The 115,343-nt window shown below is 39.4% G+C and carries 97 protein-coding genes and 1 tRNA gene (1 of these 98 cut by a window edge); 44 read left to right on the top strand and 54 right to left on the bottom strand.

Annotated features, from left to right (window positions below; translation table 11 throughout):
* Positions 1-425 precede the first annotated feature (425 nt).
* The 6 genes from ABXG98_RS05245 to ABXG98_RS05220 all read left to right on the top strand — a co-directional run bounded on the left by ABXG98_RS05245 (position 426) and on the right by ABXG98_RS05220 (position 9,313).
* Positions 426-2,294 (top strand): putative nucleotidyltransferase substrate binding domain-containing protein, encoded by a 1,869-nt coding sequence (locus tag ABXG98_RS05245; protein WP_353537644.1) that lies wholly within the window; start codon positions 426-428, stop codon positions 2,292-2,294.
* Positions 2,294-2,995 carry an exonuclease domain-containing protein gene (locus ABXG98_RS05240; RefSeq protein ID WP_353537643.1) on the top strand — a complete coding sequence of 234 codons (702 nt, stop codon included), beginning with the start codon at positions 2,294-2,296 and terminating at the stop codon, positions 2,993-2,995. The genes ABXG98_RS05245 and ABXG98_RS05240 overlap by 1 nt, the downstream gene beginning before the upstream one ends.
* A 95-nt stretch (positions 2,996-3,090) precedes the next feature.
* The gene (locus ABXG98_RS05235; RefSeq protein ID WP_353537642.1) at positions 3,091-4,470 is read left to right on the top strand and encodes a leucyl aminopeptidase family protein; all 1,380 of its coding nucleotides are present in this window, start codon (positions 3,091-3,093) and stop codon (positions 4,468-4,470) included.
* A 124-nt stretch (positions 4,471-4,594) separates the two neighbouring features.
* A complete protein-coding gene (locus tag ABXG98_RS05230) occupies positions 4,595-6,175 on the top strand; it encodes a methyl-accepting chemotaxis protein (RefSeq protein ID WP_353537641.1) in 1,581 nt (526 codons plus the stop codon).
* 259 nt (positions 6,176-6,434) lie between these two features.
* Complete coding sequence (locus ABXG98_RS05225; RefSeq protein WP_353537640.1) at positions 6,435-7,475, top strand: DcaP family trimeric outer membrane transporter; 1,041 nt, start codon at positions 6,435-6,437, stop codon at positions 7,473-7,475.
* 200 nt (positions 7,476-7,675) lie between these two features.
* Entirely contained in the window at positions 7,676-9,313 is a 1,638-nt protein-coding gene (locus tag ABXG98_RS05220) for a methyl-accepting chemotaxis protein (protein WP_353537639.1), read from the top strand.
* A 258-nt stretch (positions 9,314-9,571) separates the two neighbouring features.
* On the opposite strand, the gene ABXG98_RS05215 is transcribed toward ABXG98_RS05220, so the two are convergent.
* Entirely contained in the window at positions 9,572-11,962 is a 2,391-nt protein-coding gene (locus ABXG98_RS05215) for a Tex family protein (RefSeq protein WP_353537638.1), read from the bottom strand.
* Between the two features lie 305 nt (positions 11,963-12,267).
* On the opposite strand from ABXG98_RS05215, the gene ABXG98_RS05210 reads away from it, so the two are divergent.
* The 6 genes from ABXG98_RS05210 (at position 12,268) to ABXG98_RS05185 (ending at position 18,809) form a co-directional block, all read left to right on the top strand.
* Positions 12,268-13,050 carry a 3-hydroxybutyrate dehydrogenase gene (locus ABXG98_RS05210; protein WP_353537637.1) on the top strand — a complete coding sequence of 261 codons (783 nt, stop codon included), beginning with the start codon at positions 12,268-12,270 and terminating at the stop codon, positions 13,048-13,050.
* Positions 13,051-13,265: 215 nt separating this feature from the next.
* The gene (locus tag ABXG98_RS05205; RefSeq protein WP_353537636.1) at positions 13,266-15,320 is read left to right on the top strand and encodes an extracellular catalytic domain type 1 short-chain-length polyhydroxyalkanoate depolymerase; all 2,055 of its coding nucleotides are present in this window, start codon (positions 13,266-13,268) and stop codon (positions 15,318-15,320) included.
* Between the two features lie 76 nt (positions 15,321-15,396).
* Complete coding sequence (locus tag ABXG98_RS05200) at positions 15,397-16,104, top strand: alpha/beta hydrolase (protein WP_502901537.1); 708 nt, start codon at positions 15,397-15,399, stop codon at positions 16,102-16,104.
* A gap of 276 nt (positions 16,105-16,380) precedes the next feature.
* Positions 16,381-16,734, top strand: a complete 354-nt coding sequence (locus ABXG98_RS05195) for a carboxymuconolactone decarboxylase family protein (protein WP_353537635.1) — start codon at positions 16,381-16,383, stop codon at positions 16,732-16,734.
* Between the two features lie 189 nt (positions 16,735-16,923).
* Complete coding sequence (locus ABXG98_RS05190) at positions 16,924-18,294, top strand: AlkA N-terminal domain-containing protein (RefSeq protein WP_353537634.1); 1,371 nt, start codon at positions 16,924-16,926, stop codon at positions 18,292-18,294.
* Positions 18,294-18,809, top strand: a complete 516-nt coding sequence (locus tag ABXG98_RS05185) for a methylated-DNA--[protein]-cysteine S-methyltransferase (protein ID WP_353537633.1) — start codon at positions 18,294-18,296, stop codon at positions 18,807-18,809. The genes ABXG98_RS05190 and ABXG98_RS05185 overlap by 1 nt, the downstream gene beginning before the upstream one ends.
* 51 nt (positions 18,810-18,860) lie before the next feature.
* On the opposite strand, the gene ABXG98_RS05180 is transcribed toward ABXG98_RS05185, so the two are convergent.
* The 5 genes from ABXG98_RS05180 to ABXG98_RS05160 form a co-directional block, all read right to left on the bottom strand.
* The gene (locus tag ABXG98_RS05180; protein ID WP_353537632.1) at positions 18,861-19,016 is read right to left on the bottom strand and encodes a CCGSCS motif protein; all 156 of its coding nucleotides are present in this window, start codon (positions 19,014-19,016) and stop codon (positions 18,861-18,863) included.
* Positions 19,017-19,122: 106 nt separating this feature from the next.
* Positions 19,123-20,385, bottom strand: a complete 1,263-nt coding sequence (locus tag ABXG98_RS05175; protein ID WP_353537631.1) for an NnrS family protein — start codon at positions 20,383-20,385, stop codon at positions 19,123-19,125.
* 23 nt (positions 20,386-20,408) lie between these two features.
* Complete coding sequence (locus ABXG98_RS05170) at positions 20,409-21,458, bottom strand: NAD(P)/FAD-dependent oxidoreductase (RefSeq protein ID WP_353537630.1); 1,050 nt, start codon at positions 21,456-21,458, stop codon at positions 20,409-20,411.
* A 239-nt stretch (positions 21,459-21,697) separates the two neighbouring features.
* The gene (hemN, locus tag ABXG98_RS05165; protein WP_353537629.1) at positions 21,698-23,083 is read right to left on the bottom strand and encodes an oxygen-independent coproporphyrinogen III oxidase; all 1,386 of its coding nucleotides are present in this window, start codon (positions 23,081-23,083) and stop codon (positions 21,698-21,700) included.
* Between the two features lie 78 nt (positions 23,084-23,161).
* Positions 23,162-23,320 (bottom strand): hypothetical protein, encoded by a 159-nt coding sequence (locus tag ABXG98_RS05160; RefSeq protein ID WP_353537628.1) that lies wholly within the window; start codon positions 23,318-23,320, stop codon positions 23,162-23,164.
* A gap of 203 nt (positions 23,321-23,523) precedes the next feature.
* Between ABXG98_RS05160 and ABXG98_RS05155 the strand changes: the two genes are divergently transcribed.
* From ABXG98_RS05155 to ABXG98_RS05120, 8 genes are all read left to right on the top strand, one after another.
* Positions 23,524-23,970, top strand: a complete 447-nt coding sequence (locus tag ABXG98_RS05155; protein WP_353537627.1) for a c-type cytochrome — start codon at positions 23,524-23,526, stop codon at positions 23,968-23,970.
* A 9-nt stretch (positions 23,971-23,979) separates the two neighbouring features.
* On the top strand, positions 23,980-25,377 hold the full coding sequence (locus ABXG98_RS05150; RefSeq protein ID WP_353537626.1) for a cbb3-type cytochrome c oxidase subunit I: 1,398 nt from the start codon (positions 23,980-23,982) through the stop codon (positions 25,375-25,377).
* A 76-nt stretch (positions 25,378-25,453) separates the two neighbouring features.
* Positions 25,454-27,289, top strand: coding sequence for a nitric oxide reductase activation protein NorD (locus ABXG98_RS05145; protein ID WP_353537625.1), 1,836 nt, complete (start codon positions 25,454-25,456; stop codon positions 27,287-27,289).
* A gap of 1 nt (position 27,290) precedes the next feature.
* Positions 27,291-27,473, top strand: a complete 183-nt coding sequence (locus ABXG98_RS05140; protein WP_353537624.1) for a hypothetical protein — start codon at positions 27,291-27,293, stop codon at positions 27,471-27,473.
* Entirely contained in the window at positions 27,463-28,344 is an 882-nt protein-coding gene (locus tag ABXG98_RS05135; protein ID WP_353537623.1) for a CbbQ/NirQ/NorQ/GpvN family protein, read from the top strand. The genes ABXG98_RS05140 and ABXG98_RS05135 overlap by 11 nt, the downstream gene beginning before the upstream one ends.
* Positions 28,331-28,960 carry a cytochrome c oxidase subunit 3 family protein gene (locus tag ABXG98_RS05130; protein ID WP_353537622.1) on the top strand — a complete coding sequence of 210 codons (630 nt, stop codon included), beginning with the start codon at positions 28,331-28,333 and terminating at the stop codon, positions 28,958-28,960. Before ABXG98_RS05135 ends, ABXG98_RS05130 begins: the two co-directional genes overlap by 14 nt.
* A gap of 5 nt (positions 28,961-28,965) precedes the next feature.
* Positions 28,966-29,274, top strand: a complete 309-nt coding sequence (locus ABXG98_RS05125) for a cytochrome C oxidase subunit IV family protein (RefSeq protein WP_353537621.1) — start codon at positions 28,966-28,968, stop codon at positions 29,272-29,274.
* Between the two features lie 70 nt (positions 29,275-29,344).
* On the top strand, positions 29,345-29,662 hold the full coding sequence (locus tag ABXG98_RS05120) for a c-type cytochrome (RefSeq protein ID WP_353537620.1): 318 nt from the start codon (positions 29,345-29,347) through the stop codon (positions 29,660-29,662).
* Between the two features lie 476 nt (positions 29,663-30,138).
* Here ABXG98_RS05120 and ABXG98_RS05115 read toward each other — a convergent pair whose 3' ends face one another.
* From ABXG98_RS05115 to ABXG98_RS05050, 13 genes are all read right to left on the bottom strand, one after another.
* A complete protein-coding gene (locus ABXG98_RS05115; protein WP_353537619.1) occupies positions 30,139-30,699 on the bottom strand; it encodes a hypothetical protein in 561 nt (186 codons plus the stop codon).
* A 281-nt stretch (positions 30,700-30,980) separates the two neighbouring features.
* Positions 30,981-32,567, bottom strand: a complete 1,587-nt coding sequence (norR, locus tag ABXG98_RS05110) for a nitric oxide reductase transcriptional regulator NorR (RefSeq protein WP_353537618.1) — start codon at positions 32,565-32,567, stop codon at positions 30,981-30,983.
* A 72-nt stretch (positions 32,568-32,639) separates the two neighbouring features.
* Complete coding sequence (locus tag ABXG98_RS05105; RefSeq protein WP_353537617.1) at positions 32,640-33,101, bottom strand: hypothetical protein; 462 nt, start codon at positions 33,099-33,101, stop codon at positions 32,640-32,642.
* 74 nt (positions 33,102-33,175) lie between these two features.
* Positions 33,176-33,433, bottom strand: a complete 258-nt coding sequence (locus ABXG98_RS05100) for a cytochrome C oxidase subunit IV family protein (RefSeq protein WP_353537616.1) — start codon at positions 33,431-33,433, stop codon at positions 33,176-33,178.
* Positions 33,434-33,455: 22 nt separating this feature from the next.
* Positions 33,456-34,073, bottom strand: a complete 618-nt coding sequence (locus ABXG98_RS05095) for a cytochrome c oxidase subunit 3 family protein (RefSeq protein WP_353537615.1) — start codon at positions 34,071-34,073, stop codon at positions 33,456-33,458.
* A 601-nt stretch (positions 34,074-34,674) separates the two neighbouring features.
* A complete protein-coding gene (locus tag ABXG98_RS05085) occupies positions 34,675-35,529 on the bottom strand; it encodes an RNA polymerase factor sigma-32 (RefSeq protein WP_353537614.1) in 855 nt (284 codons plus the stop codon).
* A gap of 10 nt (positions 35,530-35,539) precedes the next feature.
* On the bottom strand, positions 35,540-35,821 hold the full coding sequence (locus ABXG98_RS05080; RefSeq protein WP_353537613.1) for a hypothetical protein: 282 nt from the start codon (positions 35,819-35,821) through the stop codon (positions 35,540-35,542).
* Between the two features lie 153 nt (positions 35,822-35,974).
* Positions 35,975-36,904 (bottom strand): DUF4340 domain-containing protein, encoded by a 930-nt coding sequence (locus ABXG98_RS05075; RefSeq protein WP_353537612.1) that lies wholly within the window; start codon positions 36,902-36,904, stop codon positions 35,975-35,977.
* Between the two features lie 21 nt (positions 36,905-36,925).
* Positions 36,926-39,868 (bottom strand): Gldg family protein, encoded by a 2,943-nt coding sequence (locus ABXG98_RS05070; protein WP_353537611.1) that lies wholly within the window; start codon positions 39,866-39,868, stop codon positions 36,926-36,928.
* The gene (locus tag ABXG98_RS05065) at positions 39,858-40,811 is read right to left on the bottom strand and encodes an ABC transporter ATP-binding protein (protein WP_353537610.1); all 954 of its coding nucleotides are present in this window, start codon (positions 40,809-40,811) and stop codon (positions 39,858-39,860) included. Before ABXG98_RS05065 ends, ABXG98_RS05070 begins: the two co-directional genes overlap by 11 nt.
* A 309-nt stretch (positions 40,812-41,120) precedes the next feature.
* Positions 41,121-41,606, bottom strand: a complete 486-nt coding sequence (locus ABXG98_RS05060) for an Hsp20 family protein (RefSeq protein WP_353537609.1) — start codon at positions 41,604-41,606, stop codon at positions 41,121-41,123.
* Positions 41,607-41,948: 342 nt separating this feature from the next.
* Positions 41,949-42,878 carry an alpha/beta hydrolase gene (locus ABXG98_RS05055; RefSeq protein ID WP_353537608.1) on the bottom strand — a complete coding sequence of 310 codons (930 nt, stop codon included), beginning with the start codon at positions 42,876-42,878 and terminating at the stop codon, positions 41,949-41,951.
* Positions 42,866-44,095, bottom strand: coding sequence for an MFS transporter (locus ABXG98_RS05050; RefSeq protein ID WP_353537607.1), 1,230 nt, complete (start codon positions 44,093-44,095; stop codon positions 42,866-42,868). The genes ABXG98_RS05055 and ABXG98_RS05050 overlap by 13 nt, the downstream gene beginning before the upstream one ends.
* Positions 44,096-44,244: 149 nt before the next feature.
* Here ABXG98_RS05050 and ABXG98_RS05045 point away from each other — a divergent pair, with 149 nt between their 5' ends.
* Positions 44,245-47,703, top strand: a complete 3,459-nt coding sequence (locus ABXG98_RS05045) for a PAS domain-containing hybrid sensor histidine kinase/response regulator (RefSeq protein ID WP_353537606.1) — start codon at positions 44,245-44,247, stop codon at positions 47,701-47,703.
* A 3-nt stretch (positions 47,704-47,706) separates the two neighbouring features.
* On the opposite strand, the gene ABXG98_RS05040 is transcribed toward ABXG98_RS05045, so the two are convergent.
* From ABXG98_RS05040 to greB, 4 genes are all read right to left on the bottom strand, one after another.
* Entirely contained in the window at positions 47,707-48,375 is a 669-nt protein-coding gene (locus ABXG98_RS05040) for a response regulator (protein WP_353537605.1), read from the bottom strand.
* Between the two features lie 231 nt (positions 48,376-48,606).
* Positions 48,607-50,913, bottom strand: coding sequence for a TonB-dependent receptor (locus tag ABXG98_RS05035; protein ID WP_353537604.1), 2,307 nt, complete (start codon positions 50,911-50,913; stop codon positions 48,607-48,609).
* A gap of 173 nt (positions 50,914-51,086) precedes the next feature.
* Positions 51,087-52,058: an extracellular catalytic domain type 1 short-chain-length polyhydroxyalkanoate depolymerase gene (locus ABXG98_RS05030; protein WP_353537603.1), complete on the bottom strand. Its 972-nt coding sequence runs from the start codon at positions 52,056-52,058 to the stop codon at positions 51,087-51,089.
* 98 nt (positions 52,059-52,156) lie between these two features.
* Positions 52,157-52,627, bottom strand: coding sequence for a transcription elongation factor GreB (gene greB / locus ABXG98_RS05025; RefSeq protein ID WP_353537602.1), 471 nt, complete (start codon positions 52,625-52,627; stop codon positions 52,157-52,159).
* Positions 52,628-53,089: 462 nt separating this feature from the next.
* On the opposite strand from greB, the gene ABXG98_RS05020 reads away from it, so the two are divergent.
* Entirely contained in the window at positions 53,090-53,776 is a 687-nt protein-coding gene (locus ABXG98_RS05020) for a hypothetical protein (protein WP_353537601.1), read from the top strand.
* A gap of 283 nt (positions 53,777-54,059) precedes the next feature.
* Here the strand turns inward: ABXG98_RS05020 and ABXG98_RS05015 are convergent, their stop codons facing one another.
* The 3 genes from ABXG98_RS05015 to ABXG98_RS05005 form a co-directional block, all read right to left on the bottom strand.
* Positions 54,060-54,299: a transposase gene (locus ABXG98_RS05015; protein ID WP_353537600.1), complete on the bottom strand. Its 240-nt coding sequence runs from the start codon at positions 54,297-54,299 to the stop codon at positions 54,060-54,062.
* A gap of 430 nt (positions 54,300-54,729) precedes the next feature.
* Positions 54,730-55,131 carry a hypothetical protein gene (locus ABXG98_RS05010; RefSeq protein ID WP_353537599.1) on the bottom strand — a complete coding sequence of 134 codons (402 nt, stop codon included), beginning with the start codon at positions 55,129-55,131 and terminating at the stop codon, positions 54,730-54,732.
* Positions 55,118-55,345: a transposase gene (locus ABXG98_RS05005; protein ID WP_353537598.1), complete on the bottom strand. Its 228-nt coding sequence runs from the start codon at positions 55,343-55,345 to the stop codon at positions 55,118-55,120. The genes ABXG98_RS05010 and ABXG98_RS05005 overlap by 14 nt, the downstream gene beginning before the upstream one ends.
* A 459-nt stretch (positions 55,346-55,804) precedes the next feature.
* Between ABXG98_RS05005 and ABXG98_RS05000 the strand changes: the two genes are divergently transcribed.
* Positions 55,805-57,727 carry a PKD domain-containing protein gene (locus ABXG98_RS05000; protein ID WP_353537597.1) on the top strand — a complete coding sequence of 641 codons (1,923 nt, stop codon included), beginning with the start codon at positions 55,805-55,807 and terminating at the stop codon, positions 57,725-57,727.
* Between the two features lie 386 nt (positions 57,728-58,113).
* On the opposite strand, the gene ABXG98_RS04995 is transcribed toward ABXG98_RS05000, so the two are convergent.
* Positions 58,114-59,001 carry a CE1 family esterase gene (locus ABXG98_RS04995; RefSeq protein WP_353537596.1) on the bottom strand — a complete coding sequence of 296 codons (888 nt, stop codon included), beginning with the start codon at positions 58,999-59,001 and terminating at the stop codon, positions 58,114-58,116.
* A 123-nt stretch (positions 59,002-59,124) separates the two neighbouring features.
* Between ABXG98_RS04995 and ABXG98_RS04990 the strand changes: the two genes are divergently transcribed.
* The gene (locus ABXG98_RS04990; protein ID WP_353537595.1) at positions 59,125-61,266 is read left to right on the top strand and encodes a winged helix-turn-helix domain-containing protein; all 2,142 of its coding nucleotides are present in this window, start codon (positions 59,125-59,127) and stop codon (positions 61,264-61,266) included.
* 144 nt (positions 61,267-61,410) lie between these two features.
* Here ABXG98_RS04990 and ABXG98_RS04985 read toward each other — a convergent pair whose 3' ends face one another.
* From ABXG98_RS04985 to ABXG98_RS04955, 7 genes are all read right to left on the bottom strand, one after another.
* Positions 61,411-62,271: a peptidylprolyl isomerase gene (locus ABXG98_RS04985; protein ID WP_353537594.1), complete on the bottom strand. Its 861-nt coding sequence runs from the start codon at positions 62,269-62,271 to the stop codon at positions 61,411-61,413.
* A 240-nt stretch (positions 62,272-62,511) separates the two neighbouring features.
* Positions 62,512-62,877, bottom strand: a complete 366-nt coding sequence (locus tag ABXG98_RS04980) for a hypothetical protein (RefSeq protein WP_353537593.1) — start codon at positions 62,875-62,877, stop codon at positions 62,512-62,514.
* 5 nt (positions 62,878-62,882) lie between these two features.
* Entirely contained in the window at positions 62,883-63,200 is a 318-nt protein-coding gene (locus ABXG98_RS04975; RefSeq protein WP_353537592.1) for a hypothetical protein, read from the bottom strand.
* Between the two features lie 120 nt (positions 63,201-63,320).
* A complete protein-coding gene (locus ABXG98_RS04970; RefSeq protein WP_353537591.1) occupies positions 63,321-63,680 on the bottom strand; it encodes a hypothetical protein in 360 nt (119 codons plus the stop codon).
* A 10-nt stretch (positions 63,681-63,690) separates the two neighbouring features.
* Positions 63,691-63,834 (bottom strand): hypothetical protein, encoded by a 144-nt coding sequence (locus ABXG98_RS04965; RefSeq protein ID WP_353537590.1) that lies wholly within the window; start codon positions 63,832-63,834, stop codon positions 63,691-63,693.
* Positions 63,835-63,882: 48 nt separating this feature from the next.
* Entirely contained in the window at positions 63,883-64,245 is a 363-nt protein-coding gene (locus ABXG98_RS04960) for a hypothetical protein (protein ID WP_353537589.1), read from the bottom strand.
* 5 nt (positions 64,246-64,250) lie between these two features.
* A complete protein-coding gene (locus tag ABXG98_RS04955; RefSeq protein ID WP_353537588.1) occupies positions 64,251-65,270 on the bottom strand; it encodes a hypothetical protein in 1,020 nt (339 codons plus the stop codon).
* Between the two features lie 252 nt (positions 65,271-65,522).
* On the opposite strand from ABXG98_RS04955, the gene ABXG98_RS04950 reads away from it, so the two are divergent.
* From ABXG98_RS04950 to ABXG98_RS04940, 3 genes are all read left to right on the top strand, one after another.
* Entirely contained in the window at positions 65,523-66,233 is a 711-nt protein-coding gene (locus ABXG98_RS04950) for a DUF445 family protein (protein ID WP_353537587.1), read from the top strand.
* A gap of 174 nt (positions 66,234-66,407) precedes the next feature.
* Entirely contained in the window at positions 66,408-66,890 is a 483-nt protein-coding gene (locus ABXG98_RS04945) for a DUF3015 family protein (RefSeq protein WP_353537586.1), read from the top strand.
* Positions 66,891-66,964: 74 nt separating this feature from the next.
* The gene (locus ABXG98_RS04940) at positions 66,965-68,806 is read left to right on the top strand and encodes an Lnb N-terminal periplasmic domain-containing protein (RefSeq protein ID WP_353537585.1); all 1,842 of its coding nucleotides are present in this window, start codon (positions 66,965-66,967) and stop codon (positions 68,804-68,806) included.
* Positions 68,807-68,985: 179 nt separating this feature from the next.
* On the opposite strand, the gene ABXG98_RS04935 is transcribed toward ABXG98_RS04940, so the two are convergent.
* From ABXG98_RS04935 to ABXG98_RS04925, 3 genes are read right to left on the bottom strand one after another with little or no spacing between them, the layout of a single operon-like run.
* The gene (locus ABXG98_RS04935) at positions 68,986-69,633 is read right to left on the bottom strand and encodes a DUF799 domain-containing protein (protein WP_353537584.1); all 648 of its coding nucleotides are present in this window, start codon (positions 69,631-69,633) and stop codon (positions 68,986-68,988) included.
* Positions 69,634-69,644: 11 nt separating this feature from the next.
* Positions 69,645-70,004: a DUF4810 domain-containing protein gene (locus tag ABXG98_RS04930; protein ID WP_353537583.1), complete on the bottom strand. Its 360-nt coding sequence runs from the start codon at positions 70,002-70,004 to the stop codon at positions 69,645-69,647.
* A gap of 16 nt (positions 70,005-70,020) precedes the next feature.
* Positions 70,021-70,698, bottom strand: a complete 678-nt coding sequence (locus tag ABXG98_RS04925) for a CsgG/HfaB family protein (protein WP_353537582.1) — start codon at positions 70,696-70,698, stop codon at positions 70,021-70,023.
* Positions 70,699-71,008: 310 nt separating this feature from the next.
* On the opposite strand from ABXG98_RS04925, the gene ABXG98_RS04920 reads away from it, so the two are divergent.
* From ABXG98_RS04920 to ABXG98_RS04875, 10 genes are all read left to right on the top strand, one after another.
* Entirely contained in the window at positions 71,009-72,199 is a 1,191-nt protein-coding gene (locus ABXG98_RS04920) for an amino acid aminotransferase (protein ID WP_353537581.1), read from the top strand.
* A gap of 112 nt (positions 72,200-72,311) precedes the next feature.
* The gene (gmk, locus tag ABXG98_RS04915) at positions 72,312-72,947 is read left to right on the top strand and encodes a guanylate kinase (protein ID WP_353537580.1); all 636 of its coding nucleotides are present in this window, start codon (positions 72,312-72,314) and stop codon (positions 72,945-72,947) included.
* Between the two features lie 388 nt (positions 72,948-73,335).
* Positions 73,336-73,623: a DNA-directed RNA polymerase subunit omega gene (gene rpoZ / locus ABXG98_RS04910; RefSeq protein ID WP_353537579.1), complete on the top strand. Its 288-nt coding sequence runs from the start codon at positions 73,336-73,338 to the stop codon at positions 73,621-73,623.
* A 168-nt stretch (positions 73,624-73,791) separates the two neighbouring features.
* On the top strand, positions 73,792-75,900 hold the full coding sequence (gene spoT / locus ABXG98_RS04905; RefSeq protein ID WP_353537578.1) for a bifunctional GTP diphosphokinase/guanosine-3',5'-bis pyrophosphate 3'-pyrophosphohydrolase: 2,109 nt from the start codon (positions 73,792-73,794) through the stop codon (positions 75,898-75,900).
* 59 nt (positions 75,901-75,959) lie between these two features.
* On the top strand, positions 75,960-76,349 hold the full coding sequence (ridA, locus tag ABXG98_RS04900; RefSeq protein ID WP_353537577.1) for a deaminase RidA: 390 nt from the start codon (positions 75,960-75,962) through the stop codon (positions 76,347-76,349).
* A gap of 65 nt (positions 76,350-76,414) precedes the next feature.
* Positions 76,415-77,122 carry a tRNA (guanosine(18)-2'-O)-methyltransferase TrmH gene (gene trmH, locus ABXG98_RS04895; RefSeq protein WP_353537576.1) on the top strand — a complete coding sequence of 236 codons (708 nt, stop codon included), beginning with the start codon at positions 76,415-76,417 and terminating at the stop codon, positions 77,120-77,122.
* A gap of 42 nt (positions 77,123-77,164) precedes the next feature.
* Positions 77,165-79,252, top strand: a complete 2,088-nt coding sequence (recG, locus tag ABXG98_RS04890; protein ID WP_353537575.1) for an ATP-dependent DNA helicase RecG — start codon at positions 77,165-77,167, stop codon at positions 79,250-79,252.
* Positions 79,253-79,601: 349 nt separating this feature from the next.
* A complete protein-coding gene (locus ABXG98_RS04885; RefSeq protein ID WP_353537574.1) occupies positions 79,602-84,794 on the top strand; it encodes a collagenase in 5,193 nt (1,730 codons plus the stop codon).
* A gap of 74 nt (positions 84,795-84,868) precedes the next feature.
* Positions 84,869-85,318 carry a hypothetical protein gene (locus ABXG98_RS04880; RefSeq protein ID WP_353537573.1) on the top strand — a complete coding sequence of 150 codons (450 nt, stop codon included), beginning with the start codon at positions 84,869-84,871 and terminating at the stop codon, positions 85,316-85,318.
* A gap of 34 nt (positions 85,319-85,352) precedes the next feature.
* Positions 85,353-86,039: a DVUA0089 family protein gene (locus ABXG98_RS04875; protein WP_353537572.1), complete on the top strand. Its 687-nt coding sequence runs from the start codon at positions 85,353-85,355 to the stop codon at positions 86,037-86,039.
* Positions 86,040-86,207: 168 nt separating this feature from the next.
* On the opposite strand, the gene polA is transcribed toward ABXG98_RS04875, so the two are convergent.
* The 3 genes from polA to ABXG98_RS04860 form a co-directional block, all read right to left on the bottom strand.
* Positions 86,208-88,985 carry a DNA polymerase I gene (gene polA / locus ABXG98_RS04870; RefSeq protein ID WP_353537571.1) on the bottom strand — a complete coding sequence of 926 codons (2,778 nt, stop codon included), beginning with the start codon at positions 88,983-88,985 and terminating at the stop codon, positions 86,208-86,210.
* 542 nt (positions 88,986-89,527) lie between these two features.
* Entirely contained in the window at positions 89,528-90,895 is a 1,368-nt protein-coding gene (gorA, locus tag ABXG98_RS04865; RefSeq protein ID WP_353537570.1) for a glutathione-disulfide reductase, read from the bottom strand.
* A 99-nt stretch (positions 90,896-90,994) separates the two neighbouring features.
* A complete protein-coding gene (locus ABXG98_RS04860; RefSeq protein WP_353537569.1) occupies positions 90,995-95,575 on the bottom strand; it encodes an EAL domain-containing protein in 4,581 nt (1,526 codons plus the stop codon).
* Positions 95,576-95,761: 186 nt separating this feature from the next.
* Between ABXG98_RS04860 and prlC the strand changes: the two genes are divergently transcribed.
* The 3 genes from prlC (at position 95,762) to ABXG98_RS04845 (ending at position 99,372) form a co-directional block, all read left to right on the top strand.
* Positions 95,762-97,837, top strand: coding sequence for an oligopeptidase A (gene prlC / locus ABXG98_RS04855; protein ID WP_353537568.1), 2,076 nt, complete (start codon positions 95,762-95,764; stop codon positions 97,835-97,837).
* 4 nt (positions 97,838-97,841) lie between these two features.
* Positions 97,842-98,579 (top strand): DNA-3-methyladenine glycosylase I, encoded by a 738-nt coding sequence (locus ABXG98_RS04850; protein WP_353537567.1) that lies wholly within the window; start codon positions 97,842-97,844, stop codon positions 98,577-98,579.
* Between the two features lie 73 nt (positions 98,580-98,652).
* Positions 98,653-99,372, top strand: coding sequence for a class I SAM-dependent methyltransferase (locus ABXG98_RS04845; protein ID WP_353537989.1), 720 nt, complete (start codon positions 98,653-98,655; stop codon positions 99,370-99,372).
* 4 nt (positions 99,373-99,376) lie between these two features.
* Here ABXG98_RS04845 and ABXG98_RS04840 read toward each other — a convergent pair whose 3' ends face one another.
* Both ABXG98_RS04840 and ABXG98_RS04835 read right to left on the bottom strand, forming a co-directional pair.
* A complete protein-coding gene (locus tag ABXG98_RS04840) occupies positions 99,377-99,889 on the bottom strand; it encodes a hypothetical protein (protein WP_353537566.1) in 513 nt (170 codons plus the stop codon).
* A 62-nt stretch (positions 99,890-99,951) separates the two neighbouring features.
* Positions 99,952-100,650 carry a HupE/UreJ family protein gene (locus tag ABXG98_RS04835; RefSeq protein ID WP_353537565.1) on the bottom strand — a complete coding sequence of 233 codons (699 nt, stop codon included), beginning with the start codon at positions 100,648-100,650 and terminating at the stop codon, positions 99,952-99,954.
* A gap of 223 nt (positions 100,651-100,873) precedes the next feature.
* On the opposite strand from ABXG98_RS04835, the gene dmeF reads away from it, so the two are divergent.
* Entirely contained in the window at positions 100,874-101,773 is a 900-nt protein-coding gene (dmeF, locus tag ABXG98_RS04830) for a CDF family Co(II)/Ni(II) efflux transporter DmeF (protein WP_353537564.1), read from the top strand.
* 71 nt (positions 101,774-101,844) lie between these two features.
* Here dmeF and ABXG98_RS04825 read toward each other — a convergent pair.
* The 5 genes from ABXG98_RS04825 to ftsY all read right to left on the bottom strand — a co-directional run bounded on the left by ABXG98_RS04825 (position 101,845) and on the right by ftsY (position 106,357).
* Positions 101,845-101,919: transfer RNA gene (locus ABXG98_RS04825), tRNA-Arg, on the bottom strand.
* A gap of 304 nt (positions 101,920-102,223) precedes the next feature.
* Positions 102,224-103,075: an RNA polymerase sigma factor RpoH gene (rpoH, locus tag ABXG98_RS04820; protein ID WP_353537563.1), complete on the bottom strand. Its 852-nt coding sequence runs from the start codon at positions 103,073-103,075 to the stop codon at positions 102,224-102,226.
* Between the two features lie 219 nt (positions 103,076-103,294).
* Positions 103,295-104,272, bottom strand: coding sequence for a permease-like cell division protein FtsX (ftsX, locus tag ABXG98_RS04815; protein ID WP_353537562.1), 978 nt, complete (start codon positions 104,270-104,272; stop codon positions 103,295-103,297).
* A complete protein-coding gene (gene ftsE / locus ABXG98_RS04810; RefSeq protein WP_353537561.1) occupies positions 104,265-104,978 on the bottom strand; it encodes a cell division ATP-binding protein FtsE in 714 nt (237 codons plus the stop codon). The genes ftsX and ftsE overlap by 8 nt, the downstream gene beginning before the upstream one ends.
* Before the next feature lie 35 nt (positions 104,979-105,013).
* Positions 105,014-106,357 carry a signal recognition particle-docking protein FtsY gene (gene ftsY / locus ABXG98_RS04805; RefSeq protein ID WP_353537988.1) on the bottom strand — a complete coding sequence of 448 codons (1,344 nt, stop codon included), beginning with the start codon at positions 106,355-106,357 and terminating at the stop codon, positions 105,014-105,016.
* Positions 106,358-106,503: 146 nt separating this feature from the next.
* On the opposite strand from ftsY, the gene rsmD reads away from it, so the two are divergent.
* Both rsmD and ABXG98_RS04795 read left to right on the top strand, forming a co-directional pair.
* Positions 106,504-107,088, top strand: coding sequence for a 16S rRNA (guanine(966)-N(2))-methyltransferase RsmD (gene rsmD, locus ABXG98_RS04800; protein ID WP_353537987.1), 585 nt, complete (start codon positions 106,504-106,506; stop codon positions 107,086-107,088).
* Between the two features lie 37 nt (positions 107,089-107,125).
* A complete protein-coding gene (locus ABXG98_RS04795) occupies positions 107,126-107,875 on the top strand; it encodes an MBL fold metallo-hydrolase (RefSeq protein ID WP_353537986.1) in 750 nt (249 codons plus the stop codon).
* A gap of 24 nt (positions 107,876-107,899) precedes the next feature.
* Here ABXG98_RS04795 and ABXG98_RS04790 read toward each other — a convergent pair whose 3' ends face one another.
* From ABXG98_RS04790 to ABXG98_RS04775, 4 genes are all read right to left on the bottom strand, one after another.
* Complete coding sequence (locus ABXG98_RS04790; RefSeq protein ID WP_353537560.1) at positions 107,900-109,471, bottom strand: serine hydrolase; 1,572 nt, start codon at positions 109,469-109,471, stop codon at positions 107,900-107,902.
* Positions 109,472-109,547: 76 nt separating this feature from the next.
* Positions 109,548-110,147, bottom strand: a complete 600-nt coding sequence (locus ABXG98_RS04785; protein ID WP_353537559.1) for a YjaG family protein — start codon at positions 110,145-110,147, stop codon at positions 109,548-109,550.
* Positions 110,148-110,250: 103 nt separating this feature from the next.
* On the bottom strand, positions 110,251-111,960 hold the full coding sequence (locus ABXG98_RS04780; protein WP_353537558.1) for a hypothetical protein: 1,710 nt from the start codon (positions 111,958-111,960) through the stop codon (positions 110,251-110,253).
* Between the two features lie 148 nt (positions 111,961-112,108).
* Positions 112,109-112,876: a SapC family protein gene (locus tag ABXG98_RS04775; RefSeq protein WP_353537557.1), complete on the bottom strand. Its 768-nt coding sequence runs from the start codon at positions 112,874-112,876 to the stop codon at positions 112,109-112,111.
* Between the two features lie 209 nt (positions 112,877-113,085).
* Here ABXG98_RS04775 and ABXG98_RS04770 point away from each other — a divergent pair, with 209 nt between their 5' ends.
* Positions 113,086-113,382 (top strand): hypothetical protein, encoded by a 297-nt coding sequence (locus ABXG98_RS04770; RefSeq protein ID WP_353537556.1) that lies wholly within the window; start codon positions 113,086-113,088, stop codon positions 113,380-113,382.
* Positions 113,383-113,550: 168 nt separating this feature from the next.
* Here ABXG98_RS04770 and ABXG98_RS04765 read toward each other — a convergent pair whose 3' ends face one another.
* The 3 genes in view from ABXG98_RS04765 to nirB are tightly spaced (at most 14 nt apart) and all read right to left on the bottom strand, a layout consistent with a single transcriptional unit that may run on beyond the window.
* Positions 113,551-114,486 carry a PhzF family phenazine biosynthesis protein gene (locus tag ABXG98_RS04765; protein ID WP_353537555.1) on the bottom strand — a complete coding sequence of 312 codons (936 nt, stop codon included), beginning with the start codon at positions 114,484-114,486 and terminating at the stop codon, positions 113,551-113,553.
* Positions 114,487-114,496: 10 nt separating this feature from the next.
* Entirely contained in the window at positions 114,497-114,844 is a 348-nt protein-coding gene (gene nirD / locus ABXG98_RS04760; RefSeq protein WP_353537554.1) for a nitrite reductase small subunit NirD, read from the bottom strand.
* Between the two features lie 14 nt (positions 114,845-114,858).
* On the bottom strand, positions 114,859-115,343 hold the 3' end of the coding sequence (gene nirB / locus ABXG98_RS04755) for a nitrite reductase large subunit NirB (RefSeq protein WP_353537553.1). The gene runs 2,047 nt beyond the window's last position; the window shows 485 of its 2,532 coding nt (coding positions 2,048-2,532); the start codon falls outside the window, past its right edge; it ends in the stop codon at positions 114,859-114,861.

Raw genomic sequence — 115,343 nt, 5'->3', positions numbered from 1 at the left:
ATAGCCTTTATTTCACATTAATGTGAGTTTTTTTAATTAGGCTTATTTGTAATAATTTTAGTAAAAGTGTGGATATTGATTTCAGTCAGTAGTTACTTAAAAGTAACAGTGGCAAAAATCCATATTCAACTTCAACTGTTAATAAATCTAACAAGCTTTAATTTTCACGGGTATTACACTTTAGTCTAGATCGGTGTTTACATAGGTTTTTTTATAATAAATTAACCTTCATTAATGAGCTAGGTTGCACCTTAGCGCTTAGATTCAATAACAACTGCAACTTTAGTCTACTTTGTTCTATCTTTGGTTGACTACCTGCACATCCGCCCCTAAATTATTAGCTAACTAATCAAAACCTCATATTTATGTCGTGTGATTTTTTAAAGTTAACTAAACAAGCGCTATCGCGCGGTAGGATACAAACAATGGACACTGAACTTTCTGAAATTCATAGCTTTATACAAAGTATCCCACCCTTTGATAGTTTACCTGACCCAGCCTTAGGTCATTTAATTCGTGAATTGACCATTAACTATGTTCGAAAAGGTGAAGCACTGCCACCCAAAGGTATTGTAGACTCGCGCCTATATATCGTGCGCAAGGGCGCGCTTAGCTGTTTAAGCCTTGATGGTGAGTTGATTGCTAGGTTAAGCGAAGGTGACTTATGCACAGAGTTTTGCAAACACTGCTTTCAATCATCACCTGAGCATAAACCCGTTATCAACCGACAAGTTACTACCGACGAAGATTGTTTAGTTTACAGTCTTGATTGTGAAATATTAAAAGACCTTGGCGATAAATATCCAAGTATTAATGACTATTTTAGCTATAATTCTGCGGAGCGCCTAAAAAAAAGAATGACAAAAGTTAACGAAGAAGCAATTATTTCTTCAACGTTAATGAACACACCTGTCAGTAATTTTTATCACACCCCTATTGCTGGAATAGACGCAAACAAAAGTATCCAAGAAGCTGCTATCAGTATGACTGAAAAGAGTTTTTCCTGCTTGGTGGTATTAGAAAACAACCGTTGTGTTGGCATTATCACTGATAAAGATATCCGCCGACGCTGTGTGGCAGAAGGTTTATCTACTGCTACCAGTATTAGTGAAATCATGACCCGTAATATGAGCACTATTGATATTAAAAATAATGCTTATGATGCGTTAATGATGATGACTGCAAAACATATCCATCATTTACCTGTGACCAAGCAAGGTGAAGTCGTAGGTATGGTCAGCGTTACCGATTTAATGAATAATGAAGGCCATAATGCGGTTAACTTTTCTAGTATTATTCATAAAGCAAAAAGTCTTGCCGAGTTAAAGGAAATCAGTGCTCTATTACCCAAATTACAAATTCGCTTGGCTAAGTTAGGTGCCAGTTCTGATCATGTGGGTAAAAGTATTAGCGCTATCACCATGGCCTTTACTAAGCGATTAATAGATATGGCTGAAGAGAAGTACGGTAAACCTCCGGTGCCTTATGCTTGGTTAGCTGCGGGTTCTCAAGCAAGGCAAGAGCAACTTGCCCATTCAGATCAAGACAATGCCATTATTATTTGTGATTCGATGAAGCCTTATGATGATGCTTGGTTTGAAAATTTAGCGCATTTTGTCTGTGATGGTTTAGCCGATTGTGGTTTTATATATTGCCCGGGCGATATCATGGCAACCAACCCCAAGTGGCGTCAGCCGCTTAAAGTATGGCAAAAATATTTTGATGGCTGGGTTGATACGCCTAGCCCAAAAGCATTATTACATTCGAGTGTGTTTTTTGATTTAGAAACCATCTGTGGTGATGTAAGCTTACTTAATACCGTCAGAGCAAATTTACTCCAAAAAACGAAAAAAAATAGCCTGTTTATCGCCCACCTTTCTAAAAACGCTTTGGGTCTGCGCCCTCCCCTTGGCTTCTTTCGAGACTTCGTATTAATACAAAATGGCAAACACAAAGCGACTTTAGATCTAAAGCATAACGGTATTGCGCCCATTGTTGACTTAGCACGTATTTACGCCTTATCTCAGGGGATCAGTGCCGTCAATACAATCGAACGAATTAAACAAGCGGCAGGAACGGCAGCCATTACGCAATCATCAGCCAACAACCTACTAGATGCTTATGAATTTTTAGGCATTTTACGGGTGAAACACCAAGCAAAAAACTTAATGCTAGGCCTAGATGCTGATAATTATCTATCACCCAAAGAGTTGTCAAAGTTAGAACGTGAGCACTTAAAAGACGCGTTTAAAGTTATTAAAACCCTGCAAGACTCAAGACAGGCGACTTTCTAGTGGCCGTTAAAGCAATTATTAACTATCTGGCGGGTTACGAAGCTAAGCGCAAGCGTTTATTAAAAAAAGCCCCTGCCGGACCTCTGAAAGATTTTTTATCGGTGCCTTTTCCCCCATTAGATACCCCTATAAGCGAACTACCTATTTTAGCGGTCGACTTTGAAACCACTGGGCTTGATGCTAAAGCTGACAAGCTTCTCAGTGTTGGGTTTGTAGCTCTTACCCACGAACAAATTCAGCTAAGCAGTTGTTACCACCAAATTATAAACACCAGGGTAAAGCTTGAAGAAAGCAATGTGATTATTCATCAAATAACCGATACCCAAAAAGAGCAAGGGCAACCGTTACATCTAGTGGTTGAACAGTTATTGAGTGCATTGGCCGGTAAAGTTATGTTGGTTCATTTTGCTCGTATTGAACGCCAGTTTTTACAACAAGCCTGTCTAGAGCTTTATGGTTTAATACCCGACTTCCCTATGATAGATACCTTAGTAATCGCTAAGCGTCAACTCGATAAGCGTGATGTTGCTTACGATCCCTCAGAACTGCGTTTATCAAAACTACGCCATCGCTTCCAGTTGCCTGACCATCACGGTCATAATGCACTTAATGACGCTATTGCTACCGCTGAACTGTTACTTGCGCAAATAAATAACAAGCCTAAAGCTGATAAAATACAGCTAAAAGATTTAATTTTGTAACTATTTTGTCCGCTCAAGCCTGATAGCCCTTTCGCTTTTGCTAACTTAGGTTACAATCTTACTCATACATTTCCCTGATACAGTAAAGGCAACCAATGAACACGCTTCTTTTAGTTGGAGATTGTGGTACACCACTCACCATTTTAGAAAAACCGGCTTACTCACAATGGTTAGCGAGCCAAAATCAATTTACCCAACACTGGCTAAAGCAAACCAATTTCCAAGGTGATGATTTAGCACTGATTCCTAACTTCTCATCAGGTGAAGAAGGCGCATTAGGCCAAGCCATATTTGTTGTTGAGGATGCTGAGCACTATTTTTCCTGTGGTGACTTAATCAATAAATTACCTGCGGGTCAATATAAACTGAATGCCCCAACAGCACATCAATCTGCCATTTGTTTTGCCTGGCTCATGGGCGCATATCAATTTTCACCTTACAAAACTTCAGTTACCAACAAAGTTTTGCCAAGCTTGGTGGTGGAAGACCAAACGCTGGTAGAAAATACAATAAAAAGTGCTAAAGCGACTAACCTAGTGCGTGATTTAGTCAACACCCCTGCTGCCGACATGATGCCTAAAAACCTTGGTGATGCCGCGCAATTACTAGTGGACACGTTTGGCGGCCAGTTATCACAAATTATTGGCGATGACTTACTTGAACATAACTATCCAACCATTCATGCCGTTGGCAGAGCCAGCGCAAACCTTCCTCGTTTAATCGATTTAACTTGGGGAGATATCAATCACCCTAAGGTTACCTTAGTGGGTAAAGGCGTTTGTTTTGACAGCGGTGGTTTAGATATCAAACCCGCTGCTGGCATGCGCAATATGAAAAAAGACATGGGTGGTGCTGCCCATGTGCTCGGTTTGGCACACTTGATCATGGCACACAACTTACCTATAAATTTACGGGTATTGATCCCCGCGGTTGAAAATGCCGTATCAAGTAATGCCATGCGTCCGGGCGATGTTATTACCACCCGAAAAGGGCTAACCGTAGAAATCGACAACACTGATGCAGAAGGGCGCTTAGTGTTATGTGATGCTATCGCCGAGGCCAATAATGACCAACCCGCATTGATGATTGACTTCGCGACATTAACGGGTGCTATGAGGATTGCTTTGGGCACTGAATTACCTGGTTTTTTCTCTACTAGTGACCAAGTTGCAGCAGGTATTACTGAGGCAGGTAGTAAAATTTCAGATCCCGTATGGCGTATGCCTCTTTACAGTCCTTATAATGATTTATTTTCTAGCACCATCGCCGACATGTCAAATTGTGGTTCAGGACCATTTGGCGGGGCTATTACCGCAGCACTTTACCTACAAAGATTTGTCGAGCAAGACATTGACTGGGTGCATTTTGATGTGATGGCATTTAATGTTCGCGCCTTATCTGGCCGACCTTTAGGGGGCGAAGCCTTTGGTGTTCGCGCAGTATTCAACTATCTCCAAACCCGATTTTGTGAATAAAATCAATCAGTATAATGGATGCTTTGTTTATAAAGCATCCAACTAAAGTATAGTTGCCTATGTCAGTATTCGATCTATACTGATAATAAACAAGCGCCTATTTCGCTGTGAAAGAGCAACTATAATGAATAATAAATTAAGCAACACTTTGTTCCTAGCACTAATTGTCTCCCTAGTTATTGCTGGGCTGCACTACCTCAGCAACGCTTTGTTTAGCTCTTTGTTGTTGTCCACTTTCATTATTGCGGCCATTAGCTTTTGTTTAATTTTTTTTATGACAAAATCAAAACACTCTAGTGATGCGTCTTCCCAAGACAATGAAACAACCCATTCTGAACGATATTTTGCTGATGTTGGCGAGCTGCTGGGCAATCAAGCCAGTGGTTTAGCCATTAATTCAGCCGAGGTGAGTTTTTTTCTCACGCAATTAAGTAAAGCCATAGAAACATCGAGTGAAGACGTTGACCGCTTGGCTACAGCGGCTGAACAAATGTCGATGAATAGTAAGCAAATTAACGACAATGCTGAGCGTGCGTCACAGCAAGCTAGTCAAGCCATGGATGCCAGCTCTGCTAGTTCACAACAATTACACGGCAGTATTGAGGTGGTGAATTCATTAAACGAGTCCGTCAGTGATGCCGCGAGTAAAATTCAATCGTTAGAGAAAAAAGCATCAGAAATACAGAGCATTACTGATGTTATCGATGGTATATCATCCCAAACTAACTTGTTAGCTTTAAATGCGGCTATTGAAGCAGCGAGAGCGGGTGAACAAGGCCGTGGCTTTGCCGTTGTCGCCGATGAAGTTAGAGCTTTAGCAGCTAAAACGGCTGATGCCACCCAACAAATTGGTGAAATGCTTAATCAAATAAGTAACGAAACCAGCAAAACCACCTCAGTAATGACCACCATAGTGCAGCAAACTGACAGCGTGGTAAATACCATGACCGACTTATCACAGGCATTAACCAGTATCGATCAATTAATGGGAGATGCTTCTTCTGCCAGTGATCAAATTAGCAAGGCTTTGCAAGAGCAAGACCTAGCTGCTGCTGAAATATCCACGTCAGTGGTGAATTTACATGACTTCCTAGTAGCAAAAAGCAATGAAACCAGCAGTGTTTCCGAACAAGCTCAAACGCTTTCTAACAGCACAGAATCTATTTTTGTCCATTTGTCTGAGTTTGATGGCGACACCTTAATTAATCGCATATGTCAACAAACAGAGTTAGCAGCTAAAAAAGTCGGTGAATTATTTGAACAAGCTATTATTGATAAAAAAATATCTCAACAACAACTTTTTGATTTTAATTATAAAGCCTTAGGTAACAGCGAGCCTCAAAAGTACACCACAAGTTTTGATGGTTTTACTGATAAATACTTGCCCCAAATTCAAGAGCCATTACTGCAAAAAAATAGCGAAATGATTTACGCAGGTGCGGTAGATATTAACGGCTACTTTCCAACCCACAACAAATGTTTCTCCAAACCGTTAACCGGTAACCCTGAGATTGATATGGTTAACAATCGCACTAAACGGCTATTTAACGACCCTACGGGTATACGATGTGCCAAGCACACAGATAAATTTTTACTACAAACCTACAAACGTGATACCGGCGAAGTCATGCATGATGCATCTGCACCTATTTATGTCAATGGCAAGCACTGGGGCGGTTTCAGAATTGGCTTCAAAGCTAATTAATTCATTAAATAATAACAATTTAGACTAAAGTCTAAGCTTAATTATCTAAATTTTAGACTTAGGTCTAATTCCTTTCATCGACTAATAATTCTACTTTATTAACAGAATAAAAATTAGTCATTGTTTTCTGATTTGATTTCGAAATAAATAATGCTATTGAAAAAGTTAAAGAGGCATAGATCTCTGCTTTTAAAAAATAAACAAATAAGAACTAAAACACAAAAACCTGCCTTAAGCAGATATAGAATGGGGATATAAAATGTTTAAAATTAATAAAAGTAAATTACTATTAGCAACTGGCTTACTAACAATGGCAGGTGCTGCCAACGCCGGTTACGATATAAAACTATCTGACCAAGATAAAATTTCTTTTGGTGGTTATATTAAAGTTGATGCACGTTATGTTGATGGTGATGTTGCCTATAGACCATTTTGGATTGGTACAGGAACAAAGCTAGAAGAAAGTGCATCGCAATTTAACCTTTATGCCAATGAAACTCGTTTTAACATGAAGTATAGCCATGGTGATGTCATGGGCTTTATTGAAATGGATTTTTGGGGCGGTGGCGGTAATGAAATTGTCTCTAACTCAGCAAATCCTCGTATTCGACACGCATTTATTAAATACAAAAACGTACTGGCTGGCCAAACCTGGACAACCTTTATGAACACCAGTGCTATTCCTGAAACTGCTGATTTTGCTGGTGCTACCACGGGTTTAGTGTTTATTCGTCAAGGCCAAGTGCGCTATACCGCTGGTAACTTCCAAGTGTCTGTTGAAAACCCTGAAACATGGGGTGGTGATACTGCTAATGACAGTATGCCTGATGTGGTTGCGCGTTATAACATGAAAGGTGACTGGGGTAACGTTTCGGTATCTGCCCTTGCTCGCCAATTAAACACCACCTTAGGCAACACAGAAACAGCTATTGGCGCTTCAATTGCTGGTCGCATTAAAACCTCAGGTAAAGATGATTTTAGATTCCAAATTCACCAAGGTGAGTTAGGTCGTTATGTTGGTGCCGCATTTGCTAAAGATGTTGTTGGTGAAGAAGTTGAAGAAACCACGGCTTATCTTGCCGCTTACCGTCATTTCTGGAATGAAAGCTTAAGAACAACGATAATGTATGGTGCCGCTGAAGCCGATGTCTCAGGTGCTGATCGCAGTCAGTGGAGCGTTAACTTGTTTGATAATTTAACCAAACAATTATCAGTAGGTGTTGAATTTGGGCAGTTCATTATGGACGACCAAGATGCCGATTCAAACTACGCACAATTGTCATTGAAATACGTTTTATAGTACTTAACTATAAAACAACGCCCTTGCGTTAGTTAACCTCCAACCGGGGTTATTTTTTGGGGAAGCCTTTGCTTCCCCTTTTTTTTATTTAATTTACAACTTTTTTCTCTGGTAAGCTCCTGTCTTATCAATATTATTCCCATATATCAATTATCTGTACTACACTCAATTTATAACCATAATAATTTAATGAGGCACTTATGACCTTTTTGAGAAAATACACGATTCAACTGCGTTTTGTCTTACTTTTGCTGTTGTTTTTGGCTAGTTTAATTATTTTGAGCATGATTAGCTTATCACAAGGGTATAATTCATTACTGCAACAAAAGCACGTTTCAAATCAACAGGTTGTTGAAACAGGCTATAGCGTTATGGCGCATTTTTATCAATTACAAACTCAAGGTGCTTTAACCGAAGAGCAAGCACAAAAACAAGCCATTGAAGTACTTAACGCCACTCGATATGACCAAGGTAATTATTTTTGGATAAATGATTTTACCCCCACAATGATTATGCACCCCATTAAACCTGCACTCATTGGTAAAAATGTTGGTGGTGTTAAAGATCCCGACGGTACTCCGTTATTTATGAATATCGTCAAGGTTGCTCGTGACCAAGGACAAGGTTTTGTACCTTACAAATGGCCAAAACCTGGAGTAGATGAGCCTGTAGAGAAAATCTCTTTTGTTAAAAGCTTTACTCCATGGCAGTGGATTATTGGCTCTGGCACCTATATAGATGATGTTGATGCAACCTTCGCCGCACAACGAAATACATTACTCGCTTATGTTGCAGTGCTAATCATTTTTATTAGTATCTTAGGTTATTTTATTGGCCAAAGTATCATTGTTCCTACCCATCAAGCCTCTAATCTCATGAAAGATATTGCCCGCGGCGATGGTGATTTAACACATGTACTAGATCACAATGCCCAAGATGAAGTTTCACGATTAGCGCACTACTTTAATGAGTTTACCAAAAAAATGCGTGATTCATTAGCTGATGTTGCTAATAACTCCGCGTTGGTGTTAACCAATGCTCAATCACTCGGCAATATTAGTGACCGCGCCCAAAATTTATCTCAGAGTCAAACTGACATTACCTCACAAGTCGCTACAGCCATGGAAGAAATGACCTCTCAAATTCGTGATGTTAGTAACAATGCCAATGCTGCAGAACAAGCCGCTAACGATGCTAGAGATAACACCTCACAAGGTAAGCAAATTATTTCCAGCACTATCGATCAAATGCAATCACTTTCTAGCAATATAGATGGTGTTTCTCAAGTTATAGACAGCCTTGCCGCAGAAAGTGACAATATCGGCTCTGTACTTGATGTTATTCGCGGTATCGCTGAACAAACTAACTTACTTGCCCTTAACGCTGCCATTGAGGCTGCTCGCGCAGGAGAACAAGGACGTGGTTTTGCCGTAGTTGCTGACGAGGTAAGAACACTCGCCAATAGAACGGGGCAGAGTACCAATGAAATTCAGCAAATGATCCAAAAACTACAAGCGGGTGCCCAAGAAGCAGTGTCAGCGGTAAAAATCAGCCAAGACATCTCCAGCCAAACGGTTGAACAAACCAGTAAAGCAGATGATTCCTTATCTAAAATAGATACCTTGATGGAGTTAATCTCTGAAATGAATACTCAAATTGCCCGAGCAACTGAGCAACAAACACAGGCGGCCGAAGAGGTTAATTTACATATTAATGATTTGGCCGGTATAACTGATGAGTCTCTAGATACTTCAAGCAAGCTCAACGAAGCAAGCACTCAATTAGAGACAAGCAGTCACAGCATGTCTGAAATTCTCAGCCGTTTTAAATTTAAATAAAAAATAGCCAATGCTGATAAAACATCAGCATTGGCTATCTTAATAAAATTTCTAATCATTCAACTTGGGAGAAGCCAAAATCATGGTACAAAGAATAAACTTAGCGGCTATGTGTCCTGAAGCATAACCACTAAGTTACTCCTTTGCTATCGGTGAAGACAACTGAGAGAGCGTTCATTTGCCCTCACCGTTAAGTTAATGATAATGATTCCCATTTACATCGTCAAGCGTTTTTTCTGCTTTTTTACTTAATATTGATTATTTTTTCAACTTAGCAAATGCATCAGCAAAGGCATTACCCATAGCCTCATTTTCTATTTTGTGCGGTTTCGCCTTCTGTGGCTTTCTTTGATTCGAATTTTTTTGCTTGTTTACCTGCGTTTTATTGTCTGCTGTCTTCTGTGAGTCTCTACTGTGCTTATTGACTGCGGCTGATTTAGGCGCATGGCTATCAACCTTTTCTCCTAAACGCATGGTTAAACCAATACGTTTACGATCTGCATCCACTTCAAGCACTTTAACTTTGACGATATCACCGGCTTTTACAAACTCCCGTGGATCGCTAATAAACTTGTCAGTAATTGCTGAAATATGAACTAATCCATCTTGATGAACACCTATATCAACGAAAGCGCCAAAATTAGCGACATTTGAGATAACACCTTCAAGCACCATGCCCACAGATAAATCAGAAATTTTAGCTACACCCTCAGCAAAGGTAGCAGTTTTAAATTCTGGCCTAGGATCACGATTAGGTTTTGATAGTTCAGCGATAATGTCTGATATTGTTACTTCACCAAATTGGTCAGTGATGATTTCTTCGATATTAAGCTGTTGTAATTGTTCACTGTTATTTAACAAACTAGCATTATCAATGTTAAGCTGCTTAATCATTTTTTCAACAATAGGATACGTTTCAGGATGAACTCCACATTGATCTAACGGGTTATCGCCGCCAGTGATCCGCAAGAAGCCTGCGGCTTGTTCAAACGCTTTCGGCCCTAAACGCGCTACTTTTTTTAATTGTTTTCTATTTGTAAATGCACCCTGCTCATCACGAAATTTTACAATATTATTAGCCATGGTTTTATTTAAACCTGCCACGCGTGTTAACAGCGGTGCAGATGCTGAGTTAAGATCAACACCAACCGCATTTACACAATCTTCAACTACATCATCAAGACTATTGCTTAACAAACTTTGACTAACGTCATGCTGATACTGACCAACACCAATGGCTTTTGGGTCTATTTTCACTAACTCTGCTAACGGGTCTTGCAAGCGTCTAGCAATAGACACTGCACCACGGATAGAAACATCAAGATCAGGGAATTCATTCGCTGCAAATTCTGAGGCAGAATACACCGAAGCGCCCGCTTCACTTACCAACATTTTTTGTGGTTTAGCCTCACTCGGCGACACACTCAATTGCGCAATAACCTCAGCAACTAATTTGTCGCTTTCACGTGAACCGGTACCATTTCCAATGGCGATTAACGCAACCTTATGCTGACGGCAAATATTCACTAATGTGCGCACCGATTTATCCCAATGGTTTTGCGGTGCATGAGGGAAAATAGTTGTAGTATGTAATAACTTACCTGTTTGGTCGACTATGGCAATTTTGCAACCTGTACGCAAACCCGGATCTAAGCCTAAAGTGACTTTCGCACCCGCAGGTGCTGCCATCAATAAATCACTCAAATTTGATGCAAACACCTTAATGGCTTGCTGTTCAGCCTGCTCGCGTTGTTTGGTTAAAAGCTCATTACTCAAGCTCACACTAAGCTTATTTTTCCATGCTAAATGTACGGTGTTGGTTAAAAAGTTAGCCGCTTTTTGCTTGGTTAGTCTTAAGGTTAAATGTTCACTAATAATTTGCTCTGCGCTAGAAACCGTAGAGGACTCTTGGCCTGGATCGACATCAATTTTTAACTGCAACAAACCTTCATTTCTGCCGCGAAGCATCGCTAGCATGCGATGTGACGGTACGTTTTTTAATTTTTCACTGTGATCAAAATAATCACGATATTTAGCCGCTGCTTGTGCTTGTCCCTTAACTAATTGGCTGGTTAAATGCGCTTGTTTTAACATATGATTGCGCAGTTTCTGTAACAAATTGGCATCTTCACTCAATCGCTCAGCCAAAATCGCACTTGCCCCTTCTAATACTGATTTAACATCACTGAAAGTGGATTCAATCTTATCGCGCTTATCTAAATAGGTTTGCGCTTCTTGCTCAGGATCAAGTTGCCAGTTATTAAATAAATTATTTGCTAACGGCTCTAGGCCTGCTTCAATAGCGATTTGACCTTTGGTTCTGCGTTTAGGTTTATAGGGCAAATACAAATCTTCTAAACGGGTTTTATTATCTGCATTGTTTATTTGTTTACTTAACTCGGGCGTTAATTTTTTTTGTTGCTCAATACTTGTTAAAATCACTAAACGACGAGCCGCTAACTCACGCAAATAGGTAAGCCTTGTTGCTAAGGCTCGCAAGTGATTATCATCCAGCCCTTGAGTCGCTTCTTTTCTATATCGGGCAATAAAAGGCACTGTTGAGCCTTCGTCTAATAAGCCAATAGCTGTGTTTACTTGTGAAGTATTAACCTTGAGTTCTTGAGCAATTTGCTCAGCAATTGATGACATTAAGATATAAGTTCCGCGTTAACTATGCCTTATCGGCCTTAGCGTTAATAAAAATGAATTCTATCGGGAATAATAACAGAAACTGATACACAAAAAAAATAGCTGAAATATCGCTAATTTTTCACACTAATAATCCCCGTCAGAGGTGTTATCTTTACTCGATGCTTTGCGCCATAGTGTGGTACTAAGGTGCTAAATATAAATGCCAAGGTTTAAGTTAAAGTTATAACAAACCATTGTTAGCTTTGTCATATTTTATAAGGTATTGCAAAAGCGAAATCACAACTCAACAACAGGAATTAATTATGCTACAAGGTAAAACTGCCCTGATCACAGGCTCTACTAGTGGTATTGGTTTGGCAACAGCCCACGCCTTAGCAGAGCAAGGCATAAATTTAGTGTTACATGGCTTAATGGGGGAAGCCGAAGGTATCGCCCTAGCTGAAAGCTTTGCAACTCAATATAGTATAAATACAGTATTTGACAACGCAAATCTAATGGATAGTCAGGCGATAATTGGCTTGTTTGATAGAGCCACAAAAATCATGGGTTCAATTGATATTTTAGTGAATAATGCCGGTATTCAACACACAGAAGCTATTGATACTTTTCCAGAAAACAAATGGGATGCAATCATCGCTATTAATCTCACAGCCGCTTTTCATACCATTCAAAAATCATTGCCCGGCATGAAAGCCAATGGTTGGGGGCGCATTATCAATGTTGCATCGGTTCATGGCTTAGTCGCTTCGCTAAACAAATCCGCTTATGTATCAGCAAAACACGGATTGATCGGGTTAACCAAGGCGGTTGCTTTAGAGTGTGCTGAGCAAGGGATAACTGTAAACGCTATCTGCCCTGGCTGGGTAGACACTCCACTGATAAACAATCAAATCAATGAAATTGCACAACAACAGCAAGTCGAATTTGACCAAGCAAAATATAACTTAGTGACCGCTAAACAACCCTTACCTGAGATGATGGATCCTCGTCAAATAGGTGAATTCATCTTGTTTTTATGCAGTGACAGTGCCCGTAGTATGACAGGTTCAGCCTTACCTATGGATGGAGCCTGGACCGCACAATAATGCTCCTACCAAAATCAAATGTAATAACACCAACCCAAACCCCCTGAGAATGCCAATTCTGATCTAAGGGGTGTTTGGAGATAGCACTAAAGAGCCACTTATTTTTGTTCATTTTTTAGCTAACCTAGTATTGTTCGAACTTTAACCAGTTCGAATGTGTCAATGAAAAAAGCAATACAAAAAATAACTAAAAATAATTCAACAATAGGCTTTTTATGAAACAATTATTATTCAAAAAACTACAAAACTCTAAATCCAAAATAATACCTGGGGCTTTAATCAGCCTTTGCTTATCGCTATCACCACAAAGTATGGCCGGAAGTTGGCAACAAAATGTCTCAATCGGCGGCTTTAACAATGTTCATATTTATACCCCTGACTCTAACTCAAGTATAGGTACAGGAAAGTCTCTTTTAATCGTGCTTCATGGTTGCGTACAACCTATTGATAACTTTCTCACAGCTAATTTAGAAGATGCCGCTGAAGAACACGGTATGGTTATTGCCGTGCCAGATGCAATGAATAAAGCGGGCTTTAACTGTTGGTCATACTGGCAAGGTGCCGTTTCACGGACAGCCGGTGATTATAAAAACCTAATCAACTTAGCAAACACTATGAGTGGCGATGCCAATAGAGAAATTGACCCTAAACAAGTGTATATTGCCGGTTTATCTTCAGGCTCTGCCATGACAGCCCAAACGGCATGTTTAGCCCCAGATGTATTTGCTGGTGTTTCACCCAATGCAGGCCCAAGCATAGGCACAAGTGCCAGTGGAGCTGGTAGTTGTGAAACAGTTTCACCAAGCACATTTAAATCACGCTGTGAAAGCTATGCAGGTTCAGCTAAAGATCATTTAAGCACACAACTTGCTGTCGTAGGGCATGGAACACAAGATACTACGGTACCAACATGTTATAACCAGCAAAATGCGAATGGTTATGCACAAACATATGGGGTAAATCAATTACCTGGTACCAATACAATATCTGAGGGTAGTGGACACACTGCCTCAGAAACGCTTTGGTCTAATGGTCAATTAAGCATGCTTTGGTTTAATAACCTTGACCATTCATGGTCAGGTGGCGCGGGTGCTTCGGGTAGTTATATCGATGATAGTAGTATCAATGTCGCTAGTTACTTAGGCAAATTCTTTGCTGAGAATAATAAACGTGTTGACCGTAATGCTGGCCCTGTTATTAGTAATTTTTCGGTAATAGAAGACAACAACGCCTTAACCATAACAGGCGATACCGCTGATGCTGAAGGAAGTGTTGCAAGTGTTAATATCACTATTGCTTCATTAGCGTCGGGGACTCCTAGCGCTATACAAACAATCAGTGCGACTTTAGCTAACGACGATTCATATTCAGCATCGTCTATTTCATTGGTTGATGGTTTATATCAAGTTACCGCAGTAGCAACAGACAATGAAGGAAAAGCAGGAGACAGTGTTTCAATGACAATATATGTTGGCACACCACCACCTCCAGCAGCACCTGAACTGTCAGGAATTAATGCTTCTGTTTCCGGGCAATGTGCCACAATTACCGGTACTGTGATTGATCAAAACCTAAACCTATCAAGCGTTGTGGTAAGTTTTGCAAATGACGATATCACGGCAACGGTTAATGGTAATCAATACACTGCAGAAAAATGCTCACTGCCCGGTGGAAGCAATACTGCCACAGTAACAGCAAGTGATTCAACATCGCTAACAAGTGTTGATAGCGTGCAGTTTACTATAGATGCAGGAGTTACCGGCAACTATAACTTACATATCAATGAAGGCCATATTACTTGGGGATCAGGATACTCTGCTTGTTATCTTGAATTTGGTACAGCCGACTTTACTATGCGTGAATATCCTACAGGAAATGAACAATGTAACTGGATAGCTGATGGTGCGCCTAGTTGTGCTGGGCCAAACCAAGCCTGTTTAGGTGGCGGTACGACAAATACCGATAACGACAACGACGGTATTCTGAATACAGTAGATAACTGTCCTGATGATGCTAATTCTGATCAGCTTGATAGTGATAGTGATGGCCTTGGCAATGTATGCGATCCAACACCATACGGCTCTACTTTCAGTTGTACTGAAACTACAGCAAGTAATTACAGCCATGTGCAAGCCAATAGAGCTACAACCAATGGCGCATATGTGTATGCCATTGGCTCAGGAGAAAGTATGGGATTTTATAACATATTCTCCACTGCTACATTAGCTGAAACCTCAGAGAACTATTATGAAGTTGGCAACTGTCCTTAAACAACCCTATTAAAACAGCAATGTTCACTTTGTCACAAAAACAAAGTGAACAGTCTATATCAAACAAGGTGAAAAAATGAAAAATATAATAATCACGCTATTCAATAAAACATTGCTAATTTTAGGCTTGCTAATAATGACTTCAACAGTGCAGGCAGCCTGTGTCGATAATGTGGTATTAGTACATGGCAATACCGGCTCTCCCTCAGATTGGGACAATACCTACGAATTATTACTGACTAACGGTTATAGCAGTAGTCAAATATACCGTCCTGTCTGGGGCAGCCGTTATGCCTCAAACAATAATCATAGTGGCTCAGAAGAAACCCCAGTTAACAATGCGATAACCTCAGCATTGAACTCATCGTGTACGGGAAAAATTGATGTCATTGGCCATTCTATGGGCGTTACTTTAGCTGCCCAACAGATCCTCAAACTCAATAAAAGTAACCAAGTAGATACCTTTGTCGGTGTTGCCGGTGCGTATCGAGGTTTATGGACCTGTGGCACTTATCCTTGGAATATTTGGACACCGACTTGCGGCAGTAATGGCCTATCAATATCAAGCCCTTTTCTTGATTGGCTTGGCAATAAAACGATTGCTAATCGCATCTATTCAATAAAAAGTTGGAATGATCAAATAGTCTGCGGAAGTGGCGTGTGTACAGTCGGCGGTATTCACTCAAGCCGTATACCCAATGAAAATGGGAGCTATACATACGTATTAGGTCACTTTGGCCTGCAAACCGATACGGCAAGTAAACAAGTAGCCTTAATTCAATAATATGCCTTTGAGCGTTAGATTTACAACAATAAAAGGGGTGATAAATTCCCCCTTACACCACCAATGTAGGGCGGAATTTATTCCGACAAGTATTCATTGATCATATGGCGCTTAACAACAAATATGAGTTTTGTTCGAGCAAGCAAGAGAAGGGCGATTGGCTGCCTCTCTCTGCTGACTAATATACCGATCATAAAGAGAGTAAATTTTTCTATAAATACGCTTGGCCTTATACTGGTATTTAGTTTTTTATTAAAAATGCATAAAGGAAATAGTATGACAAAAGTATCAGGGGAACAAACTCGCCGTAACGTGATGGGAGATGAATTTGTCGACCGTGCATTAAACAATGCCGATGACTTTACCCAACCCATGCAAGATTACATTAATGATCACGGTTGGGGCTCAACGTGGCAACGGGAAGGATTAGATTTAAAAACCCGCAGTTTAATCACCATCGCCATGCTGGCCGCGTTAAAGGCTCCTCAAGAAATCAAAGGTCACATTCGTGGTGCTTTAAATAATGGTGCAACCAAAGAAGAAATTCGAGAAGTGCTATTACATAGTGCGGTCTATTGTGGCGCGCCTGCTGCACAAGAAGCATTTAGAGCAGCAAAAGAAGTACTTTAATACCACGTCGATTATGTTCTATCCTACGGAGCAAGTATAAAGAATTTATAGGCAAGGTATTGATTGCATTAATTTTTTAATACAAAACCCTGTGGTTTATACCATACATTGACCATTCAGTTCCGATTTTGGCTAGTTTCAGTTATTTTTATAGTAAACTCTTTATATTGAAATTATGCAGAGTAGATTATGAAACTAGGTGAGATGCAGGCCGCTCGGCTATCTAAAGACCCGCGCTTTGATGGGCTGTTTTTTGTTGCGGTTAAAACCACAGGCATCTATTGTCGCCCAATTTGCCCCGCAGTTAGCCCAAAAGAAGAAAATGTCAGCTATGTTAAAACCGCCATTGAAGCTGCACATTTAGGTTGTCGCCCCTGTTTACGTTGTCGCCCCGATAGCGCCCCAGACTCTAATCCTTGGAAAGGTACTCATACTACGCTTGAACGAGCCATTAAGCTCATAAATAATGGTGAATTGATTGATCATTCTATTGAGCAACTGAGTGAACGATTAGGTATTAGCAGCCGTTATTTAAATACCTTATTTCAAAAAAAGTTGGGGATCAGCGCAAAAAAATACGCGCTTTACCAGCAGGCATTATTTGGCAAAAGCTTACTACAACAAAGTCATTTAGCGATCAACGAAGTCGCTTTTGCTTGTGGCTTTTCAAGTGTTCGCCGTTTTAATGACTATTTTTGCAAAAACTTGAAAACTACTCCGTCTAACATTCGTAAAAATTCATCCAACAAAAACCAAACGATTGAGTTATTTCTGAGTTATCGCCCGCCGTATAACTGGCAACATTGTCATAACTTTTTGCAAACCCGCGCCATCAAATCGATGGAATGGCTTAGCGGTGATAGCTATGGCAGAACGTTTACATGGCCGAGCACCCGAGGCAAAATATGCTCGGGTTGGTTTACTGCTCGCCATCAAGCACACAAGCATGGATTTATTGTTAATATACAGCTGAACGATTCAAAACAATTACTGCCCGTGGTAAAAAACATACGTCGGCTATTAGATTTAGATGCCAACAGTGAGTTGATAGATCAACACTTAGCCACAACATTGCCGTTACACTCATTCGTGCCGGGGTTACGATTACCAGGTACATGGAATCTATTTGAAGCGGGTTGCAGAGCAATTTTAGGCCAACAAATTTCTGTGGTTGCCGCATTAAAACTTGTGGCTACCTTAGTGCATTGTTATGGCACCACTGAACACAGCAAATCCTTTTTTCCAACGCCAGAGCAAGTAGCAACAGCTGACCTACTCTCATTAAAAATGCCAAACAGTCGACGTGACACATTAACCCGTTTTGCCCAATTTATGTCGCAACATCCACAGGCTCAACAACCTGATTCTTGGCTAAACCTTAAAGGTATAGGCCCTTGGACAGTAAATTATGCCAAAATGCGTGGCTTAAGTGACACTAATATATGGTTAGGTACTGATTTAGTCATAAAAAAAACCTTAGCCGAACATCAAATCGAATTTCAACCAAGCGATTATGCGCCATGGCAGTCTTATTTAACCTTACAACTATGGAATTTATGATGCGATTCTCTACCGATAATACCTCAGCACAATATCGTAGTACCTTATCGACACCGATAGGCGATTTCTTTGTGTTATGCTCAGATCATAGCGTTCATTGTGCCGAATTTTTTGATTCTAAGCCTGCACTTAACAAAGCTAGCGCGCAATGGCCTGAAAATCATTTAAGCAAACTAGCGAAGCAACAACTACAACAATATTTTAACCAGCACAGACAGACGTTCGATTTGCCTTTAACTCCCAAAGGCACTGATTTTCGTCTACAAAGCTGGCAAGCGTTGTTACAAATACCGTTTGGTCAAACAGCTTGCTATAGTGAACAAGCTCAACGAATGAACAACTCCAAAGCAGTTAGAGCGGTTGGTGCAGCAAATGGGGCCAATCCTATCTCTATCATTATTCCCTGCCATAGAGTCATAGGAAAAAATGGCAGTCTTACTGGTTACGCGGGCGGGTTATCAAGAAAACAATGGTTGTTAGCGTTTGAAAAAAATGAGGCGTTGCCAAACCCATAAAGGGTCTAGGAACGCCTTTGTTAATATTAGCAACTTACTGTGATGTGCTCCCTACTCGCCGCCACAACTGCCACAGCAAACACCATCTTCGCCATGAACCTTCTTCTTTTCTTCAGGTGCTTGCTTAGCGTCATTTTCATGCGCATTTGATTGTTTTGCTACGTCGGTGGTTGATTGTGCTTTGTTTGCATTAAAAAATTTAAACATAATATTTCCTCTTCTTTGGTTTCGTCTGGTTTGGTTTGGTTTGGTTCTTTTTGGCTTAGTTAAAGCCAGTTAATAGGTTTTGCTTGTCCTCCTTATTCGTTACTCTCTAGCCACTTCGACCATCTGGTCGAGCGGTGATAAGCATCGGGGTGTAATAAACAATAAACAGGGTAAAACCTAGCGCCCAACAACTGGCCGCTAAAATATAGCCTGACATAAACAAGTTTAGGGTTGGCAACAAGAAGCGCACCAAGGTGGCAATAAGCAACACAATAAAAGAGAGGCTAATCCAGGTATTAATTTGCAGCGCCCGTCCAGTATGGCCTAACGATACTCTCGACATCATGGCAATGATCATGGTACCTATTGTGCCAACCGTGACAATGTGGATTGCCGATGAAAAACTAATAGTAGTGATGAAATAGCTAATGCCCATAGTAATAAAGCCGATGCCCATATTTAAGTAGGAAAGGTGTAGCGACCATAACAGCGGTGTTTTCGCTGTTTTTACCGTTTGCCAGTTAAACATTCTTATTATTTGCAAGCAGCCGGTCACCATCAACATACCGGCCAATAACTCACTAATAGCAAAGCGATAACTGACAATGAAAGTGATAAACGTCATTGCCATCATCAAGGCAATAACTCGCTCTAACACGCTATGCCCGTTAATGGCTGGCAAGTTAAGCGCTCGGGTGGTGAAAAAAGGGATCACTCTACCGCCAACAACGGTCACCATTGTGGCCATCATAAATACTGCACCATAGGATAGGTGACTGGCTAACCCAGGATTGCCCATCAGTGCAAGCCATAAAGTCGCCACATCAAGCATCATGATAATACTGAGCAGCGGAATAAAAATTAAGTTGCGACGATTATTGGATTTGATCACCATATAGGCCAAATAGCTAATGCCCATTGACCACCAAATTACTTCACAAATCACGGCAAAAACTAGCACGCTTGGTGTGGATGAAAATAGCGCGATCCTAGCCGCTAACCAAAAAAATACCATGGTAGCTAACTTCCAACCATGAATACTTCTGACACCGGTCCAGGTTTGTGCTGCAGATAACAAAAATCCTATGGCAACACTGGCAGCAAAACCAAAAATCATTTCATGGCCGTGCCATATATTGGCAGGCAATATTCCCTGCCACTGTAAATTGCCACGTAAAACAGTAATCCATATCACGACGGCAATAATCGAAAGTAACGCAGGTAACAGAAAAAATGGCCTAAAAGCTAAACGGAAAATGGGAATGATCGCCTGCTCTTTTTCTAATATTTCAGGTTGTAACATGGCTTTAGCCCTTAACTGTAAATAGGTGAAATTTGCCAATATTAATTCTATCGTCCGAATCAACATTGAGCTGTCTTATAGCAAACCGATTATTCCATCAAATCCTTAAGCTCAACTTCGACGCCCATTCGTTGATGAACAATGGGACTAGTAGTGGTATACAGGGTTGGCACTCTTTCTTTATCTAATACATTTTCAGCAATCGAAAATGCCGCTAGTGCCGCTTCATGAAAACCGCTTAAAATTAATTTACGCTTCCCAGGGTAGTAATTAATATCGCCCACCGCATATATGCCCTTAATAGAGCTCTGAAATGACTGAGTATCCACTTTAATCTGATGCTGATGCATGGCTAAGTTCCACTGTGCAATCGGCCCTAGCTTGGGCGACATACCAAAACAAACCACTAATTCATCTAACGACACACTGCGGGTAACACCATCTTTTGCGCTAACGCTAACAGTGGTTAGCTGACCGTCTTCTTCATTAAAACCAGTAACTTGACCACATAAAAATTGCATTTTTAGCTCTGCACACAAGCTATTCATTTTATTTACACTGCTAGGTGATGCCTTAAAATTGGTACTACGGTGAATTAGCACCACACTTTGTGCGACTTTTTGTAATGTTAAACTCCAGTCAAGTGCTGCATCGCCACCACCGAGTACCACCACATTTTTGTTACGGAAATGATCTAGACTATGAATACGGTAAAACAATTGCTGCTCTTCATATTTATCAATGCCCGCCACTTTTAATTTCACCGGTGAAAAGGCTCCATTACCCGCAGCAATAATCACAGCTTGGCAGTGTATAGTATTGTTTTTACTGGTAAACACTGAAAATGATTTGTCTGATATTTTTTCAATATGCTCAACTCGCTCACCTAACATGAATCTTGGATCAAAAGGTGCGGCTTGCTGCCACAAGTTATCAATAACAGCACTTGCATTGGCATTAGGCAAAGCTGGAATATCGTAAATGGGTTTGTCTGGATAGAGCTCAGTGCATTGACCACCAATTTCTGGCAAGCTATCGATAACAACGGCCTTTAGTCCTTGTAATCCCAGTTCAAATACTTGAAACAAGCCCACGGGCCCTGCGCCAATAATAACGACATCGGTTGTGATAGTTTTCATAACTCTTCCTCCTTTGCTTTCAAACAACTTTAACTCTGTTCAGCTTGTAATATGAAATAGCACAAGTCATGCCAGAAAAAATACCTATTAATATCAGATAGATAAAGACAGCAAGACCATAACAATAAAATATTGATGTCTAATGAACACGGTGTTTTGAGTCAAAATGACTACGCGTTAACTTTATTAAATAAGAATAATAAACAAGCACACTCCTTAGGTTGAGCGATGAACCCAAGTTATATAGTGCTAGAAAAAATCACTTTGTCATTTTTGGGCTTAATATACGCATCAAAGATCATCGCCACATTGCGCAATAACAATTGTCCGGCATTAGTCACCTTGATTTCTTTGTCATTAAAAGTAACCAGCTTGTCTTCAACCATCGACAGTAAATTGGTCATTTCTTTTTCAAAATAGTCAAAAAAGTTAATCTGATATTTAGAGGAGACATCCGCAATGATGACTTTGTTTTGGCACATCAATGCTTGAATAATATCTCGGCGCATACAATCATCTTTGCTTAGTTTATAGCCGCGTCTAACGGCTAATCCCGTATCCTCTATTGCATCAAAGTACGCTTCTTCGGTGTGTTGGTTTTGGATAAAGCAATCATTCACTTTACCAATGGAGGTCATGCCAATACCGATTAAATCAGTATCTGCGTGAGTAGAATAGCCCTGAAAATTTCGTTGTAAGGTGCCATTTTGTTTTGCCAGAGCAAGTTCATCCGTAGGCAAAGCAAAGTGATCCATGCCAATATAAACATAGCCCGCTTTTTGCAGATAATTAACAGTCATTTCAAAAATAGCGAGTTTAGTCGCCGGATCAGGTAAATCATCCGCATTTAATGTCCGTTGTGATCTGACTTTATCAGGCATATGGGCATAGCTATAAATCGACATACGATCAGGCATTTTTTGTAGCACAATATCGAGTGTTTTCTTAAAACTTGCCACCGTTTGGCAAGGTAACCCATAAATTAAATCGACGCTGACCGATTTATAACCTGCCGCTCTGGCAGCGTCGAGCACATCAAAGGTTTGCTCTACCGACTGAATGCGGTTTACCGCTTTTTGTACTTTGGCATCAAAATCTTGCACACCCAAGCTGATCCGATTAAAACCAAGCTCGCGCAGCAAAGGGATGGTACTTGCTCTAACCGCTCGCGGATCAATCTCAATAGAGAATTCCCGCTGTTCAACTGGCGCTAAAGTGAAGTTTTCTCGAATATTGTCAAACAACACTTTAAACTGTTCATCACTTAAAAAGGTTGGCGTGCCACCACCAAAATGTAGCTGCTCAACCACCCGCCTTGAGCCTACCAGTGCGCCTTGGTGTTGAATTTCTTTATACACTCTTTCTAAATAAGGAATAGAGCGCTCATGCTTTTTGGTAATAATTTTGGCACAGGCACAGTAAAAGCACAGTGATTGACAAAAAGGTATATGAAAATATAGCGACAGCGGTTTGCTACTTTGACGACTTGTATCAAGCTCATCAATATAAACATCATTGCTGACCTCGGCATTAAACTCTACAGCTGTTGGATAAGAGGTATAGCGAGGCCCGTGGCAATCATACTTTTTTATCATTGCGCTATCAAAATTTATCATCGTGTTCATAGTTATTCACTTATCTGGGTAAAACCTAGCTATAGCAAATATAAAGCCAAGTAGATAACCTTATGAAAAACAATAACTTTATTTAGTAATAGACTTAAATGACATCACTATTGATGACAATAAGACACTTGTTGATGTCAGCAGCTCTGTAGCTATCGCTCTGTGCCCGAGCCTTGCTGTTGTTACTATCACCGCTAGCATTTCATCGAAAAAGCCCTTTTTCAATGAGGGTGCCACGCTGGGGTCACCTTTGTAATTTCCCCACATGTAAACATGGTTTCCTTTGATGTACTAAAGACATCCTTTGCTGTCTATTTAACACAGTATTTTTCAATATAAAACCCGAGTGAATAATTAATCCTTATAAAACAATAGGATAAACATTGGCATAACCTTTGCCATTAGTCAGATTGAGTAATGATATTCACGAGGAGTCTTAAATGACTGAAAAATTTACAAAGAGTATGGCGAGAAATATTTATTATGGCGGTGGCTTCTTTTTCCTACTACTGCTATTTGGTTTAACCCTAGACACGGTTCGGCAACTCCCAAAAAGGGATCACCGAGAGAACATCACCGCGGAAGTCGCTCATGGCAAAGAGCTCTGGGAGAACAATAACTGTATTGGTTGTCATTCTCTGATGGGCGAAGGTGCATATTATGCGCCTGAGCTGGCTAATGTATTTGACCGACGAGGAGCAGGCAATGAAAACGCATTTCGTGGCTATTTACGCGCGTGGCTCAATGCTCAACCGCTGGATATCCCTGAACGACGTAAGATGCCGCAATTTAATTTAACTGACAAAGAAATAGATGCGCTGTCTGAATTTCTTATTTGGACGTCGAGAATTGATGACAACAACTGGCCACCCAACATTGAAGGTTAAGGAAATCACATGAAATTTGAATCTCAACTGGTTGCAAAGCCTTACTTTATATTTGCCCTGATCTTATTTGCAGGACAAATCCTTTTTGGCCTACTTATGGGCATGCAATACATTAACGGTGATGTTGGCTTTCCCTACATCCCCTTTAATGTTGCCCGTATGGTACACACTAATCTACTGATTGTATGGCTGTTATTTGGCTTTATGGGCGCAAGTTATTACCTTGTTCCTGAAGAAGCTGAAACAGAGTTATACAGCCCACTACTGGCTAAAATCACTTTTTGGGTATTTGCTGTAGCGGGCGTTGCCACCATCTTAGGATACTTACTTGTGCCTTATGCTGAATTAGCCAAATTAACCCATAACGAACTATTACCCACTATGGGCCGGGAGTTTTTAGAGCAACCAACCATTACTAAAATTGGGATTGTCATTGTCTGTTTGGCTTTTGTTTTTAATGTTGGTATGACCATATTAAAAGGCCGTAAAACGGTCATCAATATGGTGTTAATTACCGGCCTAATTGGTCTAGCCGTGTTCTTCTTATTCTCTTTTTATAACCCTGAAAATCTAGTGTTAGATAAGTTCTTCTGGTGGTTTGTTATCCATTTATGGGTAGAGGGCGTTTGGGAACTAATCATGGGTGCCCTACTAGCCTTTGTGTTGATCAAAGTCACCGGGGTTGATCGTGAACATATTGAAAAATGGTTATATGTCATTATTGCCATGGCGCTGATTTCAGGGCTAATTGGTATGGGACATCATTTTTTCTTTATTGGTCCACCTGAATATTGGTTATGGATGGGCTCAATCTTCTCAGCCTTAGAGCCGGTACCATTTTTCATGATGGTGTTATTTGCCTTCAAAATGGTTAATGAACGTCGACGTGAACACGCCAACAAAATTGCCGTGACTTGGGCAAAAGGCACAGCAGTAATGGCCTTTTTAGGTGCAGGTGTCTGGGGTTTCCTTCACACACTTGCCCCCGTTAACTATTACACTCATGGCTCGCAATTAACCGCAGCCCATGGACATTTAGCCTTTTTTGGCGCCTATGCCATGGTAGTTATGTGCGTTATTTCTTATGCCATGCCCATTATGAGAGGACGCCCACAAGGTAATTGTGAGAAAGCACAAAAAGTTGAAGCCATTAGTTTTTGGTTAATGTGTATCGCGATGTGCTCAATTACGCTTGCACTGACTGCAGCAGGTGCATGGCAAGTTGCCTTACAACGCATTCCTGATTCAGGAGATGCATTAAGCTTTATGGCAACCCAAGATGAACTCGTTTCATTTTATTGGGCTCGCCTAGTCTTTGGGGTGATGTTTGCGTTAGGGCTAGTCGCTTACTTTATCAGTTTCTTTATTAGTAAGTACCCTGAACCGATTGAAGCAAAAGTCGCTTAATCTTATTTGAGGTATCAACCCCCCTAGCGTTGTTGATACCTCACACTCACTAATTGATATAAACACAGAGGTTGAAATGGAAGAAGTTGTAGGAAAACTTTGGGATAAATGGTTAACCAAACAAGTATCGACTGATTTCCCGGAAAGTCAGTTCAACTTGGCCGACATTCAATCTCAATTACAGGTTTTTTATCGCTCTTTAGGCGGAGATAAAACCAAAATACTTGAAGCATGTGAGCCGCGAAGCGTTAATGTTGAACGTTCTATCATGCAAAAAGTGGCCGGCAGTCATCAGCGCTTTTATCTTAGTTGGCAAGATGAAAACAGCCTTAGATTACCACCCAATATCGCAATATTTCCAGACGCGTCCTTAAATGAATTTTTATATTTTTGGCTGGTTGCTTTAGCAGCCTATATGCCAACAATGCAACACTGGTTGCTTGACAACCAACAGGCAACAAAACAAATACTAGCCCGTTATCCTGGGCTAAAAAAACAATATCAACAGCTTGTTAACGGCTACCTATTATCACGAGGAAACCCCGACGATATGGCGCCTTTAACCGGACAAAACGAACGTGCTCTTCAACAAGCATTACAAGGTGACGTTATCGTGTCAACAATTACAGCCACCACGTTTCAACCCAGCCCTGTCGCGCTATGGTTATATCCTGCCCCAGCAAACAGTCGACAGGCTGCAAACGCTATAGCGCCGCCAACAACCAAACGATCACCGGCTAAAAATAAAGAAATAAAAGAATTACCACAACGTAAAAAAGCACAATATGTTGACGAGAAAAAAGCAACCGATGGCTTGATGATATTCCAAGCAGAGGCTTTGTCTACGTGGACAGAACAAATAAGTTTAGACCGTAGCCAGTCTGATGACGAAGACGATGCGGTCGATGAGATAGCTAAAGACATGGAAGTCATCAACCTATCAAGGCAACGTAAAGCTAGCGCCGCTGGGATAAAATTTAATTTAGACTTACCCGCTGAAGAAAATGATGACCTCTACCTAGGTGAAGGTATTCAGCTGCCCGAATGGCATTACAAAAAAAACCAGTTGGTCGCTAATGTATGTCAACTGCAAACTTTGATCGCAGATGAGGTAACGCCAGTAGAGCTGAGTAGTGAACAAGGCAATTTAGCCCGAGAGGTTCAGAATTTTTTATCGATGCTTGCGATATCAAGCTCCGCCAAAAAAGCTCAAATCAATGGTGCTGAATTAGATGTAGACGCATGGATCGATCACTACACTCGCCCCGTAAAAGACAGCAGTGAACAAAGGTTCTATATAGATAATCAACACAAATACCGAGATATTAGTTGCTTGTTGCTTGCTGATCTTTCGCTCTCAACCGAGAGCTATATCAATAATGAACAACAAGTTATCGATACCATTCGTGAGGCATTAATTATTTTTTCAGAAGCGATGCATACCTTAGCTGATCCCTTTGCTATCTATGGGTTTTCATCTATTCGCAGTAATCAAATTCGCTATCACATCCTTAAAAATTTCAATATGCGCTATGACAAACACGTAAGAGGTCGTATTGCTCGTATTGAACCCGGTTTTTATACCCGCATGGGCGCGGCCATACGCCAGTCTAGCCAAATACTTACTAAGCAACAAACCAAGGATAAGTTGTTGTTAATTATCTCTGACGGCAAGCCCAACGACCTTGACCAATACGAAGGGCGTTATGGCATAGAAGATACTCGTCAAGCGGTGCTAGAAGCCAAAAAAATGGGAATCGAGCCCTTTTGTATCACCATAGATAAAAAAGGCAACGACTACTTACCTTATCTATTCGGCCAATTTGGTTTCACCATTGTCAAAGACCCCGCTTTACTTGCCAAAGCCTTACCAAAAATTTATGCCCAATTAACCCTAAATAAGGAGCGATAATATGCGCAATAAATCACATAAACAAATAGCAGACAGTGACGCCGCTTTAGAAAGCATAATGCAACCCAATTGCTGCTACCACTGCCAAGATATTGCAACCATTTTCGAATCATGCCGAGCAAATAGTTTGGCAAATCCACTAGCAAATAACGACACTTTTTTAAGAGACCATTATGATGACTAATACGGCGATACCTGAGATTAAAACATCCAATACTGTTTTTCACAGCACTACACCGTCAACTACTCTTGCGAGTAATGCGGCGTCAGCGAGTGATTTATCAGCGATTCCTTTTTATCAGCCCCACGATGATGAAATTGATATGTTTCATTTTGCACGAATTAACCACCTGCCTTTATTACTAAAAGGACCTACAGGCTGTGGAAAAACCCGCTTTGTTGAACATGCCGCAGAGCAAATCAACCGTCCTTTATATACTGTTTCCTGCCATGATGACCTCAGTGCCGCTGACTTAATTGGGCGACATCTCATCGATAGTTCAGGTACTTATTGGCAAGACGGCCCCATGACCAAAGCAGTGCGAGAAGGCGGTATTTGTTATTTAGATGAAATTATTGAGGCGCGTAAAGACACCACAGTATTATTACACTCACTTACCGACCACCGTCGAGAGCTTTACATAGAACGTACTGGAGAAGTAATTAAAGCCCATAAAGATTTCATGCTGATCATTTCTTACAACCCATCCTATCAAAGCGTATTAAAAGGGTTAAAACCCAGTACTCGACAACGATTTGTTAGCTTAAATTTTGATTATCCGAGTGTAGATAATGAAATCGAGATTATTACGAGTGAAACGGGTATTGCTCCAGAGAAGGCCAAGCAATTAGTTGCCATAGCCACAGATCTTCGTCGGTTAACCGATATTGATATCAAAGCGGCGGCTTCAACCCGCTTATTAATTTATGCGGCCAAAATGATCCAGTCTGGCTGCCCAATTCATAAAGCATATCAATACTGTATTGTTGAGCCATTAACCGATGAACCCGAAACTATCAAAGCCTTAAACCGAGTCGTTCATGCCTACTGCTAATGCCTTGCCTTTATCGCTTGAGGGCCAGCGATTAGCTGCGCTTGCAAATAAGCGCATAAAAAATAATGCCCTACCTGGCTCTATAGCGGTGTGGATATTTATTTATGCTGAGCTTTTTGAGTTTGGCTTGTTTTTTATCGGCTTTTTGCTCGCTAAAATTTACTATCCTCATGAATTTTACCAGGGGCCAAATCAGCTAAGCACTACCACAGGGCTGTTAAATACATTGGTATTATTAACCAGTAGTTTTTTTGTGGTGCGTGCAATGAAAGCGATTAAACGAGGAGAACAAAAACGCACTGTGATGTGGCTATGTTTAACCATCGTGGCAGGTCTGAGCTATTGCGCAATTAAAACATGGGAATATCAACTCAATGAGAGTATTGGGGTAACACCGCGCACAAACTATTATTTTGCTAGCTATTACTACATAACATTCAATCACTTACTTCACGTGCTAATTGGCACCTGCACTATCGCCTTTGTCGCTATTTTAACGGCGTTAGGCTTTTATACTAAAGACAATCACGAAGGATTAGAAAGTGCTGCAAGTTACTGGCATATGATTGATTTGGTATGGATCTTAATTTTCCCACTTATCTATGTTTTAAGGTAAAGCCAATGAACACTAAACTCGCGCCAGAACCGCAACATCAAGCTAACGATAACACCTTTTCGATTTGGTTGAAGTTATCAGCACTCAGCCTAATAAGTGCTGCTATCGCTGAAACAAACAACACCTTAGTAGCCGCAACTATTTTTGTTTGCTTGATCGTTATTATCAAAGGGCGCTGGATTATAGATGAATTTATGGGGCTTAAACACTCAGCGCCCCTAACTAGAAAAATCGTGAAATGCTACTTCTACGCCATGACCACAATTGTTGGCCTGACGGTTTCATATTCACAAATCACATTTCAAGGCCTTTAACCCTACAGGGGAAATAGCCAATGAAATACCAGAAAAAACCATTAACTTTAATTTTATTCTAAGGAATTTTATGAAAAACATACTCTTAACTTCACTTGCTTTGACGGCTTTAACCTTATCTTTTACCAGTAATGCCGGGGCTGATATTGCTGCAGGCAAAGCTAAATCAGCAATGTGTGTGGGCTGCCACGGTGCAAAAGGCAAAGCGCTCATTCCTACTTACCCAAATCTTGCAGGCCAAAACCAGCAATACTTGGTTAGTGCGTTAAAGGCTTATAAAAGCAAAGCCAGAAATGGTGGGCAAGCGATGGTAATGCAAGGCCAAGCGTCAGCATTATCAGAGGCTGATATTAATAACCTTGCTGCATATTATGCTAGTTTAAAATAACTAAATAAGCCTAGATAAAGTAAAGCCAATAGTAAACTATTGGCTTTACTTATTCTGATGGGTTGTAAAGTTTAACACCTAGTTCTACGGCGGTATGAATTTTTATTATGGAGCTAGTCAGCTAAGTGACACTACTTAGTTACTAGGTACAATCTCTACACAGAATCTATGCCTGATTCAATAATATAAAACCATGTCATTCCAAAATAGTATATAGCGTAGACAAATGACACCATTATTATCGATACTAACTTCTTTAACAAACTAAGCTTTTGTAGAGAAAAATAAATAAATATTATCGATGATACATAAATACTTAAATGCATGATAAACCAAACAGCCTCGGGCATGCCAAGACCATTAAAATCACCTGCTTTTCTTAAAATGTAACTAATAATGATACTTAAAGGTAGACCAATAAACCAAACAAGAAGCGCTATAATAAATCTTTTTTTATTCATCTCACACCACCAAGTTTAATTTACTTTAATTCTAGGTTTTGCCGTACAAAAGGGCATAAAGTATGTTCTTGGTACTCTTTTTGAGTTTGATATATCAAGGCCTTTCATGTCACCAAGCACTTTCCCGCCTGAATATTCAATAACTGATTGAGCCCAACTATTACTATTTACACCAAAGCCAGCAGTAGGATATCTGATTGGATCCGTTGTTTGATTTAAAATATAATTTCCAATCAGATTAACAACTCTTCTTTTAGCCTCATGCTCAGGTACTGAGCCATACTCAACTTCAATTAACTGGGTATCATAATCTGAAGTGTGCCAATTAGTCTCAACACCACCAAAGAACTCCATTGCAGCAGTTAAATCTCCCTTTTCATAAAATTCAACGGCTAGCTTGCCTCGATTTTGAGCACCTATAACAATACCCCTAACATCTTTTCCCAGTAGTTTTGCAGGGACTTTTGAAACACCAATCTTCAACGGTGGAATTGGGTTCTCATAAGTAATTACAATAAATTGATGAGTACCTACTGCTAAACCACTTAAATCTCTTGCTCCAACATAAATTGCCATGTATATCTCCTTTATTACATGATTGTATTAACGCTTATTCGATATCAATTTGGGGGATTAAAACACCCCCAATAATTCCATTTAACAACTCCTATGTAAACAACTGATTATATAACTTTAGTAATTTTTGTTGTTAAATACTCTAGTTTTGTTAACAGGTAGTTTCTTTGTGGTACATGCAATGAAAGTAATAAAACAAGCTAAGCAAAAAAGCACCAAATGTTCACAAACCTTCTTTCAAGGCTTTGAGTTCCAAATTGATTATAATCAAAAGCTCATAATCAGGTTAACCCTAACCTTTTTGCCTGACGATACAAATTTCCTCTATCCAATTTTAGCTGTCTAGCTGCTTTGGCCCAAACATGATCATTGTCTTCCATCGCTTGTGTAATCAGTTGCCGTTGAAAATCGCCTAATAAATCATTAAATGACTTATCCTCTGTGACAACTAATGAAACACGTTTATCAGCCTCAGCATGGTTGGCAGCAGTATTATTCACATCAGTATTGTCATCATTAAAGTCCATACCTAGATGTTGAGGTTCAATAATTCCGACGTGGCCTTTAGCATCAGCTGCCGCCCTTAATGCCGCACGCATCAGCACATGCTGTAGCTCTCTAACATTGCCGGGCCAGTCGTATTGCATCAATTTATGTATCACGGTTTTACTGGCCCTGACGTTATTGGTGCCTATTTTTCCTTTTATGTTATTTAAAATAAAACTGCTCAGCAGTGGAATATCATCAATCCGTTCTCGTAATGGCGGAACATTTAGCGGAAACACACTTAATCTATGGTAAAGATCTTCTCGAAAGCGACCTTGAGCCACTTCTTCAGGCAAATTACGATTGGTGGCAGCAATAATACGCACATCAACATAAATATTCTTATCCGCTCCTAAGCGCTGGATTTCGCCCTCTTGAATAGCACGTAATAACTTAGCTTGAATATTAAGTGATAGCTCGCCAATTTCATCTAAAAACAAGGTGCCATGATTAGCCAATTCAAACTTACCCATGCGATCTTTATTAGCTCCGGTAAACGAGCCTTTAACATGGCCAAATAACTCACTTTCTGCAATATTTTCCGATAGCGCGGCACAATTTATTTGCACAATGGCTTCTTCGCTACGACGAGAATGGGCATGAACGGTACGCGCTACCACCTCTTTACCAACACCCGTTTCACCGGTAATTAATACTGACAGCTCTGAGCTAGCAACCACGGTGATTTCATTTTTTAGCTCCTGCATTTTAGGGCTTTCACCAATAAATTCACCCGCTTTTTCTTTTTGTGCATCTTTAACCAATTCGTTAGTTAAGCACAGGGCTTGCTGGTTTTGCTGCTCAAGTTGGGCAATCAAATTAGCATTACGAATGGTTGCGGCTGCCAGTGCCGCCAAGGTTGCTACCGAAATATCATCAACATTACTAAAAGCGCCAACATTTAGCGCATCTAAGGTTAACACGCCGACAAGGCTTTCTTCCACGTACAAGCAACACCCCATGCAGTCGTGTACATCTAGTACCCTTTTGGGGTCAACGGCAAGTAAACCATCGTAAGGATCTGGATAACTTGAATCGGCGTCAAAACGTATCGGTTTATGAGAAGATAAAATCGCCTTAAGCCGAGGGTGTTCGTCGGGAGAAAAGCGCATGCCCAACACCACAGGTGATAAACCGTCAATAGCGACAGGCACTAGTTCATCGCCTTGTAATTCTAACAAGGCAACCGCATCACATGGCATCACCTCATTAACTGCTTGCATTAAGCGTTGATAATGGGCTTTTTTAGGTAGGCTTAGGCTCAAGTCCAAAGCGATTTTCAATAAGGTTTTTTCAAGCACTAGAAATATTCCAATGAGCATAAGTACAACCGCTAAGTATAACTCATAATTTTATTATTTTTTCAAAGGTGATTGGGTATACACTGGCAATTATTATAGCTCCTGCCAATTAGGATCATTAAAATACACCGGGTAGGCTTTTAAGCTTTGAATGATTATAATTGCGCCTTGCTTTTTGTTGTCTGCATTTTTTATTTTATCTACACCCTGCATAATATTTGCTAATAAACTATGTAATTGCGCATCGGCAAGAGGCGTTAACTTACAATTGGCAAATAAAAAGGCTAGGTGTTTATCTAGAGTAACCGCTAAATCAGCATATTGCTGTGTAGTAAAACGCTCATGATGAATGTCATCTAAATTTGTACTGATTGCTTGCTTGATATTACTCATACCAATATGCAAGCTATCATCAATTGCCCACTTTTCCCCCTGATTAAGCACTAACTGATTACTGTTTTTTTGGTGATGATGATGCTCTGCAGCTGTTGCAGAAATACTGTAAGACACGGCCAAAACGCTGGTTAATAACAGCATTGCTCTTTTGTTTTTCATAGTAAAAATCTCCTGTTGGGTGGGTATGAAATATCTGTAATCAAATGAGTATTTCAATATTATTGGTCAAAACATCAACTATAGATAATGATTGCCAAGATTAGCGGCACCAGTACAACGTAGCTTAATAACACATATCGCCACTTGTTAGGTGCTTGATAAAGCTCCATAAAAGTATCAACAATGAGCTGCCCCTTAACCATAACAGACAGCGTCACTAAAATAACTAGTACATTTTGCTCTATCGTTGATTGTGCCAACCAAACGCTGATAAAGGTAAGTCCTACCAGTAGGATTGTTGAAATATGGTTATTGGCAATGAGTGTGCTCATACTTTCCTCGTAAACCGATCGGTTAATGAATAATATAAATTAAAAAGAATACGATAATCCACACCAAATCAACCATATGCCAATAAGATGCACCTGCTTCAAACCCTGCACAATCGTCAGGTAAATAGGCATTTTTTTGTGCCTTTATGCCCATATAGCCTAAAATAACCATACCTAACAGCACATGCAAAAAATGAAAGCCGGTAATTAAAAAATACAAGGTATAAAATGAATTACTGGACAGTCCATAACCCAATTCAATCAATGCACCATATTCTGTTAGTTTCAACACTAGATAAAAGCAAGCGCTGAATAAGGCAATAAATAACAGCCGCTTTGCCTGTAAATTATTTCCATCTTTTACCGCTTTAACAGCTAACGCGACTAAATAACTACTGATAATCAGCGCTAGCGTACAAAACAGTCCTACAGATCCGTCCAATGAAGCTCGCCCTAAGCTGAACATAGATTCATTAAAACGCTGTGCCACTGCAAACGCGATAAAAAATATAGCGAAAACACTTAGCTCCATCACAATAAACACCCACATAGCTAAATCACCGGGTAAGTGCTTATTAATAGGGGCACCGCTGACATCATGCGTTAACCTCTCATACTGAGCTACTGCATTACTGCTCATTGGCTTAACTCTCTCAGTAACAAACGAACAAATAACATTATCTTTTTCCTAAGGTTAAATCTGATACAGTAAGTGCTGATACAAAAATCAAGCCAGAATTAAATTCATTAAATATTAATAGCTTAAGATAGGTCGATTTGGAAAAACCAACGAACGATGTCATTTTGATAGCAATAAGGGTCAATATGACACATATTGACGACAAGTTAATTAGAGCTATTAGACTGCCCAACCTGCAGGTCATCACTTGTACCAACAGGAACTGCTGACGGTAAATCCATCTTAACGTCTATTTTCAGTTCCGCTAAATCGTGACTTGGGCTAATGCCAATTAAACGGTCGGGGTAAGTTCGTCCATTGTTGGGTTGAGTATTAGCCTCTGACGCACATTCAACATCATGGTAGTTCGTGACGATATATCAAAACTCATCCCAAAAAACCAGAGTCTGTTCCGTGAGGAATTTTTAGCACATCCCGACTTCAAAAGCTTCTAACCGTTTTGGTTGTCGATTTATACATGGCAACAATCAACCATAGTGCTAATGGTAGGAGTTTTAATAAATTTCATTTGCTGTCAATATTCACCTTCTTGAAATTACCTTTAACTGTTTAGCATCACTAACTTTTGCTTGAGCTTAGCAAATGCTTTTTCTTCTATCTGCCTTATCCTTTCTTGAGAAACACCATACTTTTCAGAAAAGTGCTTGTGGGTTAACTTTTTGCTTACCAGCCATCTATTTTCAATAATATCCTTTGTGCGTTCATCTAGTCCTTCTATCAAGGTATTAACTTGTTTCAACATTTTGTCAGTAAAATCTTGTTGTATTAGCTTCGAAGTAAATGATTCAGATTTGTCCTCCAGAATTAAATCGACACTTGCTTGGTTTTCGTCTTCATCAGAAGCAGATGAATTGATATAGAAATCTGACTGTGTAAGTTGAACTTCCATGCCGTTAATGTCTTCTTCAGACACTTGCAATTGCTCTATAATGTCTTGTTTTTCTTCATTGGATAACCAACCCGTAGTAGATTTTAATCTTCGTAAATTAAAAAATAGCTTACGCTTCGCTTTTGTTGTTGTGGCTTTCACTAAACGCCAATTTCTGATCACATACTCTTGAATTTCAGCTTTAATGTAATGCACAGCAAAACTAGACAATCTCACGCCAAAATCTAAACTAAATTTCTTCACCGATTTCATCAAGCCAATAGTGCCTTCTTGCACTAAGTCATCTAAAGGTAAACCGTAGCCTTTATAGCTTCTAGCAATATAGGCTACGAACCTTAAATGCGAGAGTACGAGCTTTTGTGCTGCTGCTAAATCATTTCGTTGCTGATAGTCTTCAAACAACAACGTTTCTTGCTGCTCATCCACTACGGGCTGGCTATTTACATAGGATAAATAAGCTTCAAAGCTGCCTGTATTTTTTAGCACAGGTGTTAGATGAGTTGTCATACTTGCCTCCTTACTTCTGTGAACTGTTTGCTAACACAAAATTAAGAAACCGAGGATTAAACTGTTTGTTCCACGGCATTAACATACTAAGCTCTCTATGTATTTTTTTCTCATACTGAGATTTAGGCTGGTTAGATAGCCTTTTACTGTCGCTCTTCATGCTCGCTTGTGCAAGAGAGTTCGAACTTGCTTGACTCTCTTTAACTGTCGAGAAGACAGATAGGCCCATACAAGCAGTAATTATCAGTGAAACAAGTAATACTTTAATTATCGGTTTGTAAACTGAAGTCATGATATATCCTCACTATAAGCAATATAAAATAAGTTCAAAGCATCGTGCTTATGTGTAAATTAACTGTTTAAGCAACGAATTGAATTTCAATCATAGGTAATGGGGAAGCGTACTTCCCCATGCGTTTTAAATACAATCTAATTAGATAGTTACTTATTCTGATGTAGCGCCAGACTCTTCCTCCTCTTGTTGTGCTTCTTCTGAAACAAACTTGTCTAATGATAAATTCGCTAAAGCTTCATATTTAGGCTTTGCCAATGTGAACCATTGATTGACATCATCTCTTTTCACAAAATAGCTTTCTTCGACAGTCGCAAATGAAAATACGTATTGTGTATTTTGTTCATTTTTTACGGTCAAAGTATTCGTTGCAGTAGGCGTCTTTTTAGCGATACCAGATACAGACAAGTTGGTTAACTGATTGACGAAATCCTCTACAGAAGATTCATCAAGTGCTTGTTGATTATCTAGAGCTGAAGAAGGTGCTAATTGCCAACTTTCTTCTCTCTTGGTGAGATTAACAACTGAGTGGTTTATCTCTTTAATACTATCAATAGATAACATTGACTTATCGAGCCAACTATCGGGATCGATATCGACTTGATATGCACTGTATTCGATCGAATAAACGTCATTGTCAGCTAAGTTTCTAGCATAAAGTTGCTTAAAGCTTGGTGACTTGCCAAGAAATAAGGTTTGTTTGTGTCCATCGCTGTCAGTAAATTCCACTTGCTTTTCAAAGTCGTTGACACTGACCTTAAAGCGTTCATGGCTATTTTCTGTACTAGTTACAGGCCAAGATACTTGCGTATTTACTAACTGGTTGGCTATCGCATCCACCTTGCTATTAACGAGTGTAATTTCTGGGTAGTTTTCGAGTTGCCAACGCTCGTTTTCTTTGACAAGCGATAGCGTTTCATCTCCCTCCGTTATATTTATTTTGTTAAGTTTATTTGAATCTACTTCAACCAATAATCTTGACTTCACACTGCTCATGGCATTGGAATCATTGAAAATCAATACTCCTGCTAAAGCGAGTTGCAATGTGAGAAATGCGGTTAAAACGAGTATTTGTTTGTTCATGCTCTATCTCCTATTACATTACTATTGTGTTAACCAAGTTAAATATTGACGCTGTTTTCGCCTTCTTCTTTGACGATCCCACAAAGCAATACCTGACAGTAGGGTAAAAGCTAGGACGTAATTACCATATTCCCAAAATAGCTGCTCGCTATGTTCCATTGGTGGCAGTGTGCGATTGAAGTTGCCTCGTGAACGGATACTCATTAATGCTCTGTCCTCTAGTGACCAATCGATTGAATTCACTAAAAGCTGTAGGCTATTTAAGTAACCTGTTTGAGATACTCCACCAGTAAACTGTAATACTTGATCTTGAACAAAATCATTTGAGCTAAATAGAATAATACGGGCACTATCTGGTGCATGTTTAATCACACTGCTGACATCCAATTGTGCCGTGTGTTCAGTTAGAGTATCTTCGCTTTTCACTTGTGCATTAGCATCATCTGATGCTTCTTCACTTAGCGCTGATTTTGCCCCCTCATCAACAAGCAAAGGTGAGTCTTTGCCGGCAAAGTAGGAAGAAAACCTTCCTTGTGCGATAACCCCCATTAGGTGCTCTTTTGTTTCTCCTTCAGCCGTATAACTTGTTTCTCCTAATTGGTTTACTTTAGGCATAATATCTAGTGATGATGAAGTCCATGCTTGATCAGAGCTAGTAATTAAGGGCGTAAAATTAATACCTCCTTTGGTTTCATCAAGCGTAATAGGTGATGTCCATGCCATCGTCAGTTGAGGTAGTTCTGATGTGATAAGGTTATCTTGATTCAAACCTTTGCGTACATCAGCAAAGTAGGGATAATCCAACATACGCATTTCTTGTAATTGGAAGCCGCCTACATTTCGTGTAACAGGTACGGGGAAAGCCGCATTGCTTGCATCCATTACAAGTGCATTGTCAACGGTCAACCCATGATGTGCTAACCAATCTTCAAGACCACTGCTAACTGGTGACATTGATAGACTTCTACCCGTTAAATTAACGCTGTAAGGTGATGTAGCCGCGATAACCGTGCCGCCCTTCATTAAGAACTGATCTACAGCAAACAACTGCTTTTCATCTAATGATTTTGGTGATACCAACATCAGAATGTCTGCCTCACCTGATACAGAGCCATCAGATAAATCTTCATTGAGCACATTTAACTCAGCGCCCAGCATTTTTTCTAATTGGTTAAAACTTGCTTGCGGCATACCGTATCCACCATATGGTGCAGCTTGTGGTGTGACTAAGGCGATATTTTTAGTAAAGCCAGAAGCAAAACGTTTGATTGCAGCATCCAAGTTGCGCTCAAAATTTGATTCACTAAAGTCACCAAGCGGAATTTGAACGATTTGTTCGCCACCAGATAACGTTAGATAAAAATAGAATGCGTTATCTGAAAAAAGGCTAGTTGCCATAGGCTGGAAGCCATATTCATCGGCAATTTTTTGAGCAATTTCACCTCTACCTGCTTCTGGTTCAATAAACTCTACCTTAAATTTATTAGCAGATTTTTGACTAACACTTTCTAATTGCTTGGTAATAGAGGTTTTGAATTGTGCTAATTGCTCTGGCAGTTTGTCGTTTGCTGAAATATAACCTGTAAAAGTAAGGTTTTGTTTTACCGTATCAAAAAGGTTTCCTGCACTTTGGTAATCTTGTAACACAGTTTTAATCGCACGTGTTACGTCATGTTCAGGATTACGAAGCAATACCTCAACGTCAGACTCGGCACGTGCATTCACTTCAATAAGGTCTCTAAAACCAAGTACTTTGTGTTCATCACCATATTGCACTAATACATTAAAGTATGAGCTAACAATGGAAGCTTGATAACGATCTGCAACTTGGAACGGCATTGGCTTGATGCCAAATTGGGTGTTCGCTTCTTCTTCCAACTCGGGGTGCTGTTGTGGATCAACAAACTCAACACGCACTCTACCTTTAGCTGCCACTTCATACTCTTGTAGTAAATCTTTCACTTGAGGAACAAGTGGGGCTAAAAGTGGGTGGGTCTTCTGACTAAAGTAACCTCGAATGAGCATTGGCTCTTGAAGTTGTGATAAGTAAATTTCAGTCGCTTCAGAGATAGAATACTGTTTACCAGCCGTTGTATCTAAACGTAATTGCGGTAGTTGGCCTAACCATAAATTAGCGGCAAGTAAATTTACACAAAGCAAACCAGTGATAAGTTGCCACTGTTTATGATAGCTTACCTTTTGGTTACTCTTTTTCTCGGCATTGCTCCAGCGTTCTTTCTCTATGAAGTATGTATTGAGCGCTAAAAAGACGATGGTAAGCGAGATGTAGTAATAAAGATCTCTTACATCAATGATTCCTCGCGTGATATCTTCGAATCGAGAACCTGTACCAAGCTGACGTAAGAACTCAGCACTCTGATGAGAAAAGAAGTCAGTGATTGCTGAAGTACCAATAAAGTAGAACAAACCACCAATAATGCAGGCGGTGATCAAACTCACGATTTGATTATCACTTCTGGCTGAAACTGCAAGCCCAATAGCTATATATGCACTACCCAACAATAAGACGGCTATATAGCCTGAAATAACAGGTCCCCAATCAAGCTCACCAATAATACTGACCATTATAGGTAAAGGGAGTGTGATCAACAGTGCAATACTTAGCAGTGCTAGGCATCCCAAAAATTTCCCAACAACAAAATGCCATAGTGGAACAGAAAGAGTGTGAACATATTCAATCGTTCCGCTACGTCTCTCTTCACTCCATAGTTTCATTGTTAATGTCGAGCATAAGAAAATAAGTAACAATGGCATCCATTCAAACATTGGGCGCACATCGGCAATGTTTCTAGAAAAAAACGCTTCTCCCCAAAAAAAGATAAATAGTGTTACCGCAACAAAGGCACCGATAAACAGGTAAGCAATTGGTGAGGTAAAAAATAGCGCTGTTTCTTTTTTCGCAATACGAAGCGTATTGAATTTGGCAGATTGGTTAGGCTGCATTTTGCACCTCCCTATCTGTTTTTTCGCCTGAGATAAACTGGTCGCTATTGATTTGATTAAAGACCGTTTCTAGGTCACGTTTCCTTGAGTACAACGCAAATAAACGGGCACCTGATTCAATAATGGTTTTACTGATATCACTACCAATGACACGAGAAAAGCCTTGTTTGGACATTTCAACAAGCAATGTTCCTTCCTCAATTTCAGCGACTAATTCTACACCTGATATGTTCTTAATCAGATCGATATCTGTACAGTCGGTTTCAACAACAAGGTGTCTGCTATGTTGCAAAGCTTCGAGTTTTTCATCGAGCACCAATTGACCTGATTTAAGAATCAGTACTCGGTCGCATAGTGCACTGACTTCCTGCATGATATGCGTTGATAAAATAACGGTCGCCTGTTGCGCAATATCTTTTATCAGCTTACGCATATGTTGTGTTTGCTCTGGGTCTAAGCCATTTGTAGGCTCGTCAAGAATAAGCAGTTTTGGATTTCCTAATAGAGCTTGAGCAACACCTACTCGTTGTTTATAGCCTCTGGATAGCGTATCGATAGGAGCAAGCAGCTTGGCTGATAAATCTGTTGCTTTAATTACTCGTTTGATTTCTGTTATTTTGTTATTTGCAGTTAACCCTTTTAAGTCGGCAGCATAGTCTAAATACTCTGCAACAGTCATTTCAGGATAAACGGGTAGATTTTCCGGTAAATAGCCCAAGTGTTGTTGAAGTGATTTTGCATTATTGCCAAGTGAAATGCCGTCAAGAGATACTTCTCCTTCATCAGCTTCCAAATAACCACTGACTATCTTCATAATGGTGGTTTTACCTGCACCGTTATGACCTAAAAGACCAATGATTTCGCCTTTTTTTATTGAAAAACTCACATCATCTACAGCAATAAAGCTGCCATAGCTGCGAGTTAAATTTCTCACATTAAGCATGGTAGTCTCCAAATTTACTGAATGATATTTTTAGTTTTTATAGTGTTTGAATGTTGAGTTGCACCATTTGCACATGCACCTTTAATCGGTACATTGGAAAGGGTCGAAAAATACATTGTTAAAGTCTCCATAGTTGCAGGGAAAATTCCCAAAAACAAAGTACAAAACGAGTTCGATTTTTTTGATATGGGCAAAATTTAAAAGTTCAAGTTAACAAAAGTAAATTTTTTAACCCTTTAAAATATATGGGTATTGTTGGGTACTAATTGATAAAATAGGGGGGGTAATTAGTACCCCCCCTATAATTACCTAAGCAGCTTTATTTGCTTTCATTACTTTCTGCTCTGAATCAGTTTTATGATCTATCGCTTGCGCTGTAGTGTTAATCGCAATTGACTTTGGTTTCATTGCCTCTGGAATTTCTTTCACTAGGTCTATGGTTAGTAGGCCGTTAGCAAGGTCTGCATTAGTCACTTCGACATAATCAGCTAAGTTGAATTTACGCTCAAAAGTTCGATTGGCAATGCCATGATAAAGATATTTACTGTCATCCTTATCACTATGACTACCACGTACCATTAATACGCCTTTTTCAACCTGAATATCGAGGTTATCCTGAGAAAAACCCGCAACAGCAAGGGTTATCGCGTAACAGTTTTCATCGATAATTTCGATATTATAAGGGGGGTAACCGCTTGGTGTAGTATCAGAAGTTAATGCGCTATCTAACAATGACGCTAAACGATCAAAACCAATGCTACTGCGGTATAAAGGGGTTAAATCAACTGAGTTCATGATATATCCTCCGATTGAAGCAAAATAAAATAAAAACAATTAAGGTGACTTGGTCTCTTGATAAGACAACACCGCCACAACTATTTATTTAGGGATAAAAAAGACAATTCCAAGGTTTTTTGTTTAATATTTAGGAGACTCAAAATGTCGGCTTCTGCTCATTGCTGACCTAATCAACTATACGGTTAGTTCAAATCCGAAATTGAAAAGTGTAGGGGTAAGTATGAGCTTATTACTTTCTCTCAGGTTAAGTGAAACTCTGGTATTTAATAATGTCAGATTAAGTTTGAGTTACACCACTAATATGCGATTAACAACAAAGCCGCTCGGTAATCACACCATTTAAAGCGCAATAAATTCACCGATTATCTGATAGGTTTGTTCACACTCTTGTGCTACCAAGCTATCGAGTAACATATAAGCGTGAATCATACCGTCGAATGAATGCTGCTTTACGTTCACGCCAAGTAGGCTTAACGCTTGGCCATAGGCAATACCTTCATCTCGCAGCGGATCGCAGCCGGCGGTAAATATAAGAGTTTCAGGCATGCTCGCAGCCATCGGCATAAACAAAGGAGAAACAGCTCGATAAGATTCGTCATGCTGAAAATATTGGCTGAAGTACCAAGAAATTTTGCTTTGTTCGAGTAAAAAGCCCTGTCCATTTTCCTCAATAGAATCGCAACTCATGGTGTAATCTACACTAGGGTAAATAAGGATTTGTTTATCAATGCTAACGTTCGGGTTGCCAATATTGTTACTGGCTAAGGTAGTGCAAATTGCGCCACCGCCACTATCGCCAGCGATAATCAATTGTTCATTAAAATTGAGGTCTGATAACAACTCACGATAATGAGTGAGTGCATATTGGCAATCGTCTATCCCCGCAGGATAGGGAAATTCAGGTGCTAAACGATACTCAACGGCAATAACAATACAATGACCCGCTTTAGCAATTTTTCGGCTGATAGCATCATATAAGGCAATATTACCACACATATGGCCGCCACCATGGTAATGCAACACCACCGGCAGAGCTTGTTCAGGCGCGGGGCTATACACTCTCACCCCAATGTGATGTGTGGGTGTAATTAGCGCACTTTCTTTCGCATAAGCAAGTACTGGCCCCTGACCGATAAACACCGCCAATTTTTCAATGTTTTCACGTACTAAACTTGGTGTTAATTGCACATTATCAGCTTTTGCTTGTTGCGCAGCAATATTAGCTTGCTCAATAAAATGTTGAAGTTTTTCTGAAATTATCCCTCGCACTTGCTCTTCCCCTGCTGTGTTGAAACGTTATGCTTTATGGCTTGTTGTTTTGCCGTTTCTGGTAAAAAGAAACTGCCAAAAAAGAAAGTACTACTGACCACAGTGATCAATATAAAAGCTTCACTAAAGTCACCTTGGTTGATATCAACCAGTTTACCAAAACTCCATAACACCACAGTGGCAAACAAGTAACTTATAGAATAAAACAAACTAAAAACTACCGTCACTTTTTGCCCTGTCATGCTAGGCAATTCATGGGGAATGGTGACGAGTGCCGTCACCGGGAAGAAAATGAAAAAGCCCAATACCATAGCGCAAATGGTTTGCAATGAATCCGACTGCCCAAAAGACAAGCCTAATACCGTTATAGTAATAATTAAACCAGACCAACGAATAACAGGCACACGAGTACTGACTTTTTTACTATAAATAATACCCGCCAGCGTACCAACAATACCCGAGGCTATGACTAAAGCACTTTGACTAATACCCGCCTTCGGATAAAAGGTAAATAAACAGATGTAAAAGGCCAAAATTCCTGAATAAGTCAGCGCATATACCCAATTAAACTTATCTTTTAAGCCATCAATATATGAGTAATGCGCTATCGCTTGTGCTTCTTGTGTTGCAGCTAAGTTAGTGACGCTATTTTTATCCTGCACCAATAACCACGCAATGCTAAGCAATAAACTACACAACGAAAAAATAATTAGCGTGCTCTGCCAACTGCCAGTTAGCTGATTAAAGTTGGCCATTTGCCATAATATAATACCGGTTCCGACATTAAAGGCGACAGCATTAATGCCATTAATGGTAGGCCGTTCTTCTGGCTCGAACCACGCCATGACTATCGGGTTGAAGTAAACAATCATAAACGCACCACCAAGCCCCATTAAAAAACGGCTTAATAATAATAATTCATAATTTGGCGCTAGAGGCGTTAACACGCCAATAAAAATTAATAACCCAGAAACAAAAAACGCATTTTTAACACCTAGCTTCAATGCTAGACCAGCAGCAATAAAGGTACCTACAATTTTGGCTAGCGTTACCGCACCACTAATAAAACTAGCAGAAGCTAAACTATCCACTTGCATCGCAGACATGATTTGGCCCATGCTCGCAGTACCGCCAACCCAGGCCATAGCAAACAAAGTGTAGCTAGTAAAAACAAGGCCTGCTACAAGGAGCTTATTGGTGATTTTAGGTAATTTCATTAACTATTTTCTACTGTAAATAACGATTATTTATCAGCTTAACCAAATAAATAAAACAATGATGTACTACCTTCGTTCACTGCCTTTTATCACAGTGCATGTTATGCTGTTGATTGCATTATAGTGAAATAGACACCGAGGAATTTTCATTGTTAGTTTGGCTTTCTCTTGATACTTGGTTGATATCCTTATTATCTATTGCTTACTTGTTATTACTTTTTGTGGTCGCATACTGGGGCCAAAAGCAAACTAATAGCAAATGGCTTTCTCGCCCGTGGGTATACAGTTTATCCCTAGGAGTAAGCTGCACATCTTGGGCTTTTTACGGTACGGTGGGACAAGCAGCAACCACAGGGGCTTGGCTAGCACCTATTTATATTGGCTCTATTTTATGTTTTGTGCTCGCTTGGCCAATGCTCCTGAGAATTTTACGGATAAACAAAGCACAAAACTTAACCTCTATCGCTGACTTTATCGCGTGTCGCTATGATCGCTCTCACCTTATTGCCGCAACCGTTACTATTGTCGCGCTCTTAGGCACAATTCCCTATATTGCTTTACAGTTGCGCGCTATTAGTAAAAGCTTTGATTTGCTTACCGGGTCGTATCAATCGGGCATTAGCACCACCTTTGTAATGACACTGGTGTTAATAATTTTCAGTATTTTGTTTGGTGCTAGACAAGTAGTGGTCACTAAACAAAATCAAGGGTTAGTGTTAGCTATCGCCTTTAGTTCCATCATTAAGTTATTTGCATTAACGGCTATCGGTATTTTTGCCACCTTTTTTGTTTTTGACGGCATAAATGATTTATTTACCCATGCCGAAAATATCAAACACGTGCCACAGGCTAACAGTACCTACTTTGCTATCTCACAAGCCTTACTGGGTATGATTACAATTTTTATTTTACCGCAACAATTTCATATGATGATGATAGAGAATCATCATGAAAATGAGTTAAAAAATGCCCGTTACTTATATCCTTTATACCTGATTGCCATCAATGTATTTGTTTTGCCTATCGCCTTGGCGGGTCAAAGTTTATTCCCTGGTGGTAATGTAGACGCTGATACCTATGTGATTACCATTCCGTTATTTTTTCAGCAAGCATGGCTAGGTGGTTTAGCTTATATTGGCGGTTTAGCTGCCGCTACCAGCATGGTTATCGTAGCGACCATTGTACTGAGTACCATGGTAACCACTGAAATAGTTAACCCATTATTGCTCCATTACAATCGCTATGTCAGTGAGCAAAAAACTCAACTTTCTAGTGTGCTATTAACAATTCGCCGTATCGCCATCGCCTTACTATTATTACTGGCTTTAGCGTTTGAGCGGGTGATTGATCAACAAAACCACCTTGCCACTATTGGCTTATTATCTTTTGTATTATTGTCTCAATTAGCGCCCTTGGTGGTTGGTGCATTATACTGGCGAAAAGCTACCACAAAAGCCGCACTGTTTGGCTTAATAATCGGCAGCGCTTTATGGCTTTATACCTTGTTGCTACCAAGTTTACTGCCAAATTCAGCATGGGTAGCCTCGGGGCTTTGGCAAATTACTTGGCTTAAACCTTATGGGCTTTTTGGCTTAACTTTCCTTGACCCTATTAGCCACGGCCTGTTGGTAAGTTTACTGGCTAACACTGGCTGTTTCATTATTATTTCGCTATTGAGCCACCGAAGCGTTTCTGAAAAACTACAAGCCGAATTATTCATTTCCCAACAACAAGATGCATTAGAAAAAAACCTATCTAGTAAAGATTTATATCACCTTCTACAAAGGTTTGTTGATGACAAAGCCGCTGGCATTTTTTTACAAAAATACGGCAAACCTTTGTCAAACGCTAAAGCCAGTCATCAGTTAATTGACTATACCCGCTTGCAGCTTTCTAGCGTATTAGGCTCAGCATCTACTAACATGGTGATGAAAGCGATAACCACCCAACAAAATATGCCATTGCAAGACGTGGTCAGTATTGTTGATGAAGCCAATAAACTATTTCAATTTAATCGCGAGTTATTACAAGCCGGTGTTGAAAATATCGAGCAAGGCATTAGTGTTATTGATGCCGATATGCGCCTTGTCGCGTGGAACAAGCGTTATATTGAGTTGCTTGATTACCCTGAAAACTATGTCACCGTGGGTAAGCCTATTGCTGATCTTATTCGTTACAACGCTGAACGTGGGGTTATTATTCCCAGCAAAAATAATACAGACAAGCCTCATAACAATGATGATTTTATCAATCGCAGAATAGCCCATATGCGCCAAGGCAACAGTCATCATTTTCAGCGAGAGATGCCGAGTGGGATTGTTTTAGAAATTCGTGGCCAAGCCATGCCCGGCGGTGGCTTTGTCAGTACTTTTTCTGATATTACCGCTCATATTGAAGCGGCAAAAGCATTACAACAGGCCAATGAAAATTTAGAACAAAGAGTCATTGAACGTACCCAAGAGTTAAGTAAAGCCAAGGCTGAAGCAGAAGCGGCTAACACCAGTAAAAGCAAATTTTTAGCCGCCGCTAGTCATGACTTGATGCAGCCATTCAATGCGATGTCACTATTTACCAATATGCTTAATAAAAAAGTACAGCATACTGATTTAGCTGAACTAGCCTCTAATATTCAACACTCGCTCAGTGCTGCTGAAATATTGCTTTCAGATTTAGTGGAAATATCTCGACTCGATAGCAGTTCACAAAAAATCGATCAACAACGTTTTTTAATTGATGATTTATTGATGCCTTTAAGTAAAGAATTTACTTTACTAGCACAACAAGCCAACCTTGAGTTTAGTTATGTAAAATCAAGTTGTGTTGTAGAAACAGACCAACAATTATTAAGGCGGGTGGTGCAAAACTTTTTGTCAAATGCCATTAATTATTGCCCACAGCCTGACAGGCAAGGAAAAGTATTACTTGGCGTAAAACATCAACAAAACCATTGTATTATTGAGGTGTGGGACAACGGCCCCGGTATTCCCAAAGACCAACAACAGACAATATTTAAAGAATTTGAACGTTTGAACCCAAATCAAGCAGCAGCAGGGCTTGGATTAGGGCTAGCTATTTCAGAACGTATTGCTAAACTTTTAGGTTGTAGTATTTCGCTAAGATCGAGCTTAGGTAAAGGAACCTGTTTTAGCATCACCATCCCTCGAAGCTTCACCACACTTGCCACCAAATCTATAACCGCCAATACCTCCCAGTCATCAAGTGCCAATGAATTTATAGATTTATCCGTGATACTCATTGATAACGAGTCGTTAATGCTCAAGGCAATGCAAACTCAACTCAAAGAATGGGGATGCAAGCTCGTTGCTGTTGCAGACGAAATTAGCCTTCATGCTGCATTAGCTAACGCGCAGTTTGTGCCTGATATGATTATTTCTGATTATCATTTAGACGATAATAACAATGGCGTTGCATTAGTGCAAAAGTGCACCGAACAATATCAATGGCAAGCGCCGGTAATCATCTGTTCAGCCGATCCGTCAGAGCAAGTCAGAGAACACACCAGTAATGCCAAATATCATTTTATGCGTAAACCTATTAAGGCCTTGGCGTTGAAAAAGTTGATGCGACGGTTATTAAACTCAGGTTAGCCCTTAGTTTATGTTCTCGTTTTGCTGCGGTGCTAACATTAATTGCTGATATACCAACCCAGCTTGGGTACGATTATAAACACCCAACTGTAATAAAATAGCTGACACATGCTTTTTCACGGTATTTTCTTTGATATCTAAAATACCCGCTATTTGTTTATTTAGCTGGCCATCAGCAACGAGCGATAATACGGTGTATTGTTGTGGGGTTAACTGCGCCAATTGTTGTGCTAACTTTTTATGCTGCTGCGCCAATTCATTATCACGGGTAATTGGCATGCTTGCTGGTAACCATGTATCGCCTGCTAGAACCGTATTGATAGCTAATGCGATAGTTTCTAAATCGACCGATTTAGGAATAAACGCAGCTGCACCAAAGTTAATGGCTTTTTGCAAGATATCAGGGCTTTCATCGGAAGACACCATAATAACAATGAGGTCGGGGTGATTGTTTTGTAGTTGAGCTAAACCGGTAAAACCATTGTTACCGGGCATGTGTAAATCTAGAAATATAATCTCTAAATCTGGAGATTGCGCGATAACATGCAGTAAATCATCAAAATTCGACGCTTCTTTAATACCGGCATCAGGCATGCAATCAACAACCGCTTGTTTTAGCGCGGTGCGAAACAATGGATGATCATCGGCAATGGCAACTTTGGCTTGGCTCATAACAACACCTTTTAAGGAAAAATTTATGGTTTGTGCGCTTATGTACTTCTTTCAGGAAAATGTTGATGTTTTGTAGGGGGTAATTTATTGCCCCTTTACCGAGCTACAACTCAACCTACAATAAATTTTTTAACTGTCATTTACTTTGTATTATCAAAAAAAGAGCTGGTAAAAACCAGCTCTTTCTCATCTATCGTCATTTTTATTTATAAATGTTCAAATGAATATCAATTAAAAACGATAGCCTACCGTTAAATGCATTGTTCTTGGGTCATTAAAGTAGCCAATTAAGGTGGTATCTCCGCCTAAACCTGGGCTATATGTACCATCGCCATTGTCGGCAGCAAAGTTATAACCGCCCACCATGGCTTCTTCATCGGTTAAGTTTTTCAGGTGTAAACCGCCATACCAGTTACCCTCTAAACTTTCCCAAGTCACACTGGCGTTAAGTGTGCCATAGCCGTCTTGAAGCAATGAATCACTATCTTCAAATAACAAATAGTCATCACGGTAGTAATATCCACCAGTCAACACGAAGTAGCCCATCTCAGTATCTAGCGTGTAGTTTGCCGCTAAATTCATGGTGTAATCTGGTGTATTAGATAAACCTACTAGCGGTGTTGCCAGCGTTGGGTCTTCTTCAATTTCTGAATCTATATAACCAATTGAGTAATCAATTCTTAAGTTTTCTGAAGCAGCCCAAGTGATCTCAGCTTCAATACCTTTTGCCGAAGAGCCTTTAATATTGCCTAAGTTTTGGTTTAATACCGTTAAATCATCTGGATCAGGGGTTACCGTAATATATTGGCGATCTGTATGATCTAACGAAAATACTGTCACGTTAGTACGGATAACATCATCCCAGTCTTTCTTGAAACCTAGCTCAATTGAATCAACAATTTCAGGATTGGCTGCTGATTCGTTAACCGTTGCTCTAGGATTAAACGTACCCGATTTAAAACCTTGCGAGTAACTTGCAAAAAACATAGTGTCATTATCATAATGATACTCTAACCCAACTCTTGGGGTAAATTGAGACCAATCTTCTTTTTTAGGTGCATCTAAAATATCATCGCCATTGGTGTCTGTCCCCAAAACTTGAGGAAAGGTTACATCACCACGTACATAGCCCGGTATCCAATTATCGCTTGGGTAAACATTGCTAAAGGCTAAGCCATTATTAACATACGCTTCTTTTTCTTCTTTGGTATAACGGCCACCAACAGTTAATGACAATTTATTTGTAATATCAATGCTACTTTGAATGTAAGCCGCGATGCTGTTGCTGTTATTACAACCTGTCACTTCACGAGTCAAGCCGGTTGCGCCAAGCGATGCGCCATAAGCTGCTCGACCTAAAAAGCCTAAAACAGCATCAAAATGACCACAAGATTCACCATCATAGGCATATATCCCACTCACTAAGCTAAAACTATCGCCAATATAGTTTGCTTGTAATTCGTGACTGGTATTTTCGTCTTGATAAAAAGCAGGTACGTCAAATATGTCTAGCTGGGTATTATCAAAATCGATATTAGTATCTGAATTACCTTCTCTTGAGGTTGCTACATATTTTAATGATAGTTCATCGTTTACTTGCCATGAGGCTAAAAAGCTTAGCCCCTCTAACTCAACAGCGTTTTTAGTTGGCATACTGGTATAAGAGTCATAAACACTATCAGGAACCGGTGCATCCGTTAATAAACTAGGTAATAACCGATAACCGCCTTTAGCATTCGAATCATCATTTGTTCTATCCCATGCTAAACGCATAAAGAGATCGTCAGATGCATGATACTCTAGGGTTAAACGCGAAGCCGATAAATCTTTGTTGTAGTTTTCAGTGTCTTGTCCGGCAAGTGCTGAAATTAAGAATTCACCATAGCCATCTCTATTTAACTCAGCATGACCAAAACCAAAATATAATTTGTCTTCCACTAGTGGAATTTGCCCGGTTATTTTAAGATCTTTTTGATTATAGCTACCGACTGTTCCCTCAATAGTAAACTCTGTATCGCCTGACATTTCCCTAGTAACATATTTAACCGCACCACCAATGGTATTTTTACCATACAGTGTGCCTTGTGGCCCACGAAGTACTTCAATGCGCTCTACATCTAATAAATCGAGCACTGCACCTTGTGGGCGTGCCATATAAACATCATCGATATAAATACCTACCCCTGGTTCATAACCCCAAAGTGGATCTTGTTGGCCAACACCACGTATAAAGGCAGTAAGGGTTGAGTTAGTACCTCGGCTAGTTTGCAAGGTGGTATTGGGTGAAAACCTTTGTACTTCAGTCATCACTGCAATGCCATTCTCGCTAAGCTCTGCTGCACCAATTGAAGTTACGGCAATTGGCACCGATTGTAAGCTTTCAACCGTTTTACGCGCGGTAACTTCAATACGCTCTAAACCAGGCTCTTTTACTTCAGCAGAGTTATTGTTTGTTTCTTCTGCTAAGGCGACATTTGCGGTTAATGCTGTGGCAATTGCCAAAGCTAAATAACTTTTATTGCTGTTGTGTTGTTTCATGTGGGAACCCTTATTCATAATTATTTAGTGATATTTGTAAGTTTGCTTTTATTTTATTGGTAGGTTTTTTGCCAACTAATAACACTCTATATGATTATTTTTAAAAAATATTTAGCACTATAGTGCCATAACTAACGCATTGTTTTTATTCGATATTACATGCTCAATGAGACTTAAGGCTGCCAAAGTTCAATAACATGTTTAGCTGTACTTAACTCAGACGCGAGCAAATAGTCTGCCGCCTCACCGCCATTCTCTACATTAGGGTTGACCATAATGCCATGGTCTAATTTTTTCACTTCAATCAACTCTATTTGTACTTCTTCGGCTGCGTTTTGCCATCGAGTCATGCGATAGGCAGGTTTTTCCTCTATTTTTGGTTTAGTCGTTAATCTTGATAACTGTGTCCATTGCTGTGCTAGAGAAAGTGAGTTTAGCGGGTTAACAATGCTATCTTGGCTGCCTGTCCACACCGATAATTTAGGCCAGGTTTGTTGTTTAGGGTTAAGCGTTTGCGCTTGTGCAACTAACTCAGGCACCGATTGAGAAGGACCATTTTTCATGCAAGATATGCCCGTAATCAAGCCATCGGCACAGGGAAAAGGAATGCCTGCAACCACGGCGCCGGCGGTAAACAAGTCAGGGTAATTCACCAGTAAGCTACTTGCCATAGCGCCACCAGCAGAGAGCCCAATAATATAAACATTATCTGCCTTTATTTGCTGTTTCAGCGAGGTGATCATGTGTTTTATTGACAGGCTTTCACCTTTGTTTTTGCTAAAATCATCGGCAGAATACCAATTGAAGCAGTGTTTAATATTGTTAGTTAGCCCTTGCTGCGGCAACAGTAAAGCAAAACCGTGTTTGTTAGCTAAACCAAGCAAACCGCTTTGTTTGGCCAGCGTTTCACCTTGTTGAGCGCAACCATGCAGTAACACCACCATAGACAACGATTGGCGATTTGATTTGTTTTTTTGCGGGAAGTAGTAACTCGCACTGAGCTCCCCCGGGTTAGCACCAAAGTTTTCTAATGGTGACCAAACTTTAGGCATGGTAGCGAGTGCTTGATGACTGAGTAATGTCAGCACCATTGTGAAAAACAGCGTTTTCAGGTGTTTTATTGCAGATATAGTAAGAACAGGCATAGTAAGATAACCAAAAAGAACAGATATCTGATAATGACTGATGATTAGTCAAAATTGCAATGGCACTTTAGTGCAGGGGGATGCAGTTGGTGAATAATCTATAAGTAATTGATGGTTAACACGGTCCAGTATTTTTCACCCGCAGGGGTAGTCACAACCGCTTCGTCGTCTACTTGTTTTTTCAGTAACGCTCGTGCCATGGGAGAATCGATAGAAATATAGTCATTACGACCAAAAATTTCATCGGGCCCTACTATCTTAAATTTAAGTTGTTCACCCTCATCATTTTCAATTACTACCCAAGCACCAAAAAATACCTTACCTGCTTGCTGTGGGTTGTAATCAACAACCTTAATATCTTCTAAGCGTTTAGTAAGATAACGCACGCGGCGATCAATCTCACGTAAACGCTTTTTATTATACTGATAATCGGCATTTTCTGATCGGTCACCTAAACTCGCCGCCCAAGACACTTTTTTGGTAGTTTCAGGGCGCTCTATCTTCCAAAGGTGGGTTAACTCTTTTTGAAGTAGTTCAAAGCCTTCACGGGTAATTAAATTAGTTTTCATTGTATGGTAGTTCTTAATTTTTTAAGCAACACTGAGAGTAGTGATATTAACCGAAATTTAACCTTGAGGGTATTAAACCCAAAACAAATAGCAAACTAATTTGCTTACTTAATGAGGGGCACAAATTTAGCATCAAGGCACTGAATAATACCTTTATCAATAGGCTGTACAGTGCCCAGATTCACCATCATGCCATTTACCGGTGAGCGTATGGTGCCATATACTATTGTTTGATGATGGCTTTAATCGTATAATCAAAATCTTTATATCTTGAACACGTAGCTGAAATGAATGGGTAATAAAAATGGATTTTTTATTAATAACTACAAACTCAAAATGTGAGTACATACAGAAATGATAGTTATTTGAAAAACACTAGCCTTTTTCCTTGTAAATATATTAATGAATTATCACTTTATTTTATCGAGGGTATAACTTGTTAAATTTTACGTGGAAATATTAATGAAAATAATATTTAATATGATATATAGCTCTCACTTTATTCACGGAAGAATGATGAATAACCACTGTAAAAGTTACATATGTCTTATAAAACCAAACGTATTGTATCAAAAAAAAGTCAATACTAATGAATTGTGGTTAGAGTTTTTTATTATATACTCATTAATAAAAGGCTCTATTTTAAGGGAAGGTATACTTAAATTAATAGGATTGTTTTTTTTAGCTATTTTGTCAGGTTGTGTTTCTTCACCTCAAATAGCTAAAAATGAAACTAGTGCAAGTATATTTGTTACTAGTTCAGATTTAGAAACCAACTCAATTTATCCAGATGAAACTATATTTGTCCGTGTATTTACACCTGAACAATCAGTATTTTATGACGCACCATTGAGTGTGATTATATTAAACCCAAAAAAAGCAGGTGGGAATTTCTTTTTAAACAGTGAAGTTACCTATAAAATCATGCTTAATTCTAGTAATTCAGGTCCTTTTAGTTCAAGTTCTTGTTCTACCTTGTTAGCTGTTACCCCAAGTAAAAATGGAGTATATAAAATTCAATTCAATGTGAATGAACCAAATAATAAATGCTCTTTAATTTTAAGTGATCACAATAGTGAATTAATTAATAAGTCTTTTGTAAAAAATAAAACTTATTATATTCCTATTCCTATTCCTATTCCGTTTTAATCATAACATCAAGAAAATAAGCTAGGACTTAAGGCGGAGTTATCAGGCCACCCATAATAACTTTTGCAACTTTCCCGCATAAACTACACTTAACTTACCTCAATCAAGTATGGACGCTATGATGCCTAAACCCCGATCACAATAATTATCATGGGTGGCTTAGTTAATTTTGTTAATTTCAACTTTTTCATCTGTTGTTAATTAATACGTCTAATAATTTAGCTGCCACTTCCGAAAATGGCGAGTAATAAGTCATCAGATTTATATAATCATATTCTTTCGTTTAAAAGGTAAGCGTCCGAAAATCAAAAGGGTCAGAGTCGTTGGTTTCTAACAAATGAACATGGTTTGTCATCAAAACATACGCATGAATAGCGACTTGGTACTTTTTGCCATATTCCTTTAGCTTATCCAAGTATACCGCGTAGTCTTCATCACCAAAAAAGGTTACCTGTCTATTATTTCCTCTTTGCACCACATGTTGTGCGACACCTGGCATATTTAATCTTGGTAAACGAGGCATTAGGTCAACCACTTATTAAATAAAATCAGCTTACCTCACAAACAAGTCTAAATCAATTACTCTGACCCCTTTGATTCTCTTATTAAATAAAATCAGCTTACCTCACAAACAAGTCCAAATCAATTACTCTGACCCCTTTGATTTCTTCAAGGAAATAATTCCAAAAGATTAGTTGTAACAATATTATAAAGGGTAGAAGTGTCCTTATTTAACCACTTCGCATTATATTCTAAAACTTTTTTCAGTGTAGTTTCAAACAAAGGATCCTGCTTTATTTTGTTATAAATAGGTTTATACAAAAAAGCCTCAACTGGTTCAAAGCCACTTTCGCTATGTGACCTAATTGTTTTATTAAATGCTGAATTCAGTAAAATGAATTTCTCATTTTCATCAGCAATTAAAAAAGAATGAATAAAACCATCCCTACTTTCTATCCTTTGTTGATAGGATTTTTCCCTAAAGCCAACTCTTCGAGTTTAGTCATTCGTCTTTTTCTATAACGTGCACCTTTAATATAAGAAGTTCTTTCGCCATCTTCAAAAACTTGCTCAATCAATACTTCACTGCCATTGTCTTTATTTACTTCGACTCGACAAACCATTGTCTTAGTTTTATCTAACTGCTCATGCCATTCCTTGTTATTTTCTTGCATGTAACGTTCTTCAGCATTAATTTTTAATAATGTGTCAGCGTTAAAAAATGTCCAAAATAATAAAGGGTCACTCTCATTTTTCACCCACTCCTGTACTAAGATAACTCCCTCATCTTCAATATATTGACAATCGAGTATACTTCCTCCTTTATGCTCTGCGATAAAATCACTTGTAATCAAAAGGGTCAGAGTTGTTGATTTCTAACAAATGAACATGGTTTGTCATCAAAACATAAGCGTGAATTGCTACTTGATACTTTTTCCCATGTTCCTTTAGTTTATCCAAGTATACGGTGTAGTCTTCATCACCAAAAAAGGTTACCTGTCTATTATTCCCTCTTTGCACCACATGTTGTGCGACACCTGGCATATTTAATCTTGGTAAACGAGGCATTAAGTCATCCACTTATTAAATAAAATCAGCTTACCTCACAAACAAGCCCAAATCAATTACTCTGACCCCTTTGATTTCACCCCTTTGATTTGAAAGAGTACGTTTTGGCTTAAGCAAATGTTTTATTTCATTATTAATATTATGTAATTTACTCATTATCCCCCCGGGGTAATTGTATCAATAAGTAATTTATCCCAAGCTGTACTATATAAAACCAAGGTTTGAGTAGCCCCACCAACTGTTTCATAGCCTCCTTGAACAGTTGGTGCCACTTTTATCAGGCCACCCATAATAACTTTTGCAACTTCCCCGACATAAACTTTAATTCTTTTTACGAGTGATTTTTATTTGCATTATATAGGTTGTTTAGTACTATTAAAATGGTAGATAGGCATAGCTAAACATGATGTAAGGTGTCTATTAATTTAAAAGACAAACTATACAATGCTAGGAGCAAAAATGAATAATTTTAAATATTTCATGTTATTAGGTCTTTTTTTTATAATTACTTCCTGTGGAGGTGGTGGCGGAGGCAGCTCAAACGAAACGCCCTCTAACCCTACACCTACCAATACACCACCAACAGTAAATGCAGGATCAGACCAAACGGTTGATGAAGGGATGTTAGTACAGTTAGTAGGAGCGGGTAATGATACCGAAGGCTCTGTAAGTTATCTTTGGCAACAAGTTTCAGGAACCACAGTTAATCTATCAGACACTACTATTAGTAATCCTACTTTTACCGCTCCGCAAGTCACTGAAACTGTAATAATAGAATTTAGTTTAACGGTAAAAGATACTGAAGGGCTAAGTGTAGTCGATACAATTAACGTTACAGTTAATAACCAAGTTAATGCTGGCAACACCGAGTCTTACCTTTTTTATACACATGGTTTGCATGCGGTTGATTCAAACTCGCCAGCATCTCCTGTTTTGGTTGAGGCCACTGAAAACCTTATAACCGAGTCGTTGTTTGGGATAACTATACCTTCTCAACGAGAAAGTATTATCAAAAATGCCGTTTATAACCAGGCAACAAAGGTGTTAACCGGCGTCCATAATTATGCCGTTATTTATCCAAAAACAGATGGTCATCTATATAAAATCAGTGCATTAAAAAGTGGTTCGCTTACGCCTGTGCAAGTGTCTAATGAAAATTCAGCACAAAAAATGTGTAATACTCGTAGCGATCGTGCGAAATCAGATTTTTCTAATGTGGAAAACTCCCAATATGTTTATAGTTTACCGGGTAATGATAATACCTGTGATACTGCAGATGATGTTTGGAAAATGGTAACTATCTCAATGGATAGTACACAAGCACCCATTATCGCGAAAACACCCGTGATAGACTTTATGAATTCTACAACAGGCGCTATTGATGGTTGGTTGGTAAATGATGCTAGTGCGTTAAAAAGGTGTGATGCAAGCTTTGATAATTGCAGTTTAATTGCTTCGGTAGTGAGTTCGGTAAATTACAAACTTAAAATGGCCGATAATTTTTATTTGCTAGATATTGATGGCCAACTGTTTTCCTATAATATTGCGGATAACACTTTATCTTCGAGTATTTTTACGCCTACCAATGGTACCAATATCACGGTTGCAGCGAGTGATGGTGTTAATACTTATTTTGGCCATGAAAACTCGCTTTATCAATTTCCTGTTGATGGCTCCAGTGTAGCAACTGTTTTAACAACTGATACCAATGAGATACAGATTGTTACGCCTGCCGTTAATTCTATCGTGTATCAGGTTGGAACAAACGGATTAGGTCAAGCAATACAATCCATCCCAAAAACAGGTGGTACGGTTATAAATCTAGCGATGATATCAGCAAATGATGATCTTGTTATGATGGGTGTAGATAATAACCTTATTTATTACAATATTAGAAAAACAACAGCTAACCAAGGTGAGGTCGTGATAGAGCCTGTAATAGCCGGGATTATTAATGAAATAGGAAGCAATAAAAATGAGAGAGTCAGTGCGGCATGGGTAGGCGGCGCTTGGAGTAGTGAATTTAATCTCAATACGAATAATTCTTACGGTAATACTAAAACAGCATTCTTAGTTGAAGGTTTTAATATTAACAACACTGGAGGAGGTCATGCTGGGGCAACCCTTACTGCTGTAGATGCAAGGTCAGGTGTTTCAGGGGTAGTACTTGGTCAATTTGAGACAACTGAAGAATTACAATATATATATTGTTTAGGGTTTGAACCCAGCGTGCTCTGTAGCGTTACACATACTATTGATCCCGCTCCGGCATTACCAAATTTGCCCATTCAGACTGATATATATTATTTAAACACTGAAACAGCAGGTTCATTAACGCGAGTTACTAATACGGAAGATGAAAATGAATTGATAATGCCGTAATAAAAACGATCCAAAATAATATCAACAATTACACCTTAGAGCGAACTAACCGCTCACCTATATGGTGTTGATATTTTGTCGGTAAGTAGTTCACGTTTTATTCTTGAATACTTTAGGAGCAGCAAGCAGAATAGGTGGAATCAAAAGGGTTAATGGCTGACGCCCCTTACAATTAACCCCTTTGATTAAGAAACTACCATAGCAATTGTAGCTATGGTAGTTAGGGGGAGCAGCAAAAGCAGCACGCAATGCACAAAAGAATATGAAGAATTGTTACAACATTCTTTACCTTTTAATGGGCCTAGATTGTACTTTTCGATCGTTCTGAATAGTACGATTAAATTTCCTCCCTTTTTGTCTAGCACGTAGTTGTGTTTAACCGTTATTTATTCTGTTAATAAATAACTATAGATGTCATGTAACTTTTCTGGCAGATAGCTTGATTCATGAGCCACATTATTCATTTTTGACAATGCTAGGGTTTTGACACAATTATTGTAAAACTCTGTAGTAGTGCCAGCACTTGATTGAGTAACACCTTCATGAGCAACGGCTTCAAAAGTTTCATCACAACCATTTTTTTGTCGCCAATGCTCTATAGTATCTGGTACCGATAATATATTGCCTATAGTACGACCACTAAAGGGGACTTCTTGATCGGCTTCACTATGAAAATGATGAATATCGACAGAAGTGGAAGTTGAGCAGATGTCTAAATCACCTCTAAATTGGCCAGCGAGAGAAACAATTGCACTAATTTTCTCTGGTATTACACATGCAAGTTTATAAGCCATAAAGCCTCCGGCAGAGTATCCGAAGATATAAAGCTTGTCAGATATTATTCCATAGTCACCTGTTACTTTAGTGAGTAACTGATTCAAGTAGTCAATATCTGAGTTACCATTCGCTTCATTATTATTACTTAACCAACCCCAAGTGCCTTTATTACCATGCGGGCTTAGTGCAAGTAAGTTGTACTTATCAGCAATCATTTCTGCATCAAATATATTCATAACTTTTCTAGCATCGCCCGGCGCACCGTGTAAGAAAAGTGCTATTCCATCAATAGTTTGGCTACTTGGTTTATGAACAATGACCTCTCTATCACTGAGTGTAATGCATTCGTTACCTGTGGCTAGCGCTCTACCTGCACAACGGTTTTCTTCAGCTTCATTGCCCCCACCGCAGGCTGAAAGCAATATAGTGGTAATAATACTAATCCAGACCGTTTTAATATTCTTATTAAAGTAAGTATTCATTTTTGTTGTATCCATTATTTTCTCTTTTAAAATTAGAGGCACATAATGTTAAGGTGATACTATTAAGGCAACTGACAAACCATAATGAAATCATAATGGTTTTGTAATGCTATAAATATTAAGGGTATAGAAGTAATAATGCGGTTTTACTTTCAAGGATTCATGGTTGATGATTCCTTATTTTTAGTTGAAAAAAATGGGCTGGCGTTAGAAATAGAGCCACGTATCTTTGAATTATTAGTTTATTTTTGTCAACACCCTAATATCCCAATATCGAGGGATGAGCTTATTCAATATGTTTGGCAACAAAGAATAGTAGGCGATGCTGCTATTAATAGAGCAGTGAGCGAGTTAAGAAAGCTATTGGAAAATGAACCATCCAAACCTCAAATAATAAAAACGATCAGTAAAGTAGGCTATCAATTTAACGTTTCTCCCAACACGCAATCATCTTCAACCAAGGAAGATGATACGACAAATAGACTAACCCCTATTAGTACGCTAAACACTGAAGCAGACGTTGAAAATTATAATACAAACACTAACAATATACCGTTAGAAATCAACTCGACAAATGGTTGGAAATTATCAGGTGTATTTACTATTTTGGTTTTCTTTGCCTTGATAGTTATCACTTTTTATCTATTTTTTCCTAAGCAAACAATCAAGGTCATCCCAAGTAAAATTGAACGCCCACTAACATCTCTTAAAGGCACTGCATATAAGGCTGTACTATCTCGTGACGGTAATGACTTATTATTTGTTCACAAGGATAAAGCAAACGGTAATACTAGAATATGGCACAAGCGTAAAGGCCAAGAACCTTTAGCTATAACCAATGATGACTTCTATTACACTTTTGCCATTTTCGGTGCAGATAATGAAATAATTTCATCTCGCTTTAATAATGTACAACAACGAAAATGCGACATTGTAAGTATAAATTTAACGACCAAGAAAATTACCAAAATACTAGATTGCGCAGACAGAGCACAAACTATGTTGGCATATAGTCTTGAGCGCAATACGCTTTATTTCAATTCAAGATCGGCGGTAAATTCGCCCTATTCTGTTTATGCTTACCAACGCTCTACAAAGCGTATACAACAAGTCACGTTTCCATACCAAGCTGGAAATATTCGTGGAGACTATATGCTATCGCTTTCTCCCACAAATGATCGTTTAGCTGTATTTGAGTATAAGAATAATAATACATCATTATTAAAAATCATTAACTTATTCACTAATGAAATAGAATCTCATTCACATGAATTTGATGTAAATTTAACAATATCATGGCTTAATAACGATGAGATTGTACTTTCTGACCATAGTGGCGTAATAACTTACAACGTTAGCAGTAAAAATGTTCAACCGTTATTAACTAACAGCAGTATCAGCTACGTGTCTGCTAATCCTCTAACAGGAAAGATGGTATTTGATAAATTCATTTTAAACGCAAATATATATCAATACGTTATAGGTAGCGAGAATGTTTTGCAAAGCAAACAAGCCGTTACGTATTCAAGTTTTGTTAACTATCAACCTCAATTTGCAAATAGTTCTAATAAACGCGCTTACCTTTCCACAAATGAAGGAGAGTCTGTCATTATGATGCAACCACTACAAGGACAGGCCTACAAAGCAGAGTTCGCAGGTAAAATTAATAGTTTAGCCAACCTTCATTTTTCGCCTGATGACCGCTTGTTAGTTGCCAGTATTAATAGCCAACTTCAGTTGTTCAACGAAAAAGACAAACAATGGAAATCCTTAATACCAGGCCGAAATGATATTCATTATGTTCATTATTCAAATAGTAAAAATATTATATTTAGCTCTGATATCAGTGGTGATTGGCAGATTTGGCGTTTAGATTTAAGTAGTGGGGTGTTATCCCAGATAACCCAAAAAGGAGGGTATAGTGCTCAAGGCAATATCAATGATGGGTATTTATACTTAACTAAGTTTAATTACTCTGGGCTATACCGTTTAAACTTAAATACAGGCCAAGAAGAAGTTGTGTTAGCAGATTTTCCGATTACTTCATGGAATAAATGGCAGGTGAGAAATAACACAATTTATTTTAATCGTGATAAAGGTATTTCAGCCCTAGACACCACATCAAATACTGAAAGAGTAATACTACCTAGTATTGAGGGCACTCCTTCAGCTTTTTCAGTCTCATTTGATGAGCAGTACCTGCAACACCCTATTATTGAAGAATCGAGTGCTAATATTTGGTTAATTGAAACTATAAACAGCATAAAAGCCCAAGATTGAGAATACTCCTTGAAAATTAATCACCTACACAAATCAGCCTTGGAGGGCTCATTATACAATTATCGGGCTCCAAACAAAGGAGTATGCGACATTGATCCCCTCTACTCACTTTAATTTCAAATTTTTCTCACAAGGGCCGCCCTGCTACTTAACTAAACGACTTCTAATTGGTACTTGGCACACATCCAGCACGGGTGGTGGCTTTTGGTAGAAAAATTCATTTTTTCTAGCGCGACGCTTTACTAATCGCTCGGTAAATTGAGTTGATTCGGTATTTTCAACTTCAATAATAATTCGCTCATTTATCGGTACGTCAGCCATTAATTTCATGTTAACTATTGGCGTATGCTTTCGGCTATCAACCGCATACTCCCCTTCAACAACCGCCGTGCGTTGAATAGCCTGAATATGTTCCATACCATACACCACTCGCCCAAAAATGGTCATTATTTTATCTAAGTAGCGCGGTGCCTGCCCAATAACAAAATAGAAGTGACTAGATGCAGAGTTGGCTTCATTACCTCTAGCCATTGCCAGTGTGCCTGGACAATGGGTTAACCACGCGCTGTCATTGTCATCTGTAGCCACAGCAAAGCCTTGCTTAAATCCTGTTTTCTTGGCAAATAAGTCGTCGGTTTGTACTGGGGTAAAAACCCAGTTTTTATCCGTTTCAAACTGCCCCTCAATTGCCAATGTCAGTACAGATTTATCTTTAGTACTGTTGTCTTTAGGTCCTGCTTGTGCAACAAAACCGTCAATTACACGATAAAATTTTTCGCCATCATAAAACGATTTTTTAACCAGTGCTGAAAATTGCTCAACATGCTTAGGCGAAAACTGTGGAGCAAGCTCTATCACTACTTTACCGTGAGGTAAGGTTAGCAAAACCGTATTATTGAGATCTAAAGCGCGCCACTCTCGTTCAGAAACATTATCCGCACCACAGGCACTGATAAACATAAAGGAAATTAAAACAAGCAACTTTGTAGTTATTGAATTCTTCATAATTATTATATCGTTTATTGCTAGTAAGCATTATTTTAGCTAAAACCAATGCATAGTCGAGCTTTTATTAGACAAATACGCTGCAGCACCTTGCCCAAGTCCATCGCCGACCTTAGCCGTTACTATGCCCGCCACGATAGAGGAACCAATAAATTCACATTTAGCTGCAACAACTCCAACAGTTACAACAGCACCAATAATAGTGACCCTGCCAACAAGTGTTAAAAACTAAGTTATCAATTAGCTTAGTATATCGTCAGGGGCGAAAAAGAAATAAAACACAATCAAAATAATAAAAAAACTAACCATGGTAAGGAAATAGAACCACGCGAGTTGTTTATCCTTTTTTCTGGTGTAGCGAAGAATTTCTTCATCAGCTATCGGTGAATGTTTGGCCGCCTTATTAGCTACAATAACCATAGAGTACATGATTATTCTTCCGCCTATACCTTTATCCCAAACAGCTGGCTCTAACCCTTCTTTCGCCATTTCACGTTCAATATGCTTAACGCTAATCCGACCAAATAAATATGTTGCAATGCCCCACATGAAAAAGACAAAAACACTAATTAAATAGAATCCCCCTTCAATAGTAATCTCGTCCATATACGTTAAAACCAATTCACAGTTGAACTTTTTTCATACAAACACCCTGCAGCACCTTGTCCAAGCCCATCACCGACCTTAGCTGCCAAAACCCCAACCGTTACAGCAGCACCAATAATAATCACCCAGCCAACAGGTGTTGCCAACATAGCAATCCCTAATGCAGTTCCACCTTTCACTGCGGCAGCCCCCACAGCTAAACCTCCCACAGTACCAAAACCAAAGCCTGTGGCTTCAACCGCGGCACGTTTCTGCCAATTACGTCCTGCCAAGTAATCATCATGCACTTTATTTGCTCGTAACCCTGCATCAAGAACAATCAAGCTTTTACCAACAACATTCGCACTCTTTTCAAACGCACGTAAATTATTAAACGCCTTGGTTGAGGTAAACTGGATCGGTTTTACGCCCTTGCCGCTTTTTGCTTTTTGCTTTTTATGACTCTAACTATCTGAGGCATAAGGAAAATAAACAATACCCCCAACAATAAAAATAATAGCACTAGAAATTTGTACGAATACAGCCAGATACCAATCGATTTTTCGACTAAAGCGTTTAGTAGCCTCTATATCAACCGTAGATGCGTGCCTTTTAACATTGGGGCGCATAATAATACTCGCATAAGCAGGATACCTAGCACCTATCCCTTTATCCCACTCAGGCGGTAATATACCTTCTTTCGCCATTTCTCGTTCAATATGCCTAACACTAATGCGGCCAAACAATAATACCGCAATGCCCCACATACAAAGGGTAATAAAAAACAAGACAGCCATCCAACTTTCAGTTGATAGTTCTGACATAAGTTCCCTGCTATAGACTGTTTAGCCAGTCTCCGAAATTAAAAGCTTTATTAGCTGCCCATTTTCCTGCAATATCTCCACTCTTAGCTGCCAAAACCCCAACCGTTACAGCAGCACCAATAATAATCACCAAACCAACCAATGTGATTAACAAAGTGACATCTATTCCCGAAACAATGAATGTTGAAAACTAAGCTATTGATTAGCTTAGTATATCGTCAGGGGCGAAAAAGAAATAAAACACAATCAAAATAATAAAAAAACTAATCATAGTAATGAAATAGAACCATGCAAGTTTTTTATCTTTTTTTCGGGTGTATCGTCTCACCGCTGCAAAATCAACAATTATTGGATTTAACTTTGGGAACACCATAATTAAGGAATAAGTAACGATAATAGAACCTATTCCCTTATCCCAAACAGGCGGTTCTAACCCTTCTTTTGCCATTTCACAATTAATATGTTTAACGCTAATACGCCCAAATAAAAAGGTGGCAATGCCCCACATAAAAAAGACAAAAAAACTCACGATAGCCATCCAATTTTCAGGCGATAGTTCTGACATAGTTTTCAATCCTCTGGCAAGCTGCTCAACCAATTACCTAAATCGTAGGCTTGATTAGCTCCGAATTTTCCAATCCCATCACCGATCTTAGCCGCCATTATGCCAACTGTTACGGCTGCACCAATAATAAATACCCAACCGACAGGGGTGGCCAACATCGCAATACCTAGACCCGTAGCAGTTGAAACAATGGTTTGACCTGCAACAATACCTCCCGCAGTACCAAACCCAAAGCCAGCAGCTTCAACCGCGGCACGCTTTTGCCAATTACGCCCAGCCAAGTAATCATCATGCACTTTATTTGCTCGTAACCCTGCATCAAGCACAATCAAGCTTTTACCAACAACATTCGCACTCTTTTCAAATGCACGTAAATTATTAAACGCCTTGGTTGAGGTAAACTGGATCGGTTTTACGCCCTTGCCGCTTTTTGCTTTATTAACCCCTCGTTCACTATCACTGTAAACTGTGCCTTTATTGCTTTTTACCCGACCTACAAATTTATTAATTTCTGTTTGAAATTTACGATTAAAATCTTTAGAAAGTGCGTGCACGCGTTGTTCGAGTTTCATCATTTTTGCTTTTGGCAGCTTAGCTTTTGCAACTTTTCTTACATCTTCTAATGCTTCTTGCAATTCTTTAGCGGCTTTTGCAAAGTTACTTAGCCGACTTTCTAAGGCTGTTGACGCAGCACCTACTGCCCCTAACATTTCTGTTTGAAAAAAATCAGCCAGTGCTTGAAGGTATTCACCACCAAGGATTGAATCCATCAAGGCTATTTTTCGTTTTGCTTGCGGAGGTAAAGATTTCATGTGATTAAGCGGGCAAATTAAATCAGGTCTGGATTGTCGCCAATCTTTACCATTACTGCTGCCATTACGCAAAATAAAAGGTGTGCCAGCCGAGATAAAAGTATCCGAAATATTAGGGTTATCTCGTTTGAAATCTGCAAAAGCTTTTGGGTTGTTACGATCTACCGGGTAGGTATTGTTACTGCTGTAACATAACGCTATGTTGTTTGGCATAGTTCATTCCATTAAAAAAGATCAATCCGATTGAAGCTACACACTTAGACTACAAGCCAAGCTTCAGTTAAGTGGCCAATATACTAGCACTTAAAAATAAGCTTGTGAATCATAAATTCTAGCAAGATAAAACGACTATTTTTTAACTATTGTGCTCATTTTCCTAAGCTATTTTATTCTAGCATGATGATTTGAATGTTATCATAGCGCCTATCGAACCGTTAACTAATATACCTGCTCACGGAGCCTTTAATGAACAAAAGTATCATCACCAATTTTATTGCCCTCGTTGCAACGCTATCAGGGTTTTACTTAGGTCATAATATTTTATATACCGTTGGTTTATTCGCCTTATCTGGCGCTATCACTAACTGGCTGGCAATACATATGTTGTTTGAAAAGGTGCCGCTACTTTATGGCTCTGGCGTCATTCCCGCACGCTTTGAAGAGTTTAAACTCGCTATCCGCCAATTAATGATGGAGCAGTTTTTCACTAAAGAAAACATCGACCGTTTTTTATCTACTGGTTCAGGTGCCGCCAGTAGTATTGACTTAACGCCTGTTATTGAGAAAGTTGACTTAACACCTGCTTTCAATAACTTAGTCACTGTTATTGAGGGCTCTTCATTCGGCCCTATGCTAGCCATGGTAGGTGGTAGTGAAGCCATACAACCAATGAAAGAACCCTTCATTGAGAAAATGAAAGCCTCAATAAAAGAAATCAGTCAAAGTGACCAATTCAACAAATTACTCCGTGAAGAATTAGAGCAGCCAGATATGATAGCCAACATGCAAGACAAGGTTAGCGATATTATAGAAAAACGCTTAAATGAGTTAACCCCACAATTAGTCAAAGAAATTATACAAGCTATGATAAAAAAACACCTTGGCTGGCTTGTTGTTTGGGGTGGTGTTTTTGGTGGCATTATTGGGCTAATTGCAGCAGTGACCAGCAGTTTTTAACCGCATTTAGCCCTAACTTCAGCAATGAATGATAAAACTCAGCAAATATGCCTAAACTAGGCAAAAAATAGTCAGGTTAGAGTACTGATTATATTGTTAAGCACTGGTGAAGTATGGTAAATTCCATTGCCTTTTTTTCTAAAGGCTAACCAACAACATAAAGGATTTATAAACATGAAAAAAATTATCGCTATCGCAGCACTTTCAATTTTACCTCTTACTCAAGCAATGGCTGACCAAGATATTGGTTGTGGTCTAGGTTCAATGGTATTCGCTGGACAAGAAGGTAAAGTTGTTAAAGTTTTAGGCGCAACCACTAACGGCACTTCAGGTAATCAAACTTTTGGTATTACTTTCGGTACTTTAGGTTGTGATGGTACAGGTCCTGTTACTTCAACAGCTAAACTTTCACTTTTTATTGACAATAACGTTGATCAAATCGCGCGTGATATTTCAAAAGGTGAAGGCGAAGCATTGGCAACGCTTACAGAATTATGGGGCTTTTCAGAACAAGATAAAGCAACTTTTTCTACTTTAGCTAAAACCAATTTTTCTGCAGTTTTCACATCTGAAAACGTAACTTCACAAACTGTTTTGGAAAACTTAAACCGTTTAGTTGCAAATAACTCAGCACTTTCAAGCTACACACTTTCTTAATTCGCTGTACTCGCTAATTTATTAAGCAACTTTAAAGCCCCTTTGTAGGGGCTTTTTATATTTATAAGTTCACCATGAAACTATTAAGCCAAGCTTTACTTTTTGTTCTTGCGATATTATCGTTCCCCTTATTGGCCAGTGCTGAAAAAAAACTTGCTGTTCAACCATATTGGCTTCAGCTTGGGCACTATCGTGCGGCGATTCTAACCGAATGGAAAAGTGAAGTTGACAGTGCACAATTTTTTTTGGCTTCATCAGGTAAAACAGATCCCCTGGCTGAATTAACTGCAACTATTGATGCTTTCAACGGTAAAGAACTCACTCCTGTACAAACCAATAAAGTTCGATGCCAATTTCCCGCTCGCTACACTTGGCTAAAAAGCAAAATTGATAATAGTTGGCCTGAACTTAATTGTATAAAACTAAATCAGTGGGAAAAAACAGTTAATCCTGCAGGAATCACATTAGTTTTTCCGACAGCCTTTATGAATAACCCTTCATCAATGTTTGGCCATACGCTCTTACGTATTGATGCCAAAGATCAAAACAGAAACAGAGAGTTAGTGGCTTTTGCCGTCAACTTCGCCGCACAGCCCAATGCAACAGATAATGCCGCCGCTTATGCTTTCAAAGGGCTTGTAGGTATGTATCCCGGCAATTTCACTGTTATGCCTTATTACCGTAAAGTACGTGAATATAACGATATAGAATCGAGAGACATTTGGGAATATAAACTTAACTTCTCTGAACAAGAGATTCGTCGTATATTACTTCATTTATGGGAATTACAGAACGCCACTTTTGACTATTACTTTATCGATGAGAATTGTTCTTATCAGTTACTGAGTTTATTGCAGCTAGCTAACGAAAACCTTGACCTAACCTCTTCATTTGATTTTCAAGCGATTCCATCTGATACCGTTCTTGCTCTTAAAAACAACCTCTTATTGCAACAACCCAATTACCGCCCAGCATTTGGTACACGCCTTTTTCATTACTCAACACAATTATCATCTCAAGAATTGCAATCTGCCCGTGACTTAATCAATGATGGTGATTTCGACCGCTCTAGATACAGTACTAACCGGCAAGCCGCTATTTTAGAAATGGCGTATGAGTGGCTAAACTTTAATTTTAACGATCAAAAACTCAATCGCGATAGTATCGCTCCTCGCTTAAAAAACTTACTTTACCAACGCAGTAAACTCGATACAACCTCTCCATTTACAGAGCCCTTAAAACCCATTGCATCACCCGAGCAAGGGCATAGCTCATCAAGAATGGGGCTTACTTTTGCCAACAATAACAATTACGATAATGAAATAAAATTATCATATCGTTTGGCCTATCATGACTTGCTAGATCATTCTATCGGTTACATTCCAGGAGCTAAAATTAGCTTTTTTGATATAGAAGGTAGCTTTAGTAAAAATAACAACAGCCGACTGGATCATTTCTACCTTATTGACGCTATGTCACTTGCTCCAGATAATGAGATTTTTAACAGTTGGTCTTGGAATATTAGATTAGGGTACGATCGCCAGCCTGATATTGATAAAAAAACAGGCCGTTATTTTACTCAGGGAGGGTATGGTAAATCCTTTGGCAACCCAAACAGTATACATAGTTTTGTATTGGGAACGATTGAATTAAATTATGGCGACATTACTGATAAATTAGAAATAGGTATCGGGACTGAGCTAGGAACAATTTGGCAAATAACCCCCCATAACAAACTCGCGTTAACGGGTAGTATTTTAAAGTTAATTGATACAAAAAACACCTACCATAGCCAAGTAGCTCTCTCTTGGAATTGGTCATTCAAAACTAACTGGTCATTGCGAAGCAATATTAATTATAAGTCATGGATTACCAACGACACTCAAGCCAAACTTACATTATATCATTACTTTTAACGCACTCATTGAACAATGGATTAGAGCGTTATTTTTGGTGGAGCTATTGGTTTGGTTGCTGCGTTAACAGGTCAATTTTAATCTTCAAATATAATCATTTCACTTTTGCAGTTACCTAAAATAAAAAGCCTAACTGGCGGCACCAATTAGGCTTAAATCATACAGAGATTAAGACGTTATTATTGTTTTTCTTTAATCACTTTATATGGCCCGTATAACAACCCACGTTTTTTTGCGTTAATGGCGTTATTATTTGCCATTCTTGACACTAGTGGTGTGTTATCTGTGATTTCTCCCGCTATCTGTGAAACAACGGCTCCCACCAAAGCGCCAACTAAACCACCACCACTATTAGCATTAGGGTTATATTGTGCAAAAATTGGTGCATCCCACAGTAATCCCCCCGTTTTAACTGACACTAACTTTAAATGTCCCTTAACAACCGTAACTGAAGATAATACATTATACTTTTGTCCCCAATCATCAATTGAAACGTACAACACAGCATCAGCACCAATAATTTCATCTATTTTTTCTAATGGCACTGAATTCATTTCAGCGGGTGTTGGTAAACCGTTTTCTTTTAAAAACGAATCGATTACTGATACCGGATATACATAATAACCGCTTTCAGCTAAAGGCGCTGTTATGGTTGATAAAAAAGAGTATGGCGCTGTTACTTCAACCGAGTTATTCATTGGCGGAATAACCAAAATAGATCTTGGCGCACTCTCTTTTAGTGCCGTGTAATCATAAGGCTCTACAGTTGTTGCACAACCGCTGACAAACATTAACAAAAATGCAATCTGAAAAAGACTTTTCAACATGTTTCAATCCTTTACTTATTATTAATTGAACGATTAATTAAACCATCAATAAAATGTGTTGATTCAGGAAACAATTCTTTTTCTTTATTTAGTGAATCTAAAGCTAACGATTTATCGCCATTAGCAGCATACATTAAGCCTAAATGTGCATATAACCCTGGAGGAATAGACTGGTTAGCAGATTTAGCTTTTTGAATATCTGCTTGCAGTTTTTCTATTTGAACAATAGGCAACGCCTCTTCAGGATTAATATGCGTTTGGTAAACTAGGCTCTCATATTCGCCCCAATAGTATTGGGTTTTATTGGTAGCACAGCCTGAAAGCGCCAATACACTCATGCCGAGACAGGCCGTAGTTAAAAAGTTTTTCATGTCGTTTGTTTCGCCCTTACAAATCAAATTTTAAAACGCCACTTTCTAAGTCAGTGGTCATATTATTAATACATTCTTTAATAGCAAAATCTAACACTTTACCATTTAAGGTTGAGTCGTAACCCGCTTTCGAGCCAAAGCCAACTACTTGTCTTTCATTTAAAGCAAACTCACCCGCACCTTGTGTTGAATAAATCACTTCAGAGCTTAAAACGTCAATAATATTTAATGATACTTTGGCATAAGCTATTTGGGATTTGCCCGCGCCTAAAATGCCAAATAATTGCTTATCGCCAACTACTTTTCGGCCAAACTCAGTTACGCCGCCACTCACCACATAACGAGCGCCTTTGATATTTTGTTTAACACCTAAAAGTTCAGCTTCTTTTTGTAAATTAGCTAAATTGTCACGATCAACCACTTTAAAACGATTCGTTTGTTGTAAATGCGTTTTTAGAATGGTTTTACCTTGATTACCTAATTTATCAATGTTCGACGAAAACAATCCTTGCATATAATTAGAACGATTATTAAATTCGCCCAATACCAAGGTTGATTTAGGGCCACTATAAACAGTTTTATTGGTTTCAACGGGGACTATTTCTACTTTACGTTGAGTTTGAGTTGCACAACCAGACACTAAAAGTATAAGTGTCACCAACAAAGTAATTTTACCAGCAAGATTAGAAAACATAATTTTACTCCTTTAAAAAAGGACGTATTATCTCCAGATGCACAATAAAAGCAAGGTAAAATATTGGCTTAACACAATGAACAACCTTTAAATTTGTGAATAATTCAACCTCCAAGCAGAGGAGTCAGGGTAAAGTTCAATAGCTAGTTTTCATCTTATAAAAACACTATTTTGCCTGCTATGTCATTTTAGAAAAATACTTGGGCAATAAACCTTATTTTTGTCGTTATTTTAAGCTATGCTGCTTGTTCATTTTCAGGTGTTTGATTAAACCACATCAAGCCCAACCATAATAAGGTAAATTTCAGTCATGTTTGCTAGTTTAAAAGCGTCGCCTGCCGATCCTATCTTAGGATTATTAGCTAAATACAACCAAGATACTAACCCTAAAAAAATTGATTTGGGTGTGGGTGTTTATAAAAATGAAGGAGGCGAAACTACCGTGCTTAATTGTGTAAAAAAAGCAGAGCAGCACCGAACTGACACTGAAACCAGTAAGGTTTATTTAGGGCCTACTGGTTCTACACTTTTTAACACCGAAATGAGTAAACTCATTTTTGGTGAAAATCATAAAGTTTTAAATGAAAATCGTGCGCGCACGGTTTCTACTCCCGGCGGTACTGGAGCTTTACGCGTTGCTGCAGAATTTATTAAATCATGTAAAGCAGGCGCTACTATTTGGGTGAGCAATCCAACATGGGCTAACCATACGGGTTTATTTGAAGCCGCAGGGTTAACGGTGAAAACCTACCCTTACTATGATTATGAAAATAAAACCTTGGACTTTGACGGCATGCTAGCCGCGCTTAAACAAGTGTCTGCCGACGATGCCGTGCTATTTCACGCCTGTTGCCATAACCCAAGCGGTATGGATTTAAATAACGAGCAATGGCAACAAGTGGCAGAACTTGCACAATCAGTAGGATTTTTACCTGTAATTGACATGGCATATCAAGGCTTTGGCCAAGGTTTAAATGAAGATGCTTACGGCTTACGTTTAATGGCGGAATCTGTCGATGAAACGGTAGTTTGTAGTTCATGCTCTAAAAACTTTGGTTTATATCGTGAGCGTATTGGTGCTTGTACCGTTATTGGCGCAACAAGTTTACAAGCAGATATTGCTTATTCTGTAGTATTGGCCGTGGTGCGAGTTATTTATTCTATGCCTCCCGCCCATGGCGCTGCATTGGTTGAAACCATTTTAACGTCTGACGAGTTACGTAATGAATGGTATGTTGAATTAGCACAAATGCGTGATCGCATAAATGGCAATCGCCAACTTATTGTCGATAAATTAATAGAAAACGGCGTAACCCGTGACTTTAGCTTTATCACCAAACAGGCCGGTATGTTCTCTTTCCTAGGTATAACCCCTGAGCAAGTGCAACAATTACAAGATGAATACAGCATTTACATGGTGGGCTCTAGCCGCATGAGTATTGCTGGCATTGCCAACAGTAATGTTGACTACTTAGCACAGTCTATTGCTAAAGTGCTGTAAAAATTCCAGATATTTTGTTCAAGGCTAGGCTTTTTTTATTCTAATAGCGTAAAATACTGCCTAGCCTTTTTTCGTCTTACTGTTTATTTTACTGAAACCAAAGGAAAACACTGTGACAGCTCCTGGAAACTTATTTATTCTTTCTGCACCTAGTGGTGCAGGTAAATCCAGCTTAATCAAAGCTTTATTAGAACAAGGTCAGCAAGAACCTCAAAGACCTATGCAAGTTTCTGTTTCTCATACCACGCGTGATCCTCGTCCCGGTGAAAATAACGGCGAACATTATCACTTTGTTTCTGTTGACAGTTTTAAGCAGCAAATCAAAAAGAACGCTTTTTATGAATATGCTGAAGTGTTTGGTAATTATTATGGCACCTCAGAAGCTGCAATTGACGAACAACTAGCCCAAGGCATTGATGTATTTCTTGATATTGATTGGCAAGGTGCGCAGCAAGTGCGGATGAAAAAACCCTCAGTTACCACCATATTTATCAGCCCGCCTTCTCGTGAAGAACTTGAAAACCGCTTACGTGGTCGTGGTCAAGACAGTGAAGACGTTATCGCTGAACGTATGGCACAAGCCCAACAAGAATGCTCTCACTTTCAGGAATTTGATTACATTGTCATCAATGACGATTTTGACCAAGCATTAATTGACCTTACCATTATAGTAAAAAATCAACGGTTAAAACGCAGCCAACAAGTGAGCCAACATAGTGTGCTTCTTAATGAGCTAGTGGCTAAGTAACGCACCTTGGTCGTGCTAAATAGTGAATGGTGAATTGAAATGTTTGTGATAACAGTGGCGGCAATTGAACTTTTCGCGCATACCTTTTGTTGCAACAAGCCGTTTGGGGTTAATCCCCAAAACTGGAGAAAGCGCAAGCAAACAAACAAGCTAAGCGTACATACTTAAACAAAGTGGTGACATAAAGCTAAATCGCCCCGACTCTGCAAAACTTAATAAGCTAAACTAATGGTTTATATTTTTCTACTGCGTGAGCAGATCCAGAATATAGAATAGATGTTTCCCTCCTTTAAAAAGTTTCATCACCGAATCAGGCTTTTACTTGCTATATAGTCTGACACTCAGTAAAATATAGCGCTATTTTATAAATTAACGTTGGAGTGCCCAAATGGCTCGCGTAACTGTTGAAGATGCCGTAGAAAAAATCGGTAATCGTTTTGATTTGGTGCTAGTTGCATCACGTCGTGCTCGTCAAATTGCAACGGGCGGTAAAGATCCTCTAGTTGAAATCGAAAATGACAAACCAACCGTATTAGCTTTGCGTGAAATTGAGGCTGATTTAATTGATACTGCTGTGATGGATTCTTCAGATCGACAAACACAAATCCAACAAGATACAGCGGAATTAGACGCCGTTGCCGCGATTGTTGGTGGTCAAACACAAGAATTGGGTTAATTAACGCGACCTTTCGCCTTATTATTAACCAATAAACGCGTAACTTTTCTCTATTTTTATAGAAATTAAGTTGCGCGTTTTTTTATGTCTTTTAATTTAACTCAAAGCCACGTATTCTATAGCTATTAGCTTTTACCTGCCCTGTTTATCATCTGTATGGAGTGATTGGTGTACCTATTTGAACCATTAAAAGAATTAAGCGCTACTTACTTATCTAAAGTTCAAGTCGATTTGCTTAAACATGCCTATGTGGTAGCAAGAGAAGCACATGATGGTCAAATGCGCTCTAGTGGTGATCCCTATATTACTCACCCAGTTGCGGTTGCGCTGAATTTAGCGAAAATGCATCTAGATCACGAAACCTTAATGGCAGCATTACTACATGATGTTATTGAAGATACCGATGTCACCAAAGATGATTTAGCCGAACTCTTTGGCAACACGGTTGCAGAGCTAGTTGAAGGGGTAAGTAAGCTTGATAAATTAAAGTTTGATAATAAAGAAGAAATGCAAGCGGAAAACTTCCGTAAAATGGTGTTAGCCATGGTGCAAGACATCCGTGTTATCTTAATTAAGCTTGCAGACCGTACACATAACATGCGTACACTAGGCTCCTTAAGACCCGATAAACGCCGCCGCATTGCCCGTGAAACCTTGGAAATTTATGCACCAATCGCCAACCGCCTTGGTATTCATGATATTAAAAATGAATTAGAGTTATTAGGCTTTCAAGCGCTCTACCCTATGCGTTCTCGTGCACTTAAATCAGCCGTTATCAGCGCTCGTGGTAATCGAAAAGCAATTATTGACAATATTCAAGCCGAAATCATCGCCCGCTTAAAAGAAAGTAATATAACCGCGCAAGTTGTCGGTCGAGAAAAGCACCTTTATTCTATTTATCGTAAAATGCTTAATAAAGAGTTAATGTTCAATGAAGTGATGGATATTTACGCGTTTCGAGTGATTGTTGATGATAAAATTGATGACTGCTATCGTGCGTTAGGCGCGATGCACAATTTATATAAACCCATTGAAAGCCGCTTTAAAGACTATATTGCCATTCCGAAAACCAATGGTTACCGATCGCTTCATACATCGCTAATTGGCCCACACGGTATTCCCGTTGAAATTCAAATTCGCACCCAAGATATGGATCAAATGGCAGACAAAGGTGTTGCCGCGCATTGGTTATATAAAGAAGGTGGCGGAAATTCCGATACTACAGCACAAATGAAAGCGCGCCGTTGGATGCAAAGTTTGCTAGAACTACAACAAAGTGCTGGTAGTTCATTTGAGTTTATTGAAAATGTTAAGTCTGATCTCTTCCCTGAAGAAATTTATGTGTTTACTCCCGAAGGTCGCATTATCGAATTACCTATGGGCGCAACGGCTGTAGATTTTGCTTACGCGGTTCATACCGATGTAGGTAATTCATGTGTTGGGGTTAAAGTAGAGCGTAAGCCTTATCCTATGAGCCAACCTTTACAATCAGGGCAAACCATTGAAGTCGTCACGTCAGCGGCGGCTAGACCCAATGCCACCTGGTTGAATTTTGTGGTAACAGCCAAAGCAAGGTTACAAATACGAACCTATTTACGTAGCCGAGAAAAAACTGAATCTAAAGCACTGGGTCAACGGTTACTAAGTCATGCTTTGGGTAAAATTAAACTCGAAGATATTAGTGAAGAAAAAATTGCTGAAGTCGTTAAACAAAGTGGCAATAAAACCTTTGATGATCTACTAACCAACATAGGTTTAGGTAATGCTTTAAGTATTGGTATCGCTAGGCGACTCACCGATGAATTTACCGAGAACAATGAGTTAGTTAACACTATTAATAAAGCCAAAATGCCCATTAAAGGTACTGAGGGCATGTTGGTTAATTACGGTAAATGCTGTCGTCCTATCCCAGGTGATGTTATTTTAGCTTACTTAAGCCCAGGTAAAGGATTAATGGTTCACCAGCAAGGCTGTCGCAATATTAAAGGTCATGAACAAGGCGCGCTATTTCCTGTGAAGTGGGATAGCGATATCAATAAAGAGTTTATTGCAAAGCTGCGGGTAGAAATTGTCAATCACCAAGGTGCTTTAGCATTATTAACCAATGTTGTTGCTAAATGTGGCTCGAATGTTCATAGCCTAAATTCTGGCGAAAAAGAAGCTGGACTTTATATTATTGATATGGAAATCACTTGCCGTGATCGTATTCACCTTGCTGATATCATTCGTAAAATTAAAGTTATGGTAGATGTGCAACGCGTTATTCGTAACAAATAAAAACAAGGTGTTACGACTTGCTCGTATCGAAAAAAACTCATAACAATGTAGGAATAAACATGAAAAGTATTATCTCAACCGATCAAGCACCAAGTGCTATTGGCACTTATAGCCAAGCCGTAAAAGTGAACAGCACTGTCTATTTATCAGGGCAAATTCCACTTATTCCTGAAACGATGACAGTCATTGAAGGCGGTTTTGCTGAGCAAACCGAGCAAGTGTTTAAAAATATATCGGCCGTGTGTGAAGCCGCTGGTGGATGTATTAATGATATGGTGAAAGTGAATATATTCATGACCGATCTCAGTAACTTCGCTACAGTTAACGAAATTATGGCTAAGTATTTCACTCAACCTTACCCTGCGCGTGCGGCAATTCAAATTTCTAAACTACCAAAAGATGTTGATATTGAAATTGATGGCATCATGGAATTACCCAACGTAGGTTAAGCATGGTGTCAACCTCAAGCCTATGACTCTTTGACTGACCTATTTTACTGACTATTTGAAACATTATGACTCCAGAAAGATTAGCACGCATTAACACCATGTTAGACATGCGCCAGCCAGATTTAACCGTATGCATGGAAGGCGTACATAAAACCCATAATTTAGCGGCGGTAGTACGCACCTGTGATGCCATAGGTGTTAGTGATGTACATGCTGTATGGAAAAGTGAAGAATCGGAAGTGCGTGGCGGTAGTGCTGCTGGTAGCCAAAACTGGATAGATGTCCATAGTCACTATAAAACTGCTGACGCTATTGCGGCATTAAAAGCCCAAGGCATGCAGGTGTTAGTCACTAATTTGTCTGATACCGCGGTAGACTTTAGAGAAGTTGATTACACTAAACCCACTGCCATCATTTTAGGCCAAGAAAAATTTGGCGCGTCTGAGGTTGCCCTTGAATTAGCTGACCAAGATATTATTATTCCTATGGTGGGTATGGTGCAATCTCTGAATGTATCGGTTGCCTGCTCTGTAGTGTTATATGAAGCACAGCGTCAAAGACAGCTAGCAGGAATGTATAATCAATCTGCCTTAAGCCATGAACGTCGCCAACGTACCTTATTTGAAGGTGGGCACCCTATTTTTGCCGAGGCCTGTCAGCGTAAAGGCTTACCTTACCCAGCCATAGATGATGCTGGACAAATAGTCGCTAATGACGACTGGTGGCAAAAAATGCAAATGAATAAAAGTGCTTGGCAGCATATCGATGATTAATTGGTAGCACCGCGATACCCGCGACTATATCTGAGAGTTATCATGGAAGCACTGACTAAATTATCACACGTTGCTCTTTCCACCTTGAAAGGGGTTGGGCCTAGCATGGCAGCTAGGCTTGAGCGTATCGGCTTATTCTCGGTGCAAGATCTACTGTTTCATTTACCGCTGCGCTACGAAGACCGAACTCGCGTGACCAGCATTCGTGACTGCCTCCCTGGCACCCACACTAATATCATTGGGGAAATCACCAATAATCAAATCACCCAAGGCAAACGTCGCATGCTGGTGGTCACCTTAAACGATGGCACCGGTGAAGTGCAGTTATGCTTTTTTAGTTTTTCAACCAGCCAAAAAAATAGTCTGAGCATCGGTCGTGCTATTCGATGTTATGGTGAAATAAAACGAGGGCCTCGTAGTCTGCAAATTGTTCATCCTGAGTATAAAGCCCTTGATGATGACAGAGTGCTAACGCCAGTTGAAGAAACCTTGACCCCAGTTTACCCAACCACTGATGGTTTAAAACAGTTATCGCTGCGCAACTTAACCGATCAAGCACTTGCGCGTTTACACCGCGGTCAAATTGAAGAGCTATTACCTACATCGTTATTTGACGAACAGTATTCTTTAGCACAAGCGCTAGCAGTTATTCACAGGCCTCCGCCTGAAGTGTCAACTAACCAACTTGAAAACGGTAAACACCCTGCTCAACTAAGGCTGATCAAAGAAGAGCTACTGGCCCATAATTTGAGTATGCTCAAACTCCGACAAAATAGTGATGTTCATCAGGCGATATCCTTAACTGGGGTAGCCAATGTTGAAAACTCTTTTTTAACGTCTTTACCTTTTTCTCCGACCAATGCCCAAACCCGTGTAGTGTCAGAAATCAAAAAAGATTTAGCTAAAAATCAGCCAATGATGCGATTAGTGCAAGGTGATGTAGGCTCAGGTAAAACCCTAGTTGCAGCATTAGCCGCCTTAACTGCGATTAGCCAAGGATACCAAGTGGCGTTAATGGCACCCACTGAAATTTTGGCCGAGCAACATGCCATCAACTTTACCAATTGGTTTGCTCCTCTCGAAATATCAGTCGGTTGGCTAGCTGGCAAAACCAAAGCCAAAGCAAGGAGAATAGCGCTAGAGCAAATTGAAAATGGTGATATGCAAATGGTTATTGGCACTCATGCGCTATTTCAAGCCGAGGTTGCCTTCAATAAATTAGTGTTAGTAATCATCGATGAACAGCACAAGTTTGGCGTTCATCAACGCTTATCGCTCAGAGAAAAAGGTGTATTCGATAACAACTATCCCCATCAGTTAATTATGACAGCTACGCCAATTCCACGTACTTTAGCCATGACCGCTTATGCTGATCTTGACACTTCAGTGATTGATGAATTACCGCCCGGGCGAACCCCAATCAATACTATCGCTCTCCCTGATAGCCGTCGTGATAAGGTGATTGAGCGAATAAAAGAGAGTTGCACTCAAGATAATCGCCAAGCCTATTGGGTTTGCACCCTGATTGAAGAGTCAGAAGTATTGCAATGCCAAGCCGCTGAAGACACGGCTCAACACCTGCAAGAACAATTACCAGAGCTACAAATTGGTTTAGTGCATGGACGAATGAAAGCATTAGAAAAACAAGCCGTGATGGATGAGTTTAAAGCAGGAAATACTCATTTGCTTATTGCCACCACCGTGATTGAAGTAGGGGTAGACGTTCCTAATGCGAGCTTAATGGTAATAGAAAACCCCGAGCGTCTTGGTTTAGCGCAATTACATCAACTTAGAGGCAGGGTTGGCCGGGGCTCTATTGCCTCTCATTGTGTTCTGCTTTATAAGGCGCCGCTGTCAAAAACCGCAACTAAACGATTAGCGGTGCTTCGCGACAGTAATGATGGTTTTGTCATTGCCGAGAAAGACTTACAAATTCGTGGCCCCGGTGAGCTACTTGGCACCCGTCAAACCGGCTTAGCTGAGCTTAAAATTGCCGATTTGATTCGTGATGGCTACCTGATTGCTGATATCAAACAAAAAGCCTATTTATTATCGCGTCAACACCCCGAATGCGCCCAAGCATTGATTCAGCGTTGGCTAGGTAACAAAGCGCGCTACTCTCAAGTTTAAGATTGATAACTTTTCAGATAAATGTAGCATCACCCTCTCGCACCAAAAATTTATTTTCAAAAATTACAACTGCTTAGCAATAATATCACGCTATCCTCAAAAAAAATTGTATACAAACCAATCAACATAAAATATATTGCATACAATATATTTTATGTTGATTTTCCCTTTTGTCTCCCTTATCAACAACAAAAAAATGCAATGCTGCGGCTTTACAGCACGTATACCTAGAAGGTGTACCAAGTTATTTATCCCCCAAAATAGCGTTAAAGCAACTTATACCTTCGGGTATCAAAATAATTATAAAGAGCTAGCCTGCATACTGGCTCACTAAAAAACGGGAGTTCAAATGAACTATCAATCATTAAAACAGCTATGTGCTGCCGCAACAGTGCTTTCTGCACTTGCTGCGCCTAGCCAAGCGACAGCAAGTGCGCCGCAAATGTGCGGAGCAACAACGACAACAGGCAATGCCTTAACACTTGGTCAAAATGAATGTGTTTCTGGTAATGGCTTATATTTTTACCTCGATGTTGAAAATGACGGAACCACGCTAGAGATCACTACCACAGGTGGCACAGGTGAAGTCGATATACTCACTAGTTCTCATAGTTGGGCAACGGGTGATAACTACGATACACAAACAAATAATGCCGGCACCACAGAGTCCGTACAGTTAACGGCTGATACAGGTAAGTTATACATCACACTTTACGGTTTGCATCAGGAAGTAACCTTTAACGTTGCAGAAGTAAGTGACGAGAACCCAGCCATGTGTGGTGCACATACACCAAGTGGTTATGCATTGAGTTTTGACAATCAAGAGTGTATCTCTGGCAATGGTTTATATTATTACGTTGATGTTCCTACAGATAATACTGATGTAACAATTACAACATCTGGTGGTTCCGGCGATGCAGATATTTTTGTTAACACCGGTAATTGGGCATCCAGAGCAAACCACATCGCCGCATCAGAAAATGAGGGTAGCGATAACAGCCTAACGATTAATACCAATATTGGCCGATTATATCTCAGTATTTTCGGTATTCATCAAGAAGTCAGCTTAATGCTCACTCAAGCAACAGGCGATAGCGGCCCAGGTGATGGCTCTGATCCTGCCACCGACGACTATATCGTGATTGATAAAAACGTTGTGGTTAATATCCCTACACCAATTTTAAGTTCACGTAGTGAATTTAGTGATGTAGTCAATACCATAATAGCAGGTACTTGGGACGACTGGGCAGCCATAGCTAGTGGTACGCCTGATCCCATCAGTGATGTTGCCGATGCGATTCATTTTTTAGCCGCGCAAGACGACATCAACAATAGTGAATTAGATCAGCTCGTTTATTTCTTACGAAACTATAGTTTTAACGGTCACTTTGAGAATTTTTCTCAAGATAAAGCGCAACGTTTAAGCAATGCATTGCATGCGGTTGCTAAAATGACTGATTTTCAATCTACCGATGCGCCAGCGGGTTTAATTCAGGAAGGTTATGCTACAGCAATGCTTAACTTGAGTAATTCGCCAGCCAGTGATTATTTTTCTGAGCATTTGCCGCATTTATTAGCATTAACTCAATATTACTCAGAGTTAAGTAACCCTTATGATTTTGCTAACTTTGGTTACAGCACAGAACAGCTATTAAGCGCGATTTATGACTTAGCTTTTTATGCAAAAAATGACAGTGCATTAAATGCCGCATACGCAGACAATATGCTAGCAACAATTTCAGTATTACGCAGTTACGGATTAGCCGAAACTGGCTTAGATATGCGTTGGAGTGCTGATACAGATCGTAAGTGGATTCTTGCGCACTTGTTTATCGCCTTAGGTAACATTAGCAATATTGCCGATGAAGCAACAAAAGCGCGTATTGATAGCATCATCATTGAAATTTTTGAACAAGTAACCAATCATATTTCAATTGCTACAGCAAAAGCTGAAGTTACGGCAACTTACCTTGAAACAACAGGAAGAACTTGTGATACAAATGATGCCCTAGCCAATTACTGTACACCAAAAGCAACGGTTGACGATATTCTTAGCATTACCCATCAGTGTAATGACAAGATCACCATTCGCGCTCAAGCAATGACCAGTACACAGCTTACTCATGCGTGTAATCAAATGGCTGAAACTCAAGGGAAATTCCATGAGTTTTTCGCAACCAATAATATTCCGGTTAATGACGACACCAATGTACAGCTTGAAGTGATTGCCTACGCCACACCTGAAGATTATGAAAAATACGGATATGACTTTTTTGGTCACAACACAGACAATGGTGGTATATACCTTGAAGGTAATCCATCAGAAGCAGGGAATATTGCACGCTTCCATGCGATGCAATGTCCTGAGTCATGGGTTGGTTATTCTTGCGTGCAAGGTGGTGATGTTTACAACTTACAACATGAATTTGTACATTATCTTGATGGACGCTTTAATTTATATGGCGCTTTTGAGTACCATGATAATACCGTTTCTTGGGCTGAAGGTTGGGCAGAGTACATTGCTAAAGGTGCAGGTAATACTCGCAACCTAGATTCTGTAGTGGGCGAAAGTATCCCACCGCTACATAATATTTTGTTTATGGATTATGGTTTTAATGATCTATATCCTTGGAGTTACCTTGCCATGCAGTATTTGGCAGAAGAACGTCCTAACGATGTTGCAACCTTAGCGCAGGCATTAAGAAACAGCGATATAAGTGTCTATCAAGCAGCATTAGCGCAAGTTTCAGCAACCGATGGTGATGGCTTCTTAAACTGGGCCCAAGCTAACTCTGAAGCAATTGCCCCTTCGCCACAAATTATTCCACCAGCCCATACTTTTGGTAGCTGTGAACTCGTTTATCAATATGCACGTGATGCTCAGACTCCCGCCAGCGTAACTATCACCAACACCACGAATACGCCTGTCACACTATATTGGATCAACAATAGCAGTGGTGAAATCAATTTCGACAACCCTTATCAAACACTAAACCAAGGGGAGAGTTATAGCGCTGATTACTGGTCTAAAGATGATCGTTTAGCTGTTACAGATCAACTTAAGAACTGTTTAGGTGTTGCCGTAATGACCGAAGCTGATAACAATTATACGATTGATGAAGCCATGGTTGTTGATGCCATTACCGAAGAAGTTTTACCTCAAGCTAATACATTAGGTAGCTGTGATTTACTAAATGCTTATGATCGCACTGCTGACGCTGCAAGCATCAGTGTGACCAATACCACAGATAACCCAATAAACCTTTATTGGGTCAACAATACCTCTGGCGAGCCAAACTTAAGCAATAATTATCAAACCCTAAATAATGGTGATACCTACACGGCCGATTATTGGTCACAAGGCGATCGCATGATGATTAGCGATAGTAGCAATAATTGCTTAGGCGTTGCTGTACTTTCACAAGCCCAAAATACTTACATCATTGATGCTTCACACTTTGAAACTAACCCTGACGATGGATCGGGTGGCGAACATGACACTTATGTTGGCTTAACTGATCAAGCCTTAGTTGATGAATTAACACGCAACACGACTGAAACTGTTAATGCGTTATTTCAATTAAGTGGCACAGATGCTGGATCAACATTCTCTGAAGCAAATATATTAACGGTGGTAAGTGCTATTGAAGAACGAGCCGCTACTTATTCAGGGGTCGATACCGATAATATTGAAAACTTAATCTACTTTTTACGTGCTGCATATTATGTACAGTTCTACACAGAAGATGTGCCCGCCTATAGCAGCGATGTAAATGAAATGATTATGGCAAGCTTAACGGTATTATTTGACAATGATAATACTTGGATTGCCACTGCAGAGAACGGTAAAGTGTTAAGCGCCGCTTTAGTACTGGTAGATTCTGCCAATTTAGGTGCTGAATTTAACTATGTCACTATCCGTGTTTTGTATGAATACAATGCGCAATGGCAAGCACATAGAGACATGAACATTGCGGCTAACTCTGTTTTCACAACGTTGTTCAGAAGTCAGTGGGATGACAATATGAAGGCATTGTTCAGCCAAGATGATAGCATTTTAGATGCGCTACAGCACTTTCAATCCAGTCACCGTGATTTATTAGGTACCGATGCTGAATACGTTTTAGTCAATTCAGTGCGTGAACTTTCTCGGCTCTATCATGTTGATGCCTTGAATGCTCGTGTACAAACGCTAGTAAAAGGTATTTTAGACACTACCAGCAAAGCGGATGAAAGTCGTGTTTTGTGGTTAGCCGCTGCCAGTATGGCCGATTATTATGACCGTGCCAACTGTGGATACTACGATATCTGTGGCTTTGCTTATACATTAGAAAAAGAGACCTTAGGCTTTAATTACAAATGCTCTGATACCTTAAAAATTCGCGCACAATCGCTATTTAACGATCAAGGCGCATGGATTTGTGAGGTTTTAGGTACTCAAGAAGCTAATTTCCATCAAACACTGGCAACATTAAACATTCCGGTTGCTGATGATAATAATGATGCCCTTGAATTAGTTATTTTTGATTCATCGAATGACTATAAAACTTACGCCGGACAATTCTTTAATATTAATACCGACAATGGCGGTATGTATTTAGAAGGCGCGCCAAGTGCTCAAAACAACCAAGCACGCTTTATCGCTTATGAAGCCGAGTGGAAACGTCCAAATTTTCATGTGTGGAATTTGCAACATGAATTCGTGCACTACCTTGATGCTCGCTTCAACTTATACGGTGATTTTGCCACAGGCATGGCAGTAAGCACAGTCTGGTGGACAGAAGGCTTAGCTGAATATATCTCACAACGTGATGGTAATACTTATGCAATTAGCATGGGGGAGAGCCAAGAGTTTGCCTTGTCTGAAATTTTCAAAAATACCTATGAATCAGGCCAAGATAGAGTCTATCGTTGGGGCTATTTAGCCGTGCGCTTTATGTTTGAAAATCATCGCGGTGATGTTGATCAACTACTCACGTATCTACGCAATAACCAGTACACAGAATATCAAACCTATATGGATAGTATTGGCACTAGCTATGACGCTGAGTGGTTTGATTGGTTAGTTAGCGGTTTGTCAACCGATGATAGTGGTATTGTTGAGTTTGGTCCTGCTGACGATGAAGCTCAAAATAGTGGCACAACAGGCAATTGGGCAGGCGACCCAGTTACTATTAGCACGGACTTTTCACCATGTGTAATTGAAGTGCCAGCCAACGGTCATGATCCTGAAAACAACGTTATTACTTTCAACTCCACGGTTGAGTGTGTCAACTCATCTGCAAATCGTGCCAGCTTCGTTATCGCTAACAGTGATGGTTTATCATCAAACCTCACCATCACCTCTACGGGTGGCTGGGGTAATGCCGATATCTTATATAAAGCAGATGGCTGGGCAACCGCACAAGACAATGATGCCTCTGCTGCTAACAACGGCAACGAGGAAAGCTTAACGGTAACTCTCGATGCTGATATTTACTGGCATTACATCACGTTAGCCGGTGAATTTGGTGGTGTTGAATTAACATTATCAACCCAGTAATTGAACTAGCAATCGTTTAAAAACGCTTAGTTACAAGGACGTAACTTTTTTAAATTGAATAAAGAGGAAAACACATGACCACTTTAACAAAAACTGCCACCATTACTGTTATTGTAATAGCTGCGGTTTACGCTATGACATTAATAAATCAAGATGAACCACAAATAAAAGCGCTTGATACCCAAACAACAAATGACGTAATAAAAGCGCCTGTTTCAATACAACCAGATGTTCAACCAGCACAGCAAGAAGCACCTCAACCAGCAAAACATAGCATGGCTAATCAAATTTTAAACAAGCCTGAAAAAACAAAAACTCAACAAAACGAAGCAGAGCCGCGAGCAGAACTAAGTCAGCACAGTCGTTTAGCTCCGCCACCACCACTTGCGCCAGGAGAAAGTCTTTCATCACGCCATAAAAATGCAGCTAAAAAAAGTGACCTCGGCCATGCCCATGACCACGCAAACATTGCCGAGGAGGAAGATAACAACCAGCCCGCGCCTCCGGCAGGTGTTCAACGTTAATTTTATTTCACAATACAGATAGGAAAGCACAATAATGAAAACAGTGAAAAAAACACTTACCTTAGCGGCAAGCTTGTTGCTCGCAGCATCAGCCAATGCGAGCCTAATAATCAATGATGAAATTAGAAACATTGATGGCGACTTAGATGGAAGCCTTGATGACTTATTAATTTCTCAAATTCAATTTGATGTAGCCGCAAATACTCATATTTTATTTGATTCACTGGTTTGGGAGAAAACAGGAGTAGATTTAAATCATGACGGCGAATTAACAGGTTTTGACTCTTACATGCGTTTATTTTCTGGCACTACCGCATTACATGTTAATAATAACGATCCCTCATATGGTACAAACAACAGTATCGATAATTCAGTCACGTATAAAGACAGCGTCTTTGATTATACCTTTGCCAGCGCGGGAAGCTATTTACTGACTATTGGTCATTTTTATTACTCAACCAGCGAAGCATTAATAGGTTACGATACCAATAAATTCTTTTCTGATGCAATGAAATTTACCCCTTACGCCAACAGTACACCAAAAGATCATGGAGATTGGCAGGTGAGTTTTAATGTGTTATCGGGTGATTTATCAAACGTCAGATTACTTAATCCAGTGCAAGCTAATCTCCCCACAGCAGTACCAGAGCCAAGTTCTATGATGCTATTTTTACTTGCGGCTTTAGGCATAACCTCTACACGCACAAGAAAAAATCAATAAAGGTAAAGATAAAAAAACTCCCAAACTGACAACAGTATGGGAGTAAAAAAATGGAACACACAATAACAAGGGGAATTGTTATCTAATATATAGGAACCGATTACTTAATAAATAATTTCACTCGGCTCAATAATTAGGTAAACAAAGTATCAAGCTTATTGCTCTAGATTAATGTGCTTCGTCCCAGTTGTCGCCAACGCCTGCCTCTGCAATCAATGGTACGCTTAATTCAACCGCATTATTCATTAAATCAACAAGTTTTGCTGTGGTTTCTTCAACAATATCTTGATGAATTTCAAAGATTAATTCATCGTGCACTTGCATGGTCATTTTGATACGGTCATCATTATTCTCATTAAGCCATGCTGCTACAGCTAACATCGCTTTTTTAATAATGTCGGCTGCGGTACCTTGCATGGGCGCATTGATGGCAGCACGCTCAGCGGCTTTTTTACGCATGCCATTTTTGGCATTAATATCAGGTAAATACAAACGACGACCAAAGAGAGTTTCTACATAACCTTGCTCACTTGCTTGTTGACGCGTGTCTTCCATATAGGTTAATACGCCGGGATAACGTTGGAAGTATTTGTCTTGGTATTCTTGTGCTTGATGACGGCCAATATTTAGTTGCTTAGCTAAGCCAAAGGCTGACATGCCATAAATTAAGCCAAAGTTAATCGCTTTGGCACTGCGACGTTGATCCGTTGTCACTTGGTCTAGCTCCACGGCAAAAATTTCTGCGGCGGTCGCCCTGTGAATATCTTTACCTGCACTAAAAGCAGTTACTAGGCCTTGATCATTAGATAAATGCGCCATAATGCGTAACTCAATTTGCGAATAATCGATGGCGACTATTTTATGATCTTTAGGGGCAATAAATGCTTGACGAATTTTACGTCCCTGCTCACTACGAATTGGAATATTTTGTAAATTTGGATCGGTTGACGATAAACGCCCTGTCGCGGTAACCGCTTGATGATACGAGGTATGCACTCGACCAGTTTTAGCACTGACCATAAGCGGTAATTTGTCGGTATAGGTTGATTTTAATTTACTCAGCCCACGGTTTTCTAAAATAACTTTTGGCAGAGGGTAATCCAGTGCAAGCTCTTGTAAGACTTCCTCTGCGGTAGATGGTGCGCCTTTCGGGGTTTTTTTAATAACCGGTATGTTAAGTTCTTCAAATAATATTTGTTGTAATTGTTTGGGTGAACTTAGGTTAAAGCTTTTTCCTGCAAGGTTATGTGCTTCAATTTCTAATGCATCTAAGCGTTGACCGATACTCTGGCTTTGCTGGTCAAGTATATCACTATCAATTAACACCCCTGTTTGCTCCATTTGCGCTAAAACAGGCATTAATGGCATTTCAATATCAGTAAAAACACTGAGTTGTTCAGGTAACTGTTCAAGCGCAGGGAAAATTGTTTGGTGCAAGCGCAGGGTAATGTCGGCATCTTCGGCGGCGTAATGGCCAGCTTTTTCAATATCAATTTTATTAAAAGTTAATTGCTTAGCGCCTTTGCCGGCAATATCTTCAAAATGCACCGTTTTATAGTCAAGATACTTAAGCGCAAGTGCATCCATATTATGGCGAGTTGCAACACTGTTATAACAATAAGACTCTATCATGGTATCAAAGGCAACGCCTTGTAACTGAATACCGTATTGGCTTAATACATTGGCATCGTATTTTAGGTTTTGTCCTATCTTTTTTATGTTTGTACTTTCTAGCAGCGGCTTTAATTGTGCTAATACCCAGTCTCGGTCTAATTGTTCAGGAGCGTCCGCATAATCGTGCGTTAAAGGGACGTAAGCTGCCTTACCTGCTTCTACCGCAAATGACAGCCCAACTAACTCGGCTTTCATATAGTCGACACTGGTAGTTTCGGTATCAAAGGCAAAGGCTTCACAGCTGTTTAATTTTGCTAACCAAGCCTCAAAGCTTGCTTGCTCAACAACAATATCGTATTCGCTGTTTGCAACGTCTACGCTAGCTAGTGTTATATCAGCCGCAGCGGTCGAGTTAACACTCTTTGTAGGTGGGGCAGTATCGCTGCCACCTGTTTTTTTAAGTAAATCGGCAAGTAAACGTTTTAGTTCGAATGCTTGATAAAGTGACGTTAAGCTTTCAACATCAGGCGTTGTCGGCTGCAACTGCTCTACTGTTTGTGCTAATTCAACATCACATTTTATCGTCGCTAATTGATACGACAGCGGAAGTTGTTCAAGCGCCTCACGTAAATTCTCACCAATCTTGCCTTTTACTTTATCAGCATTAGCAATCACTTGCGCTAACGTGCCGTGCTCTGCTAACCATTTGACTGCCGTTTTAGGGCCACATTTGACCACACCCGGAATGTTATCAACCTTGTCACCCATCAAGGCAAGGTAATCAATGATTTGATCGGGGCGAACGCCAAATTTCTCACTGACGCCTGCTTCATCCATTTCTACTGAGGTCATGGTGTTGATCAAGCGAACATGAGGGGTAACAAGCTGCGCCATATCTTTATCGCCAGTTGAAATGACCGTTTCAATGCCTTGTTCACTGGCCTGTTTCGCCAGTGTACCAATCACATCATCGGCCTCAACCCCTGGAATGACTAATAATGGCAGGCCCATCGCACTAATAATATTATGCAAAGGTGCTATTTGGCTGCGTAAATCATCAGGCATAGGTGGGCGATTAGCTTTATACTCAGGATATAAATCGTTACGAAAGGTTTTGCCCTTAGCATCAAAAATTACCACAATGTTGCCGTTGGGGTAGTCTTTTTTCAAACTCCCTATCATATTTAAAACACCGGTAATCGCGCCCGTCGGTTGACCATCAGCGGTTGATAGTGCCTGTAAATAAGGTACGTGATAAGCACGAAATAAATACGATGAGCCATCGACTAAAATGAGAGGTGATAAGGGTGATTTTTCTACCAAAGATGTCATAAGAATTTTGTCTAAACAAGAAGATAGCTTAAGCATGCCACAAAGCGAGCTGTAGCTCTACTGTCTGGTGATAATTGTCATCAACCCAATGTGGATAACTTTGTTAATAAGCACAAAAAAACGCCAGAACAGGAAACCCCCTTATTCTGGTACTTTTATTCATATGTTTGATTTTATTGAAAAAAGGTAAGTAAAAATTCCCTTTACAACACAATATTTTTTATTTTTGTTTTTGTGGATAAATAAATTTATCTGCGTTACTTTTTTGTTGCTCAAAAGACAATCAAGAAAAATAACGTGCAAAGAGATTATCAGAATTTCACGGTATTACCAGTACATTTTCAATCTTTTTTTAAAGGCTTTTTATCGGTTAGAATAACAAAAAAACATAAGCCAGAAAGGGCGCGACTTACGAACTGGTCAACCAGGTGTTTTACTGGCTGACCTCTCGAAAGAAAAATTAGGTAAAAGAATAGAGTGAAAAATCACCATGGTATTTAGGGCATAGTGATTTTAATTAAGTAGGTTTTCCAGGCCTCAATCTAAAGGGTAACAAACTCTTCTGCTGATGTTGGATGAATAGCAATGGTATTATCAAAGTCTGCCTTGGTTGCCCCCATTTTCATAGCTACAGCAAAACCTTGTAGGAGTTCATCACTACCAAAACCAATACTGTGCAGGCCAACGACTTTTTCCTCTTTACCTGCACAAATTAATTTCATCCGTGTCGGGTCACGGTAGTCTTCGGTCATCGCTTGGTAAAGCGCTGTAAACTGAGAATTATAAACGCTGATATTATCTTCTGAGTATTCAGCCACGGCTTCTGCTTCGGTTAAGCCAACCGTGCCAATAACGGGGTGACTAAAAACAACCGTGGCGATACCTGAGTAGTCTAAATGTTCATCTGGCTTGTTATTAAATAAGCGTTCGCACAGGCGACGTCCTGCAGCTACTGCAACTGGGGTTAATTGTGCGCGGCCGGTGTTATCGCCAACGGCATATATGCCAGCGACATTGGTGTTTTGGTATTTGTCGGTAACTATAAAGCCTCGTTCATCAAGCTCAACACCTGCAGCTGCTAAATTGATATTATCTGTAGCTGGCTCTCGACCAATAGCCCAAACGAGTTTTTCAACAGGGCCAATGGTTTTGCCATTGGTCAGATGCACAACTAAAGTGCCATCGGCTAATTTTTCAATGCGTTGAGGCGTGCTGTGATTATGTAAGGTTGGGCCATGTTTTGCCATTTGTTCAACTAAAGTGTTACTTAGCATCTCATCAAAGCTGCGCAGTGGTTTGTCTTTTCTTACCAGCAAGTGCGTTTGCGTGCCTAAACCATGAAAAACACCAGCAAGTTCAACGGCAATATAACCCGCACCAATAACAGCAACTGACTTGGGTTGTTCAGTTAGGGCAAAAAAACCATCAGAATCAATACCAAATTCAGCACCTTCAATGTCTGGAATAGACGGCCGACCGCCAGTAGCAATAGTGATATGGTCAGCTGTATATAAAGTACCATCAACCTCAACGGTATTTTTATCAACAAACTTGGCAAAGCCTTGTATTACAGTCACACCATTAGCATCAAAGCCACGTTGATAAGCACCGTGTATACGTTCAATGTAGGACTCACGGTTTTGCACTAGACGATCCCAATTAAAGCCATTATTTTCTAACTTAAACTGACCTAAATTAAAACCATAGTCATGGGCATATTTTAGTGCATCACTTATTTGCCCAGCGTACCACATGGCCTTTTTAGGCACACAACCAACATTGACACAGGTACCACCAATATACTTTGCTTCAATCACAGCTGCTTTTTTGCCGAGTCGAGCAGCTCTATTTGCAGAAGCAATACCACCACTACCTGCGCCTATTGCTAAGTAATCAAAATGTTGAGTCATGTTAAATTCCATATTGTTTGAATGTCTATTGTTTAATTATATATGAGGGCTAAACAGAGCTTTTCAATCATTATAAGCCGAAGTGTATAACAAATTAAGCTACGAACTGATTTTTAGTTCAATAGCATTTGCATTTAAATAGTCACCTATAGTCTTAGCATCGACAGGTTTGCTATACAAATAACCTTGAATGTAGTAACAACTACGCTGGGTGAGGTAATCCAGTTGAGCTCTAGTTTCTACTCCTTCAGCAATACAGTGCATATTTAAACGCTCAGCTAAAACAATTGTTGCATCAACGATGGCTTCGTCGGTTTTCTCTACACTTATACCTGAAACAAAACTACGATCTATTTTAATGATATCAAGGGGTAATTTCTTTAAATAAGACAAAGAAGAAAAGCCAGTACCAAAATCATCGAGTGCCAATATAACACCTAAACTTGACAGCTCATTCATTGTTTTTATTGCTTTTTCTGGCTCAGTAATTAACGCGCTTTCGGTTACTTCTATTTTTAACAGGTGAGCTGGTAAATCATATTTTTTTAACAGGTTAGCAATATATGGCACTAGGCTTTCTTTGCCAAAATGCTGAGGTGACAAGTTAACCGATAAATAGAGCGCAGGACGCTCTCTATGCCACTTTTTCAAATCAATTAATCCTCGCTCTAACGCCGCCTCAGTCATAGGAATAATTAACCCTATTTCTTCTGCAATATCAATAAACCCTGCGGGAGCAATAACACATTGGTTACTTTGCCATCTCATTAGCATTTCAAAACCTACCGCCTTTCCTGTTCGGCTGTCCATAATAGGTTGGTAATGATTGAAAAACTCATCGTTGCTAAAGGCGAGTTTAATATTAGATTCTTTTGTTAAGCGCTCGGTGGCTTGGATATTCATTCTTGCAGTAAAAAATTGAAAGGTATTTCTGCCTAATTGTTTAGCGTGATACATGGCCACATCCGCGTGACGTAGCAGTGTACTTGAGTCATTTGCATCATCTGGATATAAGGCAATACCAATACTCGCACCAATTGACACATTATACTCTTGCAATAAAACTGGCTGCTCAACTGCGGTAATTATTTTTTGCGCGACTTGTCCTAACTGGTTTACACCACTGAAGTTCTCGAGCAATACCACAAATTCATCACCGCCAATGCGCGCAATGGTGTCATCAACCCTCAAAATTTCAGATAAACGGCGAGTCACTTCAACTAATAATAAATCGCCACTATCATGACCTAATGAGTCATTAACTTGTTTAAATTTATCTAGATCGATAAAGAATAGCGCGATAGAGCTGTTAAGCCGATCAGAAGATTGCATTGCATGCTTAATGCGCTCTAATAATAAACTTCGATTAGGTAAGTCAGTTAAATGGTCATAGTTTGCTAAGTACCTGAGCTCTTTTTCTGCTGATTTTTGCGCGCTAATGTCAGTAAAAACACAAACATAATGCAAATTATTGGTGGTTTTGTTTCTACCCACATTAATGTTTACCACTACATGAAACTCTTCGCCAGAGTCAGCCCTAACTAATTCTTCACCATGCCAATGTTCCCCTTCATCAAGGGAGGGGAACAGATATTGGAAAAACAACCATCGCCGTTTATCCAGCCCCATAAAGTTGTCATTATAATTAAAGTTTTCTTCCGGTAAGCCAAAAACATTGCGTAACGATTGGTTAGCGGTCACTTCAGTAAAGTCATGATTGACAATCAGCACCCATTCATTGGTTTGCTTAAACGCTTCACCATAATACTGACTACGTACTTCTTCAGCACGTGTTTTGGTAATATTGGTATATGACCCTGTAATACGACAGGGTTTATTATCTTTGTCTAAGGTAACTATTTTTCCTAAGTCTTTATACCACAACCACTGTCCATCAGCGTGCTGTAATCGATAGGTACAAGTAAATGTATCATCAAGGTTATTCGCCTCAACAAAAGCTTGCCAATTGTTTAAAAATTGGTCTTTATCGTCAGGGTGAATTAATGCAACATGTTGGGCAAAGGTATGCGATGTGGCAAAATCAATATAACCAAGCTCTTGAGATATTCGTTTACCAAACATCATATTGCTATTTGCTTGCCAGTCCCATACCTCACTACTACTACCCGTTAACGCCAGTTGTAAACGATTTTCTCTAAATTTAACTTCTTCGTGCGCGGTTAATAATTCCTGTTTTTGCAGATTGCGACGATGAAGCCATAAAAATGTCACAACAAGAAAAATAACCAAATACGCAAAATAAGCCGAAGGCGATTGCCACGGCGCATAACTGACTTGAATATCAATATGTTTAACAGGCGAATATTCCCCTGTTACGGGTGACTTAGCGCGCACAGTTAAGACATGATGCCCAGAAGGTAAACTTGGAAAAGTAATTCTATTGTCAGTTGTGGGGGGGTAACTAACGTTATTATCACCTAATAATTGATATTCATATATAACTTCCTTTCTATCAGCATATGAAAGTGTTGAGAAATCAAAGCGAATTCCAACATCGTCATAACGCAATAACACATCAGCATTTTGATTGATCAACAATGGAAGATTTAACTGTCGAGAGAGAACATCAATGGAGGTAGAATAAATATTCATTTTTCCTTGTTCATACTTGCGCTTTAGAGCCAACGGATCAAAAACAATAATACCTTCCATTGAACCATACACTAGCTTTCCATCAGGCAACTTAAGCTGTGCTTCACCGTTAAATTCTAATGTTGGCAAGCCATCAATGACAGTGAAATTGCGAATATGCTGACTATCTGTGTTCAATAAGAACAAACCTTTATGACTAGAAAACCATACATCTCCTTCACTATCAGTCTGTAAACTATAAACATTATTATCAATAATCGAGTTTTCACTATTATAAAAATATTTAAGTTCAAATGACGGGTAGGCTAAACCAACTAAACCCTTTGTAGGATAACTAATCCAGAAAACATTGTTTTTATCAATCACCCAATTTTCAAATGAAACCCATTCACTACCAAGCACATTGGCGTGAGTATAAAGTAACTGTGTTTGTTTGGTCTTAGTATTATAGCGCCATAAGCTATCATTAGTTGAAAATAGCATGGAGTGACTATCGGGCAAAAAACCTAAAAAGTTAAAGATTTTATTTAACGGAACCACTTTACCTAGTTCTGTCAAACGATCTACCTGACCCGTTTTTAAATCTAAAATAACAGTCTTTTCATCGTAAACTAACCAAAGATAGCGTTGTTCTTGTAAAAAGATGGAATAATGATCCTTCGCTAATATCGCTTTTACCTGTTCAGTAAAAGGTAGATCCACCAACTGCTGTAAACGAGTATTATAAAAAAAAACACCTCGAGTGGTTGATAATAATAAGATCTCTTCCCTGTAGGGCAAAATATGGTAAATAGGGGTATTTTGCAACGGGCTATTTTCTTGGGTGGTTTGAACTTGCTGGATTATTATTTTTTCCTTAAGATCAACTAAATTTAGCCCATTTGTTGTACCAACCCAGAATTTTTTAGGATTATTATCCGCTTCTAACATTGCCCAAACAGAGCTGTGGCTTAAACTCGCAGTATTACTTTTACTATGGCGATAATTTTCAATTAGCTCTCGAAGCGGATCCCATAAATAGACCCCTGATGATTCTGAACCAAGCCAAAATACACCGCTATTATCCTGCGCTAAAGATATAATTTTATCATCAGAGCTGTTATCAAAAAAATCACTAATCCCAAACAGTCGTTTCCCTTGTTTTTCTTCGGTGTCTATTGCATACAAGCCACTATAACTAGCTACATATAGTTGTTCATCCGCTAATAAAAACTGCCATACCGATGTGTTTTTGAGTACTCTAGTATATTCAAGCGCCGACGTTCTGCCTTGAATATACGTTTTTATATTATTAATGTTGACACTAAAAACTCCATCTCCTGTACCCATGTATAAGTCATGCTGTTTACTTACAAATAAATTGTAACTTTTATTGGCTTCTACCGTATTTACTTCGTCGAACTTGCCGTTCGCTATTACTTTCGGTAACTTTCGCCATTTATCTAACTTAATATGGTATGCATAAACTCCCACTCTTGTGCCTATATAAAGTACTTGTTGATGATAAATCACTTGAAAAATATTTTCTTTTTCTGGCAGTTCTTGTGATAAATCAACAGTGACTTTTAACTCAGCGTTATTATGGTCATAAAAACTCACGGTTTTGCTTGTTGCTACCCAATTACCTGATACATTCCGACTATTCATACCTTCCGTAACATCAACAACAAAATGGTCTAAAACTTCCTGTGAGCTAGCTAGAATCAATTGATATTGATTGGTACTAGGTTGGTATCGATAAACGCCTTCATTGACATTAATCCAAACAAACCCGAAGCTATCTTGTTCAACAAAGTAAATACTTGAATCGATAAAACTATTGTCAGGTCCAGATAGCTGCCTGAAAGAATAACCATCATAGATATTGATGCCGCTATCAGTTGCAAGCCACACAAAACCATTTTGATCGGCTAATATTGAGTTAATAGTGCCCTGCGTCAAACCGTCTTCAACAGATAGCTGCTCTAAAAAAAGGTTGTTTACTTGGCCTTTTCCGTGAACAGGCACCATTAAAAAGCACCAGCCTACCAGCAAGATTTGTAGTAAACATTTAAGATTAACGATCATTGAACCTTTCAACTTTGATGGATAAAAACAAACAAAAAACATTAGAACCTATACTTGATTATAACAGCTCTAAAAATAACCATGAAAATAAACACTAAAAATAGGCTTCCATTGCTTGGTTGTCTCTTGATTATTTTATATTTGACATCACATAGTTTAATATCGTTCATTTATCCCGTGGCTATTATGACTAATCCTTTATTACCAAAAAACATAAAAAGCAGTAGCTTACCTGCCTTTTCAAAAATAAAACCTGAACATATAAAACCTGCAGTCGAGCAAGCCATCGCTGACTGTAAGCAAACAATTAGTGATGTTTTAGCAAATAATACCATGTTCACTTGGGAAAACTTAATTCAACCTATTGACGAAGTAGATGATGTTTTATCTAAATTATGGTCGCCTGTTTCGCACATGAACTCTGTGGTCAGTAGCGATGAACTGCGTGAAGCTTATGAATCGTGCTTACCCTTACTATCAGAATATGGCACTTTTGTTGGTCAGCATCAGGGCTTGTATCAAGCATATAATAGCTTAAAAGGCAGCGAATTATTCCACACTTTAGATACCGCACAGCAAAAAGTCATCACTAACGCTCTACGTGATTTTCAATTATCAGGTATTGCCTTAAATGATGATGACAAAAAACGTTATGGTGAAATTGTTAGCCGCTTGTCTGACTTAAGCTCAAGCTATAGCAACAATGTATTAGATGCGACCCATGCATTTAGCGTTAATATTACCGACAAACAGGAATTATCTGGCTTACCTCAGAGCGCTCTTGCGGCAGCCAAAGCGCTAGCAAAAAGCCAAGAGCAAGCAGGTTATGTGTTTACCCTTGATTTCCCAAGTTATTTACCCGTAATGACCTACTGCGATAACCGTGAGTTACGAGAAAAAATGTATCGGGCTTTTGTGACCCGTGCTTCCGATCAAGGACCTAACGCCGGTGAATTTGATAACAGTGCTATTATGGATGAAACCTTAGCCTTACGCCATGAATTGGCTAACTTGCTTGGTTTTAGCAACTATGGCGAAAAATCCATTGCGACCAAAATGGCTAACACCACCGATGAGGTAATGAACTTTTTACAAGATCTTGCGCTGAAATCCAAACATCAAGGCGAACAAGACATTGAAGAATTAAAGGCTTTTGTTAAAAGTGAACACTCACAAACCTTTACTAATGAGGAATTGCAAGCTTGGGATCTTGCTTACTATAGCGAAAAGCTTAAGCACTGCCGTTATGCCATTTCTGACGAAGAACTACGCCCTTATTTCCCTAAAGGACGGGTTGTTAATGGCCTATTTGAAGTGGTGCATAAATTATTTGGCCTAACAATTAAAGAACGCGCTAACGTTGATGTTTGGCATAATGACGTCTCTTTTTATGATGTTTTCGATAGCTCTGGTGAATTACGCGGCAGTTTTTACCTAGATTTATATGCACGTGCGAAAAAACGCGGTGGTGCCTGGATGGATGAATGTGTTGGTCGTCATCAGCTAGCCAATGGTGTTATTCAATACCCAGTTGCTTACCTTACCTGTAATTTCAATGGTCCAGTTGGCGATGCTCAAGCTCTGTTTACCCATGACGAAGTCGTTACCTTGTTCCATGAGTTTGGTCACGGTCTACATCATATGCTCACCCAAATTAATGCTAGCGCAGTTTCTGGCATCAACGGCGTACCATGGGATGCAGTAGAGTTACCCAGCCAATTCTTAGAGAACTGGTGTTGGCAACCTGAAGCGCTTGATTTTATTTCAGGTCACTATGAAACAGGTGAACCATTACCAAAAGCAATGTTGGATAAAATGCTCGCGGCGAAAAACTTTCAATCCGCTATGCAAATGTTACGTCAAATAGAATTTAGTATTTTTGATTTCACTATGCATGCTAATTATAACCCTGATGCCGAAAAAAATAATGCCTACATACAAGAGATCTTAAATAAAGTTCGTGCGCAATATGCCGTTGTTAAAGCCCCTGACTTTAACCGTTTTCAGCATGGTTTTAGTCATATTTTTGCTGGTGGTTACGCTGCCGGCTATTACAGTTATAAATGGGCCGAAGTATTATCCGCAGATGCCTTTAGTTTATTTGAACAACAAGGGATTTTTAACACCGAGACGGGTAAATCCTTTTTAACTAATATTCTTGAAAGAGGCGGTAGCGAGGAGCCGAGCAAGCTATTTAAAGCTTTTAGAGGTAGAGCGCCTGAAATCGACGCATTATTACGTCACAGTGGCATTGAAGTATAAGCCGATGCAAGAAAATTTTAGTGCTTTATATCAACGCGCCGCAGATAGAAAAGGCGGCGTATCAGCCTTAGAATTGTTGCTAGGACAAAAGATTGTTGGTAAAAAATTATTCACTGATAGCGCCGCCAATCAAAGTGTTGCCAAACTCAGTGATGATAGAGTTCTATCCGCATTTACCAAACAGATATTTAAATCCGGCTTTGTCTGGCGTGTGGTAGAAAACAAATGGCCTGACTTTGAAGCAAGCTTTTTTAATTTCGATATTGAAAAGATATTAATGATGCCAGAAGAGATGCTTGAGCGAAAAGCAGCCGATCCTAAAATCATTCGCAATTACAACAAAGTCAAAACCATTAAAGCTAACGCGCAAATGATTTACGACCATCAAAGTGAAGGCAAGTGTAGCTTTGCCCAATTTATTGCCGACTGGCCCAGTAGTGACATTATCGGTTTATGGGCTTATTTGAAAGACCATGGCCAGCGCTTAGGCGGTAATACTGGCCCTTATGCTTTACGTTTACTGGGTAAAGATACCTTTATTCTTAGTTCAGATGTAGAAGCCTACCTAAGAGCACAAAAAGTTATCGATGGCGGCTTACAAAGCAAAAAAAGTTTAACCGCTATTCAAGCTTACTTTAATCAACTGCAACAAGAATCCGGTTACAGTCTGACACAATTGAGCCGTTTAATTGCTTTTGCTAGCGGCGATAATTATATTCAAGTTGAGCTACATCATGACTGATCCACTTTATCAAGATATTGCCATTGCCTATTGTGACAGTATTGACAGCGAGCACTGTAAACGGCTAGCTAAACTGTGGCGCTTCAATTATATCGGTGATGTAGCCTCAGCCAGCAAACACCCACAATTAACATTTATCTTGCAGCTTAACCGACAAGCACTAGAGTTGATAAAACTGGACGAGCCCAAGCTAGGCGGCATCAAGGTTGATTTTGTTGAAGGCGCTATGGCGCACCGCCGTAAATTTGGTGGTGGTCGCGGCCAAGATATTGCCAAAGCCATCGGGTTAAAGCATGGTTTTACTCCCCATATATTGGATGCTACCGCAGGTTTGGGGCGTGATGCTTTTGTCCTCGCAAGCTTAGGTTGTAATGTTACTCTAATGGAGCGCATGCCTGTGGTAGCCGCTTTACTTGATGACGGTTTAGAGCGTGCGAAACTTAATAGCGAAGTAGGTGACATTGCTCAGCGGATGCAGCTCGTTCATGCCTCATCTATTGAAAATATGAATATAGCTGAGCAAGTAGATGTGGTTTATCTTGACCCCATGTACCCACATCGTGAAAAATCCGCGGCGGTAAAAAAAGAAATGCGGGTTTTTCAATCGTTAGTGGGTGAAGATCTCGATGCTGATGCGTTACTAGAACCAGCGATAGCTCTAGCAAAATACCGCGTGGTTGTGAAACGTCCGAGTTATGCACCACCACTCAACAATAAAAAGCCAAGCACTTCAATAAAAATGAAAAAGAATCGCTTTGACGTTTATGTTAATCAAGCGATCCCTAAAATTTAACCGGTTATTTAAGGCTATGGGTAGAATAATCACCTTTAACAGTAAGTGTAACTTTAACCTGTGTATCCGATGTGTTTTTCCAATACCATCCATGAGAGCCTGTAAATGGCGCAGTAAAGCTTCCCTTCATTTTACGTAAGGTTGCGATAGCATAACTTTCAAAATAGCCCGTAGTATCGCCTTGTGGTTCACCATGCAGATCAAAGTACAAGGCTTCACTATCAGTACTCCATTCATACTCAAGCTTTTGATATTGAGCCATAATAAACTTGTACTCTACGCCACGACCCGCGGGAACAACCACTGTTATGGTTTCGCTAGCAAGTGTCGGTTGGGCTGGTGTTTCTGCTTGTTTATTATTAAACACTGTTAAGCCCAGTTTTTGGCCAATACCGGTAGGATCGATATTGTATTCAGCAGGCAAGATTACTGTCAGCAATATGACTGCGGCAAAAACAACACTAAACAAGGTGTATTTAACTAGCGCTGTTGTTGTTAACATAATGGTTTGTTGCATTTTTTATTCTCTTTTTAATACTGTTTATCGGCTGACTTGGAACTGTTATAGCCACTTAATGATTAACTGATGAAATAACCTGTTAATTGAAAACCTATCAACATAAAACCTGCGCTCATCAATAAGCAGTTTGCATTAGTGGCAAAACGAGTAAAACTGCTATGTTTACGCCAAATATTGATCATCAATAAAATAAAAGCCAAGGCTGTAAATTGCCCTAATTCAACGCCCACATTAAAGGCAATAAGGTTGGCAATTAAACCATCATCAGGTACTTGAAATTCCTGTAACTTGGTTGCCAAACCGAAACCATGAAAAAGCCCAAAGATTAATACCGCTAATTTAGCATTAGGTGACTTACCTAAAAGACGCTGAAAACCGCCTAAATTATCAAAACCTTTGTACACCACTGATAAGCCAATAATAGCATCAATTAAATAGGCGTTAACCTCAATATCACTCATCACACCAAACAACAAGGTAATGCTGTGCCCTAACGTAAACATACTGACATACAGCAGAACATCTCGGCTTCTATATAAAAAGAAAAGTACTCCCACTAAAAATAATAAATGGTCGTAACCGGTTACCATATGCTTAGCACCAATATATAAAAATGGGATAATTTGTACGCCAGTGTTTTGCAACAAAAAGGCACGAGTACTTTCATCAACACCATGGGCAAGCGTTTCAAAAGGTAACCCGAGAGCAATTAAAGCGATAAGGGTGATTAATATGAATCGCTGGGGGATATTTGGCATTTACGGTTTCCTTGCTTTAGCGGTCAATTGCCCTATTGTCGCATTAACTATGCCCTGCTTTCTATTGAAGATAGCTTTTTAATATGTCGAACACTGTGTAGTAGTTTCTTTTGAATATTGTATGTATGTGCCATGCGTATATTTCTCTTTAAACTATACTGCAGAGGAGCATATAATGATAATAATTATTATTTAAAAGCCTTGCCTAAAAAAGGAACAAAAAGTGAGTGAATCAACAATACAATGGCAACATTCACATGACTTTGGCGTTGATAACAGCCAAAACACCCATAAAGTAAAAATAGTCTTCTGGCTGACAACCGTAGTAATGGTGCTTGAGATTGCTGCTGGCACTTGGTCTGGCTCTATGGCTTTGCTTGCTGACGGTTGGCATATGGGTACGCATTCAGCAGCATTTTTAATTGCCCTTTTTGTTTATTCCTATGCTAAAAGGCATGCCAATAATAAATCATTTAGTTTTGGCACGGGAAAAGTTAATTATCTTGGTGGCTTTGCCAGCGCTGTTGCATTGGGCATAGTGGCTTTAATGATGGTCGTTGAATCTGTACACCGTTTGGTTGAACCACAGAGCATCCAATTTAGCGAAGCTATTATCGTGGCATTGATTGGCTTGGTGGTCAATGTGGTTTCTGCTTTGATATTAAAAGATAATCACCACCATCATCATGGAGACGATGGGCATCATGATCACAACATGAAAGCAGCCTACCTTCATGTATTAGCAGATACGTTAACGTCAATACTTGCCATTGTGGCTTTGGTTATTGGTAAATATATTGGCTTAGTTTGGCTAGACCCTGTAATGGGTATTGTCGGTGCTATGGTTATTTTTCATTGGTCAGTTGGCTTGATTAAGGAGTCTAGTAAAGTACTCTTAGATAAATCGGTCGATACTGCTAGCTTAGAGGAAATATCTGCCGCGATGAATGAAAGAAACACTGTCATTAATGATATCCATATATGGAAAGTAGCCAGCGGCCACCAAGCTGCTATTGTCTCGGTTTCATCTGCAAAGCCACTTACGCTTGAAGAGTACAAACACATACTAAAAGCACAGTTACCAGATCTTTCACACATCTCTGTTGAAATAAAAGCGAACTAATCAAGCGTTGAATTTAGCGATATAGGGCGGGAGAGCAAAACAATTGATAGATATTTCACAAAATTAAGAAATGGCGCTCTCGGCAGGAATCGAACCTGCAACCTAGACTCCGGAGGTCCATGTGATATCCATTTCACCACGAGAGCGCTTCGCAACGGATTCTATTAGATTAACGCCACCATTTCCATCTTAATTTATCTATCGCTTTGACTTTTTTGCTATTGGTGAATAATTTATATTCAATGGACTAGGTTTTCTATAACAACTCATTGATATGTCCTCACAAGCCTCTGTTCTCTTTAATAGTTAGCCAGTGCTTAAGCGCTTGGAGGTAAAACATAGGGAAATGGTTGTTCTGTGCTCAAAACACAAAAAACCGGCATTGTGCCGGTTTTTAATGAGGATATATTTATCCAAGTGTACTTTTTATACTATGGTCTCAATGTTGATTTACAAAACCATTGTATTTTTCAGCTTGTTTAAGGCATTTTTTTCTAATTGACGAACACGTTCTGCTGAAATTTGATATTTATTAGCAAGATCTTGCAAGGTTGATTTGTCTTCTGCTAACCAACGGGTTTTAATAATATCTTGGCTACGTTCATCTAAGGCAACTAATGCGGTTGATAAGCGATTATTAGCATGGCTTTCCCAGTTAGCATTTTCAACTTCATCAGCTAAGTCTGATTGTTTATCTTCAAGATACAAAGCAGGTGAAAAATTACTGGTTCCGGTGTCATCGTCATCAGATGATAATTCAAAGGCTTGGTCATGGCTGCTCATGCGATTTTCCATTTCCAAGACATCTTTGGTGCTAACACCTAAAGACTCTGCAACAGTATTGACTTCATCATTGCTAAACCAACCTAAACGTTTTTTATTTTTACGTAAATTAAAAAACAGTTTGCGTTGTGCTTTGGTGGTCGCAACTTTAACTATGCGCCAGTTTTTTAGTACATATTCATGAATTTCTGCTTTGATCCAATGAACAGCAAATGACACCAAACGAACACCTACTTCTGGGTTGAATCGTTTAACGGCTTTCATCAGGCCAACATTACCTTCTTGTACTAAATCCGCCTGTGCTAAGCCATAACCTGAATAGCCTTTGGCGATATGTATAACAAAACGTAAATGTGACATGATCAGCTTTTGTGCTGCTTGTAAGTCATTTTCTTCATAGAGGCTAGTAGCGAGATCATGCTCTTCTTCTGCTGTAAGCATTGGAATGCTATACGCTGATTGCATGTAAGATTCAATACTGCCACTTTTAGGTACACAAAGTTGCATTGTATTACTCATAATTAGAAACCTCTTTTCTTAAAAATTTACTCTTTTTACTGTCGTGATTGTAACATAAATCAGCCTTTTTGGCTATATACGCCTGACGACCAGCATTGAGCGAAAACAAACATTAGCTTAATAGATAGGGCAAAACAAGATGATCTTTCAATTTTTTATCTCTATATTTGTTAAAAATTATTAACAAAGAGCTTTTTTATTAATAAACAACGATATAGCTTACTCTGCATTCGGCTCAATTGCGCGAATATGTTTACGTACAGAAATATAACTGCCGACCAAACCTAATAACACAGCAAACGCGATGAGTAATATTGCTTCATAAAATGACAAGCCTTGTAATTCAAAGCTACTTTGGTATAAATCCGTAAGCTTACTTATAGCACCTGTTAAGTATTGTGCCAGTATTGTGACCGCTAACCATGACAACAAGCCACCAAAAATACCAAACCAAACGCCACTATATAGAAATGGTCGCTGAATAAAACTGTCAGTTGCGCCAACAAGCTTCATCACCGCAATAGCATCTTTTTGGTTCAATATCGCCAAACGGATGGTATTGCCAACAATCAGTACCACTGACATACACAATAGCAGCGCCACGCCAATCACAATGTCCTCAATGAGTTGTGCTATGGCTTCTAAGCGTGTCAGCCACTCTAAATCAAGCTTTCCTTGTTCAACCTCTCGCTCCTGTTTTAACTTCACTAACAGTTCTTTAGCTGCGCTTACTTGGCTGGCACGTTGAGTGGGGGTTACTAATATTGTGGCAGGTAGCGGGTTGGTATCTAAATATTCAAGTGACTGGCCAAAACCAGACAATAGTTTGAACTCTTTTAGAGCCTGCTCTGCAGAAATATAATGAACCTCACTCACCTCATCATACAGTTTAATACGCTTAACTAAGTTTTTTGCACTTTTATCATTGGTAGATAATCGTAAAAACAAGGTGATTTGTGAGGCACTATTCCATTGTTCACTGACTTGTTGGGCATTTTTAACAAACAAGTGCAGTGTCGCCGGTAAAGCCAAACTAATGCCAAGTACAAACACCGTCATTACAGAGGTAAAGGGCGTGCGCCATAACCCCCCTAAACTGCCCACCGCTTGTTGCAAGTGACGAATAGGCAAAGTAAGTAAACGTCTAAAAAAAGAACTACGTTGGCTTAAACCACTTTGGTGCAAATTATTACTCATAAACAACACCTTGAGTTTGTATGCCCTCAGCGCTTAAGCCCTCAATAATGCCGTCATTGATCATAGCGCCCTCTTTTAACGTTAAAGTGCGATAACGCATGCGCGCAATTAAGCCAAGATCATGTGTGGCAATTAATACCGTGACACCAGCAGCATTAAATTCTTCAAAGAGCTTGATAATATCAAGGGATAATTTGGGGTCTAAATTACCCGTAGGTTCATCTGCCAGTAAAATAGGAGGTTTATTGACAATAGCGCGGGCTATGCCCACACGTTGTTGTTCGCCGCCCGATAGCATATGAGGAAAACATTTAATTTTAGTGGTTAAATGGACTTTATCTAAAGCCGTTTCAACGCGCTTTTTAATCTCTTTATGGCTGACCCCTTCGATAATTAGAGGTAGAGCAACATTATCAAACACAGTGCGATCTTTAAGCAAATTATGGCTTTGAAAGATCATACCGATGCCACGGCGAACATAGGGAATTTGTTGATACTGTATTTTTGCCAACTCGGTATTATTCACTAAAATACTACCTGAGCTTGGTTTTTCCATCATAGAGATTAACTTTAGCAAGGTACTTTTACCTGCGCCTGAATGGCCCGTTAAAAAAGCCATTTCTCCGGCAGCAAGCGAGAAGTTCACTTGTTTTAAGGCTAAAAAACCGCCAGGGTAAGTTTTGTTAACATTGCTAAAGCTGATCATAATTATTGTTATTATTTACTTGTGTTACCAGTCTATTACTCTTTTGCAAACAAAGCATCAATAAAATCATTGCCATCAAACGGGCGCAGATCATTAATCCCCTCTCCTACCCCTAGATATCGAATAGGAATATTATATTTATCGGCAATAGCAAAAACGACACCACCTTTAGCGGTTCCATCAAGCTTAGTAACCGTTAACCCTGTTAAGCCAACAGCTTCATCAAATAATTTTGTTTGGCTTAATGCATTTTGTCCGGTGCCCGCATCAAGAGTCAACATCACCTCATGGGGCGCATCAACATCAAGTTTTTTCATCACCCGAACCACTTTTTTCAGCTCTTCCATTAGGTGTGCTTTGTTTTGTAAACGCCCTGCGGTGTCAGCAATAATAATATCAACATTACGTGCTTTAGCGGCGCTTATTGCATCAAAAATAACTGACGCACTATCAGCACCCGTATGTTGGGCAATAACAGGAATATCATTACGCTCACCCCATACCTGCAATTGCTCAACTGCTGCGGCTCTAAAAGTATCGCCGGCAGCTAACATCACTGACTTACCTTGGGCTTGAAATTGTTTGGCTAGCTTACCAATAGTAGTGGTTTTACCCACGCCATTAACCCCTACCATTAACATGACAAAAGGGCCGTCGCTTTGTGGTATTTCTAGCGGTTGACTAACTGTTTCAATCACTTTTTTAAGTTCTATTTTTAATAACTCATACAAAGCTTCGGCGTCTTTTAATTGTTTTCGACTTGCACTTTTGGTTAGTGAGTCAATAATTTTCATGGTGGTTTCAACACCAACATCTGCCATTAGTAAGTGGGTTTCTAGCTCTTCAAACAAATCATCATCAATTTGTTTACCACGGAATAAATCGAATAAGCCGCCACCTAAGTTTTGACGTGTTTTACTCAAACCTTGTTTTAAACGGGCGAAAAAGCCTAATTTGGTTTGCTTGCCAGCCTCTTTGTCGGGCGTTGCTTGTGGTTCATTTGCTTGATGTGCATCCGGTTCTTCTTCCTGAGGTTTTAGCTCTGCCGGGGCTTGGTCTATCTCTTGTGATTCAGCTGTATCGCTAGTATCATCGACCCGCTCACCTTCTTGCTCAGGCTCAACAGTATCAAGAGCAACCGGCTCTGGTTCAGTTTTTTCTCCTGTCGGGGCAGGCAGTACTTGAGCTACCTCAGCTTCAAGTTCATTGATATCTGCATCAATTATCGGCTCGTTTGGTTGCTCGTCAATTACGGCTAAAGGCTCAGCTTCGTTGCTATGCTCGACAGTTTGCTCATCAGTGTCTAGTTCCGCAGATTCAGAAGTTTCTTCAACGACTTGTTCTTTTTCATCCTGACCAAATCCTAACCAGGAAAACATACCTTTTTTCTTTTTAGACACTTTGCTCGACCTAATAGTGTTGGTATACCTAAGCAAACTCAAAATTGAGGTTTCAGTTCGCTTGGATATCATTATGGTGTAAAATTGGGGCTATATTAGCACTTTAAATGATAACTGTCAGTGATATGAGTCAAGGTAAAAAACAACAAAACAAAAAGCCGGCAACAGGCAGCATTCGTATTATTGCGGGAAAGCATCGTGGCAGAAAACTACCTGTATTGTCCGCCGAAGGGTTAAGACCCACCACAGATAGGGTTAAAGAAACGGTATTTAATTGGTTAATGCCTTACCTATATGATGCGAACTGTTTAGATTGTTTTGCTGGGGCCGGTAGTTTAGGTTTTGAAGCGCTTTCTCGCGGCGCTGCCCATATTAACTTAATTGAATTAAATAAAGCTGCCGCCAAACAGCTACTAGCTAACAAAGCATTACTTAAGGCTGATAATATTGCTGTCAATAATGTTGATGTATTACGTTTTCTCAATACTCAAAAACAACAACACTTTGATTTAGTGTTTATTGACCCGCCTTTTAGACAAAATTTAGTGTCTCAAACCTGTGAATTGTTAGAGAATGGTTGGTTAGCCAAGCAAGCATTAATTTATGTTGAGACAGAAACCGATGGTGATCAGCCAATACCAAATAATTGGCAGTTACTAAAAGAGAAAGTCGCCGGGCAAGTGGCTTACCGTTTGTACCAAAGAACATGAAAACTCAGCCAACAACCAAGCTATATAGGAAAACATGATAAAACTACATAAACTGGATGGCTATATTCAAACCATACTACTTGCCCAATACCAAAATAAATTACTCTTACTTGATGGCTGTAGTCGTGCTGATGTGTCATTGATCAAGCATTTTATAACGGACACCTTGGCTAGACCATTAACAGATTTACACTTAGTGGTGGTTACCCATATGCACCCAGATCATGCTGGCGCAGCACATAAATTAAGACAAATCACCGGATGTAAAATTGCTAGCGCCAATGTGGATGGGCAATGGTATAGCGGTTTTGATGGTATATTAATGCATATTACCGATTTACTCTTAACCCGCTGGGTTGCGAATAAGAAAAAACAGTCACAACGTTGGTTATGGTATTCCAGAAAATTAGTAGCTGATTATCAATTAAACGATGGTGACTTACTGCCCGGTTTTGACGACTGGCGAGCGTTAGCAACACAGGGACATACCGATAGAGATTTATCCTTACATCACTTACCTAGCAACCGTATATACATTGCCGATTTAATTGTCACTACCCGCAAGGGGTATATTCCGCCTTTCCCGGTTTTCTATCCAGAGCGTTATCGTAATTCACTGCGTAAAATAGCCAAGTTGAATGCCCAAAGTGTCATTTTGGCTCATGGCGGAGAGGTTAATTTAACTCAACAACAATTTGAGCAAGTGCTAGAAAAAGCGCCAACAATGCCGATGACTCATTGGCGCTCGGTTAAAGCTAAACTAAAGAAAGTGTTATCCTCAAGGTAGGCGCTTTAACTATCTAGCTGATTATTATGGATTAGGTATTAACTTCAAATCATGAAAATCAAAGCTAAAGTCTGTAGCATGTGACACTGCCTTCATGGTCGCATACTCAATACCACCTACCTCATTTAAATGGAAGTTAACAAAAGCATCCGCTTCAAGACTTCTGTCTTGCCAACGCACAATAAAGGTATTGTGCTGGTAATGCGTTAATGTTCCTTTTAATTCTGGAGTGTTGCTAAATTGCATTGTCAGTTGATTGTTTTTATACCCAATATGAATATCCCCATACCAGTTGTCGGTAAAAGTTTTTGCGTAAGCTTTTAAAGGCAAAGAGTGACGTGAGTTTTTATCCACAGCGTTAGCAGCCTTAGCTAAGCGCACAGTTTCTTTAGCTTTACGTGCTTGTTGTTTATCATGAAAATAAGTGACCCAGTCTTTTTCTGCAAGCTCAAGGTATTCATTTAGAATTTGTAAATAAATGGCATTAAACGCATAACCTGACTGCTGATTAGTGAGAATAACCATGGCAAGGTTTTCTTCTGGCACAACTACTACTTTTGACACCATACCTAAAATACCGCCACTGTGATGAATTAGTTTCACCCCGTGATAATCTTTTAAAAACCAGCCTAAACCATAAGCTGAAAAGTGTGTTTTATCTTGTTTGGTGGCTGCTTCTGACACTGGAAGCACCGTCCGAGCTTGCCACATAGCGCGACTTTGCTCCGCTGAAAACAACCGAGCCTCAGCGCCCGATTTATTGTTATAGGTACCTTTATTTAATTGAGCTTTTAACCATAACGCCATATCATTAACGTTTGATGCCACAGAGCCAGCAGAAGTAAACTTCTCTAAAAAATTACCACCGACTACCGTTAACTGTCCTTCTAAAGGAACATGGGCACGGGCAACGTTACTATGATTAGTAGGAATTTGAGAAAAAGTTGGGTAGGTGTTTTCCATTCCTAACTTGTTAAAAATTCTGGTTTGAATAGCTTGTTGCCATGTTGATGAAGTCAGTTTAGCGATAATTTCACCTGCAATAACATACATTAAATTGTCATAAGCAAACTCACTACGAAAGCTAGACACTTGAGGTAAGTGTTTTAAGCCCTTAATAACATCAGCATTAGTCAAGGTGGTTTGTGGCCAAATCATTAAATCGCCAGCACCTAAACCTAAGCCAGAGTTGTGAGACAACAAATCTATTATGGTAAATTCACGGGTAACATAGGGATCAGGCATTTGAAATTCAGGAATAATATCAATGACCTTGGTGCGCCAAGTTAACTTGCCCTCATCAACTAAGCTGGCAAGTAAGGCGGCAGTCATAGCTTTGGTATTTGAAGCGATACCAAATAAGGTGTCTGCGGTAACCTTGGTATTTTTGCCGTGTTCAATCACCCCAAAGCCTCGGCTCATCACCACCTGATTATCTTTTACGATAGCAACTGCAACACCTGGCACCTGAAAAGTTTTCATGGCTTGCTTGACCGTTGCTTCAATGGCGGTGTTTTTTTCTGCGATACTGCTTGCATGGCTAATAAAGGGGTTTATTAGCACCAATAATGCAAAGGTAATTTTTACGTAATTCATCAACAAATCCTATTTAAAAATCGATTACAGGAAAAATATGCATGAAAATTCGGTAAAAATCCACATTTAACTAAAATTATTCTATTTCAATCCCAAGATTAGAAAGCCCTTCTGAGAGCACCATTTCTTTGGCAAGTTGGCAGCTACGCTTGCTTTGTGCAGCAAGTTTTAGAAAATCAAACAATTCATTTTGCGTGTCCTTTTCCCAAACAGCTAATGGATGGGCACCGATATCTTTGGCATCTATTTGGGTCATTCCCTCATCTAACAGTAATAACTCAACATAATAATTGACACTATTAAGTGATAAGCGACTAATGCTTGAAATATCTTCATGGTGTTTATCTTGACCATTTGATTGCATTAATTGCCACAAAGCCATCATCGCCATGCAAACATCAAGCGCAGGAAACACACCGAAAGTGTCAAACGCTTCAGGATCTGGCGTCTGAGCTTCTAACTTAGCTAGCTGAGCATTAATATTGATTTTAATTTGACTGTTTTTATCTAACCATTGCCAAACTAGGTCAAGTTGATTACGTAACAGCGCATAATCACCAAACTGGCTATTTTCACTAAACATTTGGTAGTTTGGTAACATGCGCTCAAGTATAGCGCTAGCAAAGGCTATTTGTTGCCAATAACCTAGTTTTTCAAAAGGAAGATGGTTTGCCAAGTTAGTTCTCGTTTAAAAATGTCATCACTAATGGTTATTGTATCAAACCATGTCGATGCCAGATATGATTTAAAGATCAAAGCAGCAATAAACCTGCTAACGTTTAGTTATTTTGTGCAAGTTGTTTTTGCGCGTATTCAAACTTTAATCGATATTCTGTCAACTTACTTTCTAACTCATGAATTTGTTCAAGGTATTGCTCTTTTTTCTCATTATGCTGTGTAATCAAGTCGCTGTTTTCATCTCGCAAATATTTAATAGTTTCTCGTACTTGATCGTTTTCTTTTTCTTGCTTTGCTCGGCTAACATCAAAACGTTTTTGAGCTCCCTCTTGCGCATCTTGAGCTAACTTCACCTGTGATTTTAACGACTCAATTTCTTTTTGATATGATTTAATATTTGATTGTTCAGTAATTAAACTGCCGCCTAGCTCTTGATTTTTAGTCTCTAGTTGTGTCACTTTTTGTTGTAGTGCTTGTTGAGCTTTCTTGTGGTCTTCTACTTTTGCTATGCTAATATTTTGCTCTGCTTGTTGTTGCTTAATTAGCTTAACTTTTTGCTCGGTTAACTGGGCTATTTCCTGTTTATAACCTTGCACCGTTTTGACATGGAGCTTAATCTCTTCTTCTAAGAAGACTGTTTTTTCTTGTTGCTCAGTTAATGCTTTTTTCTGAATTTCAGTGTCATTTTTTGCTTGTTTAAGCTGCTCGTTTATACTCATAACCTCTTTATTGGCTTCTAGCTTGCTTGCAGCCATTTGTTTTTGAAGTTGATCTGCTGCTTTTTTTGCTTCTATGACCTGGTTTTCATTCTGCTTTATCGCACTTTTTAGCTTCTCATTTAATTCTTCTACTCTTTTGTTTAAATCTGCAATGACCTTTTTATTGTCAACTAATGTTGTGTTTTGCTGATCTGTGGTTTTTTGCCACAATTTTTCAGCTTTTTGCAGAGCCTCTTCACTACTTTTTTGTTGTTTTTCACTTGCCGCTAATGCTTTTGCTTGAGCGTGCTCTTGTTTAACCAAGGTCGATAGCTTTTCATTTAACGTTACTATCTGTTGTTGTTGTTGTTTTAGCTCTTTCTCGTTATTACTAAGTTGCGTTTTTTGCTTTTTATCATGTTCATTAAAGCGCGTTTGCTCTTTGGTGAATTGTGTCTTTTGAGTTGACAGCGACTTTTCTAAAGTTTCAATGGTTTTATGTAATTGCTTAGTTTGCTCGCTCAAGGCTGACTTTGAATTTTTTTGCTCACTGGATAACTTAGATTGCTCTTTGGTTAACATAGCCTTAATCAAGCTATTTTCATGCTCTAGGCGCTCAATTGTTTCGGTAAAGTTGATGTTGTTTTGTGTTAACTCTACTTGGAAGTTTTGCTCACTGACTTGCTGTTTATCTTTAGCACTAGCTAACTGTGATTTAATCTCGTTATTTTCTTGCGCTAAGTGCTCTATTTTTTTGGCTAAATCACTATCTTGTGCTTTAAGATCTGCTTTACTTTTTGCTGCTTCTGCTGCCTTTTTTTGTTGTTCATCTGATAATTGTTTTTTTAAATTAGCTACACTTTGCTCTAACGTTGTTATTTGCTCAGTAAAACGTTTACTTTTTGTAGTTAACTCTTGCTGACTCGCTTGGTAGTTTTTTTGCAGCGCTATATAATCAGGCGCTTGCTCAACATTAACCGATTTTTCAGTGTGTTTGGGCACAGCAGTAGACACTAGCTGGGTTAGCTTTTCTTCTATTTGAATGTATACATCACTTGCAATACTTTGTATTTGCTCTTCTACTTCCTTGGAAAGCTTATCTTTTTCGGTCATCTTATTTTCACAATAAAAACTTAGTATGATTAAATTAGCACAACAAAGGTGTTATCGAAATAAGCAATGACTTTTATTTTGATTTAAAAACCAAAAAAAGGAGCTATAAGCTCCTTTTTTAAACATTCATAAAAACTAATTATAACGCTTAGCTTTCACTTGGCGCTTCTTTACCTACCGGAACAACCTGAACACCAGTAACTTTGGTTTCAGCAACATTGTTACGTAATTGCACTAAACGGTTAATCTGCGAAAGCGAACCTAGCATAGAATAAATAGGAACAAATAAGCCACGTTTGTGGAAATCTAACACTTTATCATCAGCTAAGCTTTTAACTTTATCTTCATTAACAGTATATATACCAACTAATTTCTTTTTCTCACCTGTGCTGAGTGAAACATTTAACTCAAGCTCTTGTAATAAATCATTTTCTTGCAATTCTTTAATGAAGTTTTCTGTCATTCTTTCATTGTCAAATAAACGACCTAACGCTTGTTGCACATTGGTAAGTACTTCTGACTCTTTGCCGTCTTCTTCAAATATAGCTAAATCTTTATCTTCACCTACAAATTCACTGTCTAAATCAATACAAGCAGTTAAGGTATTTTCTTTATCAGGGTCAATGCCTAATGAAAAAGGCACCATTGAAATGCTTTGCGGCATTGATAATGCTGTCCATTTATCATCTTGATAGAATAAGTTTTCACCTGCTTCTAAGCCCAACATTGCAACACTACGAAAACGTGGTGAATCAGGATTTTTAACTAAAACAATAGGAAAGCTCGCTGAAGATTGCGCATATTCAGCAGCAGCGACAGGAATAATGTGTTGGCCTGCTACGTGAGAAATATTTCGGGTTTTAGCTAGTTTCAAATTTTGGTGTTGTTCTTTTCTTACTGGAACGATATTCGCCATGACTTATGCTCTTCTTTTCTTGTGCTTATATTATTACGTTATAGGAATATAAATACACATTTTTATAATAATGTAATTGAATAAATATTAATTACTACGATTTAGTTCTTTCTAGATATATACCAATTATGGAGACACCTGTTTGAGCTTTCAATGCTAAACTTAAAATAATTCACATATTTTTTACTTTTTAATGGTACATTTTGATAATGCATGCTAACGCTTTTATTTTTATTATTCTTTTGCTGTTTTCCAGTTCAGTTGCTGCTTTTCCTAAAATTTCAGTGCAACATCAACGAAGTATTGAAAACCTCGCAGAGATTCAAGTGACCAACCAAACTGACAAAACGTTAATTTGTTATGTCGCTATTGATGGCCATAAATTGTTTTTTCGTTTACAACCTCAGCAAGCTTCTCTTTGGTATACAGCAACCGATCCGCGCTTTAATCATAGCCAGTTTAGTACCTGGTGTGATTATTTAGTCTTATATCCTAAATATAAATAACTTTGTGTGGCTTAATAAATTTCAGGCAAAAAAAAGCGCGTCAATAAAAATATAAACGCGCTAAAAACATGAAACACCTAGGGAAATCAAGGCTTACCCACAGTCAGAGTGTTAAACTCTGTAAAAGTTCCTTCATTTCTGAAAAATTAATAAATTATTTTATTAGCCCTAAGCCACTCTAATACGGGTATCACTCATTAATACTGCATGACCACCGACCCGAATGGTTAAGTCTTTACTTTGTTGATTATCCATCTCAACATAAAATAAGCTCTTACGGGCATCGTTTGCGCCTCGCTGAATACCAAACACATGTGTACCTGCTTGCACATGGGGATGGTCACATATATGGCTCGCAAAGGCTGCTATCGCACCGCCAATAGGTGGATCTTCATGATGAGCAATAGCTGGACCTAATAACCTAGCATGAAAATCAGCAGGGTTATCATCGGTATTATTTGCAAAAAGTAGTATTTCTTGTGCAAGAGACATAGGGGCAGAAGAGTTACTCCATGCCGCTTCGTTAAACTTAGCTTCCCGGATTGCGTTATATGACATAATTGGCACAATTAAATAGGGTACACCACAAGAAACTATTAATGGCCGGTAATGATCAAAGCCAATATCGGCAGGACTAAGTGATAACATAGCCGCTAACTCTTCGGTTGTTGGAGTGTAGTAATCTATTGCAGCATGGGTGTCATAGGTCTGTTGAACAATACCAGCATCGCCGTTTTCTTTTTTAGAGACATAGCTATTGATCACTTGTTCATGACCTTTCATTTCAGAAATAATAGTTATCATGGTATGGCGACTTTCTAGCGTAACGGCTCCGGTTTGCGCTAACACATAACTTGCGGCTTGAACTGCATGAATGCTGGCAGGGATTTCATGATCTTTATTAAAAACCCTCATTTTCCAATGGTTATCACTACCAGCATATAAAAATATGGTGCTAGTGGCACTTAACTCATTCGATATATTTTGCATCTGCGTGTCTGTTAACCCTGAAGCATCAGTGAAAACCGGTAACGCAACGCCATGAAAAGGTTGCTCAGTAAAAACATCTGCGGTGTAATAAGTGTATTTTGTTGCTTGGTTCATTTTGTTCTCCTTAGGCAGCAAGTTGTACAGTACTGCCGTTAAGGCGCACGGGGTAAGTAGTTACACTAACGGTTTCATCTTCTATACAAATACCGGTCGTTAGATCAAAATGTTGCTTATAAAGAGGTGACGCTACCACGGTTTTATTTGCGATACTGCCAGTTAACCCCCGAGATATTGTATTTGAGTGACTAAAAGGACAGTAGTTATCAATTGCATAAAACTCATCTTCACCTGTGGCTGATACCACTCTAAAAATAGCAACTTGTTTGTCATTAAATAATGCACATCTCCCCATGCTAGGAAGAATATCATCGAGGTTACATATGTCGAACCACTGTTTATTATCTGTTGTCATCATTGGTTCCTTAATTAAGCGGTTTCTGTTGTGTTAGCAGAAACAAGTAATGGGCGTATTTGTTCACGCTCTGTGGTAAAGATTACATTTTCATCATGCAGCTTACTGTTAACAAAGTGGCCGAAACGCTTCAATTTTTCTGGATCTTCAATGGTGGTTTTCCATTCGCATTGGTAAGTATCAACCACATTTGACATTTCTTGCTCTAACTCAGCAGCCAGACCCAGTTTGTCATCAATAATTACTGATTTTAAATACTCTAATCCCCCTTCCATATTGTCCATCCAAACAGAGGTACGTTGTAGGCGATCGGCGGTGCGAACATAAAACATATAAAAACGGTCGATGTACTTAATTAAATCAACATCACTAAGATCTGAGGCAAACAAGTCCGCATGGCGAGGTTTCATGCCGCCATTACCGCAAACATACATATTCCAACCGTTTTCTGTGGCAATAATACCAACATCTTTACTTTGCGCTTCAGCACATTCACGCG

Source organism: Colwellia sp. KU-HH00111, assembly GCF_040362745.1.
In the GTDB taxonomy this organism is placed as follows: Bacteria; Pseudomonadota; Gammaproteobacteria; order Enterobacterales; family Alteromonadaceae; genus Colwellia.
Note: the sequence above shows the minus strand (reverse complement) of the source record. Positions and strands in the feature narration are given on the sequence as shown.

What these genes read in the sequence shown, in the direction of transcription:
- norR (WP_353537618.1), bottom strand. Translation starts at nt 32,567, where the DNA reads ATGCTCATTGGAATATTTCTAGTGCTTGAAAAAACCTTATTGAAAATC.
- ABXG98_RS05085 (WP_353537614.1), bottom strand. Translation starts at nt 35,529, where the DNA reads ATGACAACTCATCTAACACCTGTGCTAAAAAATACAGGCAGCTTTGAA.
- ABXG98_RS04860 (WP_353537569.1), bottom strand. Translation starts at nt 95,575, where the DNA reads ATGATCGTTAATCTTAAATGTTTACTACAAATCTTGCTGGTAGGCTGG.
- ABXG98_RS05135 (WP_353537623.1), top strand. Translation starts at nt 27,463, where the DNA reads ATGATGACTAATACGGCGATACCTGAGATTAAAACATCCAATACTGTT.
- ABXG98_RS04765 (WP_353537555.1), bottom strand. Translation starts at nt 114,486, where the DNA reads ATGAACCAAGCAACAAAATACACTTATTACACCGCAGATGTTTTTACT.
- hemN (WP_353537629.1), bottom strand. Translation starts at nt 23,083, where the DNA reads ATGAACACGATGATAAATTTTGATAGCGCAATGATAAAAAAGTATGAT.
- ABXG98_RS05140 (WP_353537624.1), top strand. Translation starts at nt 27,291, where the DNA reads ATGCGCAATAAATCACATAAACAAATAGCAGACAGTGACGCCGCTTTA.
- ABXG98_RS04850 (WP_353537567.1), top strand. Translation starts at nt 97,842, where the DNA reads ATGCAAGAAAATTTTAGTGCTTTATATCAACGCGCCGCAGATAGAAAA.
- prlC (WP_353537568.1), top strand. Translation starts at nt 95,762, where the DNA reads ATGACTAATCCTTTATTACCAAAAAACATAAAAAGCAGTAGCTTACCT.
- ABXG98_RS05035 (WP_353537604.1), bottom strand. Translation starts at nt 50,913, where the DNA reads ATGAAACAACACAACAGCAATAAAAGTTATTTAGCTTTGGCAATTGCC.
- ABXG98_RS04925 (WP_353537582.1), bottom strand. Translation starts at nt 70,698, where the DNA reads ATGTTTTCTAATCTTGCTGGTAAAATTACTTTGTTGGTGACACTTATA.
- ABXG98_RS05115 (WP_353537619.1), bottom strand. Translation starts at nt 30,699, where the DNA reads ATGGCAATTTATGTTGGAGCAAGAGATTTAAGTGGTTTAGCAGTAGGT.
- ABXG98_RS05185 (WP_353537633.1), top strand. Translation starts at nt 18,294, where the DNA reads ATGCGATTCTCTACCGATAATACCTCAGCACAATATCGTAGTACCTTA.
- ABXG98_RS05155 (WP_353537627.1), top strand. Translation starts at nt 23,524, where the DNA reads ATGACTGAAAAATTTACAAAGAGTATGGCGAGAAATATTTATTATGGC.
- ABXG98_RS04880 (WP_353537573.1), top strand. Translation starts at nt 84,869, where the DNA reads ATGACCACTTTAACAAAAACTGCCACCATTACTGTTATTGTAATAGCT.
- ABXG98_RS04945 (WP_353537586.1), top strand. Translation starts at nt 66,408, where the DNA reads ATGAAAAAAATTATCGCTATCGCAGCACTTTCAATTTTACCTCTTACT.
- ABXG98_RS05220 (WP_353537639.1), top strand. Translation starts at nt 7,676, where the DNA reads ATGACCTTTTTGAGAAAATACACGATTCAACTGCGTTTTGTCTTACTT.
- ftsE (WP_353537561.1), bottom strand. Translation starts at nt 104,978, where the DNA reads ATGATCAGCTTTAGCAATGTTAACAAAACTTACCCTGGCGGTTTTTTA.
- ABXG98_RS04950 (WP_353537587.1), top strand. Translation starts at nt 65,523, where the DNA reads ATGAACAAAAGTATCATCACCAATTTTATTGCCCTCGTTGCAACGCTA.
- ABXG98_RS05205 (WP_353537636.1), top strand. Translation starts at nt 13,266, where the DNA reads ATGAAACAATTATTATTCAAAAAACTACAAAACTCTAAATCCAAAATA.
- ABXG98_RS05000 (WP_353537597.1), top strand. Translation starts at nt 55,805, where the DNA reads ATGAATAATTTTAAATATTTCATGTTATTAGGTCTTTTTTTTATAATT.
- ABXG98_RS05230 (WP_353537641.1), top strand. Translation starts at nt 4,595, where the DNA reads ATGAATAATAAATTAAGCAACACTTTGTTCCTAGCACTAATTGTCTCC.
- ABXG98_RS05170 (WP_353537630.1), bottom strand. Translation starts at nt 21,458, where the DNA reads ATGAAAACTATCACAACCGATGTCGTTATTATTGGCGCAGGGCCCGTG.
- ABXG98_RS05005 (WP_353537598.1), bottom strand. Translation starts at nt 55,345, where the DNA reads ATGCCTCGTTTACCAAGATTAAATATGCCAGGTGTCGCACAACATGTG.
- ABXG98_RS05210 (WP_353537637.1), top strand. Translation starts at nt 12,268, where the DNA reads ATGCTACAAGGTAAAACTGCCCTGATCACAGGCTCTACTAGTGGTATT.
- ABXG98_RS04775 (WP_353537557.1), bottom strand. Translation starts at nt 112,876, where the DNA reads ATGGCGAATATCGTTCCAGTAAGAAAAGAACAACACCAAAATTTGAAA.
- ABXG98_RS05015 (WP_353537600.1), bottom strand. Translation starts at nt 54,299, where the DNA reads ATGCCTCGTTTACCAAGATTAAATATGCCAGGTGTCGCACAACATGTG.
- ABXG98_RS04980 (WP_353537593.1), bottom strand. Translation starts at nt 62,877, where the DNA reads ATGGACGAGATTACTATTGAAGGGGGATTCTATTTAATTAGTGTTTTT.
- ABXG98_RS04840 (WP_353537566.1), bottom strand. Translation starts at nt 99,889, where the DNA reads ATGCAACAAACCATTATGTTAACAACAACAGCGCTAGTTAAATACACC.
- ABXG98_RS04930 (WP_353537583.1), bottom strand. Translation starts at nt 70,004, where the DNA reads ATGAAAAACTTTTTAACTACGGCCTGTCTCGGCATGAGTGTATTGGCG.
- ABXG98_RS05070 (WP_353537611.1), bottom strand. Translation starts at nt 39,868, where the DNA reads ATGCAGCCTAACCAATCTGCCAAATTCAATACGCTTCGTATTGCGAAA.
- ABXG98_RS04920 (WP_353537581.1), top strand. Translation starts at nt 71,009, where the DNA reads ATGTTTGCTAGTTTAAAAGCGTCGCCTGCCGATCCTATCTTAGGATTA.
- ABXG98_RS04940 (WP_353537585.1), top strand. Translation starts at nt 66,965, where the DNA reads ATGAAACTATTAAGCCAAGCTTTACTTTTTGTTCTTGCGATATTATCG.
- gorA (WP_353537570.1), bottom strand. Translation starts at nt 90,895, where the DNA reads ATGACTCAACATTTTGATTACTTAGCAATAGGCGCAGGTAGTGGTGGT.
- ABXG98_RS05120 (WP_353537620.1), top strand. Translation starts at nt 29,345, where the DNA reads ATGAAAAACATACTCTTAACTTCACTTGCTTTGACGGCTTTAACCTTA.
- ABXG98_RS05245 (WP_353537644.1), top strand. Translation starts at nt 426, where the DNA reads ATGGACACTGAACTTTCTGAAATTCATAGCTTTATACAAAGTATCCCA.
- trmH (WP_353537576.1), top strand. Translation starts at nt 76,415, where the DNA reads ATGACTCCAGAAAGATTAGCACGCATTAACACCATGTTAGACATGCGC.
- ABXG98_RS04835 (WP_353537565.1), bottom strand. Translation starts at nt 100,650, where the DNA reads ATGCCAAATATCCCCCAGCGATTCATATTAATCACCCTTATCGCTTTA.
- ABXG98_RS04985 (WP_353537594.1), bottom strand. Translation starts at nt 62,271, where the DNA reads ATGAAGAATTCAATAACTACAAAGTTGCTTGTTTTAATTTCCTTTATG.
- ABXG98_RS05200 (WP_502901537.1), top strand. Translation starts at nt 15,397, where the DNA reads ATGAAAAATATAATAATCACGCTATTCAATAAAACATTGCTAATTTTA.
- ABXG98_RS05050 (WP_353537607.1), bottom strand. Translation starts at nt 44,095, where the DNA reads ATGAAATTACCTAAAATCACCAATAAGCTCCTTGTAGCAGGCCTTGTT.
- ABXG98_RS05130 (WP_353537622.1), top strand. Translation starts at nt 28,331, where the DNA reads ATGCCTACTGCTAATGCCTTGCCTTTATCGCTTGAGGGCCAGCGATTA.
- ABXG98_RS05225 (WP_353537640.1), top strand. Translation starts at nt 6,435, where the DNA reads ATGTTTAAAATTAATAAAAGTAAATTACTATTAGCAACTGGCTTACTA.
- ABXG98_RS04970 (WP_353537591.1), bottom strand. Translation starts at nt 63,680, where the DNA reads ATGTCAGAACTATCAACTGAAAGTTGGATGGCTGTCTTGTTTTTTATT.
- rpoH (WP_353537563.1), bottom strand. Translation starts at nt 103,075, where the DNA reads ATGAGTAATACAATGCAACTTTGTGTACCTAAAAGTGGCAGTATTGAA.
- ABXG98_RS05175 (WP_353537631.1), bottom strand. Translation starts at nt 20,385, where the DNA reads ATGTTGATTCGGACGATAGAATTAATATTGGCAAATTTCACCTATTTA.
- ABXG98_RS05095 (WP_353537615.1), bottom strand. Translation starts at nt 34,073, where the DNA reads ATGAGCAGTAATGCAGTAGCTCAGTATGAGAGGTTAACGCATGATGTC.
- ABXG98_RS04955 (WP_353537588.1), bottom strand. Translation starts at nt 65,270, where the DNA reads ATGCCAAACAACATAGCGTTATGTTACAGCAGTAACAATACCTACCCG.
- ABXG98_RS05075 (WP_353537612.1), bottom strand. Translation starts at nt 36,904, where the DNA reads ATGAACAAACAAATACTCGTTTTAACCGCATTTCTCACATTGCAACTC.
- ABXG98_RS04780 (WP_353537558.1), bottom strand. Translation starts at nt 111,960, where the DNA reads ATGACCGAAAAAGATAAGCTTTCCAAGGAAGTAGAAGAGCAAATACAA.
- ABXG98_RS04960 (WP_353537589.1), bottom strand. Translation starts at nt 64,245, where the DNA reads ATGTCAGAACTATCGCCTGAAAATTGGATGGCTATCGTGAGTTTTTTT.
- ABXG98_RS04770 (WP_353537556.1), top strand. Translation starts at nt 113,086, where the DNA reads ATGCATGCTAACGCTTTTATTTTTATTATTCTTTTGCTGTTTTCCAGT.
- ftsY (WP_353537988.1), bottom strand. Translation starts at nt 106,357, where the DNA reads ATGTTTTCCTGGTTAGGATTTGGTCAGGATGAAAAAGAACAAGTCGTT.
- ABXG98_RS05040 (WP_353537605.1), bottom strand. Translation starts at nt 48,375, where the DNA reads ATGAGCCAAGCCAAAGTTGCCATTGCCGATGATCATCCATTGTTTCGC.
- ABXG98_RS04875 (WP_353537572.1), top strand. Translation starts at nt 85,353, where the DNA reads ATGAAAACAGTGAAAAAAACACTTACCTTAGCGGCAAGCTTGTTGCTC.
- ABXG98_RS05180 (WP_353537632.1), bottom strand. Translation starts at nt 19,016, where the DNA reads ATGTTTAAATTTTTTAATGCAAACAAAGCACAATCAACCACCGACGTA.
- ABXG98_RS05060 (WP_353537609.1), bottom strand. Translation starts at nt 41,606, where the DNA reads ATGAACTCAGTTGATTTAACCCCTTTATACCGCAGTAGCATTGGTTTT.
- ABXG98_RS05150 (WP_353537626.1), top strand. Translation starts at nt 23,980, where the DNA reads ATGAAATTTGAATCTCAACTGGTTGCAAAGCCTTACTTTATATTTGCC.
- ABXG98_RS05190 (WP_353537634.1), top strand. Translation starts at nt 16,924, where the DNA reads ATGAAACTAGGTGAGATGCAGGCCGCTCGGCTATCTAAAGACCCGCGC.
- ABXG98_RS05065 (WP_353537610.1), bottom strand. Translation starts at nt 40,811, where the DNA reads ATGCTTAATGTGAGAAATTTAACTCGCAGCTATGGCAGCTTTATTGCT.
- polA (WP_353537571.1), bottom strand. Translation starts at nt 88,985, where the DNA reads ATGACATCTTTGGTAGAAAAATCACCCTTATCACCTCTCATTTTAGTC.
- recG (WP_353537575.1), top strand. Translation starts at nt 77,165, where the DNA reads ATGGAAGCACTGACTAAATTATCACACGTTGCTCTTTCCACCTTGAAA.
- ABXG98_RS05080 (WP_353537613.1), bottom strand. Translation starts at nt 35,821, where the DNA reads ATGACTTCAGTTTACAAACCGATAATTAAAGTATTACTTGTTTCACTG.
- rsmD (WP_353537987.1), top strand. Translation starts at nt 106,504, where the DNA reads ATGAGTCAAGGTAAAAAACAACAAAACAAAAAGCCGGCAACAGGCAGC.
- ABXG98_RS04995 (WP_353537596.1), bottom strand. Translation starts at nt 59,001, where the DNA reads ATGGATACAACAAAAATGAATACTTACTTTAATAAGAATATTAAAACG.
- ABXG98_RS05215 (WP_353537638.1), bottom strand. Translation starts at nt 11,962, where the DNA reads ATGTCATCAATTGCTGAGCAAATTGCTCAAGAACTCAAGGTTAATACT.
- ABXG98_RS05145 (WP_353537625.1), top strand. Translation starts at nt 25,454, where the DNA reads ATGGAAGAAGTTGTAGGAAAACTTTGGGATAAATGGTTAACCAAACAA.
- ABXG98_RS05030 (WP_353537603.1), bottom strand. Translation starts at nt 52,058, where the DNA reads ATGCCTGTTCTTACTATATCTGCAATAAAACACCTGAAAACGCTGTTT.
- ftsX (WP_353537562.1), bottom strand. Translation starts at nt 104,272, where the DNA reads ATGAGTAATAATTTGCACCAAAGTGGTTTAAGCCAACGTAGTTCTTTT.
- ABXG98_RS05100 (WP_353537616.1), bottom strand. Translation starts at nt 33,433, where the DNA reads ATGAGCACACTCATTGCCAATAACCATATTTCAACAATCCTACTGGTA.
- ABXG98_RS04790 (WP_353537560.1), bottom strand. Translation starts at nt 109,471, where the DNA reads ATGAATTACGTAAAAATTACCTTTGCATTATTGGTGCTAATAAACCCC.
- ABXG98_RS05020 (WP_353537601.1), top strand. Translation starts at nt 53,090, where the DNA reads ATGAAAATAATATTTAATATGATATATAGCTCTCACTTTATTCACGGA.
- ridA (WP_353537577.1), top strand. Translation starts at nt 75,960, where the DNA reads ATGAAAAGTATTATCTCAACCGATCAAGCACCAAGTGCTATTGGCACT.
- ABXG98_RS04885 (WP_353537574.1), top strand. Translation starts at nt 79,602, where the DNA reads ATGAACTATCAATCATTAAAACAGCTATGTGCTGCCGCAACAGTGCTT.
- ABXG98_RS04990 (WP_353537595.1), top strand. Translation starts at nt 59,125, where the DNA reads ATGCGGTTTTACTTTCAAGGATTCATGGTTGATGATTCCTTATTTTTA.
- ABXG98_RS05195 (WP_353537635.1), top strand. Translation starts at nt 16,381, where the DNA reads ATGACAAAAGTATCAGGGGAACAAACTCGCCGTAACGTGATGGGAGAT.
- ABXG98_RS05235 (WP_353537642.1), top strand. Translation starts at nt 3,091, where the DNA reads ATGAACACGCTTCTTTTAGTTGGAGATTGTGGTACACCACTCACCATT.
- greB (WP_353537602.1), bottom strand. Translation starts at nt 52,627, where the DNA reads ATGAAAACTAATTTAATTACCCGTGAAGGCTTTGAACTACTTCAAAAA.
- nirD (WP_353537554.1), bottom strand. Translation starts at nt 114,844, where the DNA reads ATGACAACAGATAATAAACAGTGGTTCGACATATGTAACCTCGATGAT.
- ABXG98_RS05105 (WP_353537617.1), bottom strand. Translation starts at nt 33,101, where the DNA reads ATGAAAAACAAAAGAGCAATGCTGTTATTAACCAGCGTTTTGGCCGTG.
- ABXG98_RS05125 (WP_353537621.1), top strand. Translation starts at nt 28,966, where the DNA reads ATGAACACTAAACTCGCGCCAGAACCGCAACATCAAGCTAACGATAAC.
- ABXG98_RS04935 (WP_353537584.1), bottom strand. Translation starts at nt 69,633, where the DNA reads ATGTTGAAAAGTCTTTTTCAGATTGCATTTTTGTTAATGTTTGTCAGC.
- rpoZ (WP_353537579.1), top strand. Translation starts at nt 73,336, where the DNA reads ATGGCTCGCGTAACTGTTGAAGATGCCGTAGAAAAAATCGGTAATCGT.